Origin of the sequence: Candidatus Poriferisocius sp. (genome assembly GCF_965214065.1) — a bacterium.
Taxonomy (GTDB): Bacteria; Actinomycetota; Acidimicrobiia; order Acidimicrobiales; family Bin134; genus Poriferisocius.
Map to the genome: position 1 here is coordinate 284,191 of NZ_CBDCAT010000026.1, position 111,956 is coordinate 396,146.

Genomic DNA, 111,956 nt, shown 5'->3' on the forward strand with positions numbered 1-111,956 from the left:
ATCGCCCTGATCACCGAGGAATTAGCCGCCAGCCAAGCGCTCAGCGTGGGTCTTGTCATCGCCGCTGCGCTGGCCATCCTCGTGGCGCACTTCGGAATCAGCCGATCCCGCCCCGCGCTCGGATTGATCACCATCATTCCCATTGCGGTAACCCTGGCCTGGCTGCTGGGGGCCATGTGGGTGCTTGGGATCTCCTACAACATGGGCACAGCACTCATGGTGGTGCTCACGATCGGGATTGGCGTTGACTACACGATCCACCTGACACATCGCTTCTTGGAGGAGCATGAGGAGGCGGAGCGGGTCGTTGACGGTATACGGAATGCGATGACTACCACCGGCGGGGCTCTTTTGGCCAGCGCGCTCACAACCGCTCTCGGCCTGTTGGCGCTGCTCTTCTCTCCCCTCGTGCCGATGCAGGAACTGGGGATACTCGCTGCGGTGGCCATTCTGTTCGGACTGATAGCCGCGTTCACCGTGCTTCCGTCGCTACTGGTGCTCTGGGCCCGCTACCACCGCTGGCGCGCCCACTAATCCGATTTGGCCAGCAGCGGCTAGAGCGCGGCGCGGCCCGCGCTCAATCCGCCGTCTACGTAGATGACCTGGCCGGTGACGTAGCGAGCGTCGTTGGAGGCCAAAAACCCCACTACATCAGCAATGTCTTCAGGGCGGCCGGTTCTGCCCAACGGCACGGCCCGAGCCCGTTGCTCCCCCTTCTCTCCTTCGTAGTTGACCTGGGTGCCCTCGGTTTGGATCATTCCGGGGCCGACGGCGTTAGCTCGAATGCCCCGAGGGGCCAGCTCCAGAGCGGTCTGTCTGGTGAAGCTCTCTACCGCGGCCTTGGACGGCGGGTAGATACCCACTCCTGGGGAGTTGGAATTGGCCGCATTCGACGAGAGGTTGACAATGGCCGAACCCGGTCCCATCAGGGGGGCCAACGCCTGCGTGCAGTTGAATACCCCCATCACGTTTACCTCCAACACCCGGCGCACGTCTTCTGGGGTCATGGTGTCCAGCTTGGCGAAGATCCAGATGCCGGCGTTGTTCACCAGTACGTCCACATGATCTAGCGACTGGGCCAGGGTGGCCACCGATTCGGGATCGGAAACATCGCACTGCCGCCATTGGCCGCCGAGCTCTTCTGCGGTGGCCGAGGCGGTATTCGGATTCTGATCCACCGCCACGATCTGGTGTCCATCGGCGGTCAGGCGCTTGGAAATCGCCCGCCCGAGCCCCTGTCCCGCACCGGTTACAACTGCTAGTCCCATCGAGCCAGCATGACAGATCGACTGCGGCAGGTTGATACGTTGCCGACGTGCTCCACCACCGCCATCCCTACCGCTGGGTGATGCTGGGGGCACTGGGGCTGGTGTACTTCTCCTTCGGGATAGCGGTATTCGGCATGACCCCGCTGGTAAACGTGATCCGAGAAGACTTGGATCTGAGCAAAGGGGCCATGGGAACGATTCTGGGGGCTTGGCCTCTTGTGTTTCTCGTTGCGGCTATGCCAGCTGGAGCGCTCGTCGATCGGCTCGGACTGCGTCGCTCACTGGGAATCGCCACCGTGATCATCTCCGCCTCCGCGCTGTTGCGTCCGGTGGTCACCAACTTCATCGGCATGTTTGGCTCGGTGGCATTGTTTGGTCTCGGCGGGCCGCTGGTTTCTGTAGGGGCTCCCAAGCTGATCAGTGTGTGGTTCGACGAGGAAGAGCGAGCGCTGGCCATGGGAATCACCATGTCTGCACCGGCCATCGGCGGAGTCTTGCCCCTGGTTACCGCCAACAGCCTCCTCATGCCGGCACTCGACCAGAGCTGGCGAGCGACGCTCATGGTTTACGCCCTCATCACCGTGGCGATCATCGCTGTCTGGTTGGTCGCCGCATCTGCGGGTGAGCGGCTCGCTCCTGGGGTGGACCGCGATGCCAATCCCGACCACGGCTTCTCCGGTGCCAGGGGGCTCTTGCGTCATCGAGCTGTCCAGCTAATGCTGATCGTGGCCCTAGGCATGTTCTTCTTCAACCACTCCCTCAATGGATGGCTGCCAACCGTGATCGAAGACCGGGGATTCTCCAGTTCAGCAGCGGGCTACCTCGCTGGTGCGGTCACTGCCCTCAGCATCGTCGGTGCACTGCTTGGGCCGCGCCTGATCCCAGAAAGCAGTCGGATCGCGGTTATGGCCGGGGTTTATGCCGTGTTCGCCGCCGCCTCCATTCTGCTGTATGTGGACGTCAAGGCAGCCACCTTGGCCGGGTTGGCCATAATCGGCATGAGCAGAGGGCTGGCTGTACCGATTGCCCTTGTGGTGATGATGCAGCTCCCCGGCGTTGCGCAGCGCAATATGGGAGCGGCCGGTGGATTGTTCTTCACAGTTGGTGAAGCCGGTGGCGTAACCGGACCGATCTTGTTCGGCGTTCTCGCCGACATCGGTGGTTTCGGTGCCGGGCTAGTGCTGCTTACTGGGGTAGCCGGCCTAACCGGAATCCTGACCCTGGGCCTTCGCTCAGCAATGGCGCGCGTGAGGGACTGCTAGTGGTCCGTCTGTGAATTGGCAGGTACGGATTGCGACGGCAGCGGCGTTCCTCGCAAGGCGCACCGACGCAGCCATACCCGGAGCGTACGGCAAGGAGGAGCAACGCCGCGAGGGGCGTCGATGCCTAGCAGGACGCCCTGCTCAATTTGCAGACGGACCACTAGGCGCCCCGACCCTGGATGAGCTCCTGCAAGGCGTCGTCTTCGCTTACCAGCTTGGTCACCACCGCCTCGTCGACGTCGGCGACGATGATCTCGCCCACCTCGTCGGATACTGAGGCGAAGAAGCCGAGCTCCTTCATACCCACGGCTTGGCGATAGTTGTCCTCGGTGGGTGTGAGGTATTGGATCGACACCGCGCTGTAGCGGCGGATGAGGTACAGGTGCATGAGCGCCATCAGCCGCTTGCGGCGCAGTGCCGGGCTGTGGGTGTTCTGATCCCGCACGGAGAGGATGGCCCGGCCCCGTCGGTCGGTCAGCACTCCGAACACCACGTTGGCCAAGTCGTTGTCGCCGCTATACACCACCAGCTCGAGAATCTCCGACCCGGCGGTGTAGGGCCGCAGCTTCACTTTCAGCTGGGCGTCGATGGTGTTGTGGGCCGCCCAGCGCTCCAGCCAAGCCTCCAGCTCTCGGGTGGGCACCTCGGTCTGCACCAAGTGCTGGAACTGGGTTGAGCCCTTGCCCATGGCCCGGGTGGTGGCGGTTCGCCCCGAACTGGCCATAAGCGCGGCATCAAGTCGAGGCCCACCAACCAGGGTCTGCGGCGTCCTATACGGGGAATCCACCAGGCGGAACCTCCGCTGAAGCCGGGCCAAGGCCAGCATTCCATCCTGTTGGAGGGAGGCGGCGAACTCCTCCCCCGCCATCCCATCCACTTGGTGGCCGCCGTAGGTGATGAAGTTGAACACGAATCCCAACCGGCCCAATTCCGCGGGGAATTGCCGCATCTCGTCCTCGCTCATGCCGGTGGTGTCCCAGTTGAACGACGGTGACAGGTTGTAGGCCAGCATCTTGTCCGGATATACCGCATGGACGGCCTCGGCAAACTCTCGGGCATCCTCCAAGTCAGCCGTTTTGGTTTCCATCCACAGCAAATCGCAAAACGGAGCCACCGCCAGCGACTTGGCCACGGCATAGGGGATCCCGCCCTGCACCTGGTAGTACCCCTCGGTGGTCCGGGCCACCTCGGGATCCCAGGCCACATCCAGGCCCATCTCCACAGCCCGTTCCTGAGCGGTGTCAGTGTCAACCGTGCGGGCGTAGCTAAGCCACTCCCCCACATCCATTCCAAAGGTCTCACCTTCCGCTGACCGCATGGCCAGCTGGTCTGCAACCGCCTGGGCATAGGTGGCCAAGCCCGATGCCCGGTGCCATGCCTCGGCCAGCGCATCTGAGACCCGGTCCACTGCTTCGTCAGCTCGGGGGTCGGGAGAGGAGTGGTAGGTGACCGCCGTCTTCTCAATGATCTGATTAACACCGGTCTGATCGAGCCAGCCCATGGCTCGCTTGTAGCGACTCTCGGGCACGGCATACAGCAGGTGGCCGTTCACACCCTCCACACCGACCTCGGACAGGCGGCGCAATACCGCCAAGTAGGCGTCCTTGTATGAGGGGACCGCTAGCTGAGTAGCCCCCATGATGAACGGCTGGTCGCGCTCGTCGGTACCGCCGTCCAATAGGTTGGCCGCCTCCGCGTCGGTGCGGGCCACGATGATTCCGGGAACTCCCATCACGTCGAGCTGGAACCGGGTTGCGTTCAACCGCTTGATCTGCTCATCGCACGGCACCAGAACCTTGCCACCCTGGTGACCGCACTTCTTGACGCCGGGCTTTTGATCTTCAATGTGATAGCCGGGTACACCAGCCTCCACGAAGCGGCGGATCAGATTGCGGACATGGGCATCGCCGCCGTGACCAGTGTCGGCATCGGCGATGATGCTGGGGGTGAAATCGACCATCGGGTTGGCCAAGCGCTCCGATGCGGTCATCCGGGACCGGGCGAAGCGCTGGTTGCGGTCGGCGGTCAACAGCGCCCTCACCAGTCCGGCAGCCTCGTCGGGCACCATGCTCAAGGGGTAGCTGGCCAGGTCAGGTCCAGGGTCTTCGTGCAGAGATCCCTTGGCTGACGTAGCCCATCCACCCAGGTAGATCCCCTCGATCCCCGCGCGCTTCATGGCAACGGCCTGGCCCGGGGAATACGGGCCAAACGTGGAGATGCACTGGCCCTCGTCGAACAGCTCACGCAGACGGGAGTGGAAGCGGTCAGCGGCTACGCGAGCCACGGTGTAGTCCTGGTCAATCGCTCCGCGTTGCTCCACCACTTGGCGAGCCGAGTACAGGCGGGTCACCCCCTCAAAGCGGGGCGAGGCCATCCACGCCTGGGCGGATCGGACCTCGGCATCGAATGAACCGGCAGCGTTGACGGCCATGCTGATACCTCTTTGGTGGCTGGAGGGCTGTTGATCGGGCAGGCTAGCAATCGCACCACTTCTAACTGCACCTTTATTCACGGGAAATCTGATCTTGCCTAAGAAAACAGGTTTGCCCGGACCTACCCTGACTTCTCGTGGTCTACGAGACGATTGGAAGGCTGAAGGTCGCCGGCCCTCTGGCCGATTTCATTGCCAACCGGCTGGCGCCGAGTACTGGAGTGGACCCTGAGGAATTCTGGACCTCATTCGGCGGTATCGTTGAACGCTTTCGACCGCAAGTTCAGGCATGCCGCAACGAGCGAGACGACCTCCAGGCCCAGATTGACGCTTGGCACCAAGACCCCGAAAAACAGCCCGAGGAGGCCAATGCCTTCTTGCGATCTATTGGCTATCTGGTCGATAACCCCGGCCCCAGTTCAGTGGCCACCGAGGGAGTCGACCCGGAGATCGCATTGACGGCCGGACCGCAGCTCGTGGTGCCAGTGGACAACGCCCGCTATGCCCTCAACGCGGCCAATGCCCGCTGGGGCAGCCTGTACGACGCCTTCTACGGAACCGATGTCATTGACGAATTAGGAGGTGCTGGGCGAGCCGGTCCGTACAACCCAGTAAGGGGTCAGCGGGTGATCGACCGAGTTCGATCACTGCTGGATAGCCAAATCCCCCTGGCATCTGGATCGCATGCCGATGCAGTGGCCTATGCGGTGTCCGATGGCAGGCTGCGGGTAGATCTGTCCGACGGCACCTCGGCCGAGCTAGCCGATCTCGAACAGTTGGCGGGCTACACCGGCGATGGGTCGGCTCCCGAAACGGTGCTGCTGCAAAAGCACGGGCTCCACATTGAGCTGGTAATCGACCGGAACCGCGACATCGGCCGAGATGACCCTGCGGGGATTGCCGACGTGATGATGGAGTCGGCCCTTACCACCATCATGGATCTCGAGGATTCGGTGGCCGCGGTGGACGCCGATGATAAGGCCCGGGCCTACGCAAACTGGCTTGGCCTGATGCAGGGCAATCTCACTGCTTCGTTCGCCAAAGGCGGCCGGGCCGTGACCCGCAGCCTGAATGCCGACTCGGCAGCGCTTGATCCGTCGGGGAATCCGATGGCTGTGCGGCGGCGCAGCGTCATGCTGATTCGCAGCGTAGGCCTGCACATGGATAGTGACATGGTGCGAGTGCACGATCAGTCGATTCCTGAGACGATTATCGACGTTGCAGTAGCCGCCTGGTGTGCAAAGTTCGATCTGGCCGGAACCGGACCCCATCGAAATAGCCGTACCGGGTCGGTCTACATCGTGATGCCGAAGCTGCACGGCCCCCGCGAGACCGCATTAGTTAGGCAGCTATTCTCCAACGTTGAAGACGTTCTGAGTCTTGCCCCTAACACCTTGAAGATGGGGATTATGGACGAGGAGCGGCGCACGTCGCTCAATCTGGCTGCGTGCATCGCCGAGGCTTCCGAACGGGTGGTGTTCATCAACACCGGGTTCTTGGACCGCACCGGAGACGACATTCACACCAACATGCACGCCGGTCCCATGATCCCCAAGGCGGAGATCAAGACGTCGAGGTGGCTCACTGCCTACGAGGATGCCAACGTGGCTGTCGGGCTGGCGATGGGCCTGCCAGGGCACGCCCAGATCGGCAAGGGCATGTGGGCCAGGCCCGACGACATGGCCGCCATGCTGGACGAGAAGGTCGTCCACCCTATAGCCGGGGCGTCCACTGCGTGGGTGCCCTCCCCTACCGCGGCCACCCTTCACGCTCTTCATTACCTGGAGACCGATGTGGGCGCCCGGCAAGGTGAACTAGCTGCCTCTCCCGCCGACCGCGACGCCGCCGTTCAAGCCATGCTGACCCCCGCTGTGCTTCCGCCGGACCGCGAGCTGTCTCCTGCTGAGATTCAGCGGGAGTTGGACAACAACGCGCAGGGCATCTTGGGCTACGTAACCCGGTGGGTGGGCCAGGGCGTGGGCTGCTCCAAGGTGCCCGACATCGACAACATCGGGCTCATGGAGGACCGGGCCACCCTGCGAATTTCCTCTCAGCACATCGCCAACTGGCTCCACCACGGTCTGCTGTCCGAAGAGCAGGTAGTAGAGGCCATGCGGCGGATGGCCTCAGTGGTGGACAGCCAGAACGCCGACGATCCCGACTATGAGCCCATGAGCAGCGATTTCTCGGCCAGCGTCCCGTTCAACGCGGCTCTCGCTTTGGTACTCAAAGGGCGAGAACAGCCCAACGGCTATACCGAGGCGATCCTCACCGCCCACCGCCGCCGCCAGAAGGCGGCCGGCTAGCCAGCCAGGCTCCCCGCCCTACAACCCCCAGGGACTCAGATCTACCTGGAGCTCGCGGAGTCGGTCGATGATCAAGGGGGGATCCATGGTCATGGCCGGCCAGTGGTAGTCGTAGATGCGGATGTTCAGCACGAAAGCGATGTACTCGGCCACCTGGTCGACGGTGAAGTAGATGCCCCGCCGGCCGAGAGACGCCTCGTAGGCGGCCCCGTTCTCACGATTCAGCACGAAGTTGGTGTGGTCGCACATATGCTTCATGTCGGTGCTCACCCAATCCCAGATCACTTCGGTGCACAGAATCAAAGGCTCGGATGGCTCGGCTGAGATCAGCTTGAAATCCTTCGACACCAGGGTGATGGGCTTCAGCGTGTGGGCGTCGTAGGTCCGCAACTCCACTTCCTTGCCTCGGAAGTACGGGGTCCACGACACACCGATCCCCTCGTGGGCGCAGCCGATGTAGCTGTGGAACTCACCGTCGATGAACATCTCCACCTGGCTGGGAAACGCCGAGAACGGCGGGGCCTTCAAGATGTCGCAGTTGGGCGAGGCCTCGTCGATCACGAACACAATCCCCAACTGCAACAGCTTGAGCGCCTCCATCAAGCGGCGCCGCTCGATGCCGGTCCCAGCGTGCATTGCAGCCAAGTTGGGAGCCCGCTTGTTCTCCCCCCAGTAGTCGAACACGAACTTCCGCAGTTCCAGGGCGTCCTCGGTCCACTCGATCTCGGGCACATGCTGGGGCATTGGTCTGTTCCCTTTCTGTTGCGACTCAGATCTTGGCCGCCGAGCCGCCGTCCACGTAAAGCTGGCTGGCGTTGGTGAATCCGGAGGCCTCCGAGGCCGCGAACACAATTGTCCGGGCCACCTCGTCGGCTCGGCCCACTCGGCCCTGGGGAATCCGGCCCCCGAGCACTTTGTCGGCGAATTCCTGGGGGCTCAACCCCTGGGCTTCAGCGCCTTTGGCCACCATCTCCATCAATCGGTCGGTGGCCGTGGGCCCGGGGTGCACTGCCACCACCCGGACCCCGTCGGGGGCCACCAGTTGTCCCGCCGAAGCAGTCACATGAGTCAGCGCGGTCACGATGCAAGCCAGCACATAGCCAGGCGATGCTTCCGTGCCCGCCACTCCGAGCACGTTCACAATTGAACCCGAGCCCTGCTGCTGCATCGCCGGCAGTACCGCTCGCATGGCCCGCACATACCCCATGAGCTTCAGGTCGATCGTCTCCTGCCACGCCTCTTCTTCAGCTTCGAGGATCGAACCCCCGGTGGACGAGCCGGCATTGTTGACCAACACGTCCGCTCCGCCCAGTTGGTCCATGGCCTCGTTCATGGCCGCCGCCACCCCTTCGGCAGTCGACAAGTCAGCGATCACCGGGATCCCGCCGATCTCTGCGGCCAGTGCCTCCACATCGGCATTGGTGCGGGCGACAACAGCCACCCGAGCCCCCTCATCGGCAAAAATCCTGGACGCGGCCGCCCCGATCCCTCGGCTCCCCCCTGTCACGATCACCCGAGCTTCCTGGAGTCCTAGATCCATAAGCGACGACGTTACCGTCGCTCGATCCTCAGCACCGATGATCGTTCACTTTGATCGTGGGCACTATTCGGCACGGTCGACGGCCGGTTCTGCTGGGGGGACCGGTGCAAGATATCCGACGATTAGCAGAAGGATGCCGACCGCGATGAATGACACCACACGGCCGACGGTGTCCTGGTTTCTGAGATCGATGAGGAACAGCTTGATCACCACTACGCCCATGAACGAAGCGCCCGCTATCCACACCGGCCGGCGACCTCGGCGCACTCCCTCGACCATGGCTGACAACGCGATGACCGTCCAGAGAATGGACAGCGAGGTCTGAAGGGCAGTGGAGTCGAACATCGAATCGGAATCGAACGGGACATCCCCCCAGTGGTGGACGGTTCTGACCGCGGCCAAGGTTGCGAACACCGTGCCGGCTGCGACCAGCGCTGGCACCCAAGATGCCTCGACGAATCCTTGAAGCCCTCGGGCTCCCTCAGCCGCCGCCGTCCGTCGCCACATGAGCGACACGGCCAACAGCACAATTGCGGTCAATTCCAGCGGGTTCAGCACCGGCACATAGCGGAGCGGCGTGGGGTCCCCATCAGAAATGAACAGCAAGATCGCAACCGCGACCGACAACCCAGCCAATACCGGCCCGACGCCGAACAGCAGATAGGCCGGCCGATGAGAGCGAAGCGGCCATTTCAAGGCGCGTGATCCCCACAGGGTTCCGCTCGCCAGAATCATTCCGGCCAGGCAGGCGGAGACAATCGGCCATACCTCATCGGCGGCCTGGTCGACCTGCCAATGAACTTCCGCGCCGACAAGTACAGATAGCACCCAGAGACTTCCTGGGTGCAGTAGCTGCTCAAATCGGGGATGATCACCCGAGTAGTTGTGCAACAGGGCGTAGTTGGCAGCCAGGACTACCGGCCATGCCAACCATCCGTAGAGTGCGAACGGATGGGACTGCGTGCCGAGGGAGACGCCCAGAACCACGGCCATGGTGGGAAGAATCAGTGCTCCCCACGCGGCGAGGTTCATCCACCGCAATCTTCGAGCCGAGTAGGAAGCCAGCCCAAGTGAGAGCACCACGAACAGGAAGGACGCAGACAGTTGGGCCGATGGGATGTGGTAGTCGATCTCCAAGTTGCCGGCTACCAGCCACCAGCCGACGCCCCACACCAATGCCACCCAGGCGGCGATTGAATCGAAGGCGGCCTGCTTCCTTCCCCTCTGAAGCTGCAACCCGGACACGATGCCCGCGGCCGCGATCAGGACAGTTCCCAAGAAGTACTTATTGGCGATGGGCTGTTCTTCTTGTGGATAGGGAAGCCGATCATTCAAGTGCAAGGCCATGGCGAACCCGGCAAGAACCTGAAGGGCGCCTCCTGCGCTGGCAGTCAACCACTGGGCTTTGCGGCTTCCAATCCAGAGCAGCAGAACACCCTGACCGGCCCAAGCGGTCGAGCTGTAGTAGGTATCGAAGGCAAATGGGATCGCGATTGCAATGAAGACCACCGCAAGACCGGCATAGGCGACCACTAACTCCTTGTTTTGCCGGCCGATTCTCTGCGTTGCGAGGGCTGCGGTGGCATAGAGCAGCGCGGCTCCCGCTGTGCTGATCGACATTCCATGCTCGGTGTGGCCCAGCAAGAGCTGATGAACCCCCAAACCGATGAACGGCGTGCCCAACGACAGGGGGGCGAGCCACGACACATCTGCGACGCGCTTGACATCGAAGGTCTTCCTGGCGGCAAAGAGCACGGGAATCGCCGTGTACATGGCCAGGAACAGAGCAACGAACGGCTCCGTGGTGGTCCAGTCCTCCTCCAGGTGGCGGCTGACCAGCCAGTACACGGTGACCCCGAATGTGAAGCCGAAACCGAGCAGAGTGAGCTCTGGCCAGACCTTGTACCAGGCAATCCACACAATCGCGGCGTTCAGGATGGCGTAGAAGGTGAAGACCACCACATGGTCTTCAGGCTGGGTGTACGACAGCACAGGAGCGAGAAAGCCGCCGATGATTCCGAGAACCGCCAATACTCGCGAGTCCTGAACGATGGCAATGAGCCCCGCCCCCGCGGTGATGACGACGACAAAGACCAGCGCCAACGGAGCGGCCAAGACGTCGTATCCGGCGAAGGCGGCGTACGTCGTCAGATACAGCACCGCAATCCCGCCTCCTAGGAGGCTCAGGCCGTAGGTGGGGCGACTGCGCCGGAACTGCCACCCCGTGATGAGTAGCGCCGCACCGAAAACCGCCACGGCGATCAGGGCCATCTCCACCGTCACGGTGATCAAGCCGCGCTCGTCAGCTTCGCGGATCAACAGGCCCATTCCGACCAGGGAGACCAGAACGCCGACTTTCACCGGTACATTGCCGGTGGACACCCAGTCCTTGGCTGCGCTCGTCACCCTTTTCGCTATTTCAACAGGACGCTCTGTCTCAACCCTCGTCTCGACCGCCTCGCGGTGCCCGACTTGAGCGGGTGATACCGGGGTAGGGGGCATCGGTGGCGGCGGAGCGGTGGGAGGAGCTATTGGAGGCCGAGCGATTGGCCCTGGCGGAGGTGGAGGTGGTGCGGCGGGTCGAGCTCTTGTTGTCAGACCTCCCTCGATTTGCTCGAGCCGCCGCCGATTCTCTTCGAGCCGCCGCCGATTCTCGATGTCACGTCCCAAGAGAAACCCGATGAGTCCGCCGGCCACGACTCCCCCAAACGGGGCGAACACTCCACCGAGAACGGCTCCTCCTACCGTTAGGAGGATAATCACCCCGGTGGCCGTGGGATTCTCGCCGGAACTCTGCGGCCGCTGAGGACTAACCATCCTGCAACAAGGTACCCCGCCCCATCTCTCGTGGAAGTCAGCCCCTGCCGATGCCGTCTGCGGGCATCTGGTGGAACGGCTCCGGCTGCCTCATCTCGACGTTGGCACCGCTATTGTCCCGGACGTGAGCGACCGCCCTGCCCCTATCCGAATAGAGGACCTCGTCGTACCGGTGCTGGCCCCCGAGATCGCCCAGATGATGGAGCAAACCGCGCCCATGGCCGATCAGATCGAGCTGAGTCCTGAGGCGATTCTGGGTGCGGCCACCGCTCAGACCGGGCTCAGCGACTTCGGCCCCGACGAGTTCCGTGCCCCGCTCGAGGTGTTGTGCCACTCCCTCGATACCGAGGCCGACCACTCCCCCATGGGCCGGGTGAGCAGCTTTAGCCAGCTCACCACTTTTGCCGCCAACCGGCTGCGCATAGAGCAGTACATCAAGGACCATCCCGATGCCCTAGATGTGCCCATCGACCGACCCATAGTGATCGCCGGGCTGCCCCGCACGGGTACTACCCATTTGCACAACCTCATTTCTGCCGACCCCGCGCTGAGGTCTCTGCCCTGGTGGGAGGCCATGGAGCCGGTTCCCCCTCCCGAGGAGGCCGGAACTGTGGAAGGCCGCATCGAGCGGGCCAAAAGCGGGCTGGTGATCCACAACACGGCCATGCCCCACTACGACCGCATGCACGAGATGACTTGGGATCACGTCCACGAGGAGATCCACCTGCTGGGCATCGACTTCTCCACCATGCTGTTCGACTGCCTGGCCGTGCTGCCTACGTGGCGGTCGTACTACAAAGAGCACGACCAGACCCCCCACTACCAGTACCTCAAGCGGATTCTCAAAGTGCTCACCCACCAGCGCCCACCCCGGGAGCGCTGGGTGCTCAAGTCACCCCAGCACCTAGAGCAGATCGGCCCCTTGATGAACGTGTTCGGCGATGCCACCGTGGTGTTCACCCACCGCGATCCGGTGTCAATCACCGCCTCGTTTGCCACCATGATCTGCTACTCGGCCCGCATGAGCGCCACCCATCCGGTGGACGTCTTCGGCATCGGCCAGTGGTGGGCCCAGCTCATCGCCGACATGCTCCAGTCGTGCACCGACGACCGCGACTTGGTTCCCCCCGAGCAGTCCATCGACGTGCTGTTCCATGAGTTCATGGCCGACGACGTGGCCATGGTGGAGCGCATCTACAAACTGGCCGACCAGCCGTTTACCTCCGACGTCAACGCGGCCATGGACGCCTACATGGACGATCACCCCCGCGGCAAACATGGCCGGGTGATCTACGACTTGGCTGACTTCGGCATGACCGCAGTGGAGCGACGCCAGGCGCTCAGCTTTTACACCGACCGTTTCGCGGTTGAACTAGAGCACTAGCCCAGGTCGGCCAGCTTCACCACCTCGGCGCTGATGGGGTCGGGGGTCCTCTCGGGCAGGAACCAGCGGAACCAGATGCGCCCGTGGGGCCGACCCTGGGTGGACACCCAGTTGGGTACTCCCGGATCGATTGCCGACAAGACGATGGTCCAGGACCCGTCGGGATCCAACTCCACCTTTGAGCCGTTTGTGGTGACGTCGTCGTAGTCGTAGTTGAAGCAGTGCAAAAACTGGTTCCACAGGCACATGTTCCAGAAGACACACTCCGGCGAGCTCCCTTTCAACACCAGCGCCTCGTCATCGTCTAACTCGAATGCACCCATGGCGTAGGAGGCATCTCCCGCGGCCCAGCCGAAAGTCACTGTGGGCACCGGGAACGGGTCGTCGATGTGGTTGGGCGTGCCCAGCGGAATGGGAACCATGGCGGCCTGTTCCTTCACCCAGGTAGTGGCGGCCTGGAAGCGCCGGGCCACCTCGGTATCGGTGTGCACCTCGCTCCATGGAGGGGCAGGGTCCTGGCACTCGATGCGCCAACGGGCTTTTTCACCATTCACCGGGTCGTTCATGTAATCGCGGGTGCAGGCCACCACCGCATCGGGGGTTAGCTTCAAGAAGTTGCCGTCGTGGTCGTTCGGGCTGACGACCATCTCGTAGGTGCCGTCGGGGTTGGGCGTCATCTCCGTGGTGTTGAGCGTGCCAACGATGCGCTCGGAGTAGCGGCCGTCATCGGGACCGCCGTACACGGTCAGCGACAAGTACACCGCGTCGCCGGGGTCCACGGTCACCCGGTAGGTGCGGGAGGGGTCGATCCGGGTCATGAAATAGAAGGCGTCGGAGTTGTCGCCTCCCCACTTCTTGTATGGGCCCACAATCTCGGTGAACCGAGGCCGGTTGGTATCGGCCCACACGTAAACGTCTAGTGCCACCTGGGTGATGGAGAAGATCCACCGGTACCCCTCAAGCACGGCCTGGTCGTCGGCCAGGGCTTTGGGACCCGCTAGGAACTCCTGGTCTAGGACCTTCATAGTGTCGAGCAGCTCGTGAACCGCGGCGCTGGTTTCAAAGCGAGTGTCAGTCATTGGTTCTCCAGTTGTCGTTAGGCCCTATAGATCATCGATGAGCAGCCGGTTGGCCCGTATAAATGTTCCCTCAGCGGAGGCGGTCACCGTCCCATCGCAAACCATCTCGCCCGATACATACAGCTTTCGTCCCTCGCCGCCCGACGGCCAGGCCCGAAGGGTGATGTCCTTGAGCAGTGGCGTGGGCCGCCGATACACCACCTTCAGCGTTCCGGTATAGCCCCCTTGGCCGTTGACCACATTGACCACGCCCAACAGCTCGTCGAAGATCATGGCGATAATCCCCCCGTGGACCATCCCGGGCGGCCCGGCGTAGACAGCGGATAGGTTCATAGTTCCGTGGACTTCCTCTCCCTCAGCCCAGAATTCAGCGGGAGGCGAAGCCGGGTTCAACCGACCGATGATAGGGCTGTAGGGGAAGAACTGCATCGGGTCGCGTGATTCAAAACCGGCTTCCAGGTCGCCCATCACCCCTTGGCGGTGAAGCCCCTTCATCTGGTCGGCCTCCAGCAGCTTGGCCGCTTGTTCCAGCAGCTCGGTGGCATCGGAAACCGCTTCGTCGCCAACAGCAGAAACCCTGACCGCGTTCAGGAGGCGGCGGGCCGCGCCAGCCAATGCCAGCCGCTCGGCACCAGCTCCGTAGTCAGGGCTGGACGCAGCGCTGGGGGCCTCCCAGAGTGGCTTTTGGCTCAAGGCGAGTGGAGGAAGCGCTGGGCCGTCAGTCGGGGCTGTAGCCGAAGTCGACCACATGGTCGGTGCCGGGAAGGCCAGGGGTGACCAATCCGGCCCGCCAGCCGCCGTCCACATTCAGCTCTGCCCCGGTTACGTAAGAAGCCTCGTCGCTGGCCAAGAACAACGCCGCATAGGCGATCTCGATGGGCTCGCCCACCCGGTCGATGGGATGGAAGATGTAGGGCTCTTTTTCCGCCCGAGGGTCATTTGTCGGATTGCCCATCGGGGTGTTCACCCCGCCGGGGTGGATGGAGTTGACCCTGATGCCGAATCGGCCCCATTCGATGGCCGCGGTCTTGGTCATTCCCCGAATGGCAAATTTCGAGGCCGTGTAGCTGATGAGGCCGTTTTTGGACTGCTGGCCGTCGATGGAGCTGATGTTCACGATTGAGCCGCCGCCAGCCATCTTCATGGGCTCGAGCACGGCCTTCATGCCGAGGAACGTACCCACTTGGTTGACGTTGATCACCGCCATGTAGTCCTCAAGGGTGGTGGCCTCAATGGCGGCCGGCCTGAGAATGGCCGCATTGTTGACCAGAACCGTCAGCGATCCCATGCTGGCTGCCGCTTCCACCGCCGCGGCCCAGTCGCCCTCTTGGGCCACGTCGAGGTGTACGTAGAGCGCGTTCTCACCGATGCTGGCCGCCACCTGCTTGCCGTCGTCGTCCAGGACATCGCCCAACACCACTTTGGCCCCCTCAGAGGCGAACAGCCGGGCCTCGGCTTCACCCTGCCCCCGGGCTGCTCCAGTGATGATTGCTACTTTGCCGTCCAGCCGTCCCATCTCGGTGTCTCCTTCATTGATCGGGCGGTGATTGCCGGCGCCACCCTACTTGCCATGCTCAAGCCGCCCTAACCTGTGCGCATGTATCTGGGATATCGGGTGTTCGACTCCGACAATCACTACTACGAACCTCGAGACGCCTTCACCCGATACATCGACCCGTCGTTCGCTGACCGGGCAGTGCGCCCGGTGATCGAACCCGATGGCTCTGAGGAGGTGTACATCGGCGACCGGAAGTTCACCTTCTTGGAGCACCGCAGCTTCGACACCGCCCCCAAGCCGGGGATGCTCCGGGAAATGCTCCAAGCTATGAAACAGGGCCAGGGCGGAGGCCAAGTAGTTAAGCGCAGCCAGGTCTCCGAACCCCACCGCCCCGAATACGTGACCCGTGCCGCCCGGATCGAGGTGCTCGACGCTCAGAATGTCGAGGCCGCGGTGCTGTTCCCCACATTGGCCGTGTGTGTTGAGCACTTCATGATCGACGACCCCGACCTGCTGTACGCCAACCTGGGCGCCTTCAACCGCTGGTTGGACGATGAATGGGGCCTTAATCGGGATGGGCGCATCCATGCCCCGCCCCTGCTGTCACTGGTAGATCCCGACCGGGCGGTAGCAGAATTGGAGTGGGCGCTTGGCCGGGGAGCTCGAATCGTGTCCCTGCGCCCCGGACCGGCTGGCGGCCGCAACCTCGCCGACCCGGTCTTCGACCCGTTCTGGGCCCGGATCAACGAGGCCCGGGCGATTGTCGGATTCCACATCGGGGAGTCGGGCTACAACCAGTCGATGTCGGTTCACTGGGGCGAGGAGCCCAACCCTCCTTCTCACCGGCAGTCGGCCTTGCAATGGACCTGCTTCTACGGCGACCGCCCGATCATGGAAACGATCGCCGCCCTGATCTACGCCAACCTCTTCACCGCGTTCCCCAACGTCCGGGTGATGAGCGTAGAGAACGGCAGCCTGTGGGTCGACTACCTGATGGCCGCCATGAACAAGATGAACCGCATGGGCCGCAACGGGCCGTGGCTACGAGGCCCCCTCACCGAAAAGCCCAGCGACATCTTCCGCCGCCATGTGTTCGTGTCCCCGTACCACGAGGAGCCGATTGCCGAGTTGACACGCTCCATCGGAGCCTCGCAGGTGCTGTTCGGCTCCGACTGGCCCCACACCGAGGGCCTCGCCGAACCGCTCGAGTTCACGGAATCTCTGGCTGGTATGTCTGATGCTGAGGTCCGGATGATCATGCGTGACAACCTGGCCGGTCTTGTGGCCCCTTAGGCGGCTTCTTCCCTCTTGTCGCGGAAAAGCCGGGGATCGTAGGCCACATCACACCGTTCCAGGGCTGCCTGCCACGCTGGACTGTTCATCATCACCCGCCGAAGCCCGAGGATCATCGCGGTGGCGGCCACTCGGGCTCCAGGTGTGGCCGTAAGTCCCAGCACTGTGGTCAGCCGACGGGGAATCGTGGTGATTGCCCCGTTCATCAGAACCTGGTACCCCGCACGCTGGGCGGCGGAAATCGGGGGTTTCCGAAGGAATCTGATGGCGTCGCGCATCCCCGGACTGGAGGCCAGCGCAGGGTGTCCGGATATCCAGGCCCTCAACTCGGGCGCCGTTGCCGGCAGGGGCGATGCTCCCAGTATCTCCCCCACCTTCATCTGCTCGACCACGAATTGGTCGGCTTCGGCAGCGGTCAAGCGGCCTCCGAACCGCTGGTAAGCCTCCAAGAAAGAATCGGTCAGAGTGTTGTGGACCCATGCGGCCAACTCCGGGGTCGATGCGCTATAGGCCTGTCCCCGATGCGAGGTCCCGCTCACCCCTTGGTGGGCCGACTTCACCAGGTCGATGGCCTCAGCTACTTCGGGCATCGCGCCATAGGTGGCCGACGTGACATAGAACGATGTCCGGCTGAGCCGGCCCAGGGGGTCGTCGCGATAGCGGCTGTGGTCGTCCACCCCGGCCACCACCTCCGGATGGGCGGCCTGAATCAGCAGGGCCCGAATACCACCGACGAAGACGCTCACGTCGCCGATAACCCGCCAACTCACTGATTCGGGACCGCAGAGTCCAGGGTCGCCGGGAAAATTGCCGGTATGCCTCAGCGGCATATCTGCGTGGGCGAACATGCCGCTCACCGAATTGATCACTCGAGATCTGACCAGGTGAAACATCTCAGCTTCAATCTATCGTCACGATGAGCTGTTCAAATCGGCGTATAGACGCATAGGGCACCCAGGCTGGATTGGCAGCCAACTCCATGGTGGGAAATCGTGCCAAGAGCATAGGAAAGGCCACTTGACCTTCCAACCGGGCAAGGGCCGCCCCCAGGCAGTAGTGGATGCCTTGGCCGAAGCTCATCAGCTTGCCTCCCGGCCGGGTGATATCGAATCGGTCGGGATCGTCGAATGCGGCCGGGTCGCGATTGGCCGCCAGTGACATCGTGGTGACTGTCTCCCCGGCCGCCACCGGCACCCCGAACAGGTCGAAGGGCTCAGCGGCATCCCTCCCCGACCCCAGCACCGGGGCCTCAAAGCGGAGGATCTCGTCGACTGCTTGGGCAGCCAGGCTGGAATCGTTGGACAACAAGGCTCGCTGATCAGAATGAGAAAGCAGCAACGCGGCGCCAATCATCAGCATGGAGCGGGTGGTGTCGTGGCCGGCGAAGAGCAAGTTCTCCACCATCGCCACCAGCTCGGCCTCGCTCAACGCGTCTCCGTCGGCCTCGGCGGCGATGAGGCCGCTGAGCATGTCATCGCCTGGCTGTGCTCGGCGATCGGCAATCAGCTCGGCGACATATTCGTTGAGGCCGCCGACGGCCGCCTCCAAGCGGTCCAGCAACTCGGGAGTATGGACCGAGGAGAAGACCAAGCCCAGGTCTGCGGTCCAGGCCGCGAACCGATGGTGATCGCCGGCAGGGACCCCGAGCATGGCTGCCATCACCCTGATCGGCAGCTCGTGGGCAAATTCGGCTACCAAGTCCGCGGTGTGGCCCTGGAATCCGTCCAACAACTCTTCGGTGATCTGCCCCACGCGAGGGCGAAGGGACTCCACTGCCCGAGGCGTAAACGCCCGACTGACCAGGCGGCGCAGCCGAGTGTGTTCCGGTGGATTAGCGGAGAACATGACCTGCCCCCACCAATCGGCGATCGGCCCCTCGGTGATTCCTCGAGGCGCCAAGAGGTCGGTGGTCAAGAACCGGGGGTCGCGCAACGCCGATTCCACCGCGTCGAAGCTCAATGCGATCAGGCTCCCAGCGATTCCCCGGGCCAGCGGGTGACGTTCTCGGGCCTCGGCCAACACCGGATACGGGTTCGACCAGAAGCCTGGATCGGTGAGGTCTACAACAGCGAGCTCGTTCACAGTCGCTATTGTCCCCCGGCATGGAGATGCTTCCCAGTCCCGAGCCGTTCATCGGAGGAATCGACTTCGGCGAGGGTCCCCGGTGGCACGACGGCCGCCTGTGGTACTCAGACTTCTACCAGTACTCGGTGAACGCCGCCTCGCTGGACGGCACCGTCGAGGTGATCGTCGAGGTGCCCGGCCAGCCGTCGGGGTTGGGATGGATGCCCGACGGCGACCTGCTCGTGGTGTCTATGCGAGACCGGCGGTTGCTGCGCTACGACGGAACCGCCCTACACGAGCACGCTGATGTTTCCGGAATTGCCTCTTCACTGTGCAATGACATGACCGTGGATGCCGAAGGAAGGGCCTATGTGGGCAACTTCGGATTCGACTTGCACGGCGGTGAGGATGTGGCCGCGGCCACTCTGGCATTGGTGCAGCCCGACGGTATGGCTGAGGCAGCGGCCGGCGACTTGCTGTTCCCCAACGGGGCGGTGATCACCCCCGACGGCGCCACTTACATCGTGGGCGAGAGCTTTGGAACTCAGTTCACCGCTTTCGACATCGGGCCGGAGGGCCGGCTGGAGAACCGGCGGCTGTGGGCCGCGGTTCCCGGCACCGTCCCCGACGGATGCTGCTACGACGCCGAGGGAGGCATCTGGTACGCCGATGCGGTGGGCCGGGCCGCCCTGAGGGTGCTTGAGGGGGGCGAAATCACCCATCGGGTGGAGACGGAGCTCAACTGCTTCGCAGTCATGCTGGGGGGAGACGACCGGCGTACGCTCTTTCTGGTCACTGCACCGGGATCCCATCCTGATGAGGTGCAAGGCCTTGGCCAAGCCCGGATAGAGACCGTTCGGGTGGAGATTCCCGGAGCCGGGCTTCCCTAAACCGCAGACCGAGAGAAAGAGGACGCAAAATGAGATTTTCCGGGAAGGTGGCTTTGGTCACCGGGGCAGGATCGGGAATAGGCCAGGCCACCGCGGTACGACTGGCCAGCGAAGGAGCTGTCGTCGTCGGCAGTGACATCGACGGCTCGGGGCTGGAGGAAACCGCAGGAATGATGGGCGAGGACGCCGCATTCCATACCGCGGTATCCGACGTGTGCAGCAGGGACGCCTGCTATGAGCTGATGAGCTCGGCGGTGGCCGAACACGGTCGCCTCGATGTGCTGTGCAACGTCGCCGGAGTGGCCCGAGGCCATCGGGTGGGCGACGTCGATCAGGAAACCTGGGATCTGATCATGGGTGTGAACGTAGAAGGAGTGTTCTGGATGTCTCAGGCCGCGCTCCCCCACCTGGAGTCATCGAACGGCTGCATTGTGAACATCGCTTCCAATGCCGGATTGATGGGACAGGCCTACACCGTGCCCTACTGCGCTAGCAAAGGAGCGGTGGTACTGATGACCAAGGCCATGGCCATGGAGACGATGAAGACCGGCATGAGGATCAACGCCATCGCCCCCGGCGGTGTTGACACCAATCTGGCCGCCGCATTCGGCTTTCCCGAGAATCCCGACATGGAGTTGATGGGGCGGTACATGGGGATGCGGGGAATGGCCCAAGCCGAAGACATCGCCTCTCTGGTGGCCTACGTCGCCTCCGACGATGGCCACCGGATACATGGCTCAGTGCTTAGTATCGACGGCGGTATGACCGCAGGATGAGCTGGAATCCGTCTGGCCAACGAGTGCTGATCACTGGCGCCTCCTCGGGCATCGGGGCCGCCTTGGCGGTTGAATTGGCCCGGTGCGGGGCATATGTGGGCTTGGCCGCTCGCCGGGGCGACCGGCTCGAACAGGTTCTTGGCGAAGTGCGAGATGTCGGCGGCGATGGCTGCTGGTGGATGTTGGATCTAGCCGACTTGGACAGTGTGGCCCCGTTCGCCGATCGGGCCTGGGCTGAGATGGGGCCCATCGATGTGCTGGTGAACAACGCAGGCGCCCCTCGGCGCCGGTCGATGAAGCGGCTAACGGCTGAGGAGTTGGACGAGACGATGGCGGTGAACTTCACCGGATCGGCCCGGCTCACCCTGGCTCTTCTGCCTCACATGCTGGAACGGGACTCGGGGACCATCGTGAACGTGTCGTCTATGGGCACGCAGTCGATGGCTTTTCGGACCGGGGCCTACGCCGCGGCCAAAGCCGCGCTCAACCTGTTCACCGAGGGCCTCTATTTCGATCTGGCCGGGACTGGCGTAAGTGCCCACCTGTTCACCCCCGGCTCTACCGCCACCGAGTTCTCCACCCCGAAGCCGGGCAACGACGACCCGTTCCCCCAACCCCCTGATGCGTTCATGGACCCGGTGGATGTGGCCAAGGCGCTGATCGCCAAACTGGGCAACCACGATTTCGAGGGGTTCGCCTCTGCCGCCCTGCTGGAGACCGCCCAAGCCAAGCGGGCCGATCCCAACGGCTATCTGGTGCAGGCGATCGAGATGATGACTCGGCGCTAGTCGATCCTCGAGAAGGTCCGGCCGGGGAACAGGTCCACCACCGGCTTCCAGAGATACTCCAAGCGCCAGGCCCGGCGGGCCAGATAGCGGAGCACATCGGCCTCGTTTCCTGCTCCCTGGTCTTGGATGGCCTTGTCAAGATCCATCAGCCCATCTTCGAGCGTGTCGGACCGGCGGCCAATGAGGGCGGCGATCTCATCCAACTCGATGGCGCCCAACTTCGGGCCGATCTGCTTCTGTCGGTCCAGGCACTCGACTAGCAGCGTGGCGTGCTCCAACCGGTGGCGGGGATAGTCGCCCTCTACCGCCGGCAGCACCTCGTCGCGCAGGTTGGCAATGACCACCCCTTCTAGCGAGCTGGCCATCTCAACCTCGGGCAGCTCGGGGCGTTCCAATTCGATTCCCATGGCGTCGGCTAGGGCCTCGCAGGTGGCCCGCTCACAGATGTAGCGATAGGCCCAGTTCATGCCGTTGGGCATCTGGGGGTCGTTGACCACCGTTATCCGGGCCAGCGACACGATCGATCGCACAAACTGCTGCACCCGGTAGTAGCGCACCGAGTCGAGGTGTACCGGGAAACCAGACAGCTCCTCGTAGCGCCGAATGACCGGTCCAAGTCCCTCGTCCGGGGTTGAAGGACAGAAGAACTCCCGTGTGCAGATGTTGCCGAAGTCCTCCATGGGATCTCCAAAATGAGCCCATTCCCAGTCGACGATGGCGCTCACCTGCCCATCTTCGAACATGAAATTGGCCGGTCCAGTGTCTCCCTGCAACAGGCTCACCCGGTCGAGGCGCTCCGGTACATTGTTCCGGATCCACTGGAGCGAGAAGGTGTACAGCGGGTCGGTCACCATGCCGTCGAGAAAGCGCTCCACAAAATCCACCTCGCCCAAGGCACACTCGGCCGAGGTAGCGGGCACCGGCATGTGATCGAGACCCAACGAGCCGGGGTCCAACGAGTGGAGCAGCGCCAGTTGCTGAATGAAGTCCTCGAGCACCGCGGCCTGCTCTTCAGGACCGGCGTTGTCCAAGTCGGCCCGCCCGGGCATCCGCTCGTGGAGGGCGGCCTGGAGATCTTCATTCCACGCACAGATAGCAGGAACCTTCATGCCGGTCTCGACCAGCGCAGTTTGCACTTTGGCCTCGCTCTTCACCGAATGGGTGCCGCTGCCGTCTCCTTCACGGTCGAGGCGCAAGAAGTACTCGGCGACCGATCCGTCGGGGCGGGTCACATCTACCACCCACGCCTCCCGCCGAGCGATGTGGCGCTTCAGATGGGTTATCCGGCCGCCACCCGCCTCAGCGATCCAGTCGGTCATCCCATCGGGCAAATCGTGATTGAGTTCTTCAGCCATCCCGATGGCTTAGCACGCGCCTACCCCACGGGTCTCTTTCCCCAGACAGCAACCCAAAGGCAGTCGATGTAGCGGAAGGTGGGATCGTCAAAGCAGGCCAACAGTTCGTCATAGTCCGCTTCGTCGTAGTCGTCCCGTCGAGCGCTGAGCGGGCGGGCCACCTCCATGGTGAAGCGGCGGTACCGGGCCCGCAGTGAACCACCACTCACAATGTCAGTCAGCCCTTCTGAGGACACATCTTCTAGACGGTCACCAAACACCTGGTGGACGCGACGGCCAACGAATGCGTCCATACGGGTACCAGCAGCCGATCGCTCCCGAAATCGACGGAACACCTCTGCTCTGGGATGGTCGGGGTCGCACTCCATCATGGTTCCGTAATCGGGCTCAGCGACCATGACCCATCCCCCCGGTCTAACCGAGCCCACCAGGTTGTCAACCGCCGCATCGAAGTCGGATACATGGGCCAGCAATGCGCGACAGTGCACTAAGTCGAAGGCCGATTCCTCCACCGGGCCGTCGCAGATGTCATGCGTGCGAACATCGGGGCCGCTCAAGAACCGGGGCATGATGTCGGCCGAAATCACCTCAGCACCACGATCTCGCAGCCAGTTCGAAACCGACCCTCGACCAGCCCCCACATCGGCACACTTCCAGCCGCTCTCCACTCCGATTCGCTCCAGTCGGGCGAAGGTGGGCCCGTCGAGAATGGCCTCCAGCAGGGCCAGGCGCGGTCCTTCTCCCTGATCGTCGATCTCCGACATGGCATACCGCACTCCTGGGCGTTCTACGCTGGCCATTCCGTGAGCCTACGATGCGGGTATGAGCGAAGAGCGAGTATTCGGCGATGTGGCCACCAAGCTGTTGATGGAAAACGATCGGGTGAAAATTTGGGAGATGCGCCTCGATCCCGGCGAGCGGTCCGATCTCCACCGTCACGATCACGACTACGTGCTTGTGCAGGTATCGGGCGACAAGATCGCGGGAGACTTCGAGCCCGACACAGCCGGGGAGTTCTCCGGTCTGGTAGAAGGCGACGTAATCCCTGGCCAGCCCATGTACATCACTAAAGGTGGCATCGAGGCCGCGGTCAACACCGGCTCCGAGCCCTACTACGAAATCCTGATCGAGCTGAAAGACTGAGCTCTCCAACAACTCATCAACAGCCGCACGATGCGGCGTACGCCTGGCGGCTGCTGGTAACCCTACTCGCTGGTCAGGTGGTGTTCGGCTCCACCATGACGATCATCGGGGCCTCTTTGTCGGACATCTCGGAGAGTCTGGGCACCACCAACGCCACGCTTTCTTGGGCGGTATCCGCCCCGTTCCTGGGCCTGGCCGCGGGGACCACGGTATTCGGGACTTTGGGCGACTTATGGGGCCACCGGCGGATGCTGATTCTCGGACTGACGGTGTTCACGGCAGCAACCGGAGTGTGCGGGCTGGCCTGGGATGCCCTTAGCTTCATCGGCTTTCGAGCGTTGGTCGGGCTGGGTGGCGCCATGATGATCCCCAACGGGATGGCTATCTTGATGGCTGCTTTTCCGGTCAACCAACGAGCACGAGCCATGGGTTGGTTCCAATTTGCCGCCGTGGGAGGTCCGGCCATCGGCTTGGTCACCGGCGGCGCCCTGGTGGACGCATTGGGATGGCGGGCGATCTTCGCGGTCTACACGCCGGTCGCGGCGATCGGTTTGATCGCCGCAGCCATGGTTGTGCGTCCTTCTCTGCCCGGCGAGGCCAAACCAGTAGACATTGCGGGCGCGCTCAGCCTGGTGTCTGCGGTGGTCGCCTTGATGGTGGCCCTGGACCGGGGCGCCAACCTGGGTTTCGGCCACCCGGTGGCCCTGGCGTTCTTGGCCCTCGTGCCGGTAACCATTTGGACGTTTGTGGCCATCGAGCGGCACACGGCTCACCCGATGGTCCCGCTTGAGTGGTTCCGCCGACGCAATTACGCCGGGCCGGTAGTGGCCTCAGCCACGGCCAACGCGGCCTATATGGGCGGGTTCATCCTCGCCCCTCAGCTCTTGCAGGAGCGCTATGGGTACACGCTCACTGCGGCCACCGTGTTCCTGGTTGTTCGGCTGATCTCCTTCAGCCTCAGCTCGCCGGTGGGCGGTCGGCTGACCTCGACTCGGGGCGAACGGTGGACATCCACCCTGGGAAGCGTGCTGGTGGTGTTGGCCATGGTGTCTTTTGCCGCCGGAGCGCTGGTACACGCGGTAGTGCTAGTGGTTTTGGGCCTAGCGCTGGCCGGCGGAGGACTGGGGGTGGCCGGCCCCGCGTACCAGGTATCGGTAGTGGGGGCAGTTCCGATGGACCGTCTCGGGGCGGCAACCGGAATGTTCCAGACGCTCACCAGTCTGGGCACCGCGGCCGGGGTCCAAGTCTTGGTGCTGGCCGTAGGCGAGAACGTCACGGGCGCGGCTTTTGCCAACGCATTTTGGCTAGGTGCGGGGGTGGCCGCCATCGGTGTTTTCGGGGCGCTGGCTATTACTTCAACCAACTCCGCTTCGGTGAAATAGCGGTTAGCTCTGCCCGGTCAATGCAGCCAAGACCTTGGGGGCCATGATCTCGGCTAATTCCAGGCACTCCTCTTTCGACCAGATGGCGATGGGAACCCACGGATAGTCCACGGTGAGGAACTCGTAATCGGAACATCCGCTCACTCGGGCGATGGCCTGGGCTGAGCCCCTCATCTCCTCGTGGACGATGGCGACGCTGGGAACGCCAGCCCACTCCAGTTCCACTGCATCCCGCAAACTGCGGGCGCTGCAACTGCCTCAACCGCCGAAGCCGGTGATGGCGACGGTTGCCTCCTCGGTCAACCGGCTCCAGTCGCCCGGGTCGGGCGGGATCGACACCGAGCTCTTCACCACCTTAAGCGGGGCTTGCGGATCGCTCAGCTTGGCCAACTCGTCGTACAGGGCGTCCAAGAAGATCTCCCCTTCGCCGAGGCCGTTGGCCACCAGAGCGACCACCGCTCCGTCCAAGCTGGCCGGCCGGGGGGAGAAATCGTGGTCGTCGGTGCGATCAAATGGGCCGGACGTGGGGTCGAGGCCGATGAGGGCAGTCATATTCTCAGAGTAGCCTATTGGCGCGCACTAGAAGATGGGCTCGGTGATGGCGAGGGCGAGATGGGGTAGCAAGAGCCAGCTTGCTCCCATGCCGGCGCCTCCTGCGGCCACGATCAAGATACCCTCGGGTTTGCCGATGCGGGCCATGCGGTCGGTGGCGCTGGTGGCGGGCGCATTGAGCCGGGGCCACAGATACTGCTGAATATCGCTCTTCGACCACCCCTCTGCGATGAAGAAGCGATGGTGCTCATGGCCGATGACGATCACCACGTTGCCGTCTTCGCCCAGCCACGAGTCCCCAGCGATGCCGTTGGCCCGTATATTCGCCACAAGCGTGTCGCACACACCCTCGGCAGTGCGGCTGGTGAAGTCGGTGGCCTCGACCATCTTCATCAGTGAGTGGACGGTCACCGCGCTCTGCTCTGCGTCAAAACCCCGCTGGACGTGGAGCGGCGCCCAGTCGGAGGCCTCCTCGTTCTCCCCGAAGCAAAAGGAGTAGCGGGCCGGCGTGGAATAGCTGGCCCGATCCAAGAACCCGGGTATGCCCCGGCACACATTGCGGATTACCAGTCGAAGCGCCCGCCCAATGGTGGCGTTGGCTCTGAATCCTGGTCCGAAACAGCCCGCGGCTGAGGCCACACCCAGCTCGTTGCGAACAGGCCCGTTGATGATCACCACCTGGGCCGCCCCCGAGAGCGTGCCAGTGGTGGAGTGGCAGTTGCCCTTGGGGTGCAGGTGAGCCCGCACCGCGGCCACAACCGCGGGAAAATACTCGGGAAGGCAGCCGGCCATCACCGCATTGGCCGCAGCCTGCTCCGCAGTGCAGGTCACCTCCCTAGTGGGAACCGTGCCCAGAACCTCATCCCCCAAGAGGCCGGCATGCTCCAAGAACGCGGCCACCTTTTCGGGGGTGGGAGGCATGACGGGCAGACCGTCAGTCCACCCCTTCGCGAAATAGTCCTCCACTAGGGATTCATAGCTGTCGTAAGCGTGTTGGGCGGCCGCAGTCATGCCGAAACCCTAAAGCTCGTGGCGGGTGGTATCCCATATTGAGCGGATGGCGAAACTCGACCGGAGGCGTCCAACCCCGCTGAAGCGGGACAAGTACTGGTTGTGGATCCGCTCAAAATCGCGCTGATCGGCCACTGCGAGGTGGAGCAGATAGTCGGCATCACCGGCCATCAAGTGGCAGGACATGACCTCTGGGCATTCCACCACCTCCTTTTCGAACTGGCGCAGGTTCGCCTCGCTCTGACTCACCAAGGAGATCTCCACGAACACGTCGAGGGAGCGGTTGATGGCTTGCGGATCGACGATCATCACGTACCCGGCGATCACCCCTTCGGCCTCTAGGCGGCGGACCCGGCGATAGCAGGCCGAGGGCGACAACCCCACTCGCTCGGCCAACTCAGCGTTGGACATGCGGGCATCTCCCTGTAGCTCGTTGAGAATGGACCGGTCGATGGAATTCAAGTCGCTCATGGGCATGACTCCTCCTTGGTGCAGCCAGAATCACTGGGTAATCGAGGAGACATATTCTATTCGTCAATAGAGTAATATACGAATAATCTATTCAAATTAGAATCGAATCGCAGAGAAAATTCAAGATATCTTCATCTATAGCGCGAGTATAATGTCATCTGTCATCGAATCGCGGCGGAGGCATGGGATGCGAATTGGGGTTCCGAAGGAAATAAAGAGCGAAGAGCGTCGAGTGGCCTTGACTCCCGGTGGTGCCACCGAACTGGTAAGCCGTGGTCATCAGGTGATCGTGGAGAGCGGGGGCGGCGCAGGGGCAGGCTTCACCGACGAGGAGTATGTCGCTCACGGCGCGCGCATTGCCGATTCCGCCGCAATGGTGTTCGACCAGGCTGAGATGATTGTGAAGGTCAAAGAACCCCAGGCCGAGGAGCGAGCCCGCCTCAGAGACGACCAAGTGATCTTCACCTATCTGCACCTGGCCGCAGACGCAGTGCAGACTGCGGAATTGGCCGAACGGGGAGTCACGGCCATCGCCTACGAATCGGTGGTTGGGCCCAATGGAGGTTTGCCCTTGTTGGCGCCCATGTCGCAGGTGGCCGGGCGAATGTCGATTCAGGCTGGGGCCCACTGCTTGGAATCCTCGCAAGGCGGACGGGGCGTGTTGCTGGGTGGTGTCCCCGGCGTGGCACCGGCAAAGGCAGTGATCCTCGGCGGAGGCGTCGTCGGACGCAACGCCGTGCAGATGGCCGTCGGCCTCGGCGCCGATGTGACGGTGATCGACCGGGACGTCGAAGTGTTGGAGGGCCTGAGCTCCAGGTACAGCTCGGCGTTGCACACCTTGCACTCCAGCGGCGGCGCCCTGGAAGAGGCGGTTCTCGGTGCCGACTTGGTGATCGGAGCAGTCCTCATCCGAGGGGCACGAGCCCCGCGCCTGGTCACCGCCGAGATGATCAAGATGATGCGGCCTCGCTCGGCGGTGGTGGATGTGGCCATCGACCAGGGCGGCTGCATCGAGACTTCTAGGCCCACCACGCACGCCAGCCCCACCTTTCTGGCTTACGACGTGGTTCACTACTGCGTGGCCAACATGCCCGGCGCAGTACCCCGGACGTCCACGTTCGCTCTGGAGAACGCCACGCTCCCCTACATAGTGAAGCTGGCCGATCTGGGGCCCACAGAGGCCATGCGTTCTGATGCTGGACTACGGGCCGGCCTGTCGGTCTGCCGAGGGCAGATCACCGAGCCAGCCGTAGCTGAGTCGCTCGGCTTCAGCCACACCTCTCCCGAGGACATGCTGGGTCTGACCAGGCACGCTGCCTAGGCGACACACCACTAGACCAGCTCAGCCATCCGCTCAGCCACGGCGATGACGTTCAGGTTGGTGTTCGCCCTCGGGGTCTCCGGCATGATGGAGGCGTCGCAAACCCGCAACCCCTCAGTTCCCCACACCTGACCGCGGGGGCCGACCACCGCGGCCGGGTCATCGGCCGAGCCCATCGCGCACGTACCCGCCCCGTGGTAGAAGGCCACATGGTTGGCGAACACATGGGCCAGCAGACCCTCTCGGTCGAGACCGTCGGGGAGGTAGATCGGGCCCGTAGACACCGTCCGGTAGGCGGGCGACAACAGCAGATCCAAACCCAACTCGAAGGCCTCAACCAGACGCACGAGATCGGGCGTGTGGGCCAAGAAGGGGTAGGTGATGACCGGTGGGTCTACGGGGTCGGTGGAAACCGGCCGGACCGATCCCCGGATTTCCACCCGTTGGAGGGCAGCGTTGAAAGCGAAAACAGTGTCCAGACCTCCCGCCTCGGCTTGTCGCCGGGGACTGGCCGAAAGGTCGATCGTCCCCACAGGGAAGAGCTGAAGGTCGTTGACGGGGCCCGTCGAGCTGGTGAAGCGCAGCAGGGTCTGAATCGTCATATCTTCGGGTGACACCATCTGCGGTCTGGGCGCCGCGAACAGATAGACAGCCGGGTGATCGGAGAAATTGGCCCCCACGCCCGGGAGGTCGACGAGAACAGGAACGCCCAGGCCGGCCAGTTCCGACGCCGGCCCGATACCGGAGCGCCACAACAACATCGGCGACTGGACCACGCCCGCGGCCACTATCACCTCCGCAGCGGGAATTGTCTCCGGCTGGCCATCGACCACTGTGTCCACTCCGATAACCCGGTTGCCGCTCCAACACAGCGCCATTGCCAGGCAATCGCCTCGCACCTCCAGGTTCGGGCGACCTCTCACCTCAGAGGTCAGATAGGCGTCGGCGGTCGACACCCGCTGGAGACCACGGCGGTTGCGGGGAAGCGGTCCGACACCGAAGGAGTCCGGGGCATTGTGGTCGTCGATGTAGCGGTGGCCGGCGCTCTGGCAAGCCTCGTAGAACACGGCATGCACCGGGTTGAGCTCTGGCTCGGACGTTCGGGCGATGGGCAGAGGGCCGTCCCGGCCATGCCATTGGGCTTCACCGTCGGGATCGGACTCCAACCGCCGGAAGCTGCTCAGCATCTTTTCCCAGCGCCATTCTTCAAAGCCCCAAGCATCGAAATCTGCGGGCATGGCCCTTACTGCGATGCCGCCGTTAACCGCGGAACTGCCTCCGAGCACCCGCCCCCGGGGATAGGGCTGAGACCTTCCCCCGGGCAGCCTCACCTCATCGCCCCAGTCGTGGCGGGGATGAGACGACACCGTGATGTCGGCCAACTCTGGCGGAATCCGCGTCCCGTGGTCGGGACCGGCCTCTACGAGCAACACCTGTCGGGCGGGATCCTCCGACAACCGGGCAGCCAACACCGACCCCGCCGAGCCCCCACCCACGATGACCGTGTCGACCATTATTGGGCGGCTTTGTTCGACTCCCGCTCGCCACGGACGAATGCCTCACGCGCCTTTTCACCCTCTCCCATGAGGTTCAGTTCATAGGTGAACCCCTGCTCGAAGCGGTAGCTGCGGTGCACGTCCACTGGGTCGATCCCGTTGATCGACCACTTGGCCTTGCGGACCACTCCGGGGGGCTTGGCCGAGATCACCCCGGCTACCCGGCGGGCCTCGTCCATGAGCTGGTCGCCGGGCACCACGCTGAGCACAGTCCCCCACCGGTGAAGATCCTCGGCGCCCACCGGCTCACAGCTGTACATCATCCAGCGCATGACCTTTTCCGGCACCAACCGGGCCGTGTGGGTGGCAGCCCCTAGGGCGCCGTTGTCCACCTCCGGCATGGAGAACTTGACCCCCTCCGCGGCCACCACCAAGTCGCAGTTTCCGGCCAGGCCGATGCCCAGGCCCAAGCAGAAGTCCTGCACGGCGGCAATCACTGGCACAGCGCAGTCGTATACCGCCCCGAAGGCCTCGTAGCAGGCGTCTCCGGTGCCCAAGACCCCTTCGAACCCCTCCATGGCCTGCATTTCCTTGATGTCCACCCCGGCGTTGAAACCCCGGCCCTCTGCGGTCAAGATGGCGACCCGCACGTTTGAGTCGTGCTTGTAGCCCCGGAATATCTCCGCCAGCCGGTAGGTGTCGGCGATGTTCAAGGCGTTGACCGGCGGATTGTCCATGGTGACAACCGCGACGCCCTGCTCATCGATCTCAGTATGAATGGCCACAGTGCGCTCCTCTGCCCGACTCTGGTTCCCGGCGGCTCAGCGTACGCCGACCCAGCGGCGGCTACTAGCTTCTACGCGAATAGACTTTCCGATCCCAGAAAGCGAGTCCACCTTGCGCATCGGCTATCTGATCGACACCAACCACGGATACTACGACCAACCCCTGCCTGAGCCCGACAACGCGGCCAACGCCCTCGACGCCATGATCGAAGAGGGGATCGTGGCCGAGCAGTCCGGCTTCCACTCCATCCAAGTGCCCGACCGTCACGGCCGCACCGAGTCGTATTTCGGTTCGCCGCTGAACCTGCTGATGATCCTGGCCCGGGAGACCAACCGAGTGGCCATCGGCTCTTACTGCCTGGTGAACACCCTCTACCACCCCATGGATGTGGCCGAGCAGTGCGCCATCATCGACAACATCTCCAGGGGTCGGCTGTACATGACCTGGGGCCGGGGTTTCCACGCCGGCTACTGGGGACAGTTCGGGGTTCCCCCCGAGCGGATGCTGGGCCGTTATCTGGAGAACGTGGCCATCATCGACAAGGCGCTGCAATCCAAGGGCGAGCGTTTCAGCTGGAACGGCGACTTCTACCAGGTGAACGACGGGCTGCTGTCCCCCAATTCATACCAGCAGCCCCGGTTCCCCTTCTGGGGAGGCGGCCAGCTGCCCGCGGCCATCGAGCGGTGCGGGGTCTACGCCGAGTCGTGGACCTGCGACGACTTCCCCATTCTCAAAGAAGTCTGGGACCAGCAGGCCGGCGCCTACCGCGCCAAAGCCATCGAACACGGCAAGGAGCCGTTCATCGTGTTGATGCGCAAGGCGTGGGTGGCCGACACCTTCGAGCAGGCCGCTGAGCAGTACGGCAGCCACTATGTACCTGAGATGCGCTTTTACTGCGAGCAGGGCATCCTGGCCCACCACCCCGAGTTCGACTCTCCGGAGAAGATCACCACCGAATCGGCCCGAGAGCACATCGTGGTGGGCTCCCCCGCACAGTGCCGGGAGCGTTTGGAGCAGTACCACGAGGAGCTGGGCGTGCAGTATTTCACCGTGCAGTTCCGCATGGTCACCGGGCCCTCCTTCGAGGCCACCCGTGAGCAGATCCAGCGCTTCGGCGAGGAGGTGGTGCAACCCCTGCATCGCAAGTACCCCGCCCCCGACCATCCGGCTATCCCCGAAGCCTGCCGGTGGTGATGAGATGACATCGACGACACAATCTCCGTCCATCGATGAATTGGAATCCCTGGTGGGAAGGCAGTTCCCGGGTGGTACCTACGACTTGGAACCCTGGCGGGTTTGGCTGACCAACGATGTCATCGGCGCGCCGCAGCGAACGGACGGCATCGCCCATCCGATGTTCTGCTACTACGCGGCCATGGCCGGCCTGGGCATATCCATCGACGAGATGTTCACCCTCTGCTACGCGTCAGCCGACGATGGCCCCATGTTCGGCGAATGCGACATCCAGCAATTGCACCCCCTGGAGATCGGTGCCACCTACACCGTGCGGGGAGAGATCACCAGCGCAGTCCGCAAGCAAGGTGAACGCACCGGGACCTTTGACATCGTGGCCTTTCGACTCGAGGTCGTCGCCCCCGGTGGTGAGGTTTCCTCGGTTGTGTCCAACTCCTTTATCTTTCCCCGGAGGCCCTAATGACTGCGATCCCAAGTCCATCAGTGGGTGACGAGCTTCCCCGTCTGGCAATCGAGGCGGTAGATGCCGAGAAGATGAAGACGATGGCCGCCCTGCTGGCCGACTCCAACCCCATCCACTGGGATGTTGCCACCGTAAAGGAGCTGGGCATGGGCGACCAGCCGGTGAATCAAGGCCCCAACAACCTGGGCTATGTGATGAACATGCTGGGCGACTGGGCCGGCGGTGCTGAGCGCATACAGCAGATTCGGGTGCGATTCCTCGACAACGTGTTCGCCGGCGATCGGTTGGAGGCGGGCGGCACGATCACCGCGGTCGGCGACGACGGAACCGTCGACTGCGACGTCTGGCTGGCCCGCGACGGCACCCACCCAGTGCTGGCCGGGACTGCCACTGTGTCGATGGCCTAGCAAGCAGGCGAGGCTTTGAAGATCACTGCGATATCCCGGTACACGTCCACACCGACGAGTGCTGTATAGCGGCCTAGTGGACAAAACTGGTCATGGCCATGGTCATGACCACGATTAGGATTGCGGCCACGACCACGATCACAACCACGAACATGCCCACGATCACGGGCACGATCACCACGGCCATGACCATGACCACCATCATCATCACGACTTACGGGAAGCCAGCCGCAAGAGCCTGATTACGGCGGTCACCCTGACCACCACTTTCATGGTGATCGAGGTGATCGGCGGTTTCGCGTCGGGCAGCTTGGCGCTCATCTCCGATGCCGGACACATGCTCACCGACAGTGCAGCCATCGGTTTGGCTCTGTTCGAAATGTGGGCGGCTGACCGACCGGCATCGCATCGCCGGGTATCCGAGGTCTTCCACGTGCTGATCGATGGCACCCCTGAGAACGTGGACGTCTACAAGCTGTGCCACGAAATCGAGGAATTGGACGGGGTGACCATCGTCCACGATGTCCACGTGAGGACGATCTCATCGGGCTATCTGTCGATGACCGCCCATGTGTTGGCCGATCCCGCTGTGGACGTACTTGATTCGGACAACCAGCTCCGCAGCATCCGCGAGATCGTGAAGCGCCACGGGATCCATCACACCACCATCCAGCTTGAGCATTCAGTAGTGGGCTGCGACCAGGAGAACCACCACGTCGACCACCTGATGGCGACGGAGCGGGAAATCCGCAAGAAGTCCAAACTGGCCAGCTTCCTCACGCACTCCCACTGAGGGGCCACGGGGATAAGTGACCTTCCACAGGTCGCATGCGTTGGGATGTCGGATTTTGCGCAGGCTTCATGAAGCCATACGGACGTTGTAAAGCCCGGCAATAGACCGGACCGTCAAGGCGGCCAAGAACAGCACCACCGTGCCCAAGGCCATAGTTGCGCCCGCCGCAGTGTCGTGGTGGTAGCTGATGAGCAGCCCGACCACCACCGCCAAAGAGCCGAGAATGACTGCGGTGACCATGATGAACGGAATACGGCGGACCAATATGGCCGCTGCGGACGGCGGAGCCACCAAGAAAGCGAACACCAGCAGATTCCCCACCGCCTGGAACGACGCCACTATGGCTATGGCCAAGAGCGCCAGCAGAGTGGCGTGGGCTAGGCGGGGTCGGAGGCCCAACAGCCGAGCCTGGGCCTCATCGAAGGTCATCACCAAGAACGCCCGGTGAAAGATCACGACTCCCAGCAACACGACTCCGGCAATGATTAACTGGCGAATGAGGTCGTTGTCGGTGACGCCGGTTATGGAGCCGAATAGGAACCGGTTGAGATCGCCGGAATACGCCCCCGAACTGCTGGACATGATCACAACCGCCAAGGCCAAGAAACCCACGTAGAGCAACCCGATCGAGGTGTCAACCGGCAGCGGCGAGCGGTTGCGGATGAGATTGATTCCGGTGACCATTACCAACGCGGCGATCAGCGCCCCGATCGTAGTGTCCCCTCCGATGATGAAAGCGATGGCCAGGCCGGGCAGGACCCCGTGGGCCAAAGCCTCTCCTAAGAAGCTTAACCCTCGAAGCACTACCCAAGTGCCAACTGTGGAGGTTGCTAGCACTGCCAACAGCCCCGACCACAGCGCGTTTCGCATAAAGACGTTGACGGTAAAGGGCTCGATCCACCAGTCGAATGGATTGGTCAAAAATTCCACAAGCCGAACCCTAGAACAGCTTGCCGAGCGAATTTGTTAGCCGAGGCTTTCGGCAATTCTCTCGGCGTTTGTGCGAAGAAACCCAATGTAGGTATCACCGCTGCTACCGACTGGACCGAGCGCACCGGTATTCAAGGAAACCACCTGCACACCAGCTTCTCGGCCGAGAGCTTCAGCCTCATCTGAGCTGTGCGTCGTCTCTGAGAAGATGGCAGCCACACCGGTCTCTTCGATCAGTTCAACCAATTCTTGGAGCTCCGCGGGGCTGCTTGTGTCCATAGTGGAACCCCCAGGGATGACCGTCCCCACCAGTCGGAACCCGTAGCTCTCAGCGAAATAGCCGAGGGCATCGTGGTTGGTGATCAACAGGCGATCTTCAGGATGCAGAGGCGCCAGGATCTCCTCGATCTCGGCATCAATGGCCATGAGCTCGGTGCGGTATTCCGCGACGCAGTGATCGAGTGCGCCGGCATCCAACCCCGCTTCAGTAGCCAAGGCTTGTCTGAGTGCAGGTAGAGCTTCGGCCACCCGGATCGGGTCGAACCAGACATGGGGGTCATCACCGCTGTGGTCATGGCCATGGTCGTCGTGCTCGTCGTGATCTTCGTGGCCCTCGTGCTCGTCGTGGTCGTCGTGATCGTCTTCGTGCTCGTCGTGATCGTCGTGTTCCTCGTGCTCATCGTGGTCGTCGTCGTGCTCGTCGTGGTCTTCGTGGTCGTCGTCGTGCTCGTCGTGGTCTTCGTGGTCGTCTTCGTGCTCGTCGTGGTCTTCGTGGTCGTCTTCGTGCTCGTCGTGGTCGTCGTGGTCGTCTTCGTGCTCGTCGTGGTCTTCGTGGTCGTCTTCGTGCTCGTCGTGGTCGTCGTGGTCGTCTTCGTGCTCGTCGTGCTCGGTCGTCATGGAGAACTCAATTGTTGAAACGTGGTCGGTCATGCGAAATACCGGGGTACCAGCCTCCTCCACAGCATCAATCGTGTCTTCCAAGCCTTCTTCGAGACCCAAACCGTTCGCAACGATCATTGCGGCGTTCTCCATGCGACCCCGATCTTGCAACGACGGCTGGAAAGTATGCGGGTCGCCCCCATGAGGAATGAGCGTCTCCACCACCGCCGCCCCGTCACATACCACGTTGGCCAGGACGTCGCCCCAAATGGAAGTCGTGGCCATCACCAAAGGGACACCACCACTCTCAGTGGGCATCACCGTCGGGGCACCGCCACTATCAGAATCATCTTCCCCACAGCCCCCAGCTACCAGGGCCAGTGCAGCTAGCAAACACCCGAACTTGTAAGCCACCGCCTTAAAAGTGATAATAGTTCTCATTCCTGTCACTCTATTGTGTATTGGATGTCAGTGACAAACAAACCACCGAGATCACGCTCATCGAGCTCTTGCGGAGAGGTGCTCCGGGGAGAAAGGAACATATGGCAGCTATAGTCCACGCGCTTTACATCGTTGGCCAGCTCTTTACGATTGTGGGAGTCGTATTCGTCGTGCCCTTGCTGGTGTGCGATGGCTGTAGGTACTGGTGGAAATGCCGGTGCGCCCGCCGTGGACGCTGACAGCCGATGTCCGAAATGCTTGCACCTGATGGATGCCGCGACATTGTTAAAGTCGCGACATTGTTAAAGTAGGGAACACCAATGCCTGGGCAACCGCAACAGGGCGCTGAAGACAGCGATCTCCTCTCCGAGCTGCATGCCCAAATCGGTGGCAAGTTGGCCCAGCAAGGCCATCGGTATACCAGCGGCCGACAGGATCTGGTGGAAGTCCTAGCCCTCACAGGCCAACCAGTGACGCTGCCAGACATCGTGGCGGCAGATCCGAAGTTGGCCCAAAGCTCGGCCTATCGCAACCTGGACGTCTTGGTTCGCTGCGGGGTCATCCGGCGGATCAAGGCCGGGGGTGATCACGCTTACTTCGAACTAGCCGAACCGTTGCTGGGTCACCACCACCACCTCATCTGCATCAGCTGCGGCAGCATCGAAGACATTCACTTCGACAGCGAGGTCGAGCATATGGTTGACAAGAGCCTGAGCGAGATCGCGGCCCAAACCGGGTTCACCCCCACTCAGCACAGTCTTGACCTTCACGGGCATTGCGCCGACTGTTGAACCGGTTGCTAAAGGCTCCTGCCAGGCGATGCGGCTGACTGAACTCCGGCTAGTCCCAGAGCTGGCCGAGTGGTGCCGTGAGGTCAGAGAATTCTTGGCCGCCGAGATGGCCTCGGACAACGTGGCCGAGCACGTCGATCCCACCGATCTGACCGGCCTCGATCTGGACTTCGAGCGGCGCCACCAGAAGGAGGCAGCTAACCTGGGCATGCTGGCCGTCGCATTGCCGGTGGCCGACGGCGGCCAAGGCCGATCTCGAGCCTGGAAGCATGTGTACGACCTGGAGGCCGCCTTCCACGGGGCACCGTCCATCGACACCGGCGTGACACTGTGCGGGTTTGTGCTATCACGCTTTGGGAGCCAGGCCCAGAAGGACCAATGGCTAGCGCCCATGGTCTCGGGAGAGATCATGGGCGCCATCGCATATAGCGAAGCCGGTGCCGGCAACGACCTCGCGGCCATTTCCACCACCGGAGTGAAGGACTTTGGCGGCTGGGTGCTTTCGGGAGCCAAATCGCACATAACCGGTGCCCATAAGGCCGATGTGGCGGTGGTGTTGGCCGTTACGGATCCCAAAGGCAGCCCCCGGTCTTCGATGACTATGTTCTTGGTTCCCCTGGATGCGCCCGGAGTCGAGATCAAGCGGAGGTCTACAATCAACCGCTGGACTCTCGGCGAGATCGACCTTCGCCGAGTGCGACTCGATGACGACTGCGTGCTGGGCCAGGTTGGCGAGGGATGGTCGCAGGTGATGGCCGCGGTAGCCGCGGAACGAGGCTCTTTGGCCCACTACGGGTGGGCCGAGCAGTGGTTGTCGCGGCTACCTGCGGGAGTCTCCCCGCCGGAGCGGGCCAGGCTGCACGCGGCCGCCGCTCGAGTCCGCGCCTTCGGCCAGCGGCTGATCGACTACGAGGAGTCTGGCCAGCCTGTCGGCTATGAGGCATCGGTGGTGAAGGTGGCATCTACCGAGCTTCTCCAGGACATCGCCCGCACGGCCCGATCTGGTGCGGGCCAGGGTGAAACCGATTGGACTCCGATGTTCGAGAACGGTCCCCCGTATGCCTATAACGCCCTTGAGGCCATTCACCCCACCTTGTCGGTCGGAGCGAACGAGACCCACCAGGACATGATTGCGTCTGAGCTGTTGAACCGCGACCTGACTGTGGCCGCTGCCCCGGCTGCTGTCTCCGATGACCCTGTTCTCTCCGCATTCGCCGAACAGGCGGTACAGGCCCGTCAAGTCTTGGCTTTGACCGCCCGGCACGCGCTCCGGCGGCCGTTGTACGGGAAGCAGGTGGGAGACTTCCAGGCGGCCCGCCATCGCTTCGCGGACATGGCCATGGCGGTCGAGGCTATGGAGCTGACCGCGGTTGAGGCCGCCCTCGCCCCCGCTGGCCCCCAGCGCGACTACTTGGCGTCCGCGGCCAAAGTTACGGCCAACGAGTCCTTGCTCGATGTTCTGGCCGGTGCCCATCAGCTGCACGGCGCCGACGGGTACTACGACGACCACTATCTCGCACCGTTCACTCGCCGAGCCTGGGCGGTCCAGGCCCGGGGAGGCTCAACCGCCGAGCACATGGATCGGCTAGCCCGGTTGACCGCGTGATCAGCTAGCCGGCGATGGTGACCCGGTGGAGCACTCGCTCCTCGCCGGTCACATCCCCGACGACGGCATGTTGGGTAGACCGGTTGTCCCAGATCACCAGGTCGCCGTCGCGCCAACGGTGTCGATAGGTGTTCTCGTAGAGCCCGATTTCACCGTAGAGATATTCCAACAAGGGTTGGCTCTCCTCTGGCGTCCATCCGTCGATGCGGGTCACGTAGTTGTCGTTGACAAACAGCGCTTCGGCACCGGTGTCGGGATGAGCCCTTACCACCGGGTGGACAGCCACCACCGCTTCGTGGTCCAAGCCGGCATCGGCGGCCAGACTGGTGCCCTCGTGAACGGCGAAAAGGGTACGGAGCATGGCCTGCAATCCGGGTGACAGGGACTCGAACGCCTTGACGGCGCTGGCAAACATCGTGTCAGCGCCCACGGCGGGCAAGATCCGGGCCAGCAGCAGAGTGTAGGCGTGCGGATTGGTCATGTGGGTCGAGTCGGAGTGCCACGTCTGGGTGATGGGATTTGGGTCGTAGATCTTCATGATCCCCGGGTACCCCTCGATGGATGGCACATAGGGATGGATCGAGATGTCTCCCCAACGGGCGGCAAAGGCAAGCTGGTCTTGAGGGGTCATCGCCCCCTGATCGCGGATGCAGATAACCCCGTTTTCATGGAGGGCGTCGCGCACGGCGTCGAAGGCGCGGTCAGCGATCCCTCTGGACAAATCGAGCCCCAACACCTCCGCCCCCAGCGCCCCCGCCAGCCGCTTGATCTCCATGGTCAAAGGACTCTAGCCATCAGACGCGTCCGGGATGAACGCCCATCGATAGCGCATTTGCCCGCAGCGCGATCTCTGTGACATATCGCTTCTTTTCCGTGTAGAGTCGCATGCATGGGAACCTCTAGCAAGCTCAGAAAGTACCGCTCCGACCATGAAAGCCTGAACACCCATAGTCGTTCGGCAATTATCGAGGCGGGCCGAGTCTTGTTCTTGAGTCAGGGTATCGCCTCCACGACCATGGGAGAGATTGCCGACCAGGCGGCTGTGAGCCGCGTTACCGTCTACCGCCACTTTCCCGAGTGCGGAGCAATCGCCTTCGAGGTGTACGGCAACATGCTGGAGTCGATACTCGAGGCCACACGAGCAGGAGTTCCATCCGGGGTCAGCGGGCTCGACGCGGCCCGCCACTGCCTGGATGCCCTCTTTGCGGCATATCCGTCGCAGGAATCCGCATTCCGCTACTGCGCAGCATTCAGTTCCTACTACGCCATGGAGGAACGATCGGACGAGCTAGCGGAATGGTATGACGCTCGGGAATTCCGGGGGCTCGCGGATGCTTGTGCCGCATTCTTCGGATCCCAGTCCGACCGAGAGACATCCGACCGTCTGATGGCACTCACTGATGCGGCCACCAGCGGTCTTTGCAGTCTGGCGGTCGCCGGCTCACCGCTAAGCCAGACCAACGTCCAGTCCCGGCTTCGCAACCTAAGAGAGTTGGTCTTGGGCCAATTGGACGCCATGGCTGGCTAGCTATCTGGCCCCTCAATTCGGTAGAGAGCGGCTGCGTTCTCCCACAGGAGTTTGCGCCGCACTTCTTCGGAGTGGCCGGCAAGCGAAGCCTCGATCCGCTCCCGAACGTTGCCGTAAAGACAGGTCGGGTGGGGGAAGTCGGTCTCGAATAGCACGTTGTCGACGCCGATCTTGTCGAGCAGCCGCTGGGGGGCGGTCTCCTCGAACCAGTAGCAGGCATAGACCTGGCGGCGGAAGTACTCATTGGGAAGCATCTCGAAGTTGGGGGCATGGTCGAGTCCACCGCACTCGTTGAATGAGTGGTCAACCGCCTCGAGCACGAAGGGGATGAAGCCGATGCCGCTCTCCACCGACACGAACTTGAGGTCGGGGTAACGGGGCAGTACGCCGGATCCCAATAGGTCGGTGAGCTGGATACCGTTCTTGAGGAACATCTCCAGCGACGCGTAGGCATACGTCGAAGGCTTGCCGTGAGCTGCCATCCGCTCAGGAGTGAACCCGGTCGTGGTGTCGCCGCTGCCGATGTGGAAGCTGATGGGCAATCCAGCCTCCTGGGCCACCGACCACAGCGGATCCCAGTGGGGGTCGCCGAGCAAGGGCAGACCGAACCGCTGCGGCTCCCCGGTGAACAGGACGGCACGGTGGCCGAGTTCGGCGCACCGGGCGACCTCCGCCACTGTGTCATCGATATCCCAGAAGGGAGTAGAGATGACAGCCACGAACCGGCGGGGGTCGGGCGAGGTCCAGTCCAGCTGAAAGTTGTTGTAGGCCTGCACGCAGGCCAGCATCAACTCGCGGTCTTTCAGCTTCAAGAAGTGCTGCGCGCCGAATCCTCCGACATTGGGATATAGCACCTGGGCCCAGATCCCCTGCTCGTCCATGAGCTTCAGCCGCTCACTGGCGTCATAGGCGGCGGGGTGGATCTCCTCGAACACCGAAGGGCCCGCGGGAAATGGCTCGGGCCACCCGGCCACCGCGGTCATGCCCACCGACGAGAACACCTCGCCTCCCACGAACCAATGGTCCTTTCCCTCCTCGGTGCGCTCCACTCGGGGCACCCGGTCTTTCAACCGGGCGGGAACCCGAGAGACAAACGTGTCTGGAGGTTCAGTCACATGGGTGTCGACGTCGATAACGAGCTCGGTGCTGGACATCCCCCAAGTCTGCCCCACTCCCCTGCCGGTCGTCAGGCTGAGCGCATTGATCCCTACTTGGTGATACGAGCCATGCCGCCGTCGATCACCACGGTCTGGCCGTTCATGAAGCTCGATTCATCGGAGCACAAGAACACCAGCAGTCCGACGAGGTCTTGGGGTTGGCCTGGCCGGCGAATGGTTTGGCGGGCCAGCAACCTCTCCACCTGCTCCTGCGGGAGCTTGGCGGTCATCACCCCCGGTGCAATGCCGTTCACCCTGATGTTGTCATCGGAGAATTCATCGGCGAGCACCTTGGTGACGCCGTTGAGGGCCAGCTTCGAAACCGTATAGGCACCGGCATCGATAAACGCGCCGTTGGACGACTGGTTCACGATGACGCCCCCTCCTCGGCCGCTCATCGTCGCCCGGCAGGCCTTGGCGCACATGATTGGCGCGACAGTGTTGACAGCCAGGATCTCCATCCACTCTTCAGCTGAGAGGATTAGCGCCTCGCTCCACTTGCCTCGAGCCAACCCAGCGTTGTTGACCAGGATGTCCACCCCGCCGAACGTATCGGTGGCGGCCCGCACCATGGCATCGACGTCCTCCCCCGACGTGACGTCGCACCGAACCCCGATAGCTTGAGCTCCGGTCGATGCGATGCTCTCAGCAGTGCGGACCGCTGCCTCGCCGTCGACATCCGAGACGACCACCGCCGCGCCCTCAGCGGCCAGAGCTTGGGCGTAAACAACCCCCAACCCTCCGACACCGGCACCACCCGCCCCGGTGACAATTGCCACCTTGCCATCAAGTCTCATGCCGCCACCTCCTGGAGATCATGCTGCCTCCATTCAGAACACAACCACGCCACGGGCGTTGTGGCCGTCTTCCATCTTGTCGACGGCACCGTTGATCTCTTCGAGGTCGAACCGGTGGGTAATGAGCTTTTCGATCTCGAGCTGGCCTTGGCGGTACATCTCCACCAGCATCGGAATATCAGCGGTGGGACGGGATGTGCCGTACACACAGCCCATGAGGGTTTTCTCTGTCATGCAGAATTCGAGGCCGGGGAGCTCGGTAAGTGCACCGGCCGCTTGGACGCCGATAGCCACCACAGTGCCGTCCTGGCGGAGGCAGTCCCACCCCAGGCGAACCAGCGCGGGGATGCCGACCACTTCAAAGGCATAGTCGGCGCCCTCACCCCCAGTGAGCTCGAAGATCTGCGCCACGGTGGCTTCAGCACTCTCGTTCTTGACGAGATTGGTGGCGCCAAAGCCCTGGGCCATGGCCAACTTGTCTTCGTGCAAGTCAACCCCGATGATCATGCTGGCTCCGGCGAGCACAGCGCCCTGAATGACGTTGAGTCCCACGCCGCCGCAGCCGATCACAACTACCGTGGAGCCGGGTTGGACCTTGGCCCGGTTGAAGACTGCCGAGGTCCCGGTCAACACGCCGCAACCCGTCATGGCCGCGACCTCCAGCGGAACATCTTTGGGAATCGGTATGGCGCGCCGCTCGTTGCAGACCAGTTCTTCAGACAAGGTGCCGATGGCCGAGAACTGATAGAGGCCCCTGCCTTGCGAATCAGCCATCCGGGTTGCACCATCGGCGGCATCGGTTCCGGGGAACGTCAAGTCCAGGTTCGCTGAGCACAGGTTCGGACGGCCCTTAAGGCAGTTCCGGCACACCCCGCAGTGGATCAAGGCTGACAGCACCACATGGTCACCCACCTGGCAGGTGGTGACATCGGCTCCTATCTCTTCGACCACGCCTGCTCCTTCGTGGCCGAGAATCATCGGGAGTGGGAACGGCAAGTCTCCAGTTTGCACGGCAACATCGGAGTGACACAGCCCGCTTGCCCCGACTCTGACCCGCACATCGTGGGGACCCACAGATCCCGAGGTGAACTCGACAACATCAATTGGCGCTCCGGCCTGATAAACCACCGCAGCTCTCATTGGGCACCTCCGGGTTGCTGCTGTTCGGGTCGAAGGTCGGGAGCGGCCACGTTGGGGTTTCCCTCGGTCCATACCCGGCTGAGGATGCGCTGTTTGATGCGCCACCCGTCGGGGGTACGCACTAACTGGTCTTCGTAGGTTCCCGCCACCATCCACAGGTCTCCGCCCTCAGTGCCCTTCAATACGTGCTGGGCCTGGAGGTAGCACCTGTGTGATGCCTGGTCGCCATCTACCTCGACAATATGGCTGCCAACCAGGTGGTGGCTGACGTCGAGCCGGGTGAGGGCGCTCGATATGCGCTTGATGATGGCGTCGATGCCATGGCACTCCGTGCCGCCCAAAATCGCGAACGCGTCGGGGGTGAATACGTTGCGCAGTTCCTCGAAGTCCTTGGTATCGAGCGACCAGCAGTATTGCGATACGAGGTTGATCACTGCTCGCTCGTCGGCCAGTGCTTGCACGTCAGGTTCCACGGCTGTTCACCCTAACCGTCTCAAGTGACCACGCCCTTCACCTTGAGGTCGACAACGTCGTCCCAGTCCATGCCCAAGTTCTCAGTGAGGATCTCGTCGCCGTGCTCGTTGAAACCCGGCGCCCGACCCGGTGCGGCGGGCTCACCGTTGAACTGGACAGGGACCGCCACCAGCTTGAACGGAATCCCCTCTTCGTTTACCGCATCTTGGACATAGCCGTTGGCCTGCACCTGGGGATCGTCCATGATTTCCAGTGTGTCGAGCGCCGGTGTCCATTGGCCGGAGAAGTTGTCGAACAGCTCCCGGATCTCGTCCAGGGTCCGGCTGGTGACCACTTGGCTCACGATGGCGCGAGCCGGGCCGGCGTTGGCCATCAGCGCCTCGTAGGTGGCGAATCGCTCGTCGTCGATCAGCTCTGGGCGGTCGATCACCCGGCAGAACTCCTGCCAGTACGGAAGGGGCTGAAGGCAGGTGATGTTGATGGTGTAACCGTCGGAGGTGACATAGTTGCCGAGCAGCGGCTGGGTGAGCCCGCTTAGGTCGACCGGGCGCCACGGCGTGTTGTTCACATGCGACATGGCCACGCCCGCCCCCATGGCCCACAAGCCGGTCCCGAGCAGCGACACTTCCAGGGAAATGGCCTCGCCGGTTCGCTGGCGGTGGAACAGCGCGGTGGCGATCCCGCCCGCGATGGTCATCGCCCCGATCGAGTCGCCAAAAGCCGGCCCGGGCTGCGACGGCATGCGCTCGTCGTCTGTGTACCAGGTGCCCAACGCGGCCCCCGACCTCACCCAGAACGAGGTCATGTCGTAACCGCCCCTATCGGCTTCCGGACCCTTGTGGCCCCACGCGGTTCCCGCGGCGTAGACGATGTTCTCGTTGTGGGGTCGAACCTCCTCCTCGGTGATGTGCAGTCGCTCACGCACGTTGGGCGGCTTGTTGGTGAGGAATACATCGGAGATGGCGATCAGCCGGTGCAGCACTGCCATCCCCTCCTCCGTCTGGAGATCGAGGCCAAGACTGCGCTTGCCCCGGTTGGCGTGTTCCAGGATGGCGTGCACCTGCCCGGTGAGGTCGAGCGCTCCGCTCGATGCCAGCCCCCGAGCGGCGTCGCCCCGCTTAGCGTGCTCAATCTTTATGACGTCGGCGCCCCAGTCGGCCAGCACCGCGGAGGCCGCGGGGACAAACGTGTGATCGGCCACATCCAGGATACGTATGCCCTGCATCGGTTGGACCATGAGCTGCCTCTTCCTGCCACTACCCGCTCGCGGCGACGCTACCAATACAGTCTCAACATGAGCGAGATTGAATCCGCATGGGGCCGCTACCCCGGCTATGCAATCGACTTGGTGCCATGGGCGGGGCAAGGCCGGGCAACTTTCAACGGCACGGTGGTGGCCGAGAGCGACTCATGCTTGATTGTCAAGGAGTCGGATCACCAAGACCAGCTCTACTTTCCCATCGGTGATGTCGCCTGGGAGCATTTCACCGAGACCGATCTCCACACAGTGTGCCCTTTCAAGGGCGAGGCCGACTATTGGTCACTCACCGTCGGAGATCAAACCGAGGAAAACGTGGTGTGGGCCTACCCCAACCCGTTCCCTGAGGTGGCCGGGCTAAGTGGCTATGTCGCCTTTTACACCGATCGGGTGCGGCTCGAACTCTTGGAAGCGGTCGAAGAAGATGACGGCGATGTCGTGGCCTATCGCTTCCCGGTTTGGGGCACCGCCGCCGATCTGGCCCGGTTGATCGACGTGGTGCCCGACGGTGACCGGCGGTTCATCAGCCCCTCTTTCCCCGACCCGCCGTTGGGCACGTTCGTGGAGATTCCCGACCGCTTTCGACCCCGACAGGTGATCGAGGGCGGCCAGCTCTTGGGCCAGGCCATTGTGGCGGCGTCCAAGACCGTGCCCGACCAACGGGTGGTGTCGGCTTCTATGGTGTTCACCCGAGCGGCCCGGTTCGACTCCCCGCTGGCTGTCGAGGTGGACGTGCTGCACCAAGGCCGAACCTATTCCACCGTGGAGACCCGCATCGTTCAGCACGACAAGTTGTGCTCTGTGGGCTTGGTTTTGCTCGACAGCGGTGCCGAAGACGTCTATCGAGTGACCGCGGAGATGCCTGATGTCCCCGGTCCGCTGGAGTGCCCTCTGCGGGACTTCCAGGTGATCGGGCGAGACATCCGGGTGGTGGACGGCGCTTACAACTTCGACCCCGACGATGTGGGTCCCCCGGAGCTGCTCGTGTGGATGCGCTACCGCGATCGGCCCGAGGCCCCTGCCATGCAGGCTGCCCTATTGGCCCAGGCCACTACCCACTACACCATCGGCGCGTCGATGCGGCCTTTCCAGGGCATCACCGAGGCCTTGGCTCACAAGACCCTGTCAACCGGTCCCATGGCCGTCGACATGTCCTTTCACGATGACGCCGATGCTGCCGAATGGCACCTCTACGAGAATCCAGCCATCTACGCCGGACGCGGCCACGTGCAGGGCCAGGGACGCATCTTTTCCCAGGACGGCCGGCTAGTGGCTTCCTATTCGCTTCACGCCATGGTGCGATCCTTCGACGCCGATCCTAAGCAGATGGGCGGATTCACCTCGGCGATGTGAACTCGCCTAGACCTATGCATGAGGAGGCAGAAATGACCGAGGTATACCGCGACCCGCACGCCGCAATAGGCGACCGCGTGGCTGATCTCTTGGGCTGCATGACGCTTGAGGAGAAAATCGCCCAGCTTGGCGCAGTCTGGCTCACCGCAGTCGTTAGAGATGAGGTGTTCGACGCCGATCATGCCGCGGAGGTTCTGGCCAACGGCATCGGACAGGTCACCCGCATCGGCGCCAGCACCGGACTGTTGGCGAACGAATCGGCCCATCTGGGCAACTCGATCCAGCAGATTCTGGTGGAGCGCACCCGGCTGGGAATCCCCATGGTTATCCACGAAGAGGGGGTCGGAGGGTTCCTGCACCGCGGCGCCACCACTTTCCCCCAGGGGTTGGGACTGGCCGCCACCTGGAATGTCGAGTTGATGGCCGAGGTTGCTGAGGTGATTCGCACCCAGATGACCGCAGTCGGCGCCCGCCACAACCTGTCGCCGGTGCTTGATGTGGCCCGCGACCCCCGATGGGGTCGGGTCGAAGAGACCTATGGGGAGTCTCCCGAACTCTGCGCCCGGATGGGAACCGCCTACGTGCGGGGGCTTCAGACCGACAATCTGGCCAACGGCGTGGTCTGCACGGGAAAGCACTTCCTCGGCTACGGCTATTCCTTGGGAGGCCGAAATCAAGCCCCGGTGCACATCGGCGAGCGGGAACTTCGCGAGGTGTATGCCGAGCCGTTCGCCGCGGCCATTCGCGAAGCCGGCTTGGCCTCGATCATGAACAGCTATTCGTCGATCGACGGAGAACCGGTCGCCGCCAGCAAAAGGCTGCTTACCGATCTTCTGCGCGGGGAACTGGGCTTCGAGGGGACGGTGGTGGCCGACTATTTCGCCGTCCTTCAGCTGCATTTCAACCACATGACGGCCCACGACGCGGCTGAGTCTGCGATTCAAGCCCTCTCTGCCGGACTGGACATCGAACTGCCGGCTCTCGACTGCTACAAGCACCTCCCAGAAGCGGTGCGTGAAGGCCGCATCGACGAGACGCTCATCGACGAATCCTGTGCCCGGGTGCTGGCCCAGAAATTCCAGCTCGGGCTTTTTGAGAACCCTTACGTGGACGCCGATGCCGCTCTCGCGGTCTTCGATACGCCTGAGCAGCGGGTCCTTGCTCGGCGGGCCGCGGCCGAGGGGGTGATCTTGCTTAAGAACGAGGGTGTTTTACCCCTTGATCCTTCGATATCCCGACTGGCGGTGATCGGCCCCCACGCCGATGATCCGCGGCTGCTTCAAGGCGACTATCACTATCCGGCGCATCTGGAGATCATCTATCAGGGACGCACCGAGGCCGTGACCGAAGCGTTGGGGGGTATCGGAGCCGACATGGACGCCGATCAGCTTCCCGAGGCGGGAGGCCGGTTTTCGCCTGGCCCGCACTTCACTCCCCATGTGACGCCGGTTGGCGGCCTTCGAGATGCCCTGCCCCACAACGAGATCGTCCACGTACCCGGATGCGCCGACGCGGGCCGCGACATCTCTGGCATCGCCGCGGCGGTCGAGGCCGCGGCGGCAGCCGACGTGGCCGTGGTATGTGTGGGAGCTCGATCGGGCCTAGTGGCGGATTCCACCGTGGGCGAAGCGCGCGACGCCACCGATCTAGGACTGCCGGGAGTGCAGTCGCAGCTGGTCGCCAAGGTGATCGCCACCGGAACTCCGACCGTCGTCGTGGTGATCAGCGGAAGGGTTCACACCCTCGAAGAGGAGTCGGAAGCAGCTGACGCGTTGCTGTGGTCGATCCTGCCCGGCGAGGAGGGAGGCGGCGCCATAGCCGACGTGTTGGTCGGCGAGGTCAACCCGGCCGGCCGCCTCCCCGTCACGATTCCCAGGCACGTCGGGCAGGTGCCGCTACACCATGACATGCGACGGCGGGGGGATCGATCAGAGTTCTATGGGGACTACGTCGACCGCAGTACCCAAGCGCGGTACTGGTTCGGCTATGGCCTGTCCTACACCTCCTTCGAATACGGCGAGCTGACGGTGGCCCCAGGGTCGACCACCTCAGCAACCGAGATTTCGGTGCCGGTTACCAATTCCGGTCAGCGCGATGGAGACGAGGTGGTTCAGCTTTACGCCACAGATGAGGTGGCGTGTGTGGCCCGGCCCATTCGCGAGCTGATCGGATTCGCCCGGGTGTCTATCCCCGCGGGCCAGACCCGCACCGTCACTTTCACCATCCATCCCAGCCGTTTGGCGTTCCATGGCCTGGATATGGAGCTCATCACTGAGCCGGGCCTCTTCACCTTCCGGGTCGGAGCCTCATCATTCGACCCTGACATGCGCGAGGCCCAGGTAGAGCTTGCCGGCGAAGTTGCCCGCTACGACCGCAGGACAATCGTGGCCACGTCCGTCGAAGTGGCCTGAGCAACGAGGCCAAGTCTGGTTCCACGATATCGACCAGCATCTCCATGGAGCGGATCCAGGCGTCGGCGTCGGTTCTTCGCGGAATTCTTGATCCAAGACCGCGTACTCAGCTGCCGACCCCCTGCTCTGGCACTCACTGGTTCCACACAGCTCGGGGCAGTTGCTTCTCCTTGTCAATGAAGGGCAGCAACTCCACAGAGGCCTCGTGCAGCTCGCCGTCATGATCTTGCAACTGGACTCTCTTGCCCACCCACTCGTCCCCGGGCAACGGCCGATCGAAGCGCACGTAGCCGACTCCTTCATCCCGGGTGGGCGACCATGTGCCGATGGTTATGTGTCCTGTCGGAGCGTTCTCAAAGTGCACGGTCATGAAGGTTTCTGGCGTCGCGGTCGGGCAGGCCAGCCCGAGCAAGAGCTGGCTGCGGTCGGCCGTCTCCAACGCGGCTCGGCCTATGAAATCCCCCTTGTCAAAGTTGACAAAGTGCCCGAGGCCGGCGCTGAACGGCGTCAGATCAGGCTCAATATCGCTCCCGTTGTCCAAAATGCCAGCCTCGATACGGCGAATGCCCATGGATGACGAGGTGCTGAACTCCATGCCGAACTGCTCGCCGCTGGCGAACAAATGATCCCAGAGGGCATCGTGGTCGGTGGGCTCCGAACCACTGTTGCTGTAGATCTCGATTCCCACTTCCCCCGTCCATCCGGTGCGAGAAACCCACAGTGTCTGACCGCCCAAGTCGAAGAACCCGGCTCGGAAGTACCGAAAGTCAGCCGAGAGTCCTCCGCCAATCGCGGCGTTCAGCACATCCAAAGACTTCGGACCCTGGATCTGGAGCACCTGAGACCCTGGATCTGAGACCTCGGCATCAAGCCCGATGGCGGCGGCCTTGAGCCAGCTGATGAACTCGCCATTGGCCTTGACGTACCAGTAGCGGTCCGCCTCCAGCCGCATGACCACGCCATCCATAACAATTGCGCCGTCCTCATAGCAGGCGAGGCCGTAGCGGCATCGTCCTACACCCAGCGTCTCCGCTTGGCAGACAAGAACCTTTTCCAGCACTCGGACGGCATCAGGACCGGCAATCTCGACCGGCTGCTCCGGAACGTCGTACAACAGAACGCCATTGCGCAACTTCCAGTACCTAGGAACCGGATCCTCTTCGTGCGATGCCTTCAGCGGATACAGGCGACCGCAGTACAAGCCGAAGATCGTCTGATCGGTGGTATACCGATCAGCAAAAGGCGACAGATACTGCCGATAAGAACTGAACTCGACCGTGTCAAACGCCTCGATGTAATAGTGCCTCTCCCTCGCCATAAGGACCTCAACCTATAACCATTGCCATCGGCCGGCGGAATGGCCTTCTACTCGAGTTCCCACGAGATCCGCATCCATACATCCAGCGTCTCTCCCGGCTCGAGGATCTTTGGGTCGCGGTTGAACGCATCAGGGGCGTCGCTTTGGGGCTCTACGCACACCAGGTCCGGCTCCTCGTCGAACACCACCCACGATGTCATGTTGGATTCCAGCCGTATCGACCCGAACCCCGGCCAGCGCACCACCGGAGGCACGGCAACGTCGCCGAAGCAGTCGTCCCACGGACCCGGTGGAACCGGCACCCGCTCCCCGGTCGGAATCCCCACAGCGTCCCGCTGCCACATGTAGCTGGCGGAGAACTCGAGTTCGGCTTCATCGCCCCGTGAGAGTCGACGCTGAAAGCAAGGGTGCCACCCAGCCATGACGGGCATCATCTGAGTTGCGTGCACAGACATCGCCACGGCAAGCGACTGATCTGACACCTCGACCCGTTGCTCCACCCAACCGCCAAATGGCCAAAGCCCGTCGAGATCCAAATGAACTACTCCCGGTTCAACTTCCTTCCAGGCCGTCCTATATCCCACTCCGTGAATGGCATGGGGAGGAAGATCCAACTCCAACTGGCACTGCTCGCCGTCGAACCCGAATTGGCCGTCGCGGACGCGCCCAGCCCAAGGCACCATCGGATAGCACCCCCACCTCAGCCAATCGCCGCCTTGGCGCGGGGCCAGCAGCTCAACCCCGTCCACCTCCAGAGAGGCAATTCGACCGCCGCCCTCCGGATCGAAGCGCACCACCGCCACGGTCACTTCTTCAGTATGTTGCGATCTACTCAGGCCAGTCGATGTTGTAGTCCTCGAACCAGAACCGGGCTTCGCGGATGGCGTTGGGTTCGGTCCTCAGGTCGAGGTCTTGATTGAGCTGCTCGGGAGTGGGTCCGATCTGGCTGGCGATCTTGGTCAGTCCGTCGACATCCAGGTCGTAGCATCGCACTGCGTTGAGCCCGAGCAACAGGCGAGTCTCCTCTACCGGGATTTGCTGGAAGTCAGTTTCGAGGCGCTCGATGGTGTTGGGCCAACTTCCCTCGGGGTGGGGGTAGTCGGTGCCCCACATCAGGGCATCGACGCCATTGACATAGCGCCGCCGCAGCTCGACCTTGCTCATAGTGGAAGCGCCGATAAACACATTGGTGCCGATGTACTCCGAAGGCAGGCGCTGGATGAGGTCCTTGGTGCGCGAGCTCATCTTCTTGACCTTCCAGTTGCGTCCCCCGAACATGGCATCGGCCTTGAACAGCAAGTCACCCAGCCACCACGAGCCGCACTCCACCGGCGCGTAGCGCAGGTTGGGATGGCGGTCGAAGGCCCCGGAGAAGAGGAGCTGCCACAAAGGGCGATGGGTCCAGAACGCGACCTCGAGCATGTACTGGGCCATGTTCTCGTTGTACGACGGAGTATCGGCCTCGCCCGAGTGGGTGTGCACAACGAGCCCGGCCTCGGCGCAGGCAGCCCACACCCGTTCATAGCTCTCATGGCCGTAGGAGGGGTGCTCGTGCCACATGGTCGGGATCATGATGCCCCGCACACCTGGCTTGCCGGCCAGCGACTCGATCTCTTTCACCGCCTCGTCGACGCCGTGGGTAATGGGCACCAAGGCGACGCCGGCACGGCGCGGCGGATTGGTGGCGCAGAACTCCTCAAGCCAGCGGTTGTGAGCCCGGGCACCGGCCCAGGCGCGCCGCGAATCGGTAATCTGTCCGGCCGACAAACCGGCCCCGAACGGCGGAGCCTCCATTCCGGTGACCGCATCGCCGTCGGCGAAGATGATCTCGCCAGCCACCCCGTCGGCGTCGAGGGTCTTGTCGCGGATCTCCGGGTCGTAGGCCCCCTTCAACCCGATCTCGTTCTCGCTCTCCCACTGCTCGACATACTCGCCGTTGAGCTCTTCGACCATCGCCCGGTGCTGATGGCGAGTGACCAGCCACTCATCGAACTCGGGGTGAAGCGACGATTCGAGGTACTCGCGATAGTCCTCGACAAACAATCCGGCGTGGGTATCGGATGAAACGATGATGTACGGGGCGTTGCTCTGGTCAACGCCAGCGACGGGGTTGGGCATTGGTCGGCTCCCTCTCGAACTTCGGCTGTGTGCACCAACTAGAGCGCTGATCACACTGTACTGTCACACCGGCGACGATTCGCCACTGGCACGCTCAAGGAGGGCACATGACGCAAATCCTCGCGCAGTACTGCATCAACGTGGAAGACATGGACCGGGCCCTGGGGTTCTGGGTGGACGTGTGCGAGCTCGAGCTCCAGCACCGCACCGAGATCCCCGGCGTGCATGAAGCCGTAATCCAGTCGCCCCATGGCGGATCACGTCTCCAGCTGGCCCAGCACCTCGACAACGAGGGCCCCATCGACATGGGCACGGCCATGTGGAAGATCTACATCAACACGTCTGACTGCCAACGCCTCTACCAGCGGGCCATCGATGCGGGCTGCGAGTCGGTCATGGAACCCCAAGACCTTGACCGGTGGCCGGTGATCGTGGCCTTTGTGAAGGACTTCGACGGCTATCTCATCGAGTTTGTCGAGCACAAGGAGGGCACTCGCGCCGGGGTCCCCGATCCCAAGAAGGTCTGACCGACAGCCAACCAGACCATACACGAGGTGGGCGCGGAGGGACTCGAACCCCCGGCCTCTTCCTTGTAAGGGAAGCGCTCTTGCCATCTGAGCTACGCGCCCGGTGCAATGGCCAGATTAGACCGGGGACGGGGATCCTCCCGTACCAATACCTTCTGGATCTGGGGTGCCGAAGGTGCTCCGCTGGGCCAAGACCTCGGCGAGCAGCGGTGGGGTTGCCGCCACCACCGGGGAGCGCGTCTCGGACAGGTCGCCGGGCAGAAGGGTTCGCCCCCATGCCTCGCCCATCGCCACTCCAGCCTCGGCGCACACCAAGGCGCCGCCCAGGTAGTCCCAAGTGGCGTGGCCTTCAGGAGTGCAGTCGATGTAGGCGTCGAGAACACCCTCGGCCACCGCGCACAGATCCAGGGCGATTGAGCCCAGGACGCGGTATTGCGCCCAGCCAAGATGTCGGGGGGGCAGATAGGTCAGCCCCACGGTGGCCGCGCCCAGGGACTGCTGGGACGTTGGCCCTGACCTCCGGCGGCGGTATCCCTCCGATGCCGGGGCCAGCGGCCTTCCGTCGACGGTGGCCCCTCGTCCCCGAATCGCTCGGTACGCTTTGCCGTTCACCAGGTTCTGCACCAGTGCAGCCAGCAACCCCTCGGAGTCCACGGCGCACATGCTGGTGGAGTACCACGGCAGGCCCCGAGCGGCGTTCGAGGAGCCGTCCACCGGATCGAGCACCACCAGCATGTCCCGCTCGGTGTCATGCGACCCCGATTCCTCGCTGAACACTGCGAAGCCAGCCTCGGCCAGCACCTTCCTAGCCGCTTCGTCCGCGGCAACGTCGAAGCTGTACTGGCCCTCCCGGTCGCCGGTCATTTTCCAGCCGTCTATCCGGGCTACCGCCTCGGCCACGCCGGTGGCCGCCCGGTCGAATACCGCCAGAATCTCGTCACCGTCCACCGGATGACGCTAACCGCTATTGGATAGCCAACACGGCTAATTTCGTGGCAGTGTGGGATTCTTGGCTGTCGTCGATATCGCTACCTTCATCGCCGATCTCAAAGACCATGCCGCTGATCACGGCTTCCATGTCCACGATGATCGCCATTTCGTGGAGACCTACTCCATGCGCCAGGCCTGGGAGGTGGACCTGCACCCGTCGGCTGCCTGCGGTGGCCCGCTCGACGTGCACATCAGCCTCGAAGTGGATCCCCGGGTGATGCTGAGTTTTGAGGACCATGTGATGGAGTTACCCGAGGGGGTAGAGCCCACCGAGGACTTCAAACTGCCCATGGTGGTGTCGTGGAGCCTACCGCCGCTGCCCGACGGACCCGATCTGCTGCTGCTGGCCACCGATCTGGCCGGCATCGGCGGCATGGACCTGCCGCTGGACGTGTCGGCCATCGACGCCTACGCCGCGGTCACCGACGCTCCGGAGCGGAGCGTCTCCATTACGGCCCGGGTGGAGGTCTCGATCAATGGCATGTTCACCGGTCAAGAGTGCCTTGGCGGCGTCATGCCCAAAGTTGCCGAGATCAGCGAGTTCCTGCTGGACCGGGCCCCTGCCTGGCTAGGGGAGATCTGAGAACTGCATGATCGCCGGCAACCACAAGGCGAACTCCTTGCGAAGAGTCGGTAATGATTCGGTAACATAGTTAACCCATGGTTCGTCGGCTCAAGATCATCGTTGCGCCGGAAATTGCCGGCAGCGCTCGGGGCTGGCGCTATTTCCCGGGCCAAGTCTTCATCGTGACGGTGGCCGCGCTCATCTACTTCGGCGTACGGATGCTCACCAAAGGGGCAGAAGTTGCCGCTTTTAAGAACGCCTACGACCTGCTCACCTTCGAATCCACCCTGGGCTTGGACCTGGAGGCGTGGTCGCAGTCGGCGGTGCTCGACTACCACTGGATGGTCACCTTTTTCAACTGGGTGTACATCTGGCTGCACTGGCCGGTGATCCTCGGCGCTCTGATTCTGCTGTACCACTACAACCGGCACCGCTACACGCTCATGCGCAACGCCATGCTGATCTCGGGCGCGCTGGGGCTGGTGTTCTTCGCCTTCTTCCCGGTGGCCCCACCCCGGTTCTTCGACGGCTTCACCGACACAGTGGCCGAGCTGTCCACCTCCTACAAGTACCTCCAGCCTCCGTCGGTGGTGAACAAGTACGCCGCTTTGCCCAGCTTCCACGTGGGATGGAACGTGCTGGCCGGCGTGGTGCTGTTCCGCTCTACGCGAGCGATCCCGGTGAGGATCTTCGCGGTGGCCTCACCGCTGCTGATGTCGGTGGCCGTGGTGCTCACCGGCAACCACTGGGTGATCGACGGCTTCGTAGGCACGGCACTGGCTCTGATCGGCTTGTACGTCGCCCACCGCCTCGGCTGGCTGACACGCCGCTGGCAGGAGCCGACAGCCGAAGAGGTCCCGGAATCCACCAAGGATCCCGAGTTGGCCAAAGTGGGCCCGGCGGGGATCGAACCCGCGACCGAGCGATTATGAGTCGCCTGCTCTGACCACTGAGCTACGGGCCCGCCGACAGCCTATTGGGCGGGCCTCCCAATTTGGTGCTGGTTTGGCTCCGGGGGTGAGACTCGAACTCACAACCTAGCGGTTAACAGCCGCTTGCTCTGCCGGTTGAGCTACCCCGGATCGACCTGTGATTTTATCCCCTCAGCAGGCTGGCTCACTCATCCAATACCACCGCCAGCACCGAAACCACTACCAGGGGGACCCCCAGCCACTGCAACCCGCCGAGCTGCTCGTTGAACAAGAACCAGGCCCACAGCACCGCCAACGCCGGAGCGACCATATTCATCAGCGTGATGGCCCGCAGCGACACATGCCGGTGGCTGTAGTTGACCAGCAGGTGGGCCAGACCGGCGGTCACGGCCATAGTGGAGGCCACCCCCCAGCTCCAGCCGTCGGCAATTACCAAGGGGTCGAATGACAAGAGCGCGATCGGCAGCATCAGCACTGTGGCGATGGTTGACCATCCGGCCTGGTACTCCAGGGCGCTCAAGTGGGTGCGGGCCACCCTGGAAGCCACCAGGTAGCCGGCAAAGGCCACAACAGCCACCACCGCCAGCACATCGCCGGTCAGCGATGCACCCCCGGAATCCTCGGGCCGGCCCAACAGCACTAACACCATGCCCGAGATGGCCACCGGTGTGGCCACGATCACCCGGTAGCTGATCTGCTCTTTGAATATTCGGCTGGCGGCCCACAGGAGGAATATGGGCGCGGTCGATCCGATGATCATGGTGTTGGCCACCGTGGTGGTCTTGATGGCGGTGAAGAACGTGGCCGCATTGACGGTGAACACCACCCCGCCGGCCAGAGAGTGGCGCAGCACCCGGCGGTCGACCCGGCCACCCCGCAGGTACAGCGCGGCCACCGCCCAGGCCGCGGCGCCTAATAGCCGCCAAAATGCGAACGGCAGCGCGCCGAACTCGTTGTCGCGGACCAGGATCGGCCCCCAGCTGAACAAGAAAATGCCGGTGGCCGCAGCCCACATCCCCACGCCATACCGGGCAGTGGGCGACGCAACGCCGGGCGCGCTCGGCTCCGAGGCGGGTAGCGACGAGCTAATGGTCGAACGCCGGCAAGACGTGACGGCCGAGGAGCTCGATGGATTCCATGACCTTGTCGTGGGGGATGTTATAGGGCTGCACCGCGCAGAACAGCAGGTCGGTGCCGATCTCCTCGTAGCCCTTGGCCAGGCGGATCACCTGGTCGGGGTCGCCGATGAGCGTGGTGCCCATCTCCACCAGCCCCTCCAGGTTCATGGCCTGCTCGGCCATGCCGCTGTCGAGCATCTCGGTGATGGCGCCGAGGTATTGGAAATCGTTGAACTCGAGGTTGCGGTCGGCCTGCCAGGCGGGCATCGACGCGGAGAGCTGCAATCCGGCGATGGGATACCACTCGAATGACTGGCGGCCCACCTCGTAGGCCTCCTCGGTGGTGGGGGCGCAATGGACCATAGTGAAGCTGGCCACCCGGTTGTTGATGCGACCGCCTACCGGTTCGGCGCACTCGGCGATAGCGCTGCGGTAGATGTCGATCTTGTTCTTCAGGTCGGGCATGGGCACAAACACGCTGAACGACAGCAGGCCCATCCCCATTGACCCCACGATGTGGTGGGTCTCATCGCTGCCCGCCGCCGCCCACATGGGCGGGCACGGCTTTTGGAGCGGCTTGGGGATCACCCGGCGGCGGGGCATCGACCAGTAATCGCCCTCGAAGCTGTACTCGTCGTTCATCCAGCAGCCGGCGATGTGATTCACGGCCTCGACCCACATGGCCCGGGTCTCGTTGGGGTCGATGCCGAAGCCCTCCAGCTCGGCCCGGCTGTTTGACCGGCCAGTGCCGAACTCCACCCGGCCTCCGCTGATCAGGTCCAAGGTGGCGACCGACTCAGCCGAGCGCACCGGGTGGTTGTAGGGCTGGGGCGCCAGCCGCACCCCGTAGCCGATGCGGATGTTCTCGGTTCGGGCGGCGATGGCGCCGTAGAGCACCTCGGGGTTGGAGCAGTGGGAGTACTCCTCCAAGAAGTGGTGCTCCACCGTCCACACGCTGTCGAAGCCCAGTTTGTCGGCGAGAATGGCCTGCTCCAGCACCTCCTGGTAGGCCCGCCGCTCGCTGTCTTCGTCCCAGGGACGGGGCACGGGGATCTCGTAGAACAGGGCGAACCTCATTGGATTGACACTCCTAACTGTTTGAGGACGAGGCGATCAGACTCAGGACTGTGTTGGGATCGAGGGGCTGACGGTTGGGGTACACCCCGAAGGGGGCTAGGGCGTCGGCCACCGCGTTGAACACTGCTGGTGGCGCCCCTATGGCACCGCCCTCTCCGGTTCCCTTGTGCCCTCCGGGGGTGTCGGAGGGCACCACTACGTGACCAGTCTCCAACTCGGGCACCTCGGCGGCGGTGGGCACCAGGTAGTCGAGGAAGGTGGACGCCAGCGGATTGCCGCTTTCGTCGTACACCGCGTGCTCATAGAGCACGCCGCCGATGCCCTGCGCCACTCCCCCGGCGATCTGCCCGTCGACCACCATCGGGTTTATCAGCACCCCGCAGTCCTCGCTCACCACGTAGCGCAAAAGGGTGACCTTGCCGGTGCCCGGGTCGAGCTCGCAGGTGCAGATGTGGCAGGCGTTGGAGTGGGTGGAGGGCGGGGCCTTGTAGCGGGCGGTGTGCTCAAGGCCGGCCTCGGTGCCGGGAGGAAGCGCATCTGAGTTCTGATAGGCGGTGGCCGCCACTTGGGCCATGGTCATCGAGGCTGCCGGCGTGCCCTTGACCGAGATCACTCCGTCGGCCACCTCTAAGTCGTCGGTGGAGGCCTCCATGAGGTGGGCGGCGATGGCCACCACCTTGTCTCGCACGCCCGATGCTGCCGCCCGGGCCGCGCTGCCGGCGATGACCGCCGAGCGGCTGCCCCCGGTGCCGAACCCGTAGCCGGAGCCGTGGCCTTGATGCAGGGTGACGTCTTCGGGCCGCACTCCGAGCTCGTCGGCCACCAGCTGCGCGATGGTGGTCTCCAGGCTCTGGCCGTGCGAGCCGGTGCCCATGAACATGTTGACATGGCCGTCTACCTCCACCCGCAACATGGCCGACTCTGTGCCCAGCGGCCCCATGCCCATCGACGTGGGCTCTATGTATAGCGCCATGCCCAAGCCCAGGTAACGGCCCTGCTCTCGGCCCGCGGCCTGTTCGGCTCGGAACTCGTCATAGCCGATCATCTCGGCGGCCTGCTCCAGGGTCTGCTCTGGGGAGATGGTGGTCTCAAAGAACAGTCCGGTGGACACCTGATAGGGAAGGTCTTCGGGCTTCAGCACATTGCGGCGGCGCAGCTCGAGGGGGTCCATGCCGATATCCCGGGCCACCCGGTCGATCATCTGCTCCCTCGCCACGCTCTCCATCTGCCACGGGCCCCGGTAGGCCCCCCGGCCGCAGGTGTTGGTGTACACCGTGCGGGCCCGCCAACTCACCGGTCCCATCCGGTAGGGGCCGGGATACAGCATGGTGGCCATGGCTCCGGGAGTGGCCGGGCCGCCTAGCGGGTAGGCGCCGTCGTCTTCGAGCTGGTCCAAGTCGGCGGCCAGGAAGCTGCCATCCTCCCCCACTGCCATCTTCACGGTCATCTGCTCGATGCGGGCATGGTTGGAGGCCAGCAGGTTCTCCCGCCGGTCTTCGATCCACTTAACCGGGCTGCCCAGCAGCTTGGCCACCACCAGAACCGCCATGTCCTCGCGGCCCAGGAACATCTTCTGGCCGAAGCCGCCGCCCACGTCGCCGAAGTGGACCACCATCTTGTGCTCGCCGATACCCAGCACCCGGGCCCCGACCAGCTGCAACTCGTGGGGGCTCTGGGTGGAGGACCACACCTCCATCACCCCGGCGTGGGGCTGCCAGGAGGCCACGATGCCCCGGGTCTCCATGGGCACGTTGGTCTGGCGGTGCTGGTGCCAGGTCTCGGTGATGGTGTGGGCGGCGTTTTCGAAGGCCTCTTCGGTGGCGGGATTGGGCACGGGCAAGTCGTGGGCCAGGTTGCCGCCGAGTTCGGGGTGGACGTGGTGCTCGGATTCGGCCGCGGTCTCGTAGTCCACCACCGGGTCGAGTGGCTCGAACTCGACTTCGACCAAGTCGAGGGCGTCTTCGGCGATGTAGCGGTTCTCGGCCACCACCATCACATAGGGGTCGCCCACGAAGCGCACGTCGCCGGCGGCCAGCATGTTGGCCGGGGGTGAGGGTGACTCGGGCGGGTGCAGCGACGCCCGCAGCGAGTCGTTGTAGGAGTTCAGGTGGGCGCCGGTGTACACGGCGTGGACCCCGTCGAGCGCTTCGGCCGCGGAGGTGTCGAGGCGGGTGATGGCAGCCCGGGCCAAGTCGCTGCGACCGAAGGCCGCGTGGAGCATGCCGGGCAGCACGATGTCGTCCACATACCGGCCGTGGCCGGTGACCAGGCGGGGATCCTCCAGCCGCTTGACCGACTGGCCCACGTAGCGGGCAGCGGCGGCTCCCTGAGTCATGATTCATTTCCCTTCATGACAGCGGCGGCTTGGCGGGTGGCGGCCACGATTCCCTGGTATCCGGTGCAGCGGCACAGATTGCCGGAGATGCCGTGGCGGATCTCATCGTCGGACGGATCGGGGTTGGCCTCCAAGAAGGCGGCCACCGATATCACGAAGCCGGGGGTGCAGAATCCGCACTGGAGGCCGTGGCAGTCGCGGAACGCCTCTTGCACCGGGTGGAGCGTCTCGTCGTCGGGGGCGAGCCCCTCCACGGTGGTGATGTCAGCGCCATCGGCCTGCACGGCGAACAGCAGGCAGGAGCGCACCGCCTCGCCGTCCATCAGCACGGTGCATGAGCCGCATACCCCATGTTCGCAGCCCAGATGCACGCCGGTGCAATGGGCCTGCTCCCGGAGGAAGTCGGCCAGCGTCAACCGGGGCTCGCCCAGTCCTCGGCTGGTACGACCGTTGACCGTCATCGAGAGGGGAATCTGATCAGCCATTGGCGGCCTCCGTGGTCACCTGCGCCAGCGCGTCGGCCAGAACCCGGCCCACCAAGGTGGACCCGGCCTGGCGGCGGTATTCGACGCTGGCGTGGACATCACCGATGGGGTCCATGTCGTCGGCCGCTAGGCGCCCGATCTCTGCGGGATCGGCTTCGGCAGCGGTCAGCCCCATCAGCGCCGCTTCCACCGACGTGGCCCGCAGCGGGATGGGCCCGACGCCCAGCATGCCCACCGCGGCCCGGTTGATGCGTCCCGCCGAGTCGGTGCCGATGCCCACCGCGGCGCCGGCCAGGGCGAAGTCGCCGCTGCGCCGGGCGATCTCGTCGAAGGCGAAGGCGGCCGGCTGGTCCCAGGCCGCAAAGCGCAGGGCCACCAGCAGCTCGTCGGGGGCCACCGCGGTGATGAACGTGGACTCGAAGAACTCGGCGGCCGGCACCTCCCGGATGCCCGTTGCCGACGCGATCTCAGCCACCCCGTCGAGGGCCAGCATCACCGCGGGGTACTCCGAGGCCGGGTCGGCGTGGGCTATGGAGCCCCCGATGGTGCCCCGGTTTCGGATCTGGAAGTGGCCGATGTGGGGGGTGGCCAGGTGCAACAGCGGCACCCGTTCGGCCACCGCGGCGTCGGTTTCCACGGCGGCCTGGCGGGTCATGGCGCCGATGCGGACCCCGCCGTTGTCGGTCGACACGCCGAACAGCTCGTCCACCCGGTTCAGGTCCACGATGTGCTCGAAGCGGGTCAGGCGCATGGCCAGCAGGGGCACCAGGCTCTGGCCGCCGGCCAGGGGCTTGGCGTCGTCTCCGTGCTCGGCCAACAGCCCAACCACGTCGGCCACCGTCTCGGGAGCGTGGTATTCAAATGGAGCAGGTTTCACCGCCGAGGACTGTAGCCCGACTCGCCAAGGGTGTGGCAGGTGTAGCCGTATCGAGTGCCTGCAAGCCAGCAGCGGGTGTAGCCGTATCGAGTGCCTGCAAGCCAGCAGCGCGTGTAGCCGTATGGAGTGCCTGTACACCAAATGCTTCTGGCAGACTTGGGCTGTGACCGACGTGGCCGAGGAACTCCGCAGCTATTGGAACGACCGGGGACCGGTGTGGGTCGAGTATCGGGAGCGCCTGGACGCCATGCTGGCCCCCCTTGGCGAGGCCGCCATCGCCCGACTGCATCCCGACCCCGGCGAGCATGTGCTGGACATCGGCTGCGGCACCGGCACCACCAGCCTGGAGCTGGCCCGCCTGGTGGGTTCCAGCGGCCATGTGGCCGGGGTGGACGTGTCGGCCCCCATGCTCGATGAGGCCCGCCGCCGGGCCGCGGGCGCCGGTTTGGACAACACCTCGTTCGTGGTGGCCGATGCGGGGGCCCACCAGTTCGAGCCCGGCCACTTCGACGGCGCCTACTCGCGGATGGGGATCATGTTCTTCGCGGAGCCGGTGGCCGGGTTCACCAACCTGAGGCGGGCGCTTCGGCCCGGCGGGCGGTTGAGCTTCGTCTGCTGGCGCTCGCCGGGCGAGAACTCATGGGTTACCGAGCCGGGGCAGGCGGTGGCCGAGGTGCTGGGCCCGCCGGCGTCGGTGGATCCCGATGCCCCCGGGCCGTTCTCTTTGGCCTCGGCCGAGAGAATCAGCTCGACTCTCACCGAGGCCGGGCTGGTGGACATCGACATCATCCCCCACGACCTGCCGCTGAGCGTCGGAGACGGCACCACCGACGAGCTGGTCCGGTACTACTTGGATCTTCTGCCCGCCGCGGCCATCCCCGACAACGCCGAGGTACACGTACTCGACCGGGTCAAAGCCGCCTTGGGCGCCATGGTCGAGCGCCGTCGCACCCCCGAAGGCATCACCATGGGCGGCGCCGCCTGGCTAGTCAGCGCCCGGGCCTAACCACTAGCCGCCTGGGCCTGGGCTCTGGCCGCCTCTGTTTGGCGGCGGGCGCTGCGGCCGGCGATAACCGACCACGCCACTACGAGCACGGTGGCTGCGGCCATGTAGCCGTGCATCTCGCGGAGCCCGATCTGGTCGGCGAGGGCGCCGAGGGGGAAGGCGACCAGGCTCTGGGCGCTGAACGCGATCATGACCAGGCTCTGCACCCGGCCGTGGTACACCGGCTCGGCCAACAGCAGCGACATCGACATGTTGGCGGTTTGAAAAGTAGTGGCCGCGCCCCCCAACAAGAAGAGCACCGGCAGCGCCACCAGATGATTGGGAGTCATCGCTAGGACACCGACACCAACCGCCACCGTCGCCAAGCTGAAGACCCGCAGCCGCCAAAGCAGGGCGTTGTCGCGCATACGGGCCACTTGCAGGGCAGTGACGGTGCCGCCCAATGCGTTTGCCCCCTGCAACACCCCCAGCCACAGCGCCCCCACCCCGAACACGCTCTCGGTGAACTTTGGCAAAAACGCCATGTAGGGCATGGCCACCAAGAGCATGAGCGCGGTGGAGATCACCACCACCCGCAGATAGGGCTGTCGGCGGACGTAGTCAACCCCTGCGGCGATCTCTTCAAAGGGACTGGCAGCCTCCCTCTGCTGGGGCTGCGACTTCGGCAGCATCAACACCGGGATCGTGCCCACCGCGGTGAGGCCCGCGCTCAGCAGGTAGACGCCGGCCAATCCGAATCCGGGAGTGTCGGCCAGCAAACCGGCCACAGCCGGGCCAACCGTTTGGGTGCTGGCCACGGTCAGCTGGGTGAGCGAGATGGCGTTGGACAACAGCTCCCGCTCCACCACCTCCCCGGTCATGGCGATGCGGGCCGGCCCCATGAAGGCGAACGACGACCCCTGGATGAGCGCCGCCAACAACAGCATCCAGAACTGCTCTTGGCCCAGCACCACCATGATCCCGAGCCATAGGGCGCTGAGGGACAAGAAGACGTGGGCGCCCACGATCAGGGCCCGGCGGGGGAAGCGGTCGGCGGCCACTCCCCCGAACGGGGTCACGGTGACCATGCCGATGCCGAAGGCCAAAAGCACCAGGGCGAAGCTGGAATTGCTGTCGGTGAGCTGGATGGCCAGCCAGCCCCGGGCCAGGATCTGCATGCCGACCGCGAGAAACGCCACCAAACCCGACCACCACAACAGGGCGTATTCCCGATTGGACAGCGACGCGAACATCCCGGTTGTCGAGGCGGGGGCAGCGTCGCTCACGCTGCGACGGTACTGGCCTTCGGCCCCCGACGCGGCACTTGCCGCCCTGCGTCAGCTCACTCGAACAGCGGAACGCCCTCGGTCGCAGCCGCCTCGTTCAGATGTCGATCCAGGCTGGCCAGTTCACAGCCCTCCCGAATCGCTAGCGCCAGATAGCTGGCATCGTAGGCAGTCAGGCGATGATTCCGGGCCAAGTCCATAACGTCCCGGTCGTCCGGCTCGCCCGGACAGCGAATGGGAAGACGGCGAAGACGGGTCATGGAGGCATCGGCGTAGGCCTCGTCGATGCGTCCCCTTCGCTCTGCTGACAGCAACAAATTGCGCAATTCATCCCAGAACATTCCCGGAACCATTGCCGAGTCTCGCCCGAGACGGTCAAGGGCCCGATCAGCGGCTGCCGCCGCCTCGTCTGGGAGTATCCAGGCCGCTGCGACGGAGGCATCGGGCACAAACGCCATCAGCGCTTGTGCCCTTCATGGCGCCAAGACAGGATCTCCGAGGTAGTCACCGACTGCTGCCTAGACCGTTCCCTACGCATCGTCTCGCGCAGCTCGGTGACCTCTTGCGCTCGGTCGATGCGAGTGACGTGGGCTATCGGCTGGGACCCGCGGCAAATGACCAAGTCCTCCCCAGCCTCCACGTCGGCCAATAGAGCCGAGAGGTGGGTTTTTGCCTCTCCTATCTTCACCAATCGCGTCATGTTCTTGCTGCTCTTCAACTTTTCCTGTATCGAATCGAATTTGCCTACGGGCTCTTGAAGCCAATCGGGCATGGTGCCCGCAAGGGAAGGCTACCAACTTGACCAAGTACTTGGTCAAGTATCTTTCCGACCTCCAAAGCGGCACCGTCGCATGCTCTGTCGTAGCTTCAGGCCATGGCTGACTCCAATACCGCTGAGGAAACCAAGGCCGTGTTGCGGCGGTGGTACGACGAGATGTGGGGGGCGCAGAACCCGGAGCTGGTGCCGGAGTTGGCGGGGCCAGTCTATGTGCGCCACGAGATGGGGGGCACCCGCTCGGTGACCGCCGAGGAGTACCAGCAGCAGGTGGCCGCGCTGTGCAGCCAGGCCGAGTTCACCGACCTGAGATACCGGCTCATCGCCGAGGACGACCACGTGGTGGCCATCGGCTCCTGGAAAGTGGACGGCAACCAGTGGGACTGGGTGCAGGCCTTCAGAGCCGAGAACAACAAGCTGGTGGAGACATGGCTGTCGGGCATCGGCTTCGAGTCGAACTGGGCCCCCGAGGTGATCCGCCCCTGATTGTCCTGGGATGTTCACGCGGGGCTCATGCCCGCGTTGACATGCAGCAATCTCCGCGTGGCAGAGTGTCGCAGGCGTCGACCCGATCAGGTGCCAGCCGGTGAACGCCTCTTGGGAATTCAACAAGTCAAAGGAGCCGGCCGGTGAGAGTTCGACGGATGGTGTGGGCGTTGATCGCGCTGGGACTGGTTACCGCTCTGTTGGGCGCAGTGGCCGCCAACGCCCAAGACGAGGGTGATGGAGCCTCCGACGGCGGTGGCCTGCAACTGGTGATCCTTCACCACAACGACGGCGAGTCGCAGCTTGTGCAGGCATCGTCTGATCTGCCCGACTACGGCGGCGTGGCCCGCTTCGCCTCGCTCGTTCACCAACTGCGATCTCAAGCTGCCGACGACGGCGCCGCGGTCATCACCATCTCCTCGGGCGACAACTTCTTGAGCGGCCCCGAACTGTCGGTAAGCCTGGATGACGACAGCCCGTTCTACGACGCCCTGGCCCTCAACCTGATCGGCTACGACGCATTGACCATCGGCAACCACGAATTCGACTTGGGCCCCGACCTTTTGGCCCGGTTCATCGCAGAGGCCACCACCGCCCCGTTCATAAGCGCCAACCTGGACTTCTCCGGCGAGCCGGCGCTGGCCGCGTTGGTGGATGAGGGCCGGATCGCCTCATCGGCAGTGGTGGAGAAGCAGGGGCGGCGCATCGGCATCATCGGCGCCACCACCCCTGAGCTCACCTACATCTCCAGCCCCCGCAACGTGGAGGTGATGTCGAATGTGGCCGAGATCGTGCAGGCCGAGATCGACCACCTCACCGGCGACGGGGTGGACATCATCGTGTTGTCCACCCACTTGCAGGCCCTGAGCAGCGAGACCGACCTGGCCGCCCAGCTCACCGGGGTTGACGCCATCGTGGCCGGCGGCAGCGGTGCGCTGCTGGCCGATGAAAACACCGTGCTTCTGCCCGGCGACGACGACCCCTACGGCCCCTACCCGCTCGCCGCGTCCCTGTCCGACGGGACCAGCGTGCCGATCGTGACCACGCCGGGCGACTACACCTACGTGGGCCAGTTGATCCTGAGCATCGACGCCGACGGCAACGTGACCGCCATCGACGAGTCCAGCGGACTGCGCCGAGTGGCGGGCGGCGATGAGCCCGATGCGGTGGAGCCCCACCCTGACGTTGTGGCCCAGGTGACTGAGCCGGTGGCCGCTGCGCTCGAAGAGCTGGCTGCCTCCCCGGTAGGCACCACCGAGGTGCCCCTGGACGGACGGCGCTCGCCGGGCATCCGCACCCACGAGACCAACCAGGGCAACCTGCTGGCCGACGCTCTGCTGTGGAACGCTAAGCGGCTGGCCGCTGACTTCGACGTGCCCGAGCCCGCCGTGGCCATCCAAAACGGCGGCGGGATCCGCAACGACTCGGTGATCCCGGTCGGGCCGGTGAGCGAGCTGGAGACCTTCAACATCTCCCCGTTCGGCAACTTCGTGACCGTGATCGAAGACGTGTCGCCCGCCCAGATGAAGGTGATTTTCGAGAACGCCGTGTCCAGAGTGGAAAGCTCCAGCGGCCGCTTCGCCCAGATCGCGGGCATGACCCTGGTGTACGACCCCGCCGGCACCCCCCAAGAGATCGGTGAAGACGACACCGTAACCACCGAGGGCACCCGGGTGCGCTCCATCACCCTCGATGACGGCACCGCGCTGGTGAGCGACGGCGCCGTGGTGGACGGAGCACCTTCGATCGCCCTGGCCACCCTCAACTTCCTGGCCAACGGCGGCGACCAGTACCTGTTCGGCGACGGCACCCGCACCCACCTGGGCCTCACCGACCAGCAATCGCTGGCCGCCTACATCAAAGACGGCCTCAACGGCACCATCGGCTCCGCCCAATATCCAGAGGGAGGCGAAGGCCGAATCACCACCGCCATGGATGACGAGATGGACGACGACATGGCCGACGACATGGCCGACGAAATGGATGATGGCATGGCCGATGACATGGACGAAACGGCCGGCGAAGAGCTCCCCGCCACCGGCATCGAGAGCCACCTGCTCTTCATCATCGCCGCCGCCATAATCGTCGCCGGACTCATGCTCGCCAGCCTGACCCGCCACCAACACCCCACCCGCCGCCACAAGCGACTATCCCTCTAGACAACCCCTAGAGGATCCGCCATTTGGTGTCTCGAAAGGGGTTGAGCGAACTGCCCTAGCCCCTATCCTGCCCTGACGCGGGCTTGGGCCTGCCAGGCGGGTCCGGATCGGACTCTGATGGACTGCCGATAATCTCGTGGTGGAGATAGCGGTGCAGTTCTTGTGCTCTGCCTCTGAGGTAGTTGAGTACGCCATCGTCATCGCCGAAGACTCGATCTGGTTGAAGCGGACCGGGGTCTTCCAGTAATTCGACAATTCTCATGATGTCGCGACTGGCAGTCGTAGTGCCGTACCGGCGCATATGGAACAAGATGCCGTCTTCGAGCGAATAGGGGGATAGCTCATCTATGGCCTTGATGTCTATGTAGTCGCGGAGCTTCGGCCGATACAGGATGACGTCTAGCTTGGCTGCCAGCAGGTCAGGCAGCGACCCCACTCTCATGCCAGTCACAAGGATCGGGGCCCTCAAAACGGTCAAATGCCCCACCTCTGGTCGGGGCTGCGGCCGGAAAACCTGAACGGCAACACCGTCAATCCGGGCATCGAGAACATCCGCCCCCGCGCTGAGAGTTTCGACCCTCTTGCCCGGTGCGATCTGGACGAGCTTGCCTACGAGGGTCTCGCCGGAAAAGGGCTCGAAAGTCATGTAATCCAAGTCGAATGAGGTCCTATGGCTCAGATGTATCGTCAGCGCCGTCCCCCCCATAATCGACCCTTCGATCCCTTGGACGGCCTGCGCCAGTACCGGCCACACCTCGATCATTTCCGCCGGGAGCACGTCGCGGTAATCGCCGATCTCAGGCACGGCCGCTCCTGGTCTCGATGGCGGCGTCAATACACGCGGCGAGACGACCCGTGTCGTACCCACGCATTTGCCGGCACTTTGACAGGGCACTCACCGGAAGCGCCTTGAGCGCCCACTGCCTCGCGGCCCGGTCGGGACCGTCGAGCAACACCCCGGCCACGTAGTCGGCGTGCTCAGGGAGCTTGAGCTCACCAGCTTCGGAGCCAGACCAGAACACCCACCAGAACTCCGGCGGAACCCGAACAGGACACTCCCCGTGCTCGCTGGTTGGCCATCTCGGCAGATGGGCCAACGCCGTGACGCATTCCTCGGTCAAGGTCAGGAACCACAGATCGACGTCGAGAGATTTGTACCCCCAGGGGATGCTGGCTGTCTCCTTTTGGGCGTACTCGTCCTCTGCAAGGCGACCCAGGCATCTATGGGCGTGCCTCTTGGAGATTCGCGCCGCATCAGCCACCTCTTCAGCCCGAACGCCCCGAGGCCTGTCGCGCAGCACCGCCAAACACGCCCGTTCGGCTGGAGTCAGATCGACGGTCGGATCGTCCTCGGCGGCGAGGTAGCCAGGCAGCCGGGACCGCCTCGCGTGAGAGGGATCGGGGTCTTGGACCAGCAGTGCCCGAAGGCGATCTTCCCCAAGGGGTTGCCTCGTCGCCTCCAAGGCATCCAGCACCCGGCCAGCCGTGGCCGACGACACTCCGAGCATTCGGGCCAGACCAGAGCGCCGGCCTTCCCAGCGCAATGCCGCGGCAACCCACCGGCCAGCCCCGATCCTCGATCCGTGCATCGCCGTTCCGGAGGTAACGGTGAAGTCGCTGCGGCACCCGCGACACCGCCATCTCAAGGGCGGCACCCCCGACCTCACAGCTACTTCGCCAGATCCGCAATCAGGACACCGGGGACCGTCCGGCCAGCGCAAACCGGCTATCTGCCGCTCAGCAACGAGATCGTCGAACACCTCCCCATCAAGCAGCGACACCGGCCCCGTCACCCACCCAGAATAACGTAATGGGGTTCCAACTTCAAAAATGTCCGGCATCGACACCTACACGGCGACATGCAGCCCCAATGGGCCTTAGGGCTCGCGTAGATAGGTGGGAAGCTCACCCGACACCTTCGGTGCGTTGCGCGAGCCCTGGAGGTCTAAGGGCCTCACCTGAGGCCGCAGCGGTCAGGGCGCCAGCGCGGTGATGGGAAGAACGGTCGTGCCGTCGGGGCGGTCGTAGCCGTAGCCGGTTGCGGTGATGATGAGAAGTTTGGAAGGTGCCCCCACCTTCTCGATGTTCACTTTTTGTTTGAGCCTGAGCAGGGAGCTGGCGGCCTCTTCAATCCATTCCTCGCCGCCGAGCTTGGCCTCAACGGCCATCCACCGACCATCACGGGTCTCAACGATCACATCAGCCTCGAGCCTGTCACTGTCGTGGTAGTGGTAGACGTTGGCATCGTTGCGCTGCCCATAGATGCGAAGGTCGCGCACCACCAGTGATTCGAACAGGAACCCGAGGGTTTTCAGATCCCCTAGCAGCCGGTCTGGCGTTGCACCGGTGGCCGCGGCGGCCAATGAGGGATCTACAAAGTGTCGCTTGGGAGAGCTGAGAAGCGTCGCCCGAGACCGAAGATGGGTAGACCAATGAGGCAAGTCCTCCACGATGAACAGACGTTCCAATGAGCGGACGTACTCTGTGGCCGTCGTGCGGTTGAGGCCCCGCTCGCCCGAGGCCTCTCTGGCCAATTTCGTGAATGAGGCCATGGTGGCGATATTCCGGCTGACGGAGGCTATGAGCCGTTCAATCCCGGTGGGATCGCGTACCACGCCGTCGACTGAGGAAATATCGGTGCGGCATATCTCGCCGAGGTAGTTGCGAAGCAGGAGCTGGGCCTGCACGACCGGTTTGTTGAGGTGCCGAGGCCATCCGCCACGGCAGATCGCTTCGACCACGTCCTCAAATGAAGCCTCGGGGCGATGGACTGCTAACCCATCCCCGTCGAGCAGCGACTTGAGCGAGGCCTCACCGGTGCTCTCGCCCGTTTCGAGGAGAGACATCGGGCGCATTCGCACCCGACCGATCCGGCCAGCCCCAGAATGCCTGGTGATTTCGTCGACGGGCACCGCAGAGCCGGTGAGCAGAAATCGGCCGGTGCGCTGCCCTTCATCACAAGCGTGGCGAACTTGGTTCCAAACATCGCCGGCGAGCTGCCACTCGTCCAACAGGCGCGGCTCCTGACCGGCCAGGACGACGCCCGGGGTCATCGCGACAGATCTCCGGGCGTTGAGGTCTTGGTCGAACAGAACCTCGCTTTTGGCAAAGTTGCGCCCGCTCCACGTCTTGCCGCAGCCCTTCGCCCCATCGATGACGACAGCCGGCATGGCCGCGAGCGTCTCAGCAATTGCCTCGTCGCTGACTCGTGGGATGTAGCCCTCAGGCGTAAGCGTTGCAGTCATATCGATACCCAGCAGGTGTCGGCATTAGTCCTCAGCCTACACTTTCTGGATTTCTCAACCTACAGATTCTAGACTTCTCAGCCTACACTTTCTGGCCTATTCAGCCTACAGATTCTGATTTGAGCGGGTCTGCTGCCAAAACCTCCGGCTCAGGAGGCATGGACAGCGCCCCGATGCACTCGTCCCAAGCAGCCTCCGCCTACTGGCGATTTAGGCGTCAACCGCACAATACACTTGTGCTACACTTTTGCAGGTGAGCACCACAACCACAGTCCGTCTCAGTGACCAGGAGCGAGAGCTGCTTGCTGAGCTTGCCGATGAGTACGGCGGCCAATCGAATGCGATCCGAAAAGGCATCCACCTCCTAGCCCAACAGAAGCACCGGCGCGAAGCCCTCCGCGAGTTCTTGGACGAGTGGGCTGAAGAAACAGGAGCGCCGGACCCCAAAGACGTCGCCGAGATGCGCCGCCGCTACTTCCCTAAGTGATCCTCGACGCGGGATTTCTCATAGCAGTCGACCGCGGTGAATTCACCGCCCGCTCCTTTCTGGCTGCCGCATTGCAGGAAGGTGCCGTGCTGCGCACGACTGCCCCTGTTGTCGCCCAGGTGTGGCGCGACAAAAGCCGACAAGCCAGGCTCGCCAAGTTCCTCGGAACAGTAGAGGTACACGATTTCACCCTTACCGATGCCCCAGTAGTGGGAGAGCTGCTCCGCCGGTCCCAGACCTCAGACGTGGTCGACGCCCATCTCGTTGCCCTTGCCTTCCGCCTCCTCGACGGCATTCTCACCGCCGACACCCCCGACTTCTCCGCCCTTACCTCCCACCTAGGCCCCAGAGCCCCGCACATCCACCCCTGGCCCTAGAAGGCGGGCGGCCTCGGCGCCTACCCGAGCTGCTCAAGATGACCAGACGCCGGGGCTTCCGGACTGCTGGGCAGCGACAATGCCGGCTTATTGAATGCTCTGCGCGTTGAAGCTGAGACCGGAGTGATTGTGGGGGTCCGGCCAGTTGACCACTTCACTTCCTTTGAACATTGCCTCAATACGCTCTAGCCCATCTTCTCCGATCGGCTGCACACCTTGGCTTTCTCCCTGCCACACGCCAGTTGCAGGATTAAGAACTTTGTAAATGTTGTATGACGTTCGGCAAACATGCTCAAGGTCTGAAGGCCACCCATTGTCTTTGGATACTTAAACCATTTCGGATGAGCAAGCCTCAAGATGCTCTTGGCGTGACCCCTTGAGGTTGGTCCGCCTGACTCCCACAAACCAGGACCAAAAAACAGGACACAGATCAAGCGGACCAAAAAACGGGGTCTGGTCACCATCACGTCGTCGAATGGCAAGACGACGGACCCACCCAACCCGACAACCTGGTACTGGTATGCCACGACTGCCATCAGAAAATCCATCACCGCAACTGGGCCGTCGAAAAACACCCCGACACCGGCCTCCGCTACCTCCGACCCCCCTGGCAAGAACCGCCCAAACCCCAAGGCGAAACCACAACTCCTCTGCGCCTGTAACGCTGGTCTGCGTCAGCACTCAGCTATGGCGTGGAGGGCATCGCACATCTGTTTGCGACCCCCATCGCTGAGCGCTCCTATTTGATGAGTCAGCTGAGACTTCGACACTGAGGCGAGATTGTCGAACGTGGCAACGCTCTCATACCTAAGACCTTGTTGACGGCCGACAGAAATGATGGTCTCAGTTGAACGAATCGTCCTGGTAATAGGGGCCACTACCACCCTGTTCAGATGAGAAATAGCCCAGTTGCGGGATATGACTATCACCGGGCGCGCAACCTCGAAGGGCGGCTCCATGAGCCAGATATCACCCTGCCTCATAAGTTCCCAGTGCTAGCGGGCCTGTCGCGGGGAGGACCGTCGGCAATGGGAATGCCCTCCTCAATGGCCACGCTCTCCGGGACTACATCGCCATCCTCAGTCCAAACCCAATTTTCAATTAGGTCTTCGGGTGGCTGGCGTGCAAACTCGGCGATCTCCTCGTCGATGCGGCGGGACCGTCGTACGGCTTTGTCCAAGCGCTCTACTGCTCGGCGAATTGCCTCGGGGCGAGTGACCCCGACCTCTTCAGCCACCAGGCGGTCGATCGCCTCATTCTGCTCTTTGCTGAACTTAAGCCGGATTCTGGGGGTCGACTCGCTTCGATCCAGGTTGGGGTAGGGGGGGCATTGGCCTATGGGGATTCCCTGCTCTTCGGCTTCCTGTTCCGGAATGCACCGACCGTCCTCAGTCCACACCCACCGCTCACGTCCGGATAGGGCGATCTCTACGGCCATGGCCGGGATCTCCTCGGGTCCTAGCCGTGGTTTATCCCGGTTGGATTCTTCGACCTCCAGTTTGGCCCGCACCTGGCAAATGGCCTCGTCCAGACTCTTTACTGCTCGGCAGATCACCTCAGACCGGGGCTCCCCCACGCCTTCGGCCATCAAGCGGTCGATCGCCTCGATCTGCTTCTTGCTGAACCGCACTAATACCGGTGTTACCACCCGATAAGTATGCCCATAGCGACATCGCATTGGCAAGCGCTTTTTATAGAATTTCCGACTATTTCACTCATCACAACCCCATGGGCTGGAGTTCGTCTTCTAGGCCTTCTTGTTCTCGCACCAGGGTCCAGCCGAAGCGCTCGGCTAGGGCTTCGCGGCCTTCGTCGGGGCCGCTGGCGATGATCTCGTCGCCGGCGTAGAGCACGGCGCTTCCCCGGGGGCGGTACATGTAGCGGCCGGCCCGGCGGACGGCCAGCACGGTGAAGCCGGGCTCGATGTTGAGGGCCAACTGCTTCAGCGAGGCGCCGTCGGCGCCGCTGCCCGACGCCACCGGGAGATCAACTACTACCTCGTCGGAGTCGCCCAAAGCGATCTCCAAGATGGGGTGGACATCTTCACCCTGTTCCACCAGCGAGATCATTTGGCGGGCTTGGTCGCCGATGTCCTCGGCGGCCTGGCCCAGATGCAGCAGCCCCCGCAGCGGGGAGGGGTCGATGTTGTTGGCCGCGGCCCGCAGCACCCACAGCTCAAGCTGGTGGTTCATCTCGTCGAGACGGCCCTCCAACAGCCCCACTTGGGCGGCCAGGCCCCGGTCGTTGAGCACCAGCGCCGAATAGGCCAGCCCCACCGCGGCCTCCGAGAGGTCTTTCATCTCCACCAGCACGTCCACCGCCCGGTCTAGATCGGAGATCCAGGGATCCTCAGGGGCCGTCGGCTCCTCCCACATGGGAGCGGCGGCCAGTTGGTGGAGCCGCATTATGCCGGCGGGCGAGCCCCGCAGAAACAGCACGTCGCCGGGCATCATGAGTTGGTCGCCGCCTACGTCGGTGATCCAGCTTCGGTCCCTGCGGATGGCCATGACCCGCATCCCGGCCACCACTGGCAGCTCCAGGTCGCCGAGGGGGCGGCGCACCATGTGGGATCCCTCGTGTACCACCAGGCGGTGCGATACCTCCTCTGCGCTGGTCATGTCGGCCACCAGCTCCGCGGGGATTCCCAAGCGGCGGGTCACGATCCGGGAGATGTCCACCGCATCGTTGGCAATCCGCTCGATGGCGCTGATCACCTGGAGCACCGACGACATGCCATCGGCCTCTCGGGGATGGCGAACGGCCATGATGCACACCGCCCGCATGCCCTGCACCAACTCGGTCATCTTGACCTCGAGCTCGTCCACCTCGGTGGCCATGTCCGGGTCGCCGAAGTACAGGGCGGCATAGGCGAGGTCCACCATCAGCTCGGAGAGGTCTTTGGCCTCGGCGAGCATGGCCCGAAGGTTGCGGGGTTTATCGTCCATTGTGAACTCCCTTCAAACTAATCACTGGCGATTCACCCTGCCCCTATGGCCTCGATGGCGAACACCAGGGTGAGTGCCCCCACCAGGTCGAGCACTGCGGTTACCGTGGGGATGCCCACCGAGTCGGGGTCGACCCCGAAGCGAACCGCGGCGATGGTCCCGTAGTAGGCCACGGCCACCACCACGACCAGGGCCAGGGCTCCGCCGACCAGGGCGATCCCCACCAGTCGGCCCAGCCCCGGCCCGGCCAGATCCACCACCGATCCAGCCCCCTGGGAGACCAGGGCCAAAAGGGCGAACACCGGCAGCGCCAGCCCCACCGTCAGCGCCACGTCGCTGCGGGCCTGCCGCTGGGGCATCACTGAGGGGCCGATCAAGCCCAGGTGCAGCTTGCTCGACAGCCGATTGGCCAAGATGCCCCCCAGCGCGCCAGCGGTGGCCAGAAATCCGGGTATCAACACCAGCAGCACCGGGCGGTCGGAGAACACGTCGAACCGGTTTTCCACGGTGACCCCGGCCATGAGCGACAAGAGCCCGGCCAGCACCAGCACCGGCATCGACTCCCGCAGCACGGTTCGCAGCAGCGGGGCCTGAGATCGGACGGCGGCCACTAGCGACCCCACGGTGGCGGCGGCAAGCACTGCGGCCACAACCGGGGTGGCCGCGTCGTATCGCACCAGGTGAGACGCCAAGATGAGCGCGGGCAGGGCCAAAACGTCGCCGGCTGCGGTCACCATGGGGGCGGTCACGTTGTCGGGGTCGAGGCCCCAGCGAACCGATGCGGTGGCCATGCCCAGCGTCACCAGCATCACGAAGACCGAGGCCAGCGTGCCTCCCACCAGCGAGATGACCACGTAGTCGGCCACACCGATGGCGTTGTCCACCCCGAGGCTCGATGCCGCCGCCGAGGCCAAAAGGGCCAACACCAGCGACATCACCAGCGTCAGCACCATCGAGGCCCACACGTTTTGGCCCACCACGCTCGATGACCGCAGCGACAGGCGGAACGTGCCGGTGTGGATGGCGGTGCCCAGTCGGCTGCCCAGCGCCCCGAATATCTTCCCCGGCAGGGCGATGGCCGCCGGCACCAACAGCAACAGCCCGGGCAGCTCGGCCAGCCGCTCGTGGCTTTGGCCCAGCACCACGCCGGCTACCACGCTGGTCACCGCAAGAATGCACAACGCCCCCAGCGACTGGCGCACGCCCCGGGGGTCGGGGCCGAGCAGCCACACCCGGGGCAGCCGAAGCGGCGGATGCCGAACGCCGGCGAAGCCGAAGAGCCTCATCGCCTGTCTCGGCGGGGCGACAATTCGGCAACAGATGGCCAAGGGTCGAAGTGGCGGCGGCCAGCGGCCCTGGCCCGACGCGGCGACAATTCTGTGGCAAAAGGAGCACCGCGCCGCATCACCCGGTACCCCGCCCCGCTATCTCGCTGCGGCCTGGCCCAGTTGGCGCAGCCGGGCCTGGCAGTCGCCCCAGGCGTCCCCCAAGATGTCGGCCACCGGGCGCACCTCGTCGATACGGCCCATCACCTGGCCCCCGAAGGGGACGGCCACGTCCATCTGGCCGCCGAAGTACTGGTCCATGAGCCGGTCGAGGCCCGGCATCTGCACCTGGTCGTGGTGCTCCAGCTCGGCGGTGAGCTCGGTGCGAAGCGCCCGCATCCCCGGCCGGCCGAACCGGTTCAACAACACGGTGTCGGTCTCCGCGGCGTCCACCACCGCCTGCTTCCAGTTGTCGTGCACCGGCGATTCGGCCGCCGACAGCATCCGGGTGCCCATCTGCACCCCGTCGGCCCCCAAGGCCAAAGCAGCGGCCATCGACACGCCGTCGCAGATCCCGCCTGCGGCGATGACCGGCACATCCACTGCGGCCACCACCAGCGGGGCCAGCACCATGGTGGACGATCCGTGGGGGTTCTTGAACCCGCCGCCCTCCACCCCCTCCACGATTAGGCCGTCAACCCCGGCGTCCACTGCCTTGAGGGCGCCCCGCAAGGTGGGCACCACATGGAAGACAGTGATCCCGGCGTCTTTCAGCACCGCAGTGAATCGGTTGGGGTCGCCCGCCGAGGTGGTCACAAACCCCACCTCGTGTTCGATCACGAAATCGATGACAGCAGCGTCGGGCACCAGCATCTGGGCGATGTTCACCCCCCAGGGCCGGTCGGTGAGGTCGCGCATCTTGGCGATCTCCACCTTGATGTCGTCAAGCTGGCCCGAGGATGTCTCGATGATGCCCATGGCGCCGGCGTTGGAAACAGCCGAGGCCAACTGGGCCCGGGCGATGTAGCCCATGGGGGCCTGCACCACGGGGATGTCGATGCCCAACAGGTTGGTTATACGGGTTCTCATGACACCAGCCTCATCGCCGCGAGCACGAGCAGAGAAATTCAGGCCCAGCCGATGCGGCCCGACAGGGCGGAGTCACTTTCGCCGCCCCGGTCCGAATCCCCGGCGGCGGAGCTCGCGCAAGAGCGGGGGCAGCGGCCGGCGCAGCGGGCGGTAGAACAGCGGCAGCCGGTGGTAGGGAGAGGGCCGGTCACTGCTCCATTTGCCCGGCGGCGCCGACATGATCGAGGCCAGCCCCACCAGGCAGTTGTCGTAGTTGACCCGCCAGCCGGCGTATTCCCGCCATGCCTGTTCACGGTCGTCCACCACGGGGACCCCGGCACTCTTCAGGGCCTCGTAAGTCTCGAAGAACTCGTGGCGGGTCACCGTGATCGGGGACATCAAGGTGGGGTCGGGGTCGTAGTCGATGGCGAAGAAGTCGGCGATATTGCGCAGCGCCACATAGCCCGACCGGATCATGAACGGCGCAGCGGGCGAATGGGGCACCGCCACCGTCGACAACATGACCGATGCCGTGTCGAGGATGCAGCCCGCGGCAATCACCCACGACCGGTCGGAGCGCACCGACCGGAAGAAGGCCAGCGCCGGGTAGGTCTGGTGGGTCTCCTCGATGTGGATGAACCAGTGCTCCCACTCGGTCCAGGTCTCCCCCATGTTGTCGAGGCCGCCGGTCTCGTGGGCCAAGATGATCATGGCCTCGGGGGTGGGCGGGGTTCCGGCCCGAATCTCCAAGCGGGCCACTGCGGCCTCCCGGGCGCTGAACGCGCTGTGCATGAGAGGCAAGAAGCTGATCAAAAGCGCCACGATGCCCAGGCCGATGAGCGCCTCGACCACCACCAGAACCTGGGTGTACAGGTCGGTGGCCACCCAGTAGCCCAAGGTGGTGAGCGACCAGCCGCTCAGCACCAGGGCCTCCCGGTAGGGGCGCACATCGAGCGCCCAGAACATGAGCGAGAACCCGTAGATGACCCCGGTGGCCCACACCATGGGCAGCAACATGAGCGTGGTGGGGGCGTAACGGGCCAGCAGCGCATCGCGGGCCTCGTAGGATTTGCGGCGCCGGGCGAGCACCGAGAACAACAGCCCCATGCCGACATACACGAAGCGGACCAGCAGGCTTCGCTCGGCCCGGGGAACCACCACCGTCTGGATGGCGACCAACAGCGTGCCCGAGGCGATCAGGGCCCCGACGGCGAACACAATCCCTTCTGCTGGATTCATACGGGATAAAGACTACGGGACCGCTGAAGCCACCTCGGCCAACCCGCCTACGCTCTAGCCAAGGCCATCTCCTAGAGAAGGTCAGATTCCATCCCAACTCTTCTTACACAGTGGAGACACAAGATATGGCGACAATCCAGATCGGCCCTGAGCTCACCAACGACGCTCCGGTGGGAACCGCCATCGGCGCCGTCCCGCCCCGGCGGACTCCGGTGGAAGTGCCCGCCCACCGGTACACCTCCCCAGAGTGGGCTGAGTTGGAGACGGCCCATGTGTGGCCCAAGGCCTGGCAGCTAGCCTGCACGGTCGACCATGTGCCGCAGCCGGGCGACTGGTTCGAATACTCGGTGGGCAACCTGTCGGTGCTCATCGTGCGGGGCGACGACGGGGTGCTGCGGGGGTTCCAGAACGTGTGCCGCCATCGGGGCAATGTGCTGTGCACCGGGTCGGGGTCGGGGCTGACCGAGCTGCGCTGCATCTACCACCGGTGGAGTTGGACGCTGGACGGCAAGCTGCGAGAGGTGCCGTCGCGACGGGGCTTCGGGGCGCTGCGCAACGACGACTATCCGCTGTTCCCGGTGCAGGTGGGCACCTGGGGGCCGCTGGTGTTCGTGAACCTGGATCTCGACGCCGAGCCTCTCGACGAGTACCTGGAGGCCATTCCCGGCTTGCTGGAGTGGGCCCGCCTCGACGAGTACGGCTGCGCCTACGACCTCACCGTGCCGCTGCCATGCAACTGGAAGACCCTGATCGAGGCGTTCAGCGAGACCTACCACGTGCAGGGCATCCACCGGGAGATGCTGCCCAGCTGCGACGACGTCAACTCGGTGAACCGGCTCTACGGCCGACACGGCTCACTGCACCAGCCTTACGGGGTGCCCAGCCCCCGGCTGCGCAACGGCGCCACCGACCAGGAGATTTGGGAGTCGATCATCGTCACCCAGGGCGCCCGCTACGGCCAGGACTCTGAGAACCCGGGGCCGTGTCCGCCGGTTCCTGACGGCGGCAGCGTGCGCGACGTTCTGGAGGAGTTAGTACGCAACCAGACCAGACAAAAGGGCCTCGACCTGGACAGCTTCGACCAGTCGCAGATGCTGGACCTGTTCCAGTTCAACCTGTTCCCCAACATCACGGTGATCGTGATGTGCGACTCCATCACCGTGCTGCGGTCCCGCCCCGGCGACACCCCCGACGACGCTTACATGGACCTGCTGCACCTCGACCGCCGCCCCCCGGGGGCCGAGCGCACCCAGCCCATGCAAGCCACGATCCCCGCCGAGGAAGCAGCCATGAACTTGGTGTTCGACCAGGACCTCTCCAACCTCCAGCGAGCCCAGCGGGGCCTGCACCAGCCCGGCCTCGACCAAATCGTGTTGAGCCGAGAGGAGATGCGCATCATCAACCTCCACTACAACCTCGAAGAGTTCATCGGCATAAACGAGCTCTCCGAAGAGGCCGTGGCCGAGATCGAAGCCCTCAGAGCTCAGCCAGCCGCCATCGGCCCCGTGGTCGGCTAAACCCCAGATTCAGCAAGGGCCCTGGCGCGGCGTTGGCGGGCGACCTCGAAGCATACGATGGCTGCGGCGGCGGCCACGTTGAGGGATTCCACCGACTCGGCCATAGGGATGGACACCCAGCGATCCACGGCGACAGTTTGATCGAGGCCATGGGCCTCGTTGCCCACCACCAGGGTGAGGGGGCCAGTTAGATCGGCTTGGTCGTAGGGGACGCCTCGGCTGGGGTCGGCGCCCACGCGCTCTGCCTTAGGTCCGGCCTCGGCCAGGGGAACTCGAAACAGCGCACCGGCGGAGGCCCGCACAGTCTTGGGGTTCCAGGGATCTACAGATCCAGGGCCGAAGACCACTGCTTGGGCCCCTGCGGCCACCGCCGTGCGCACGATGGTGCCGGCGTTGCCGGGGTCGGCCACTCCGGCCAGCTCAACGGCGAAGTTTCCGTCGGCCACAGGAGCAATCTCGGGAATCCGTGCGGTAGCCATAACCCCCTGGGGGGTGACCACAGAGCCCACCTTGGCCAGCACGCCGTCGCCCACCGTCCAGGTGGGGGCGTCGATGGAGACTCCCATGTCCGCCCACAAGTCGACAACCGGCTCCACGAACACTTCGACGATCTCCAAACCGGCGGCCACCGCCTCGACCAGCAGCTGCGGGCCGTCAATTGCGAACTTTCCGGTTTCTGTGCGCTCTCGGCGGTTGCGGACCAGTCGGCGGAGTTCCGCGACTCGGGGGTTTTTTGAGCTGAGGTTCAGCGCTACCCCACCGGGGCTGCGTCTTGCTCCGCCGCGGAGTCGTCGGCGGCATCAGACCCAGGAGCTTGTTCAGCCGCAGCTTTGGCCACCTCGACCAGTGCGGTGAAGGCCGCAGGATCGTTGACGGCCAGTTCGGCCAAGATCTTGCGGTCGACCTCCACCTCGGCCAGCTTCAGGCCGTTGATGAACCGGCTGTAGGTGGTGGCGTTTTGGCGGCAGGCGGCGTTGATGCGCTGGATCCACAGGCGACGGAACTCGCCTTTGCGGGCCCGGCGATCTCGATAGGCGTATTGGCCGCTGTGCATCAGCTGCTCATTGGCCCCCCGGAACGTGCGGCTCTTGTTGCCGTAATACCCCTTGGCCCGTTTCACCACCGCCCTGCGGCGCTTGCGAGCGGTAACGGCGCGCTTGACTCTAGCCATCGTGTGCTTCTCCTTGAACTCGTGCTCGTGTCTGGCCCTACAAGCCCAACTGGCGCTTCACGGCGGGGGCGTCAGCGGCCGACACCTGGGCCGGACCGCGCAGCTGGCGCTTGCGCTTGGGGGCCTTCTTCTCGAGAATGTGGTTCTTGTAGGCGCTGCGCCGGCGGAGTTTGCCGGTGCCAGTGGTCTTGAACCGCTTGGCTGCGCCTCGGTGGGTTTTCATCTTGGGCATATCAGTTTTCTGCGCTTTGGGGAGCAGTCTCGGTTGCCGCGGCTTCTTCGACCGGTGGACGAGCAGACCGGGCAGCCTGCTTACGGGACTTCCTTGTCGTCACCGGACCAAGCACCATGACCATGTTGCGGCCGTCCAGCCTCGGATAGACCTCGACCTTGGCCACTTCTTCCACCTCAGCCGCGATGTCATCGAGAATGCGCCTCCCCAACTCGGGATGCTGCACCTCGCGGCCGCGGAACATGATCGTGACCTTTACTTTGGAGCCTTCTTCCAAAAACCCCCGCACCTTGCGTGTCTTGGTCTCAAAGTCCCCGGGCCCGATCTTGGGCCGGTACTTCATCTCCTTGACAACGATGTTGGTGCTGTTTCGCCGGGATTCCTTGGCCCGCTGGGCGGCCTCGTACTTGTACTTGCCGTAGTCCATGATCCGGCAAACCGGCGGGTTCGCCTTGTCGGCGACCTCCACCAGGTCCAACCCGGCATCACGGGCCATGTCCAATGCCTCAGGCAGCGGGCGAATGCCTACTTGCTGCCCATCTTGACCAACGAGCCGTACCTCTCGAGCTCTGATCCGGTCGTTGATCCGGGGCTCAGCATCTGCCGAAGCTATGGCCGATCACCGCTCTGCAATGCGCATGTTCCTCTCTCTCGACTATTGGGGTTGGCACGCTGGGAATAATTCCACTCTGCTTGCGTACCTAAGTTGCCGGGTAACAGTATCAGCGTTGGGGGACAATCACGCCAGACGAGGCGAAAAGGAGCCGAAGAAAGAAATGAGCACACTATGGACGCCTGGTGGCGAGGTACCGGTAGACGACGGGCGGGGAGGGTCGGCAACCTCGCCGCAGCAAGGTCCACAAGATCAGGTCGACGACCAGTTGGCCGGGCTGAGCGACGAGGAGCGGGCTCAGGCCGAGGAGCTGGCCCAGCAGCTCGCCGAAGCCAGAGAGCAGATCGCCAACACCCCGGCATCAGTGGTGGTGGGCAACCATGCCATGGGCCTCTATGAGCTGGGGGCCATCCACCTAAGCCAGCAGCCGCCCAACTTGGAAGAGTCCCGATTGGCCATCGACGCCCTCGGGACGCTGGTAGAGGGAATGGAGGGCCGACTCGGCGAGCACGAGGCGACCCTCAAAGAGGCCCTGCATCAGATCCGCATGGCCTTCGTGCAGGTGTCGCGCACTATGGAGGGGACTGCTGAGGAGGACGCTGAGGAGTAACCCCGGCCGCCTCCCATACGCCCCGGTGGCCGGGGGCCAGCCAGAAAGTCACCTTGGTCCCGGTCTCGATGCTGCGGGTGCCGTCAGCGATCGCGGTGCAATGGAACGGGTACTCGGTGCCGCTGTCGGCAGCGATCACTCCCCAGCCGGTGGCGTCGTCGAAGCTCACCACGCGGCCAACCATTGAGTTGCCTCGGGCAGTCAGGTTCAATGGACGATCTTGGCCAGGGGCAGTTCGATGATGTCGCTGGCCCCGGCGTCGCGCAGGTCGGGGATCAAGACGTTGATGTCGGCCTTGGGCACCACCGTCTCCACCGCGTAGCCGTGGCCCCCGAACAGCTCGTTGACAGTGGGCGCCTTCATGGACGGCAGCAGGTCGATCACCTTGTCGAGGCTGGCGGACGGCACGTTCATCTTGACCAGCACCTTGCCCCTGGCCTCCAGCACCCCGCCCAACAAGGTGTGGATCTGCTCCATGGCGTGACGCCGTTCCGGGTCGGCGTAGCTGGCCGGGTTGGCCACCAGCTCTGTGTAGGACGTGAGGATGGTGTGGATGATCTTGAGGCCGGCCGCCCGCAGTGCCCGCCCCGTCTCGGTGATCTCCACCACCGCATCCACGATGTCGGGAGCCTTGGCCTCAGTGGCCCCGTATGACAGGGCGATGTCGGCCTCGATTCCCAACTCCTCGAAGAACTGCTTGGTCAACGAGGGGTACTCGCTGGAGATCTTCACCCCTTGGGGAAGATCCCCGGCCGCCTCCCACGGCGAATCGCCGGGAACCGCCAACACCATCCGGATCGGCCGTGAGGTGTTCTTGGAGTATTGGAGCTTGCCCAGCGACACCACATCGCTGCCCGTCTCCGCCACCCAGTCGCGCCCGGTTATGCCCAAATCAAACAGCCCATCGGCCACATAGCGGGGAATCTCCTGGGGGCGAAGGATGCGGACCTGATCGATGCGGGGGTCGTTGATCGTCCCCTTGTAGGTCACATCCGAGCTGCGATGCACGGGGATGTCGGCGGCGTCGAAGAGCTCTAAGGTCGCCTTTTCCAGCGACCCCTTGGGCAGAACCAATGAGAGCATGCCCCAACGCTACCGGGCTGAAAGTCTGGGACAGGTATCAATACCCGGTTCGAAGGGGGCGCATGTCGATGCGAAGGTCTGGTCCAAGCTCGGTCACCGCATGGATCTCACCTCGCCACAAGTCGGAGACCGAGGCCGCCCCCTGGCCGGTGAACATCGGGCGAGCGTCGTCGCCGCCAAACAGGCCCGGAGCCAGATACACGGCGTAGTGGTCGACCAGGCCGGCCCGGTGGAAGGCCGCCGCAGTGGTCGCGCCCCCCTCGACGAGGAGCTGGATCACCCCCCGCTCCCCCAGTTCGCCAAGCACCTGCTCCAGTGGCCCATCCATCTCCAGCGCGGGATGAACGCGGGCATCAGGCGGGGCGGAACCCAGCACCACTCGAAGCGGCTGATCGGTGGGGGGCGTCACCCCCGTTGGGGGCTGCCAGTCGCGTGCCGTCAGAGCGGGATCGTCGGCTCGTACCGTGCCCGCCCCCACCAGCACCGCATCGCTCTCGGCTCGAAGCCGATGAGCATCGATGCGGGCCTCTGGGCCGGTAATCCACTGGCTGGTGGCATCGGGGGCCGCGATGCGGCCATCCAGCGATGCGGCCAGCTTGAGCACCACCCAGGGCAGCCCGGTGCGGCGGTGCTTGAGATAGGGCGTGAGCAACTCGGCGGCTTCGACGGCCCGCATCCCCACTTCGACTGCTACACCAGCTTCACGGAGCGCGGCGATGCCCTGACCAGAAACAACGGGATCAGGATCTTCGATGGCGACCACCACCCGAGCTACCCCCGCGGCGATGATGGCGTCGACACACGGCCCGGTGCGGCCCTGGTGGTTGCAGGGCTCCAACGTGGTGTAGAGGTCGGCGCCCCGGGCCCGCTTGCCAGCCGCTTCCAGGGCATTGATCTCAGCATGGTTGCCGCCTGGCACCGACGTAGCCCCTGTGTACTGGCTTTCGCCAGCATCGATCATGCACCCCACCCACGGATTGGGCGAGGTCACCAGCCGACAAGAGCGGGCCGCCTCCAAGGCCAGATCCATCATCTGATCTTGTCGACGCGGGCTGGATGTCAATGCTCGGTCGGTTCGTCGGCCAGCAGGCGCAGAGCGTGGGGAACAACGTCGAGCACCGCGCCCAAGCACTCCACCGACCCCTTGGGCGAGCCAGGCAGGTTCACGATCAGGGCCGTGCCCCTCGTGCCGGCGATCGCTCTCGACAACCGCCCGAACGGACTCACAAGCCGTGCAGCCTCGGCCAAGCCATCAGCCCGGCGTTCCAGTACCACGGCAGTGCCCTCCGGGGTCAGATCCCGGGGACCGAATCCGGTTCCTCCGGTGGTGACGATGAGGCCGGCAAACCCGTCAGACATCCCCAATAGGGCGTCGCGAACCGACTCGACGCCGTCCTCCACGGCCTGGCGGTCGGCCACTTGATAGCCCTCGCTGGCCAACAGCTCCACTAGGGCATCGCCCGAGCCGTCTTGGCGGGTGCCAGCGATCACGCCATCGGAAACGGTCAGGACTTTTGCCGCCAAACCTGCGGTCTCTTGGTCAGCCATTGCTGGTCAGGCTATCTGTGGGGGTCTTGTAGAGGACAACAAACATCCCATCAGTGTTGTGGTCTTGGGGGAGTATGAGGGCGCCTCGGCCGTGGGGGCGCCAGCGAGAGTCAGAGATGGGGACGGGAACGGCCTCCGGGTGTTCATGGGCCACCAACTCGTCGATTTCCGACGTCTCGGCCCCGGTCATTGTGCAGACGCTGTAGACGACCAATCCCCCCGGACGGGTCAGGTCGAAAGCGACCCGAATCAACTCGGCTTGAAGGCGAGCCAACTCGATGATGTCGCCGGGGTTGACTCGCCAGCGTGCGTCGGCTCGCCGGCCCAGCACGCCCAGCCCGGAGCAGGGGGCGTCCACCAGCACCCGGTCGAATGTTCCGGGGCGAAACGGCGGGCAGCGGCCGTCAGCAACCAACACGCCAGCGAGGGCGGCACCGGTTCGAGACGCGTTGGCCGCCACCAGCGACGCCCGATGCCTGCGGCGGTCAGCTGCCACCACCACCATCGAGTCTTGGGCCAGCGCAGTAGCCTTGCCACCGGGGCCGGCGCACATGTCCAGCACCCGCTCCCCCGGCTGAGCGCCAACCAACGCGGCCACCCATTGCGACGCCTGATCCTGGACATAGCCGTCGGATCGGGTAGTGACCGGGGCTACACGGTTCATCTGCTCCAAGCCGGCGCGGGCATCGTCAGCACCGAGGTCTTGTTCGAGGCGCTCTACCAACCAGTCGGGGTAGCTAAGCCTGATCGCCTCGGTTGGCCAAGCCGGTTCCAGATCAGCCACCCGCCGCAAGACGGCGTTGAGGAACCCCCGTTGGCGTCGGGGAGCCGCTTGGACGGTCTCGCTCACCGCGGCATAGGCCGGAGTGTCCATCATGTGGAGCTGATAGGCCCCGATCCGCAGCAGATTGCGAGCAGTGAGGTCGGGCGGATCGGACACGAAACCGTCGATGAGGTGGTCAAGGGCTCGGCGCATACGGGTGACCCCATAAACCATCTCGGTAATCAACCCGGCATCGCGTTCGGGAAGCTCGGCTGAGGCCAATACCAGGTTGGCAAAGGCGCCATCGGACTCAATCCGGTCGAGGAGCTTGGCGGCAATGGCTCGGGCGCTCCCCGACGCCCGGTCCGGCTGGGGCCGGCTCACGATCCGAGCCGGTCGCCAAAAGTCGGGCGGGCCCCCCGGAGCCAGTCCGCGGCGGTCTGGCGCGACTTGCCTTCGGCCTGCACTTCAACCAGGCAGAGCTGGCCATCACCGGTGCCAACCACGGGTCCGTCGAGCTTTCCCGGCGGCTGGGATCCTTGCACTGGGTGAGCCGACCAGATCTTCAGGGTCTTGCCCCGCCAAATTGTCCAGGCCCCGCCCACTCGAACCTGTCGATGCAAGGACTCCGCCGATTTCTCCCAGTCGAGGAGAAGCTCGTCTCGGGTGATCTTGGCGGCGTAGACCGGCTCGCCCTGCTGGAGAACAGGGGGACTCAAGCCCCCGCGCAGCGCGCTGACCAACATGGGCACCGCGACATCAACCAACTGAGCACGCAAAGATGATGCCGTGGCGTCGGGGGCGATGGGCACTTCGAGTCGGCGGTACACCCGGCCGGTATCGAGTCCCTCAGCAACTTCCATGAGGCACACCCCGGTGGTTTGGTCCCCAGCCAGGATGGCCCGCTCAACCGGAGCCGCCCCTCGCCACCGGGGCAGCAGTGAGAAGTGAACGTTGACCATGGCCAGCCGGTCGAGCACGTGGGGCTTGATGATCTGCCCGAAGGCCACCACCACACCCAGGTCGGCATCGGTATCCAGCCCATCGACCACATCGAAGGAAACGGGGATGCCCAGGTTCTGGGCGGCGGCTTTCACCGGGCTGGGAGTGGGCTCGGACCGCCGGCCTCGGCGCTTGTCGGGCCGGGTCACAGTCAAGACAACATCGAACCCAGCCCCGGCCAGCGCCTCTAGGAACGGCACTGACTCAATGGGAGTACCGAAGTAGACGAGCCGGCGTATTTCAGCCGGCGGGTCGATCACGGCAATCCCAGACCGCCAGCCGAAAGGAATCGATCACGGCAGCGACAGCCCGTCGCCAGCGTTGGGGCGAAGGCTCGGCCCGCCCATCGCCCGCTGGCGCAGAATGCGCTTGGCCTCGCGGCGCTGGTCATCCTCGAGGTAGTCGAGCAGGATCTTGCCCTCGAGATGGTCCAGCTCGTGCTGGAACAAACGGGCCTCGAGATCTTCCGCCTCGAGGCTCACCTCATTGCCATCCAGGTCGAATGCCTTCAAATGGATGCTGCGGGGGCGGACGATCTCCCACGACAGCTCGGGCACCGACAGGCACCCTTCGTTGTAGGTCCACTCGCCGTCGCTCTCGGTGATCTCGGGGTTGACCAGCACGCCGGGTCCATCGCCGAAGTCATACACGAAGAACCGCTGCGACACCCCCACCTGCGGAGCGGCCAGCCCGATGCCCGGGGCCTCGTACATGGCAGTGAGCATCTCCTGGCACAGATCAGCCATTGCCCCGTCGACGTCAGTCACATCATCAGCCACGCGCCGCAGCACCGGGTCGCCATACACCCGTATCCGCAGTGGGGCCATCATTTAAGGTTACCGTCAATCCGTGGGCGACTCGCATTACTTCAGCGCCTCACCCGGCGGAAAACGGCGGCCGGGAACTGTCGGTCTGCGGGTCGGAGATCTAGATGCAGAGCTGGCCACAGACCGAGGGGTGTTTGCGTCCGACGAGGTGGACTTTGGCACCCGCTACCTGCTGGCCGAAGCGCCCCGACCGCCCCAAGACGGGCCAATGCTGGACCTAGGTTGCGGCTATGGGCCCATTGCGGTGGCGCTGGGCCGTTGGGCAGCGCAAGCCCCGCTGTGGGCGGTGGATGTGAACCCCCGGGCCCTTGAGCTGTGCCGGGCCAACCTGGATCGCCATGGCCGACCTGATGCAACAGTGTGCCATCCCGACACAGTGCCCGACGACGCGCGCTTTGCCGCCATCTACTCCAACCCGCCCATCCGCATCGGCAAAGCGGCTCTCCACGAAGTGCTCGACCAATGGCTAGGGAGGCTGACCGAAGAGGGCCGGGCCTACCTGGTGGTCAACAAGAACCTGGGCTCCGACTCACTGGCCCGCTGGCTCAATCAACAAGGCTGGCCCACCACCCGGCTCAGCTCACGCCGCGGCTACCGAATCCTCGAGGTGCTGGCTAGTGGTGTGTCTTGGGTTTAGCGCCGTGGATTGCGACGGCAGCGGCGTTCCTCGCAAGGCGCACCGACGCAGCCATACCCGGAGCGTACGGCAAGGAGGGGCAACGCAGCGAGGGGCGTCGATGCCTAGCAGGACACGCGCGAATAAACCCAAGACACACCACTAGATCGCTCTGATGGGGTCGACGTCGATGCGGAGTCGGCCGGGTGGGCGCTCCACTGAGGCGAGGGCGTTGCAAAGGGAGTCGTAGTCGGGGGCCCGCAAGTAGAACTGCCCACTGGGGTCGGGGGCGATGCGGATGCCCAGCGGCGTGCCGAACCGCCCCATGAACTCCGGCGCGACCGGGCCGGAGACGACGGCGATGGCCCCGTAGGGAGGCAGGGCCAGCTCTTGGCGGCGGTCTCGCTCGGCACGGGCCAAAAGCGCGGGGTCGGCCCGGAACGCAGCCACCACCGCGGGGTTCTCAGGCAGACGAGTCTGAAGCAGGATGCGCCCGCCCGCGGTGCGGGGTCCGGTGATTCGGGCGGCCCGAGCAATGAGGGCCAGGGCCTGCTCCCGGGCTCGGAATCGGGGGGCCAGCAGTTCTTGGTCGAATTCCAAGAAGGCGACCACGTCGAAAGGCCGGCCCAGATGCAGTATTGCTTCAGTGCCGACCACCACCCGGGCAGTGGGCGGGCCGGTATAGCCGCTGCCGGTGACCTCGGCCACCGGGGTCCGAACCAGCGCCTCTACTTCCTCTCGCACTCGCTTCACCCCGGCCCTCAGGTTCTTCATCCCGGTGCTGCCGCAGTCGGCGCACACCAGCGGGCGAGTGTGGTCTCCGGCCCGGCAATGCAATTGCCTGTCGTCGCCCTGGCGCATGGACGATCCGCACTCGGTGCAGACAGCCAGCTCGCCGCACACTCGGCAGGCCAGCAATAGCGAGCGGCCCAGCCGGTTCAGCACGCAGGCCACCCGGCCCCCGTCGCGCAGCGCATTCACCAGCACAGGGGAATAGAGCCCGGCCCGGGCCGGGTCCTCGCTGCGGCGATCCACCACCTCCACCTGCGGCCAGCCGTCGCGCTCGGCCCCCCGGGAAGGGCGCAGCAAGGGCTTGGACCGCAACGCTTCCAGACTGGGCACCGGCGACAACAGCACACAGGGCACGCCGGTCCGGCGAGCCCTCTCAATGGCCACATCCCGGCCGCTCCATGTGGGGGCGGACTCCGAGCGGTACGACTCGTCGTGCTCGTCGATCACCAGCACCGCGGCTAACTCAGGGGCCGGAGCCCAGGCGGCCGACATCGTGCCCACCACAGTGGCGCCGGCCGCGGCTGCGGCCCAGCCATCTGGGTAACGGGATGCCCACGCTCCCTCCCTCGCCAACCGCCTCGACAGCTCATCAGCCCGGTCGTGATCGGGCACCAAGATCAGTGCCTGGCCTCGGGCGGCCGCAGCCATGGCTACAGCCAGCGGGTCATCGGAAGGCCCATGGCGCAGGGTGCGGCACTCGCCCTCGAATAAATCGGCATAATCGCCCGTTGACACCAGCCGAGTGCGCTTGGGACGAGGCACGGCGGCCACCATGCGAGGGGGCGAGGCGGACCGCAGGAAATGGACCCGGCGGCCAGCCCACCGCCGGGCGGCCCACTCGCTCAATTCGATGAGCCCGCGGTCAGGTCCGATGCTGCTCAACTTGGCCAGGGGCGCGAGCGCAACCCCTTCGGGAGGCTCTACATCCACCTCAGTGATCCAACCGGCCACCCGGCGGCCATGAAGCGGCACCCGGACCATCGCACCAACGCCGAACCGGGGGTCGTCGGCCCAGCCTTCGGGAACCGTGTAGGTGAACTCGCGGTCTATTGCGACGACGTCGGGAAGAACCCGGACGTGCAACTACGAAAGGCCCAGCGCTGAGCGGATATCGTCCACCCGATCGGTGCGCTCCCAGGTGAACGTGCTCTCGGGGCTGCGCCCAAAGTGTCCGTAGGCTGCCGTGTTCCGGTAGATGGGCCGCAGCAGCTCCAAGTCCCGGATGATGGCCGCGGGCCGCAGATCGAAGATCTCCTGCACCTGGTGGCTGATCTTGGCCGGGTCCACCGTCTCGGTGCCGAAAGTCTCCACCATCACCGACATCGGACGGGCGACGCCGATGGCATAGGACACCTGCACCTCGCAGCGGGCGGCGGCACCAGAGGCCACCACGTTCTTGGCCACCCAACGAGCGGCGTACGCCGCCGAGCGATCCACCTTGCTGGGATCCTTGCCCGAGAAGGCGCCCCCGCCGTGGCGGGCCATGCCTCCGTAGGTGTCCACGATGATCTTGCGTCCGGTCAGCCCGGCGTCGGCCACCGGGCCACCCCTCACGAACTTACCGGTGGGGTTGACCAGCACATCATAATCATCGTCGCGGAACTGCTCGGGAACCACCGGATCGATGACCTGCTCTTTGAGGTCGTCCTTCATCTCCACCAGATCGGTTCCGTCACGGTGGTGGGCCGACATCAGCACGGTGGTCAGCCCCACCGGCCTAGTGCCCTCGTACTCGAAGGTCACCTGGCTTTTGCCATCGGGCCGCAAGTAGGGAACACATCCCGAGCGGCGGACCTCGGTCAGGCGCTCCACCATTCGGTGGGCGATGTGGATGGGCAGGGGCATCAGCTCGGGGGTCTCGTCGCAAGCGAAGCCGAACATCATTCCCTGGTCGCCGGCACCCTGCTCCAGCGGGTCGAGCCTGTCCACCCCCTGGGCAATGTCGGGAGACTGGTCGTCGATGGACACCATGACGCCGCAGGTGTTGCCGTCGAAACCGTAGTCTTCCCGGTCGTAGCCGATGCCGATGATGGTGTCGCGCACCACCCGCGGGATGTCGATATAGCCCTCGGTGGAAATCTCACCGGCCACCACCACCAATCCGGTGGTCACCAAGGTCTCGCACGCCACCCGGCTGCCGATGTCCACGGCAAGCAGGGCATCCAGCACCCCGTCGGAAATCTGATCGGCGATCTTGTCAGGATGGCCGCCGGTGACCGATTCAGACGTGAAGCGGTAACGGCCATTGGTCCCTTGGCTCATTGATTCTCCTGGTTATCGGCTCGGCTGGTTCCGTCGGCCACCTGTGTAGCGGACTGCGCCTGACTGTGTCGGTCGCCCACTACCAAGTCAAGCACTGCTTGGGCCACCTGGCGCTTGGATCGCAGGCCGACCGGGTGGACCCGGCCATCGGAAGCTAGCACCAAGACTTCGTTGGTGTCGTAGGCAAAACCGGCGTTTTCTGCCGTCACGTCATTGGCCACGATGTAGTCGGCGCCCTTGCCTCTCAGCTTCGCCGCGGCGTTGCCGGCCACATCGCAGGTCTCGGCGGCAAACCCCACCAGGGTCTGGCCGTGCGGCTTGGCCGCCCCCAGCGTGGCCAAGATGTCCGGGGTGGTCTCCAACTCGATTGCGGGTACTCCGTCGCGCTTTTTGAGCTTCACGCCGACGGGGTCGATCGGACGGAAATCGGCCACCGCCGCGGCCATGATCACCACATCGGCCTGCTTGGCGGCTTTTACGGTGGCCGCGGCCATCTCCTCTGCGGTATCGACTTTCACCACGGTGGCGCTCGCAGGACCCGGTCGGTCCACGGTGGTGACTATGGTCACGTCGGCCCCCCGATCGGCGGCTTCCTCGGCGAAGGCATAGCCCTGTTTGCCCGAGGACCGGTTGCCGATGTAGCGCACCGGGTCGATGGGCTCCCGAGTGCCTCCTGCGGTGACAACCACCGACAGCCCGGCCATATCGGCTCGCAGGCCGCCGGAATCGAGGACTCGGCCTACAGCAGCCGCAATGTCGGCTGGAGAGCAGAGGCGCCCGGCGCCTTCGTCTCCCCCCGCCAATCGGCCCGACTCCGGTCCGACGATGTGGACGCCCCGTTCGGCCAGCTTGGCGATGTTGTCGATTACTGCCGGATGCTCCCACATCTCGGTGTGCATGGCCGGGCAGATCACCACCGGAGCCCGGGTGGCGATGAGGGTAGCGGTCAGCAGATCGGAGCTGATGCCGGCGGCATAGGCACCGATCACCCGGGCAGTGGCCGGAGCGACAAGCACGCAGTCGGCGGTCTGGCCCAAGGTGGTATGGGGGATGGGGTCGTCTTCATCGAACAGGCTCATGCGAACTGGCTCAGAGGCCAGCGCATCGAAGGTGGTGCGGCCCACGAACCGGGTAGCACCCCTGGTGAGCACCGGGATGACGTGGGCGCCACCGTCCATCAGCCGACGGCAGACCTCAACCGCCTTGTACGCTGCGATCCCGCCGCTCACACCTAGGACGATGCGCTTGCCGGCGAACGCGGTCATTGGCCACCGAACGCTATGTGCTTGCCGGCGACGGCCACCATGGCTCTGTCAGGACGCAGAGTCGAGATCGGCCTCGCCCTGATCGGCGCTGTCGAGGTCATCGCCGCCGAGGTCGGCATCACCGGTGGGGATCAAGGTGTCGGGCAGAACTTCCTCTTCGGACACCTCAGGGGGGTCCACCGCAATGATCTTGTCGACTGCGATCTCCTCGAAGGCTATGGACAGAGGCTTGCGGGACATGGTCAGCACCTGAGGAGGGACCATCGCCCCCAAGCCCTCGCCGAGCTGGCCGAAATAGGAGTTGATCTGGCAGGCCCGCAGCGCCCCCAGGGTGACCAAGCGGAACTTGGAGTCGGTGCGGCCCAGGAGTTCCTCAATAGTCGGATACATCATGGTGTCGTGCTGTTCGGTCATCAGTGCAGCCTTCTTCCAACAGGCACTAGGGAGAGCGGATAAATGATACCAAAACGGGGTGGGTTAATCGTCATTGACAGACCGCTCCCCGCGAGCATTTGCGATGAGAGCAGCGACCGCGTCCACCGCCTCGGTGAGACTGTCGTTGACGATATGGACCGCATTGAGCTCATAGGCCAGGATTCGCTCAGAGTCGGCCAGAGCCAGACGCTTGGCGATATGACTCTCAGGATCGCCCCGACCCCGCAAGCGGGACTCCTGTTCAGCGGCCGAAGGCGCTTCGACGAATATGCACAGGGCTTCGGGACGGCTCTCCCGAACTTGGGCCGCTCCCTGGACATCGATTTCCAACAAGACGTCGCGGCCTTCAGGCGGATCGGGCTGCGGGGTGCCGTAGAGGTTTCCGGCGATCTCCGCCCATTCCACGAATCCGCCTTCAGCAACCTTGTCCCGAAATTCAGCCTTGTCGGTGAACACATAGGCGGTTTCCGACTCTCCAGGCCGGCGGGCACGGGTTGTCCAAGACCGGCTGAGCCACAACTTGGGGTCCTCGGCCACAAGAGCGGCCGCGATCGTCCCTTTACCGACCCCACCGGGGCCGGACAACACAATTATCAGAGGCTGATCTAGTCGCCGCAGCGCGCCAGCAACGAAGCCCGTTGCTGATCGCCCAGCCCGCGGATGCGACGGCTGTCGGCAATGCCGATCTCGTCCATCATCTTGCGAGCCCGAACCTTGCCCATGCCTGGAAGCGACTCCAGGACGGCGAGCACTTTGGTTCCGGCGACCACATCGTCGGTTTCCGCCTGTTCCAGCAAGTCGGAAAGCGAAATTGTCCTCATCTTGAGCAAGCGCTTGACATCGGCTCGCCGCTTACGCACCTCGCTAGCTTTCTTCAACGCCTTTTGGCGCTGCTCTGCTGTCAGTTGTGGGGGTCCTGCCATTACACCATTGTAGTTTGTACTTCAAGTCTTGTTGGGGATTTTGTGCAAGACGTGATGTGCAGGGCTTGTGTTGCCTACAAGTGGCTGATGCTGGTCGCCACCAGTCGGGCCCTGTCGGCCATCTCGGCCAGCGCCTTGGCCAGATGATCTGAGTGAATGGTCAATCCTTGAACGTCGGCGGTCACCGTCCGACCGACAACCAGGATCGAAGCGCCCGCGGCGATGGCGGCCTCGGGGGTGGCCACGCTGGCCTGATCGTGGTGGCTTGAGCCCGGGAGGCGGATGCCGGGCACTACACGCTTCAGCTCTGGTGCGACTGCCTTGACCACCCCGATATCGCCGGCCGAGCAGATCACCCCGCCGCAGCCGGCATCTCGGGCTAGCGCCACCCGCTCTTCGAGCACATCTCGGGACCGGTCGGCGTCGCTGGTCAAAATGGTCACTCCCAAAACTTGGGCGGCACCGTCGCTGCCCTCGGCCAGACCCTCTACCCCGGCCCGCAGCATGTCGGCCCCGCCTAGGGTGTGGACGGTGAGCCAGCGGGCTCCGGTTCGGCCCACCTTCGCCGCAGCCCGACCCACTTGGGTGGGAATGTCGTGGAACTTGAGGTCGGCGAACACCTCATAGCCCCGATCGCTCATGGCCCGAACCGCGTCTGGCCCGGCAGTGGCGAACAGCTCAAGCCCAACTTTGGCCACTCCCATCGAGGGGTGAACGGCATCGGCCATCAAACAGGCAAAATTCAGATCGTCCACGTCCAGCACAATGGCCAAGCGGGAATCGCGCGTCGTCTTACTCATGGGCTGCTCCAATCATCTCATCCAGTCGACGTACGCCGTGGGCGGCACACCAGCGGGCCAGTCCCCGCAAGACCTTGGCGGGTGCCCGGGGGTCGGCGAACGTGGCGGTGCCCACCTGCACGGCGCGGGCCCCGGCCATCATCATCTCTACCGCATCGGTTCCCGAAGCGATCCCGCCCACCCCGATGATGGGCACCTCGGGCAGGGCGGCATGCACGTCGTATACCGCCCTAACGGCCACCGGGCCCATAGCCCGGCCCGACACTCCTCCCCCGCCGCCGCCCAGCAGGGGTTTGCGGGCCTCGGTGTCGATAACCATGCCCAGCAGGGTGTTGATGAGGGTGAGGGCCTCGGCGCCCCCCTCAACCGCGGCGGCGGCAACCTCCACCAGGTCGCCGGTTGCGCTGAGCTTGGCCCATCGGGCAAGGCCGCAGGTTGCTGTGGCAGCCAGCGCAGCCTCGGTCATGGCCGCGGAGTGGGAGAACATGCGCCCCCGATCTTCCAGATTGGGGCAAGAGACGTTGATCTCCGCGGCGACCACGGCCTGCATTGGCTGGCCGTCGGCCGCCCCCAGCATCTCGGAGGCGGCCGCATAGTCCTCCAGAGTCCGCCCCCAGATCGACACCACCACCCGAGCGCCGGTTTCAGCCAGCGCCGGCAGCTCTTCGTCGAGCCATCGGGGCAGGCCGGGGCCTTGCAGGCCCACGCTGTTGATCATCCCCGCCGAAACCGGGTGAACCCGAGGCGGAGAGTTGCCGGGCCACTCATAGGGAGCCAGCGACTTGACCACCACCGCGCCCAGCTCCGAGTAGTCCAGGTAGCGGGCCAGCTCAGCTCCGTGGCCCACCGTGCCCGAGGCGGTCATCACCGGATTGGGCAACCGAACCGAACCGATAGCGGTTTCCAGCTCAGCACCCTGGAAACCGCGCCGGCTCATAGCTCCAAGGCCAGCTGATCGCTGGTCACCCCTCGGTGGTACTCCTGAAGCGACCGCACTCGCAGCGAGTGGCGAGACCAGTCGGCCATGCCATCGGCTGCGGCCAAACCGGCGGAGGCGGTGGTCAGCAGGGCCACCCGGTTGCGGCTGGCCGCCCGGCGAATGTGGTCGCCGTCGGCCCGAGAGCCTCGACCCCTCGGGGTATTCACCACCAACTGCACTCGGCCGCCGTCGATCAACTCAACCACGTCGTTTCCTCCCTCTCCCACCTTGGCCACCACCTGGTCCACTGGAACCCCAGCGTCGGACAACGCGGCGGCGGTGCCGGAGGTGGCCGCGATAGACAGACCCAATGCGGTGAACACCTGGGCCATCTCCACCCCAGCGGCCTTGTCCCGATCAGCCAGCGACATCAGCACCGTACCGTGGGCGGGCAGCGGCGCCCCGGCGGCGATCTGGCTCTTGGCGAAGGCCAAGCCGGGACGCAGGTCTATACCCATTACCTCGCCGGTGGACTTCATCTCCGGACCCAAGATGGCATCAGCCTCGGGGAACTTGTTGAACGGCAGTACCGCCTCCTTCACCGAGATGTGGTCGCCGTTGGCCCGGCGACCCAGCAGCCCCTCCTGGCGCAGATCGGCCAGGCTGGCCCCCATCATGACCCGGGTGGCCACCTTCACCAGGGGCACGCCGGTGGCCTTGGCCACAAACGGCACCGTCCGCGACGCCCGAGGGTTGGCCTCCAGCACGAACACCTGGTCAGCTGCGCCTGTGCCGTATTGCTTGACCGCAAACTGCACGTTGATGAGCCCGACTACATCCAGCTCGTGGGCGATGTCCTTCACGTGACGCTCCAGCAGGGCCACAGTGGCCTCCGACAGATGCACTGGGGGGAGCATGCAGGCACTATCGCCGGAGTGGACCCCGGCCTCTTCCACATGCTCCATGACCCCGCCGATGAGCACTTCACCCGACATGTCCCGGATGGCGTCCACATCCACCTCGGTGGCGTCTTCCAAGAAGCGGTCGATCAGCACCGGCCGCTCCGCCGACAGCCCTCCCTCTCGGCCCAATGAACCGGAAACGGCCATCTCGGCCATGGCGTCGCGCAGGTCGTCGTCGGTGTAGACGATCACCATGGCCCGACCGCCCAGCACATAGGAGGGCCGCACCAGCACGGGGTAGCCGATGCGGTCGGCCACCGCCAGGGCATCGTCCACCGTGCTGGCAATGCCCCCCGCCGGCTGGGGGATGTCGAGGCGGGCGCACAGCGCATTCCACTGCTCCCGGTCCTCGGCCAGATCAATGCTCTCGGGACTAGTGCCCACCACCAGCCCGGCCGGGAGCACGCCGGCCAGCTTGAGCGGCGTCTGACCGCCGAGCGATACGACGATCCCGGCGATGCCGGGGCCGCCGGCGATCTGCGACGACCGGAGCTCGGCGTCGATCACGTTGCAGACGTCTTCTTCGGTAAGGGGCTCGAAATACAAGCGGTCGCTGGTGTCGTAGTCGGTGGACACCGTCTCCGGATTGCAATTGACCATGATGGTCTCGTAGCCGGCCTCCGACAGCGCGAAGCAGGCGTGGACGCAGCAGTAGTCGAACTCGATCCCCTGGCCGATCCGATTTGGACCCGACCCCAAGATGATGACCTTGGCCCGATCGGAGGGCTCAACCTCGCTGACGTCTTCATAGGTGGAGTAGTGGTACGGGGTCTCGGCCTCGAACTCGGCCGAACAGGTATCCACTGTTTTGAACGTTGCCTCCACACCAACGGCAATGCGGGCCGCCCGGACCTCGGCAGCTGGCATGTTCCAGAGATAGCCGAGCTGCTCGTCGGAGAAACCGAACTGCTTGGCCCGCTTCCATGCCCGGGGGGTCATGGCCTCGAAGCCAACCTCGGTCAGCGCGGCCCGTTCCTCGGTGATCTGGAGGATCTGGTCGCAGAACCACGGGTCTACCTTGGTGGCCTCGAAGAGGTCTGCCACCGTGAGCCCCCGCCGCAGCAGAGCCTCAAGCTGAAAGACCCGCTCGGGAGTGGGCACCACGGCCGCGGCCAAGAGCTCATCGTCGCTGAGAGGGTCGTAGGCGGCCTCGGCCGGATCGGCGTTGAGGCCGTGACGGCCCAGCTCCAGCGAGCGCAGTCCCTTTTGCAGCGACTCGGTGAAGGTGCGGGCGATAGCCATAACCTCCCCTACCGACTGCATCTGAGTGTTGAGCACCCCCGACACCCCGGGGAACTTCTCGAACGCCCACCGAGGCACTTTGGTGACTACATAGTCGATGACCGGCTCGAAGCACGCTGGGGTCTTCTCAGTGATGTCGTTGGTAATCTCATCGAGGGTGTAGCCCACCGCCAGGCGGGCCGCGATCTTGGCGATCGGAAATCCGGTGGCCTTGGAGGCCAGCGCGGAGGACCGCGACACCCGGGGGTTCATCTCGATGATCACAAACTCCCCGTTGTCGGGGTTGACCGCGAACTGAATGTTGGACCCGCCGGTTTCCACTCCCACCCTGCGGATGCAGGCGAAAGCCGCATCCCGCAGCACCTGGTACTCCACATCGGACAGGGTCTGGGCCGGGGCAACGGTGATGGAGTCGCCAGTGTGGACGCCCATGGGGTCGAGGTTCTCGATGGTGCACACCACCACGCAATTGTCGGCCCGGTCGCGCATCACCTCGAGCTCGTATTCCTTCCAGCCGGCGATCGACTGCTCGATGAGGATCTCGCTGATGGGACTGGCCGCCAAACCGTGGGCGGCCATCTCCCGGCCCTGCTCAAGAGTGTGGGCGATGCCCGTGCCGGTGCCGCCCAGTATGTAGGCCGGACGGATGATCACCGGCAGCCCGATGCGCTCCATGATCCCCATCGCCTCATCGAGGGTGTGGGCGGTGGCTGAGGGGGGAACGGGCAATCCGATGTCGATCATGGCTTGGCGGAACTTGGCCCGGTCCTCGGCGGTCGAGATGGCGCTTTGGTTGGCCCCAATCACCTCCACCCCGTATTTGTCCACCACTCCCGACTCGATCAGCTCCATGGCCAGGTTCAGCGCGGTCTGTCCGCCCAGGGTGGGCAGCAACACGTCAGGCTGTTCTCGCTGGATGATGCTGGTGAGCACCTCTGCGCTGAGCGGTTCCACATAGGTGGCGTCGGCGAACTCAGGGTCGGTCATGATGGTGGCCGGGTTGGAGTTGGCCAGCACCACCCGGTAGCCCTCTTCGCGCAGCACCCGACAGGCCTGGGTGCCGGAGTAGTCGAACTCGCAAGCCTGGCCGATCACGATGGGACCCGATCCGATGAGCAGGATCGACTCGATATCGGTCCGCCTAGGCATGGGCATCCCCCTCCATCAATTCATCGAAAAGGGCAAAGAGATAGCGAGAGTCGTGGGGGCCGGGGCCGGCTTCGGGGTGGTATTGCACGCTGAACGCGGGCAGGTCGCGGCAGCGCAGGCCCTCCACAGTGTGGTCGTTGAGGTTGATGTGGGTGATGTCGGCACCGGGAATGGAGCCGTCAGCCACACAGAAATTGTGGTTCTGGCTGGTGATCTCCACCGCGCCGGTGGCCAGATTGCGGACGGGGTGATTGCCGCCGTGGTGGCCGAAGGGCAGCTTCTCGATCTTCCCGCCTAGCGCGGCGGCTAGGAGCTGGTGGCCCAAGCAGATGCCGAAGATCGGGACCTCGCCCAACAGCGCTGCGATGGTGTCCGTCGCGCCGACCACGGCGGTGGGGTCGCCGGGCCCGTTGGACAGGAAGACCCCGTCGGGCTGCCGGGCCAGGATGTCGGCGGCCGCGGTGTCGGCCGGCACCACCTCCACCTGGGCGATGGTCTGCAAGTGGCGGACGATGGTGGCCTTCAGCCCGTAGTCGAGGGCCACCACCCGGCGGGGAGCTCGGCCGTCATCCCGGGTGCTGGAGAAGTGCTCCGGCTCGGAACGGGTAACCGTGGCCACCAGGTCCACTCCGTCGGTGCCGGGCTCAACCGCCGCCGCGGCCCGCAGGTCGGACTCGGCCGCGGTCCCGAAGGCGCCCGGCATGGCTCCGGCGTCGCGGATGTGGCTGGTGAGCCGCCGGGTGTCCACTCCGGCCAGGCCGGCGATGCCCTGTTCGACCAAAAAGGCCTCCAAGTCGCCAGTGGCCCGCCAGCTTGAGCGGCGGCGGGCCATGTCCCGCACGATCACGCCGCGGCAGAACGGGCGACGGCTTTCGTGGTCGTCCGGGGTGACGCCGTAGTTCCCGATGTGGGGATAGGTGAAGGTGATGATCTGCCCCGCATACGAAGGATCGGTGATCACCTCCTGATAGCCGGTGAGCACGGTATTGAACACCACCTCGCCGGAGGTGACCCCACCGGGCGGGTCGGCGCCGATGGCCTCCCCTTCGAACACCTCGCCGTCGCTGAGCACGAGGGCTGCTGAGCGGATCATGGCCTCATCTCCCGGTCGACCAAGACCGAGTGCCCGCCCACGATGGTGTGGCGAACCCGGCCGCGGACTCGGCGTCCGGCATAGGGGGTGTTGCGAGACCGGCTGGCCGAGTCGTCGGGGTCGACGGTCCACTCCTCGTTGGGGTCGAACACGCACAGGTTGGCTGGAGCGTCGGGGGCGATCGGCCCGCCGTGCACGCCCTTCAACCCAGCAATGGCCGCCGGTCGCCAGCTGAGAAGCCCCACCACTTCGGCGATGGGCAGGTCGAGCTCGGTCAGCGCCAGTGCCAGCGCGGTTTCCAGTCCGAGCATCCCCGGAGGCGCCTGGTCAAAGGGCATCTCTTTGGCGTCGGGAGGATGGGGAGCGTGGTCGGTGGCGATGGCGTCGACCGCCCCGTCAGCCAAGCCCTGCCGCACCGCGTCCCGATCATCGGCCGGGCGCAAAGGCGGGTTGACTTTGAACACCGGGTCGTAGGAGGCGCAAGCATCGTCGGTGAGGGTGAAATGGTGGGTGGCCACCTCGGCGGTGACCTCCACGCCGGCCTGGCGGGCAGCCCTCACCATGGCAATGGAACCCTCAGTGGACAGGTGCTGGAAATGGACGGGGGCCCCGGTGAAGCGGCTGAGGGCGATGTCCCGCATCACCATCAGCTCCTCGGCCTCGGCCGGCACGCCGGGAATGCCCAGGCGGCTGGACCACACTCCCTCGTGCATGTGGCCCCCCTCAGCCAGCGAGTCGACCTCGCAGTGCTGGGCCAGCACCACCCCCAAACCGGCGGCGTACTCCATGGCCCGGCGCATGAGACCGGCTTCTTGCACCCCGTTGCCGTCGTCGGTGAACAGCCGCACTCCCAGCGCGGCCATCTCAGCCATGGGGGCCAGCCGCTCTCCTGTGCGGCCCACGGTGATGGCCCCGGAGGTGTACACGTCGCACGGCGCCCCGCCGCCCAGCGCCAGCACTTCTTGCACCACCGCGGCGCAGTCGATGGGCGGGTTGGTGTTGGGCATGGCCACCACCGCGCTGAATCCGCCCCGGACGGCGGCCCACCCCCCGGTCTCGATGGTCTCGGCCTCCTCGGCCCCTGGCTGGCGCAGGTGGGTGTGCAGGTCCAAGAAACCAGGGGCCACCACGCAGCCCGCCGCGTCCAAGATCTCATCCCCCGACAAATCGGGGCCCACGGCGACAATTCGACCGTCGTCTACCACCACATCGGCGGAGCGCTGGCCGGTCTCATCCACAACCACTCCACCCTTGATAACTGCGCTCATGAGGCTTCGCCTTTGGGGCTCATACGCCGATTCCCCTGGATTGCCCATCGGGGTCGGCGGCCAGCAGGAGATACAAAACGGCCATCCTCACCGCCACTCCGTGGCGGACCTGCTCGTTGAGGGTGGCATTGGGGCGGTCCAGCACCTCGGGGGCTATCTCCACCCCGCGATTCACCGGTCCTGGATGCATGACCAGCGCCCCGGCAGGCAGGCGGGCGGCCCGGTCTACGGTGAGGCCCCACTGGGCGGTGTACTCCCGAAGCGACGGCAGCAAGGCCTCGGACTGGCGCTCGGATTGCACTCTGAGCCCGTACACCACATCGCAGTCGCTCAGCACCTCGTCGAGGCTGGAGCTCACATCCACCGACCAGGAGTCAACCGCGGGGGGCAGCAGAGTTGCCGGCGCCACCAGGGTGACCTTGGCCCCCAGCGCGGTGAAGGCCATCACCCCAGAGCGGGCCACCCGAGAGTGCTTGATGTCGCCCAGGATGACGATGCGCCGACCGGAAACCGAGCCGAGCCGGTCGCGGATGGTGTAGCAGTCGAGCAGGGCCTGGGTGGGGTGCTCGTGCCATCCGTCACCGGCGTTGATCACGCTGGCATGAGTCCACGCAGCGGCCTGTTGGGGCACCCCCGCCGAGCGGTGGCGTACCACGATGGCGTCGGGTCCCATGGCCGAGATGGTGGCCACGGTGTCGCGCACCGACTCCCCCTTGTTGACCGAGGAACTCGACACGCTGAAGCCCATTACATCAGCCGACAGGCGGCGGGCCGCCATCTCGAATGAGAGCCGGGTCCGGGTGGAGTCCTCGTAGAACAACATGGCCACCGTCTTGCCCCGCAGGGTGGGCACCTTGGGTATGGGACGCTGGGAGACTTCGGTGAAGTGGTCGGCTAGGCGGCACACCTCGTCTATGCCCTCGGCTCCAAGATCGTTGATCGACAAGAGGTGCTTGGGAGGGAACAGAGTCATTTCACGATCTCTCCGAGGTCCACGCCGTTGCGGTGGGCGTCCACCATCTCGTCGCGGCGGGTGGGCAGGTTCTTGCCCACGTAATCGGGGCGGATCGGCAGCTCCCGGTGGCCCCGGTCCACCATCACCGCCAACTGCACGGTCCGAGACCGCCCATAGCTGGTGAGCGCGTCCAGTGCGGCCCGGATGGTGCGGCCGGTGTGCAGCACGTCGTCAACTGTCACCACCGCCTGGTTGTCGAGGCCGAAGGGGATCTGGGTGGGCGCTTCGGGCAACAGGGGCCGCAGCCCGATGTCGTCGCGGTGGAAGGCCACGTCGAGAGTTCCCAGAGGGGGTCGCGTCCCTTCGATCTCATGGAGCGCGGCGGCGATGTCCTCTGCCAGCCACACTCCCCCGGTTTGCAGGCCCACTATCACCAGACCGTCGAGGCCGTGGTTGCGCTCGATTATCTCGTGGGCCATCCGCCAAGTGGCCCGTCTGATGTCCTCGGCTTCCATCACCCGGGTGCGGGCAACGAAAACGCCCCCGTAAGGGGGCGTTCGCCGACGCTCGCGTTCAGCCAAACTCGGTTTCCTCCATGTCCGTATGGGCCTCGCCGGACCCGCTTGACGGGTGTTCAGGGCACTATACACCGGCAACCCCACAAGTCCGGCAACCCCACAGGCCATGCTCCAACCGGCAGCGTGATGGGCGGGTCGATCGGCGGGTGAATTAGAGTTGAAGATGGCAGCCTTTAGCTGCGAATCATTACCGGCGGAGGACATCGAAAATGGAAACGCGGATTTCCGGCCCCACCGTCGCCGTGAGCAAGCGGGTCGTGGAGCCATCTATTCTGAACGCGCTCCCACATTTCGCTCCCCTTGCGATCTTCCCGCTCATCGTGTGCGCCGCCATGTACGGCGGATGGTGGCTCGGGGGCCCGTTCGCCCTCCTCGGACTCACCGACCAACTCGAAAAAAACCTCGGCACAGACGAGCGAAATATGGATCCGGCCACGACCCGCGGGAACCAGCTTTTCCTGTACAAGCTCTCGCTGTGGCTATGGGGCGCTTTCTGGCCGGCGGCTCTTGTCTTCTCGCTGTGGCAGATGCTGGCCTCTGATCACTTGGCGCTATGGGAGGTAGGGCTGATGGCCGCGGCCCTCACCTTCGCGGCTCAATCCATCTTCATCGTGGGCCACGAACTGATCCACCGGCGCATCCCCTGGGAGCACCGGCTCGGTGAGTTCTTGCTTGCTTCCTCCTCCTATCCGCATTATGCAACCGAACACGTCTACATCCACCATGCCCATGCGTGCACGCCCCTAGACCCCGGCTCCCCGCCAAAGGGCTTGTCCTTCTGGAGATACCTGCCTCCGGAGCTGAAGCACAATCTGGTAGGCGCCTGGCGATTCGAAAAACTGCGGCTGAGCCGCCGCGGGCTACCACAGTGGCATTACACGAACTCGTTCTGGCGCTACGGCACGGGAATTGCCTTCTGGTACGGACTGGTGTTGTGGCTGGGCGGCCCGCTGGCATTGCTGATCTACATCGGCTTGTGCAGCATGGCGGTCTTGTCGATGAAGGTCAGCAATTACTTGCAGCACTACGGATTGCGCCGCGTTCACATATCCCACGGCAGATTCGAGTCGGTGAAGCCGTGGCACGCGTGGAGCGCCGACTACAAGTACACCAACTGGATGTATTTCAACATGCAGCGCCACGCCGATCACCACCTCGCTAACCGGCGCTATCCGCTCATGCAGCATCACGGCGAGTCGGCCTCGCCGCAGTTGCCGGGCAGATACTCGCAGATGATGAATCTGGCGCTTTATCCCAAGAAGTGGTTCGAGACCATCGATCCCCTGCTCGACCGCCATCGGGCGCAGTTCTATCCCGAGGTCGAAGACTGGAGCCCCTACGACAGCAAGGCGTTCGCGGCACGACCCGACGCCTTCGATGCCATCGCTGAGATCCACGCCAAGGCCCCGCGCCTCACCGCGTGGATCAACCGCTGCCCCGAACTGCTCGACCGACTTCAAGACCGGGAATTCGCCGACCTGGAACAGCCGGACGGAATCGGACCGGCTCCCCAGCGCGATGCGTCCGCTTGCCGCGAGCGGACACGCCAGTACTGGATGTGCGAACTGAGCCTCTCAGAGATGAGAGCCCAACTCGACGACATCCCCGCGAAGAACAGCCGCGAGGCGGTTGAAGCGGCGCGCCAGTGGTCTGACGGCAAGGTCTTCCAAGTCTCTGTCCATGCCATGCGCGAGTCTTTGTCCCCCTCTGAGGCGGGTAGGGCACTGTCGCGCGTAGCCGAAGCCTCCATCGCCTTCGTGCTGGCCGCGGTGGAAGGGGATTCCGCTGGCCGGCATCGCTCTGGCGGCCGCGGCGGGGTGGCAGTGGCCGTTCTGGGGGCTCTGGCCAGCGGTGAGGTGATACCGGACGAGCCGCTCGATGTGCGGTTCGTATATGACGGCGGCTCGGCCAAACGCAACCGGGCGCTGTGCCGCCGCTTCCACAAGACACTCCGTGGGTTATCGAGCAAGAACTTGCTTCTGGCACCAGTCCAGTGCGGCGGCCTGCCCGAGGGTCAGACGCTCGAGGAGTTCGCGCAACAGCTCACGAGCCCCGGTTCGGCTCGCGAGCCAATCGCGTCGGCGCGCTGCGTGTTCGCGTCGGGCGACGGGGAGATCGGCCCGCGGGTCGAACAGGCGCTGCGGGATGCGTTGGTCGACGGCGCAGCCCTCTAGGCCGACCCGACAGCAGGAGACGTCGGGCCTTGTCTAGCCAAGAACCCGATGCCCCCGACGATGTGCTTGGCGGCGCGTCCGGCCTTGAGGAACAGAGCAGGTCATCCGAACTCGACGAGTTCCTCGAAGCGAGCCGGGAGCGTGTCGACTCCCACCTCGACGCCGTGCTGCCTGCCGAGACCCAGCATCCCGCCGAGCTTCACCGGGCCATGCGCTATGCCGTCTTCTCGGGCGGCAAGCGCGTGCGTCCGGCGTTGGCGTTCGGAGCTGCCTTGGCTGTGAGCGCTGATCTGGAGCTGGCCGTGCCGATTGCTGGAGCTGTGGAGTTGGTCCACGCCTGCTCGCTGGTGCTCGACGACCTGCCGTCGCAGGACGACAACCCCCTCCGCCGCGGACAGGCCGCGGTTCACATCGCCTTCGACCACGCCACGGCTGTCCTGGCCGGCAGCGCCCTTCTGGTCGATGCTTTTGCTCAGCTCGCACAGCTTGCCGATCCTGCGGCGAGCACTGCCGTGGGCGCCCGCCTGACCCGCACAATCGGATCCAAGGGGTTGATCGGAGGACAAGTCGATGACCTTGCTTTCGATCCGGCAGAAGCAAGCTTGGAGGAAGTCGAGTTCATCAATTTGAGGAAAACCGCCGCGCTATTCAGCTTCTCGACTTGGAGCGGTGGTCTCGCCGGGGGATGCGCAGGCGGGGAGCTCGGCCGCCTCGACGCATTCGGCCGCGCCTACGGGCTTGCCTTCCAGATTGTCGACGATTTGTTTGACGAAGACTTGGACGAGTGCTCGATCCTGCATGTCCTTACTCGGGAGCAGGCCCGGGGACGCGTCCACGAGTTGGTCGACGAGGCGGTACGCGAAGTCGAGGCGTTCGGGCCAAACGACTGGGTGCTCTCCGGGCTGGCGCGTCGTCTCGAGACTTCGATGTCGTAGACGCTCGGGCGGCCTATCCGGCTTGCTGCCTGCTCATCAGGTCTTGGAATACCCCCGGATTCTCGGCCAACTCCGCAAGAGAACCCTCCTGAACGACCTTGCCCTGTTGCAATACAAATATGCGGTCGACATGTTGCAGGGTGGAACGGCGGTGGGCGACCACGATCCGCGTCGACGTCAAGCTCGATAGATTTTCCAGGATTCTGGACTGCGTCTCGGTGTCCAACCAGCTCGTGGCTTCGTCCAGAATCAGGATGCGGGGATCGCGGATCAACGCGTGGGCAATCTGGATTCGCTGACTCTCGCCACCGGAAATGACAGTCGCTCCTGCGCCTATCGGTGTGAGCATGCCCATCGGCATCGCCATGATTTCGCGGTCGACGGCGGCGAGCTGCGCCGCCCGCCACGCGTCCTCCGACGTGAATCTCTCGTCACCTCCCACGATGTTGTCCCATAGATCGGCGGGATGAAGCCGCACAACCTGCGGTACCACGCCGATTTGTCGTCGCACCGACTTGGGGTCGAGATGTTGAAGATCACGGCCATCGAAGCAAACCGATCCGCTGAAAGGGCGTTCGAGCCCCAGAGCAAGCCGCAACAAGGTGCTCTTTCCAGACCCGGACTCGCCTACGAGAGCTACAAACTCACCCTTCGATACCCGGATCGACACATCGTCGAGGACCAATGGCCCGTTTGTTTCGTAGCGGAAAGAGACTTTGTCGAAAACGACCTCTCCATGCAGCTCCTCCACGAAATCCTTTTCAGCCCCGGTCTCGGCGGCCTCAGCCAGCAGAGGTCGGAGCTGATTCCATGCGGGCACTACAGCAGCTAGGGCGCCGAACGATTCGCCCAGGCGCTTGACCGCCCGCTGATAGAGCAAGAACAGAACGAATACGACGATGAAGTCACCAGCCGATAGAGAACCCGGTCCCAACAAAGTCGCAACCAGGATCACCAAAGCTGCGGCCAACGGTGGCAGGGCCGCCCCAAAAGCCCGCAGGTGAGTCTCCAGGGCGTCGAACTCCAACTCCGTTCGCTTCTGCTCGCGGTAGCCCCTCGCCCAAACCGCAAAGCCTGAGCTCTCGGCGCCGTGCATGCGCATTCTTGGAATGCCGTTGATGAGCTGGAACAACCGGCCGGCCATGAGCTGAACGGCCTTCATCTGACGGTCTAGCGGGCCGATCTGGCGCAGTCCGAGCGCCATGGTCACAAGCAGCGATAGAAAGCCGAAAGCGGCCGTCAGCCCTCCGAGCCACGCGTCGCGCCAAGCGATGAGCACGAACGCCGGCACCAGGAACAGGGTCGACAGCAACCCGTTGCCGATCACGCCGTGGGCAGCGTCGCGCACATTCTGAGATGTCGTGCCCCTTGCGGCCAGTTCGCCCGCCGGGTACTGCCTCCGCACACTGGCCGGCAACCGCAGCAATCGATCCCAGAACGCAGCTTCCATACGGGAGCTCACGCGGGCCTCGATTCCCATCAGGGACATGTCCTGGAGGACGTAAAGCAGGGCACGGGCGACACCGAAGGCCACCAGGGCCAGGCTGACCCCATAGAGCAACCCGGCATCGCCGGCCGGGATCGCCTCATCAGCAGCAAAGCCGAGCGCCACGGCCGGCAACAACATGATCAGGCCGCCTAGCAGCCCGGTCACCGCCAAGCGGGCCAGGAGTCCGCCCAACCCCGTTCTTGCCACGTCCCACAGGTCGCGCCAACCGACGTCGGCAGGCTTCAGCACGGGACAGAAAGTGAAAGCATCAGGTCGCAGCGACCCGGCGTTGGCCGCCGTTATCCGTCTCCGGCGCCGACTAGCGGGATCGACTTCCCGATAGTTCCCCAACGCGCCGGGCATCAGTGCCACGGGTCGGCCGTCCTCGGCGCGAAACGCCAGCATGGCACCGCTGTCGCCGACCCACCAGCGATCTTGCGGGACGAGCTTCACCTTCCGGCTGCGCGCGTCCGATGCGTTGAGCACTCGGTCGAGCTCTGAGTGGGCCGCAGACTGCTCCGGGGGGGGGCTCGAAGGACGCTGGAACTCGATGCCCGCATGCCGACCGATCACTCGAAGGACGCTGTGCAGCCCCGAGTCATCCTCTTGGGATTCGCCAGCAGACGAACGGCGCGCTCGGCGCCCAGCACGGCCGGATCGACGCCCCGAGTCATCCACTTGGGACTCGCCAGCAGGCGAACGGCGCGCTCGGCGCCCAGCACGGCCGGATCGACACCCCGAGTCATCCACTTCGGTATGGAGACCGGGGGAACGCAATGCGTCGAAAAGGCGGTGACGGGCGGCTTGCTCACCGTCTCGGCGGCTGATGGCCTGCGCCCGGGCCAAATTCGCCTGCCCGACGAGGGCCAGTTGGCGGTTCAGCCGCTCGAGCGAGAACGCGACTTTGTGGAAGGCATCCAAGCCGGACAGAAGCCGCCCGCGCTCAGCGAGTTCGGATGAGGACACCGGGGTGACGCGCGCCTCCTGCGTCACCGTCAGCCAGGTGGCGGAAGTAAGCGGCAGTGCTCCTTCGGCGCCATCAGGTGCCGCCCTGCTTGCGGCGAGGTCGATAAGGCCCACGAACAGACCCTCCCCCGACAAAAGCCCCGTAGCCCACACCACGCCACGGCGCGCCGCGATTGTGCCGCTCCTCATTGCCGACGCTTCACCGGATTCGAGGAGCGCGTCTATCCGCGGCCGTTGCCGAAAGTCGCGGACCAGCATCGCCGAGATGTCGGCGATCCATGCGTCTATCTGCTTGGCCAGTTCCACGCTGTCCACGGTGCCAAGCTGAGAGCGGGAGATGCGCCGCAGAACGGTGCCGGGCACTCCCTTGGCCATCAGCCCCAGGGAAGTCCCGTCGACCAGCGGAGCGACCCCGGGCAAGAGCTGACCGGCGCTGGCACGCAGCATGTGCTGCGGCGTGGAACACTCGACCCCATCCTGCGTCTCGACCAGGAAGAGGTCGACCGCGCCGGATTCTATGAACCAGGCATATTCGGGATCGTCCATTTCGGCGGGCCGATTGGCGGAGCAAGTCACCGCTTTGCCCCGCTGGGCCGCGACTTGGCCGACCGTTGGGCTTGACGGCCCGTTCACCTGGCCAGCTCCTCCTGCACAAAGCGGTAATACGTACCCTGTTTGTCCTCCATCAGCTCATCGTGAGTGCCGCGCTGCACAGCCGCACCCCCGTCGAGCACGATGATCTGGTCGCAGTCGCGAATAGTGCTCAACCGGTGGGCAACGATCATGCAGCTCATGCCTCGGCGGCGCAGCGCGTCGTCCACGTACGCCTCCGTCGCGTAGTCCAGGGCACTCGTCGCCTCGTCGAGAACCAGCACTGTCGGGTTCCCAACCAGTGCGCGGGCTATTTCCAGGCGCTGCCGCTCTCCACCGCTGAAATTGGCTCCATCTTCTTCCACCGGAGTCGAATAGCCCAGGGAGTGCCTGATCAGGTCTTCGTGGATCGATGCGTCGCGGGCCGCGGCGACCACGTCGTCATCGGGCACCGCCGGGTTCCACAGCGTTAGGTTCTCGCGCGCGGTGGCAGAGAAGAGGAAGACTTGCTGGTCCACCATCGATACGGAGCGGGCCACCACTTCGTCGGGGATCTCGTCGCGGGGCTGGCCATCGAACAGAATCTCCCCCGACCAAGGGTGCAGGAAGCCCATGACAAGGCGGGCCAGCGTCGACTTCCCCGACCCGCTCGGGCCCACCACCGCGACGCGCTGACCCGGGTTGAACGCGAAGCTGACGTCTTTGATCAGCGGGGGGCGATTTGGGTTGTAGCCGAAGGTCACGCCGCGCAACTCCACGTGCCCCGCTAGGCGCAGGCGCCCGTTGAAGGTGGCGATCGACGGTGACGCCTCTGCCCGCCGGGCCATCCCTGGATCCATCGGCGTCTCTGTGATGTCGTCCAAGCGCTGCATGTCGGCCAAAAGAGTTTGGCGTTCGCGCGCGAACTCGCTGAAGCGCCCTACCGGTTCCAAGAACATGATCGAGACGAGGGATAACGCCACCAGCGCGCCCAGCGTCAGCTCGCCGGACACGACCCTCGTCGCGCCGAACGACAGAACCGCGGCACTGCCCAGGAACATGAATAGGTCCGGCGCTGCGGAGATGAGGCTGCTCAGCTCGGAGTATCGCTGGCGCACCTGCAACTCGCGCGCTTGATGGCCGCTCCAGCGCACGAACATGTGGTCTTCAGATCCCGTCATCCGAAGAGTGTCGGCCTGATTCAGCATGATCATGCCAAGACCGCTCATCAAGCCCTGCTCTCGGCGGAGGGCAGAGGCCTCGTCGGACCGGACCCGCGCCACCAGGGTCGAGAGCAGCACATTCAACACCGCCAGTGCCAATACTACGAGTGCCAGGAAAAAGTCGTAGGCCATCATGGCGGCTAGGAATACGACGCTCATTGCGACCTCGAGCAAAAGGCCCAAGAAGCGTTCCGACAGGCCTTGCGCAATTTTTTCGACGGAAAGGATGCGTGTCGTCAAATCACCGACAAGCCTGTCGCTGAAGTAGTCCACCGGGAGACGCAGCAATCGCGATACGGAGCGGTTGCCCAAGACAATTGAGATGCGAGCCGCCAACCGCTTCAGAAACCGCTGCTTCAGCAAGGTGACGCCATAGACAGCAAGACCCGCCCCCGCCAGCGCCCCTGCGATGCTGAATCCCCACGACTCGCCATCGGCTAGAACGCCGTCGATGAACAGGCTGGCCGCGAACGGCGCTGCCAAAGCCAGCACAGCAAGCATCAACCCGCCGACGATGGCCCACGCCAAGCTGCTCCAGACGCCGTTCAGCCATAGGGGAAGGCGTTTCAGCAGCCCGACCGGTGCACCCGCGGGCGAAAAGGCCGGACCCGGACGGAACGTCAGAGCCACCCCGGTGAATCCCGAGTCGAACTCTTGAGGGGAGAGCTTCCGGTGTCCAGAGGCCGGATCATTCAAGTAGAACCACTTGCCATCGAACCCCTCCAGAACCACGAAGTGGTTAAACTCCCAGAACAGGATCATCGGGAGCGGCATCTGCTTGAGGCGACTCACCGGCACGCTCCAACCCGAACCCTCAAGCCCGTTAGGCTCTGCTGCCCGAATCAGCCCGGCTGCCGTGGACCCGTCCCTGCCCACTTCGCACGTGCCGCGCAATTCCGTCAGCGACACCCAACGTCCGAAATAGGCCAGCACGCTGCCGAGGCAGGCCGCCCCGCACTCTGTTGCGTGGGCTTGTAAGAACAGAGGCGTGACTACCCGCCGACCTTGCGCCTCATGGCGTTCTCGCCCACTGCGCAGCGCCACCCCCCACCGGCCAAGGAACGCCATATCAGATCTATCCGAAGCCAAGGAGCGTTGCCGGCGAGTACCGCCCGTGGACGATCCGAGCCCGACACGGCGTGCCCCCAGGGAGTTCGAGGTCGGGCACCGGCGGCAGGTTGATTTCGACTCGCCGCCCGGCAGCCGTGGTCATCTCCATGGCCTCCGAATCCCCCGCCAGCGACCACTCGGCAGTGTCCGCGCCGACGGTCCCTCCTAGCCGCCGGGTCGCGCCGCCGGGCAATTGAACGTCAACCGAAGCCTCCATGCCCGGTTGCAGGAGTCGGGCCACGCGCGGGTCGGCAAACAGCGCAGCTTGCAAGCGACGGTCTTGGGGATCAGAGGTCGCATCCTGGTAGTCCTGCCCCGGCATGACCACCACACAGTCGAGCTCGACTGCACGGTCCACTTCGCCAAACAAGATCCAGGCGCCGACGCCGATGAGAATCAATCCGACGGCTACCAGCGCGATGCGCTCGTGGGGCGCCGTGACGCGAAGCAGGCGGTCGAGCTGCTGCCGGCTGGCGCTCGCCGCGATCGCTTGCTCGCGATAGGGATTGTTGAACATGGGGCCTATCTCCTCCCTGTCGCGTTACCGCATGCGCTGGATCCGGGCGCCCAGTATCGGCGCGAACTAGGCGTATCTAGGCAGCCTCCCTGAATGGGAGATACAGCCGCATGCGCGGGCAAGGGTTCGCGACCAGGGTATGGTAAGGTACCTATTCTCAGAAATGTAATGCGCCTAAGGAGGGTTCAGCATGGATCACATAGCACAGTCAGCAGTTCAAACGGCAGAGGAGATGCAGCGGTCTCTGATCGCGAGGGCGGGCGAGGACGCCGGCTTCCGCGCACAGCTCGTTACCGATCCGAAATCTGCCGTGAAGCAGGAGTTCGGCATCGACGTGCCTGACTTCATCAATCTTCAGGTTCACGAGAGCAGCTTGAGCGATGTACACCTCGTCCTGCCCCCAGAGCCTGGTGCCTGGATGGAATTGGAAGAGGAGATGCTGGAAGCTGTCTCTGCCGGCCTTTCCTGCTGCGGCCTTTAGCAGGATTATCCATCACTCATTTCTGAGTGTCGCCGCGTCTGACGCGGCGACACTCAGAAATGAAGGGAACATGAGGCAAAAGACGTAGGCCTTCACCTCTTTGAAGCGGTCGCCAACCATCGTCATCTTGATGTGGTGGATGCCTTTGACGACGAGAAACACGCCTTGGCGACCGAATACCGTTTCGGTTCCCGCCCATGACTGCGAGAGTGCGCGCAGTTTCTCTGGTACAGCCAGTTCCGATGCACTCAGGCCATCAAGGACTCCCATCCAGGGTTCGGTCTCTCTCACCCATTGCCCTCCCTCGATGTAGAAGCTCACACCTAGCTCAGGTCTCAGCTCGCCCCCTTCAATGTGGAGATGCACCCCCAAGTGGGCGAATGCTCCCCGTTCCTCCAGGTCGCCGACAAACGAGGCGAAGCCTTCAGGCTGGCCGGGCCAATCGGTCCGCTCCAGAAAAGAGGTCAGCTCACCCACGCTCCTGATGCCGGTAATCCCCAGTCGCAAACCTCTCGCGCGATCCGGGAAGCTGCCCACAGAACCCATATGCGCGCCCGGCGGCAGGGCCGCGAGCACCTTTTCGGCCTGTCGGAGTTCCGAGCCTTGGGGCACAAATCCGCAGGCGGCCATAACCGCTTCGACGATGACGCCCAGATCTTCGAACTCCTGGGC

General features: G+C 64.3%; 110 protein-coding genes, 3 tRNA genes and 1 pseudogene (2 of these 114 only partly in view). 36 read left to right on the forward strand and 78 right to left on the reverse strand.

Annotation, left to right across the window (positions count from 1 at the left end; all coding sequences use genetic code 11):
* Window positions 1-534: the 3' portion of an efflux RND transporter permease subunit gene (locus ACOOGG_RS05570; RefSeq protein ID WP_420433130.1), read on the forward strand. 1,932 nt of this gene lie to the left of the window's left edge; only the last 534 of its 2,466 coding nucleotides appear in the window; its start codon lies off the left edge, out of view; the stop codon is at window positions 532-534.
* A 20-nt stretch (window positions 535-554) separates the two neighbouring features.
* On the opposite strand, the gene ACOOGG_RS05575 is transcribed toward ACOOGG_RS05570, so the two are convergent.
* On the reverse strand, window positions 555-1,268 hold the full coding sequence (locus ACOOGG_RS05575) for an SDR family NAD(P)-dependent oxidoreductase (RefSeq protein WP_420433132.1): 714 nt from the start codon (window positions 1,266-1,268) through the stop codon (window positions 555-557).
* A 47-nt stretch (window positions 1,269-1,315) separates the two neighbouring features.
* Here ACOOGG_RS05575 and ACOOGG_RS05580 point away from each other — a divergent pair, with 47 nt between their 5' ends.
* Window positions 1,316-2,530 (forward strand): CynX/NimT family MFS transporter, encoded by a 1,215-nt coding sequence (locus ACOOGG_RS05580; protein WP_420433134.1) that lies wholly within the window; start codon window positions 1,316-1,318, stop codon window positions 2,528-2,530.
* 160 nt (window positions 2,531-2,690) lie between these two features.
* On the opposite strand, the gene ACOOGG_RS05585 is transcribed toward ACOOGG_RS05580, so the two are convergent.
* The gene (locus ACOOGG_RS05585) at window positions 2,691-4,961 is read right to left on the reverse strand and encodes an isocitrate lyase/phosphoenolpyruvate mutase family protein (RefSeq protein ID WP_420433136.1); all 2,271 of its coding nucleotides are present in this window, start codon (window positions 4,959-4,961) and stop codon (window positions 2,691-2,693) included.
* Between the two features lie 137 nt (window positions 4,962-5,098).
* Between ACOOGG_RS05585 and ACOOGG_RS05590 the strand changes: the two genes are divergently transcribed.
* A complete protein-coding gene (locus tag ACOOGG_RS05590) occupies window positions 5,099-7,267 on the forward strand; it encodes a malate synthase G (protein ID WP_420433138.1) in 2,169 nt (722 codons plus the stop codon).
* Between the two features lie 18 nt (window positions 7,268-7,285).
* On the opposite strand, the gene ACOOGG_RS05595 is transcribed toward ACOOGG_RS05590, so the two are convergent.
* The 3 genes from ACOOGG_RS05595 to ACOOGG_RS05605 all read right to left on the reverse strand — a co-directional run bounded on the left by ACOOGG_RS05595 (window position 7,286) and on the right by ACOOGG_RS05605 (window position 11,213).
* Window positions 7,286-8,011 carry a hypothetical protein gene (locus ACOOGG_RS05595; protein ID WP_420433140.1) on the reverse strand — a complete coding sequence of 242 codons (726 nt, stop codon included), beginning with the start codon at window positions 8,009-8,011 and terminating at the stop codon, window positions 7,286-7,288.
* Between the two features lie 25 nt (window positions 8,012-8,036).
* Window positions 8,037-8,807: an SDR family oxidoreductase gene (locus ACOOGG_RS05600; RefSeq protein WP_420433142.1), complete on the reverse strand. Its 771-nt coding sequence runs from the start codon at window positions 8,805-8,807 to the stop codon at window positions 8,037-8,039.
* Window positions 8,808-8,870: 63 nt separating this feature from the next.
* Window positions 8,871-11,213 (reverse strand): DUF2339 domain-containing protein, encoded by a 2,343-nt coding sequence (locus tag ACOOGG_RS05605; protein ID WP_420433144.1) that lies wholly within the window; start codon window positions 11,211-11,213, stop codon window positions 8,871-8,873.
* A gap of 98 nt (window positions 11,214-11,311) precedes the next feature.
* On the opposite strand from ACOOGG_RS05605, the gene ACOOGG_RS05610 reads away from it, so the two are divergent.
* Window positions 11,312-11,491 (forward strand): hypothetical protein, encoded by a 180-nt coding sequence (locus ACOOGG_RS05610; protein ID WP_420433146.1) that lies wholly within the window; start codon window positions 11,312-11,314, stop codon window positions 11,489-11,491.
* A 257-nt stretch (window positions 11,492-11,748) separates the two neighbouring features.
* Window positions 11,749-13,008 (forward strand): sulfotransferase family protein, encoded by a 1,260-nt coding sequence (locus ACOOGG_RS05615; protein WP_420433148.1) that lies wholly within the window; start codon window positions 11,749-11,751, stop codon window positions 13,006-13,008.
* On the opposite strand, the gene ACOOGG_RS05620 is transcribed toward ACOOGG_RS05615, so the two are convergent.
* Genes ACOOGG_RS05620 through ACOOGG_RS05630 form a run of 3 tightly spaced genes read right to left on the reverse strand, consistent with a single transcriptional unit; the run spans window position 13,005 to window position 15,603 of the window.
* The gene (locus ACOOGG_RS05620) at window positions 13,005-14,087 is read right to left on the reverse strand and encodes a DUF1214 domain-containing protein (RefSeq protein WP_420433150.1); all 1,083 of its coding nucleotides are present in this window, start codon (window positions 14,085-14,087) and stop codon (window positions 13,005-13,007) included. The genes ACOOGG_RS05615 and ACOOGG_RS05620 overlap by 4 nt on opposite strands.
* Before the next feature lie 24 nt (window positions 14,088-14,111).
* Window positions 14,112-14,780, reverse strand: coding sequence for a PaaI family thioesterase (locus tag ACOOGG_RS05625; protein ID WP_420433152.1), 669 nt, complete (start codon window positions 14,778-14,780; stop codon window positions 14,112-14,114).
* Between the two features lie 25 nt (window positions 14,781-14,805).
* Window positions 14,806-15,603, reverse strand: coding sequence for a glucose 1-dehydrogenase (locus ACOOGG_RS05630; RefSeq protein WP_420433154.1), 798 nt, complete (start codon window positions 15,601-15,603; stop codon window positions 14,806-14,808).
* Window positions 15,604-15,684: 81 nt separating this feature from the next.
* Here ACOOGG_RS05630 and ACOOGG_RS05635 point away from each other — a divergent pair, with 81 nt between their 5' ends.
* A complete protein-coding gene (locus ACOOGG_RS05635; RefSeq protein WP_420433156.1) occupies window positions 15,685-16,878 on the forward strand; it encodes an amidohydrolase family protein in 1,194 nt (397 codons plus the stop codon).
* Here ACOOGG_RS05635 and ACOOGG_RS05640 read toward each other — a convergent pair.
* Window positions 16,875-17,771 carry an oxygenase MpaB family protein gene (locus ACOOGG_RS05640; protein WP_420433158.1) on the reverse strand — a complete coding sequence of 299 codons (897 nt, stop codon included), beginning with the start codon at window positions 17,769-17,771 and terminating at the stop codon, window positions 16,875-16,877. The genes ACOOGG_RS05635 and ACOOGG_RS05640 overlap by 4 nt on opposite strands.
* A 7-nt stretch (window positions 17,772-17,778) precedes the next feature.
* On the reverse strand, window positions 17,779-18,960 hold the full coding sequence (locus ACOOGG_RS05645; RefSeq protein ID WP_420433160.1) for a cytochrome P450: 1,182 nt from the start codon (window positions 18,958-18,960) through the stop codon (window positions 17,779-17,781).
* A 20-nt stretch (window positions 18,961-18,980) separates the two neighbouring features.
* Here ACOOGG_RS05645 and ACOOGG_RS05650 point away from each other — a divergent pair, with 20 nt between their 5' ends.
* From ACOOGG_RS05650 to ACOOGG_RS05660, 3 genes are read left to right on the forward strand one after another with little or no spacing between them, the layout of a single operon-like run.
* Window positions 18,981-19,832: an SMP-30/gluconolactonase/LRE family protein gene (locus ACOOGG_RS05650; RefSeq protein ID WP_420433162.1), complete on the forward strand. Its 852-nt coding sequence runs from the start codon at window positions 18,981-18,983 to the stop codon at window positions 19,830-19,832.
* A gap of 29 nt (window positions 19,833-19,861) precedes the next feature.
* Window positions 19,862-20,608, forward strand: a complete 747-nt coding sequence (locus ACOOGG_RS05655) for an SDR family NAD(P)-dependent oxidoreductase (protein WP_420433164.1) — start codon at window positions 19,862-19,864, stop codon at window positions 20,606-20,608.
* Window positions 20,605-21,396 (forward strand): SDR family NAD(P)-dependent oxidoreductase, encoded by a 792-nt coding sequence (locus ACOOGG_RS05660; protein WP_420433166.1) that lies wholly within the window; start codon window positions 20,605-20,607, stop codon window positions 21,394-21,396. Before ACOOGG_RS05655 ends, ACOOGG_RS05660 begins: the two co-directional genes overlap by 4 nt.
* Here the strand turns inward: ACOOGG_RS05660 and ACOOGG_RS05665 are convergent.
* Window positions 21,393-22,751, reverse strand: coding sequence for a phosphotransferase family protein (locus tag ACOOGG_RS05665; protein WP_420433168.1), 1,359 nt, complete (start codon window positions 22,749-22,751; stop codon window positions 21,393-21,395). The two genes, ACOOGG_RS05660 and ACOOGG_RS05665, sit on opposite strands and share 4 nt — an antisense overlap.
* 20 nt (window positions 22,752-22,771) lie before the next feature.
* Window positions 22,772-23,551 (reverse strand): class I SAM-dependent methyltransferase, encoded by a 780-nt coding sequence (locus ACOOGG_RS05670; RefSeq protein ID WP_420433170.1) that lies wholly within the window; start codon window positions 23,549-23,551, stop codon window positions 22,772-22,774.
* Between the two features lie 22 nt (window positions 23,552-23,573).
* Between ACOOGG_RS05670 and ACOOGG_RS05675 the strand changes: the two genes are divergently transcribed.
* Window positions 23,574-23,894 (forward strand): hypothetical protein, encoded by a 321-nt coding sequence (locus tag ACOOGG_RS05675; protein WP_420433172.1) that lies wholly within the window; start codon window positions 23,574-23,576, stop codon window positions 23,892-23,894.
* 77 nt (window positions 23,895-23,971) lie between these two features.
* Complete coding sequence (locus ACOOGG_RS05680) at window positions 23,972-25,276, forward strand: MFS transporter (RefSeq protein WP_420433174.1); 1,305 nt, start codon at window positions 23,972-23,974, stop codon at window positions 25,274-25,276.
* A gap of 3 nt (window positions 25,277-25,279) precedes the next feature.
* Here ACOOGG_RS05680 and ACOOGG_RS05685 read toward each other — a convergent pair whose 3' ends face one another.
* Genes ACOOGG_RS05685 through ACOOGG_RS05695 form a run of 3 tightly spaced genes read right to left on the reverse strand, consistent with a single transcriptional unit; the run spans window position 25,280 to window position 27,310 of the window.
* On the reverse strand, window positions 25,280-25,828 hold the full coding sequence (locus tag ACOOGG_RS05685) for a UGSC family (seleno)protein (protein ID WP_420433176.1): 549 nt from the start codon (window positions 25,826-25,828) through the stop codon (window positions 25,280-25,282).
* Between the two features lie 27 nt (window positions 25,829-25,855).
* Complete coding sequence (locus tag ACOOGG_RS05690; protein WP_420433178.1) at window positions 25,856-26,839, reverse strand: hypothetical protein; 984 nt, start codon at window positions 26,837-26,839, stop codon at window positions 25,856-25,858.
* 9 nt (window positions 26,840-26,848) lie between these two features.
* Window positions 26,849-27,310: an Lrp/AsnC family transcriptional regulator gene (locus tag ACOOGG_RS05695; protein WP_420433180.1), complete on the reverse strand. Its 462-nt coding sequence runs from the start codon at window positions 27,308-27,310 to the stop codon at window positions 26,849-26,851.
* A 187-nt stretch (window positions 27,311-27,497) separates the two neighbouring features.
* On the opposite strand from ACOOGG_RS05695, the gene ald reads away from it, so the two are divergent.
* Window positions 27,498-28,631: an alanine dehydrogenase gene (ald, locus tag ACOOGG_RS05700; protein ID WP_420433182.1), complete on the forward strand. Its 1,134-nt coding sequence runs from the start codon at window positions 27,498-27,500 to the stop codon at window positions 28,629-28,631.
* Between the two features lie 11 nt (window positions 28,632-28,642).
* On the opposite strand, the gene ACOOGG_RS05705 is transcribed toward ald, so the two are convergent.
* Both ACOOGG_RS05705 and ACOOGG_RS05710 read right to left on the reverse strand, forming a co-directional pair.
* Complete coding sequence (locus ACOOGG_RS05705; protein WP_420433184.1) at window positions 28,643-30,145, reverse strand: GMC family oxidoreductase; 1,503 nt, start codon at window positions 30,143-30,145, stop codon at window positions 28,643-28,645.
* Window positions 30,145-30,912 (reverse strand): enoyl-CoA hydratase family protein, encoded by a 768-nt coding sequence (locus ACOOGG_RS05710; protein WP_420433186.1) that lies wholly within the window; start codon window positions 30,910-30,912, stop codon window positions 30,145-30,147. Before ACOOGG_RS05710 ends, ACOOGG_RS05705 begins: the two co-directional genes overlap by 1 nt.
* Window positions 30,913-31,024: 112 nt before the next feature.
* Between ACOOGG_RS05710 and ACOOGG_RS05715 the strand changes: the two genes are divergently transcribed.
* From ACOOGG_RS05715 to ACOOGG_RS05725, 3 genes are read left to right on the forward strand one after another with little or no spacing between them, the layout of a single operon-like run.
* Window positions 31,025-32,107: an LLM class flavin-dependent oxidoreductase gene (locus tag ACOOGG_RS05715; RefSeq protein ID WP_420433188.1), complete on the forward strand. Its 1,083-nt coding sequence runs from the start codon at window positions 31,025-31,027 to the stop codon at window positions 32,105-32,107.
* Window positions 32,108-32,111: 4 nt separating this feature from the next.
* Entirely contained in the window at window positions 32,112-32,567 is a 456-nt protein-coding gene (locus tag ACOOGG_RS05720) for a hypothetical protein (protein ID WP_420433190.1), read from the forward strand.
* Window positions 32,567-32,977, forward strand: coding sequence for a MaoC/PaaZ C-terminal domain-containing protein (locus ACOOGG_RS05725; RefSeq protein WP_420433192.1), 411 nt, complete (start codon window positions 32,567-32,569; stop codon window positions 32,975-32,977). The genes ACOOGG_RS05720 and ACOOGG_RS05725 overlap by 1 nt, the downstream gene beginning before the upstream one ends.
* Before the next feature lie 73 nt (window positions 32,978-33,050).
* On the opposite strand, the gene ACOOGG_RS05730 is transcribed toward ACOOGG_RS05725, so the two are convergent.
* Entirely contained in the window at window positions 33,051-33,185 is a 135-nt protein-coding gene (locus tag ACOOGG_RS05730) for a hypothetical protein (RefSeq protein ID WP_420433194.1), read from the reverse strand.
* A 33-nt stretch (window positions 33,186-33,218) separates the two neighbouring features.
* On the opposite strand from ACOOGG_RS05730, the gene ACOOGG_RS05735 reads away from it, so the two are divergent.
* Window positions 33,219-33,770 carry a cation transporter gene (locus ACOOGG_RS05735; protein WP_420433392.1) on the forward strand — a complete coding sequence of 184 codons (552 nt, stop codon included), beginning with the start codon at window positions 33,219-33,221 and terminating at the stop codon, window positions 33,768-33,770.
* A gap of 66 nt (window positions 33,771-33,836) precedes the next feature.
* On the opposite strand, the gene ACOOGG_RS05740 is transcribed toward ACOOGG_RS05735, so the two are convergent.
* Entirely contained in the window at window positions 33,837-34,700 is an 864-nt protein-coding gene (locus ACOOGG_RS05740) for a metal ABC transporter permease (protein WP_420433196.1), read from the reverse strand.
* A gap of 36 nt (window positions 34,701-34,736) precedes the next feature.
* Window positions 34,737-36,020, reverse strand: coding sequence for a metal ABC transporter solute-binding protein, Zn/Mn family (locus ACOOGG_RS05745; RefSeq protein ID WP_420433198.1), 1,284 nt, complete (start codon window positions 36,018-36,020; stop codon window positions 34,737-34,739).
* Window positions 36,021-36,340: 320 nt separating this feature from the next.
* On the opposite strand from ACOOGG_RS05745, the gene ACOOGG_RS05750 reads away from it, so the two are divergent.
* Window positions 36,341-36,811, forward strand: a complete 471-nt coding sequence (locus ACOOGG_RS05750) for a Fur family transcriptional regulator (RefSeq protein WP_420433200.1) — start codon at window positions 36,341-36,343, stop codon at window positions 36,809-36,811.
* A 28-nt stretch (window positions 36,812-36,839) separates the two neighbouring features.
* On the forward strand, window positions 36,840-38,417 hold the full coding sequence (locus ACOOGG_RS05755; RefSeq protein ID WP_420433202.1) for an acyl-CoA dehydrogenase family protein: 1,578 nt from the start codon (window positions 36,840-36,842) through the stop codon (window positions 38,415-38,417).
* Window positions 38,418-38,421: 4 nt separating this feature from the next.
* Here the strand turns inward: ACOOGG_RS05755 and ACOOGG_RS05760 are convergent, their stop codons facing one another.
* Window positions 38,422-39,192 (reverse strand): TauD/TfdA dioxygenase family protein, encoded by a 771-nt coding sequence (locus ACOOGG_RS05760; RefSeq protein ID WP_420433204.1) that lies wholly within the window; start codon window positions 39,190-39,192, stop codon window positions 38,422-38,424.
* A 114-nt stretch (window positions 39,193-39,306) separates the two neighbouring features.
* Here ACOOGG_RS05760 and ACOOGG_RS05765 point away from each other — a divergent pair, with 114 nt between their 5' ends.
* Window positions 39,307-39,945 carry a TetR/AcrR family transcriptional regulator gene (locus ACOOGG_RS05765; protein ID WP_420433206.1) on the forward strand — a complete coding sequence of 213 codons (639 nt, stop codon included), beginning with the start codon at window positions 39,307-39,309 and terminating at the stop codon, window positions 39,943-39,945.
* Here ACOOGG_RS05765 and ACOOGG_RS05770 read toward each other — a convergent pair.
* The 5 genes from ACOOGG_RS05770 to ACOOGG_RS05790 are packed head-to-tail and all read right to left on the reverse strand — an operon-like array spanning window position 39,942 to window position 44,750.
* The gene (locus tag ACOOGG_RS05770) at window positions 39,942-41,099 is read right to left on the reverse strand and encodes an amidohydrolase family protein (RefSeq protein WP_420433208.1); all 1,158 of its coding nucleotides are present in this window, start codon (window positions 41,097-41,099) and stop codon (window positions 39,942-39,944) included. The genes ACOOGG_RS05765 and ACOOGG_RS05770 overlap by 4 nt on opposite strands.
* Before the next feature lie 53 nt (window positions 41,100-41,152).
* Window positions 41,153-41,899, reverse strand: coding sequence for an SDR family NAD(P)-dependent oxidoreductase (locus ACOOGG_RS05775; protein WP_420433210.1), 747 nt, complete (start codon window positions 41,897-41,899; stop codon window positions 41,153-41,155).
* Between the two features lie 33 nt (window positions 41,900-41,932).
* A complete protein-coding gene (locus ACOOGG_RS05780) occupies window positions 41,933-43,111 on the reverse strand; it encodes a zinc-binding dehydrogenase (RefSeq protein WP_420433212.1) in 1,179 nt (392 codons plus the stop codon).
* The gene (locus ACOOGG_RS05785; protein ID WP_420433214.1) at window positions 43,036-43,512 is read right to left on the reverse strand and encodes a nuclear transport factor 2 family protein; all 477 of its coding nucleotides are present in this window, start codon (window positions 43,510-43,512) and stop codon (window positions 43,036-43,038) included. Before ACOOGG_RS05785 ends, ACOOGG_RS05780 begins: the two co-directional genes overlap by 76 nt.
* Before the next feature lie 20 nt (window positions 43,513-43,532).
* Entirely contained in the window at window positions 43,533-44,750 is a 1,218-nt protein-coding gene (locus ACOOGG_RS05790) for a CaiB/BaiF CoA transferase family protein (protein ID WP_420433216.1), read from the reverse strand.
* A 57-nt stretch (window positions 44,751-44,807) separates the two neighbouring features.
* On the opposite strand from ACOOGG_RS05790, the gene ACOOGG_RS05795 reads away from it, so the two are divergent.
* Window positions 44,808-46,124: a DUF427 domain-containing protein gene (locus tag ACOOGG_RS05795; RefSeq protein ID WP_420433218.1), complete on the forward strand. Its 1,317-nt coding sequence runs from the start codon at window positions 44,808-44,810 to the stop codon at window positions 46,122-46,124.
* 32 nt (window positions 46,125-46,156) lie between these two features.
* Complete coding sequence (locus tag ACOOGG_RS05800) at window positions 46,157-48,535, forward strand: beta-glucosidase (protein ID WP_420433220.1); 2,379 nt, start codon at window positions 46,157-46,159, stop codon at window positions 48,533-48,535.
* A gap of 133 nt (window positions 48,536-48,668) precedes the next feature.
* Here ACOOGG_RS05800 and ACOOGG_RS05805 read toward each other — a convergent pair whose 3' ends face one another.
* Genes ACOOGG_RS05805 through ACOOGG_RS05815 form a run of 3 tightly spaced genes read right to left on the reverse strand, consistent with a single transcriptional unit; the run spans window position 48,669 to window position 51,971 of the window.
* Window positions 48,669-49,853 (reverse strand): aminomethyltransferase family protein, encoded by a 1,185-nt coding sequence (locus ACOOGG_RS05805; RefSeq protein WP_420433222.1) that lies wholly within the window; start codon window positions 49,851-49,853, stop codon window positions 48,669-48,671.
* A 47-nt stretch (window positions 49,854-49,900) separates the two neighbouring features.
* The gene (locus ACOOGG_RS05810; protein WP_420433224.1) at window positions 49,901-50,662 is read right to left on the reverse strand and encodes an aldose 1-epimerase; all 762 of its coding nucleotides are present in this window, start codon (window positions 50,660-50,662) and stop codon (window positions 49,901-49,903) included.
* Window positions 50,663-50,681: 19 nt separating this feature from the next.
* Window positions 50,682-51,971, reverse strand: a complete 1,290-nt coding sequence (locus ACOOGG_RS05815; RefSeq protein WP_420433226.1) for an amidohydrolase family protein — start codon at window positions 51,969-51,971, stop codon at window positions 50,682-50,684.
* A 107-nt stretch (window positions 51,972-52,078) separates the two neighbouring features.
* Here ACOOGG_RS05815 and ACOOGG_RS05820 point away from each other — a divergent pair, with 107 nt between their 5' ends.
* A complete protein-coding gene (locus ACOOGG_RS05820) occupies window positions 52,079-52,498 on the forward strand; it encodes a VOC family protein (protein WP_420433228.1) in 420 nt (139 codons plus the stop codon).
* Window positions 52,499-52,526: 28 nt separating this feature from the next.
* Here the strand turns inward: ACOOGG_RS05820 and ACOOGG_RS05825 are convergent.
* Window positions 52,527-52,600, reverse strand: a tRNA-Val gene (locus ACOOGG_RS05825).
* 15 nt (window positions 52,601-52,615) lie between these two features.
* Window positions 52,616-53,446 carry an inositol monophosphatase family protein gene (locus ACOOGG_RS05830; RefSeq protein ID WP_420433230.1) on the reverse strand — a complete coding sequence of 277 codons (831 nt, stop codon included), beginning with the start codon at window positions 53,444-53,446 and terminating at the stop codon, window positions 52,616-52,618.
* 61 nt (window positions 53,447-53,507) lie between these two features.
* On the opposite strand from ACOOGG_RS05830, the gene ACOOGG_RS05835 reads away from it, so the two are divergent.
* Both ACOOGG_RS05835 and ACOOGG_RS05840 read left to right on the forward strand, forming a co-directional pair.
* Window positions 53,508-54,071, forward strand: coding sequence for a hypothetical protein (locus ACOOGG_RS05835; RefSeq protein WP_420433232.1), 564 nt, complete (start codon window positions 53,508-53,510; stop codon window positions 54,069-54,071).
* A 200-nt stretch (window positions 54,072-54,271) separates the two neighbouring features.
* Complete coding sequence (locus ACOOGG_RS05840; protein ID WP_420433394.1) at window positions 54,272-54,985, forward strand: phosphatase PAP2 family protein; 714 nt, start codon at window positions 54,272-54,274, stop codon at window positions 54,983-54,985.
* On the opposite strand, the gene ACOOGG_RS05845 is transcribed toward ACOOGG_RS05840, so the two are convergent.
* From ACOOGG_RS05845 to ACOOGG_RS05875, 7 genes are all read right to left on the reverse strand, one after another.
* Window positions 54,945-55,017, reverse strand: a tRNA-Ile gene (locus ACOOGG_RS05845). The genes ACOOGG_RS05840 and ACOOGG_RS05845 overlap by 41 nt on opposite strands.
* 42 nt (window positions 55,018-55,059) lie before the next feature.
* A tRNA-Asn gene (locus tag ACOOGG_RS05850) sits at window positions 55,060-55,135 on the reverse strand.
* A 34-nt stretch (window positions 55,136-55,169) separates the two neighbouring features.
* Window positions 55,170-56,000, reverse strand: a complete 831-nt coding sequence (locus ACOOGG_RS05855) for a DMT family transporter (protein ID WP_420433234.1) — start codon at window positions 55,998-56,000, stop codon at window positions 55,170-55,172.
* Between the two features lie 70 nt (window positions 56,001-56,070).
* On the reverse strand, window positions 56,071-57,180 hold the full coding sequence (locus tag ACOOGG_RS05860; RefSeq protein WP_420433236.1) for an LLM class flavin-dependent oxidoreductase: 1,110 nt from the start codon (window positions 57,178-57,180) through the stop codon (window positions 56,071-56,073).
* Between the two features lie 13 nt (window positions 57,181-57,193).
* Entirely contained in the window at window positions 57,194-59,515 is a 2,322-nt protein-coding gene (locus ACOOGG_RS05865; RefSeq protein ID WP_420433238.1) for a xanthine dehydrogenase family protein molybdopterin-binding subunit, read from the reverse strand.
* Window positions 59,512-60,000: a (2Fe-2S)-binding protein gene (locus ACOOGG_RS05870; RefSeq protein ID WP_420433240.1), complete on the reverse strand. Its 489-nt coding sequence runs from the start codon at window positions 59,998-60,000 to the stop codon at window positions 59,512-59,514. Before ACOOGG_RS05870 ends, ACOOGG_RS05865 begins: the two co-directional genes overlap by 4 nt.
* Window positions 59,993-60,877, reverse strand: a complete 885-nt coding sequence (locus ACOOGG_RS05875; protein ID WP_420433242.1) for an FAD binding domain-containing protein — start codon at window positions 60,875-60,877, stop codon at window positions 59,993-59,995. Before ACOOGG_RS05875 ends, ACOOGG_RS05870 begins: the two co-directional genes overlap by 8 nt.
* Before the next feature lie 163 nt (window positions 60,878-61,040).
* Here ACOOGG_RS05875 and ACOOGG_RS05880 point away from each other — a divergent pair, with 163 nt between their 5' ends.
* Complete coding sequence (locus ACOOGG_RS05880; protein WP_420433244.1) at window positions 61,041-61,883, forward strand: class I SAM-dependent methyltransferase; 843 nt, start codon at window positions 61,041-61,043, stop codon at window positions 61,881-61,883.
* On the opposite strand, the gene ACOOGG_RS05885 is transcribed toward ACOOGG_RS05880, so the two are convergent.
* Genes ACOOGG_RS05885 through ACOOGG_RS05895 form a run of 3 tightly spaced genes read right to left on the reverse strand, consistent with a single transcriptional unit; the run spans window position 61,880 to window position 63,848 of the window.
* Window positions 61,880-63,148 carry an MFS transporter gene (locus tag ACOOGG_RS05885; protein ID WP_420433246.1) on the reverse strand — a complete coding sequence of 423 codons (1,269 nt, stop codon included), beginning with the start codon at window positions 63,146-63,148 and terminating at the stop codon, window positions 61,880-61,882. The two genes, ACOOGG_RS05880 and ACOOGG_RS05885, sit on opposite strands and share 4 nt — an antisense overlap.
* Before the next feature lie 56 nt (window positions 63,149-63,204).
* The gene (locus ACOOGG_RS05890) at window positions 63,205-63,606 is read right to left on the reverse strand and encodes a type II toxin-antitoxin system VapC family toxin (RefSeq protein WP_420433248.1); all 402 of its coding nucleotides are present in this window, start codon (window positions 63,604-63,606) and stop codon (window positions 63,205-63,207) included.
* Entirely contained in the window at window positions 63,606-63,848 is a 243-nt protein-coding gene (locus tag ACOOGG_RS05895) for a type II toxin-antitoxin system Phd/YefM family antitoxin (RefSeq protein ID WP_420433250.1), read from the reverse strand. Before ACOOGG_RS05895 ends, ACOOGG_RS05890 begins: the two co-directional genes overlap by 1 nt.
* A 174-nt stretch (window positions 63,849-64,022) precedes the next feature.
* Between ACOOGG_RS05895 and ACOOGG_RS05900 the strand changes: the two genes are divergently transcribed.
* A complete protein-coding gene (locus tag ACOOGG_RS05900) occupies window positions 64,023-64,409 on the forward strand; it encodes a hypothetical protein (RefSeq protein WP_420433252.1) in 387 nt (128 codons plus the stop codon).
* Window positions 64,410-64,552: 143 nt separating this feature from the next.
* Window positions 64,553-66,568, forward strand: coding sequence for a bifunctional metallophosphatase/5'-nucleotidase (locus ACOOGG_RS05905; protein WP_420433254.1), 2,016 nt, complete (start codon window positions 64,553-64,555; stop codon window positions 66,566-66,568).
* A gap of 55 nt (window positions 66,569-66,623) precedes the next feature.
* On the opposite strand, the gene ACOOGG_RS05910 is transcribed toward ACOOGG_RS05905, so the two are convergent.
* From ACOOGG_RS05910 to ACOOGG_RS05920, 3 genes are all read right to left on the reverse strand, one after another.
* The gene (locus ACOOGG_RS05910; RefSeq protein ID WP_420433256.1) at window positions 66,624-67,373 is read right to left on the reverse strand and encodes a nucleotidyl transferase AbiEii/AbiGii toxin family protein; all 750 of its coding nucleotides are present in this window, start codon (window positions 67,371-67,373) and stop codon (window positions 66,624-66,626) included.
* Window positions 67,366-68,361, reverse strand: coding sequence for a transposase (locus ACOOGG_RS05915; RefSeq protein ID WP_420433258.1), 996 nt, complete (start codon window positions 68,359-68,361; stop codon window positions 67,366-67,368). Before ACOOGG_RS05915 ends, ACOOGG_RS05910 begins: the two co-directional genes overlap by 8 nt.
* Window positions 68,362-68,541: 180 nt before the next feature.
* Window positions 68,542-69,813, reverse strand: a complete 1,272-nt coding sequence (locus tag ACOOGG_RS05920) for an ATP-binding protein (protein ID WP_420433260.1) — start codon at window positions 69,811-69,813, stop codon at window positions 68,542-68,544.
* Between the two features lie 253 nt (window positions 69,814-70,066).
* Here ACOOGG_RS05920 and ACOOGG_RS05925 point away from each other — a divergent pair, with 253 nt between their 5' ends.
* The 3 genes and pseudogenes from ACOOGG_RS05925 to ACOOGG_RS05935 all read left to right on the forward strand — a co-directional run.
* Window positions 70,067-70,300 (forward strand): ribbon-helix-helix domain-containing protein, encoded by a 234-nt coding sequence (locus ACOOGG_RS05925; RefSeq protein WP_420433262.1) that lies wholly within the window; start codon window positions 70,067-70,069, stop codon window positions 70,298-70,300.
* The gene (locus ACOOGG_RS05930; protein ID WP_420433264.1) at window positions 70,297-70,677 is read left to right on the forward strand and encodes a hypothetical protein; all 381 of its coding nucleotides are present in this window, start codon (window positions 70,297-70,299) and stop codon (window positions 70,675-70,677) included. Before ACOOGG_RS05925 ends, ACOOGG_RS05930 begins: the two co-directional genes overlap by 4 nt.
* 473 nt (window positions 70,678-71,150) lie before the next feature.
* Window positions 71,151-71,339: pseudogene (locus ACOOGG_RS05935) on the forward strand (HNH endonuclease); the annotation flags it as partial.
* Window positions 71,340-71,351: 12 nt separating this feature from the next.
* On the opposite strand, the gene ACOOGG_RS05940 reads toward ACOOGG_RS05935, so the two are convergent.
* The 6 genes from ACOOGG_RS05940 to ACOOGG_RS05965 form a co-directional block, all read right to left on the reverse strand.
* Window positions 71,352-71,660: a type II toxin-antitoxin system PemK/MazF family toxin gene (locus ACOOGG_RS05940; RefSeq protein ID WP_420433266.1), complete on the reverse strand. Its 309-nt coding sequence runs from the start codon at window positions 71,658-71,660 to the stop codon at window positions 71,352-71,354.
* Complete coding sequence (locus ACOOGG_RS05945) at window positions 71,657-72,325, reverse strand: hypothetical protein (RefSeq protein ID WP_420433268.1); 669 nt, start codon at window positions 72,323-72,325, stop codon at window positions 71,657-71,659. The genes ACOOGG_RS05940 and ACOOGG_RS05945 overlap by 4 nt, the downstream gene beginning before the upstream one ends.
* Before the next feature lie 70 nt (window positions 72,326-72,395).
* The gene (locus ACOOGG_RS05950; RefSeq protein WP_420433270.1) at window positions 72,396-73,622 is read right to left on the reverse strand and encodes a potassium channel family protein; all 1,227 of its coding nucleotides are present in this window, start codon (window positions 73,620-73,622) and stop codon (window positions 72,396-72,398) included.
* Window positions 73,623-73,654: 32 nt separating this feature from the next.
* Entirely contained in the window at window positions 73,655-74,908 is a 1,254-nt protein-coding gene (locus ACOOGG_RS05955; RefSeq protein ID WP_420433272.1) for a magnesium transporter, read from the reverse strand.
* 138 nt (window positions 74,909-75,046) lie between these two features.
* Window positions 75,047-75,976: an NAD(P)H-dependent flavin oxidoreductase gene (locus ACOOGG_RS05960; protein WP_420433274.1), complete on the reverse strand. Its 930-nt coding sequence runs from the start codon at window positions 75,974-75,976 to the stop codon at window positions 75,047-75,049.
* Window positions 75,977-76,048: 72 nt separating this feature from the next.
* Window positions 76,049-77,194, reverse strand: coding sequence for a hypothetical protein (locus ACOOGG_RS05965; RefSeq protein WP_420433276.1), 1,146 nt, complete (start codon window positions 77,192-77,194; stop codon window positions 76,049-76,051).
* A 125-nt stretch (window positions 77,195-77,319) separates the two neighbouring features.
* Here ACOOGG_RS05965 and ACOOGG_RS05970 point away from each other — a divergent pair, with 125 nt between their 5' ends.
* The gene (locus tag ACOOGG_RS05970; protein WP_420433278.1) at window positions 77,320-78,711 is read left to right on the forward strand and encodes an aromatic ring-hydroxylating oxygenase subunit alpha; all 1,392 of its coding nucleotides are present in this window, start codon (window positions 77,320-77,322) and stop codon (window positions 78,709-78,711) included.
* On the opposite strand, the gene ACOOGG_RS05975 is transcribed toward ACOOGG_RS05970, so the two are convergent.
* The 4 genes from ACOOGG_RS05975 to infC are packed head-to-tail and all read right to left on the reverse strand — an operon-like array spanning window position 78,708 to window position 80,727.
* Window positions 78,708-79,460, reverse strand: coding sequence for a TrmH family RNA methyltransferase (locus ACOOGG_RS05975; RefSeq protein WP_420433396.1), 753 nt, complete (start codon window positions 79,458-79,460; stop codon window positions 78,708-78,710). The two genes, ACOOGG_RS05970 and ACOOGG_RS05975, sit on opposite strands and share 4 nt — an antisense overlap.
* Before the next feature lie 2 nt (window positions 79,461-79,462).
* Window positions 79,463-79,882, reverse strand: a complete 420-nt coding sequence (gene rplT, locus ACOOGG_RS05980; protein ID WP_420433280.1) for a 50S ribosomal protein L20 — start codon at window positions 79,880-79,882, stop codon at window positions 79,463-79,465.
* Window positions 79,883-79,919: 37 nt separating this feature from the next.
* The gene (rpmI, locus tag ACOOGG_RS05985; protein ID WP_420433282.1) at window positions 79,920-80,114 is read right to left on the reverse strand and encodes a 50S ribosomal protein L35; all 195 of its coding nucleotides are present in this window, start codon (window positions 80,112-80,114) and stop codon (window positions 79,920-79,922) included.
* A 1-nt stretch (window position 80,115) separates the two neighbouring features.
* Entirely contained in the window at window positions 80,116-80,727 is a 612-nt protein-coding gene (gene infC, locus ACOOGG_RS05990) for a translation initiation factor IF-3 (RefSeq protein ID WP_420433398.1), read from the reverse strand.
* Between the two features lie 163 nt (window positions 80,728-80,890).
* On the opposite strand from infC, the gene ACOOGG_RS05995 reads away from it, so the two are divergent.
* On the forward strand, window positions 80,891-81,337 hold the full coding sequence (locus tag ACOOGG_RS05995) for a DUF1844 domain-containing protein (RefSeq protein WP_420433284.1): 447 nt from the start codon (window positions 80,891-80,893) through the stop codon (window positions 81,335-81,337).
* Here the strand turns inward: ACOOGG_RS05995 and ACOOGG_RS06000 are convergent.
* From ACOOGG_RS06000 to def, 7 genes are read right to left on the reverse strand one after another with little or no spacing between them, the layout of a single operon-like run.
* Complete coding sequence (locus ACOOGG_RS06000; protein ID WP_420433286.1) at window positions 81,300-81,521, reverse strand: cold-shock protein; 222 nt, start codon at window positions 81,519-81,521, stop codon at window positions 81,300-81,302. The two genes, ACOOGG_RS05995 and ACOOGG_RS06000, sit on opposite strands and share 38 nt — an antisense overlap.
* A gap of 23 nt (window positions 81,522-81,544) precedes the next feature.
* Window positions 81,545-82,420 (reverse strand): ATP phosphoribosyltransferase, encoded by an 876-nt coding sequence (gene hisG / locus ACOOGG_RS06005; protein WP_420433288.1) that lies wholly within the window; start codon window positions 82,418-82,420, stop codon window positions 81,545-81,547.
* A gap of 37 nt (window positions 82,421-82,457) precedes the next feature.
* The gene (gene ribD / locus ACOOGG_RS06010) at window positions 82,458-83,453 is read right to left on the reverse strand and encodes a bifunctional diaminohydroxyphosphoribosylaminopyrimidine deaminase/5-amino-6-(5-phosphoribosylamino)uracil reductase RibD (protein ID WP_420433290.1); all 996 of its coding nucleotides are present in this window, start codon (window positions 83,451-83,453) and stop codon (window positions 82,458-82,460) included.
* A 26-nt stretch (window positions 83,454-83,479) separates the two neighbouring features.
* Complete coding sequence (locus tag ACOOGG_RS06015) at window positions 83,480-83,968, reverse strand: MogA/MoaB family molybdenum cofactor biosynthesis protein (protein ID WP_420433292.1); 489 nt, start codon at window positions 83,966-83,968, stop codon at window positions 83,480-83,482.
* On the reverse strand, window positions 83,961-85,115 hold the full coding sequence (locus tag ACOOGG_RS06020; protein WP_420433294.1) for a transcription antitermination factor NusB: 1,155 nt from the start codon (window positions 85,113-85,115) through the stop codon (window positions 83,961-83,963). The genes ACOOGG_RS06015 and ACOOGG_RS06020 overlap by 8 nt, the downstream gene beginning before the upstream one ends.
* Window positions 85,112-85,993, reverse strand: coding sequence for a methionyl-tRNA formyltransferase (locus ACOOGG_RS06025; RefSeq protein ID WP_420433296.1), 882 nt, complete (start codon window positions 85,991-85,993; stop codon window positions 85,112-85,114). Before ACOOGG_RS06025 ends, ACOOGG_RS06020 begins: the two co-directional genes overlap by 4 nt.
* Window positions 85,994-86,026: 33 nt before the next feature.
* Window positions 86,027-86,560, reverse strand: coding sequence for a peptide deformylase (def, locus tag ACOOGG_RS06030; RefSeq protein WP_420433298.1), 534 nt, complete (start codon window positions 86,558-86,560; stop codon window positions 86,027-86,029).
* A gap of 22 nt (window positions 86,561-86,582) precedes the next feature.
* Between def and ACOOGG_RS06035 the strand changes: the two genes are divergently transcribed.
* Complete coding sequence (locus ACOOGG_RS06035; protein ID WP_420433300.1) at window positions 86,583-87,197, forward strand: class I SAM-dependent methyltransferase; 615 nt, start codon at window positions 86,583-86,585, stop codon at window positions 87,195-87,197.
* 141 nt (window positions 87,198-87,338) lie between these two features.
* On the opposite strand, the gene ACOOGG_RS06040 is transcribed toward ACOOGG_RS06035, so the two are convergent.
* The 13 genes from ACOOGG_RS06040 to pyrR all read right to left on the reverse strand — a co-directional run bounded on the left by ACOOGG_RS06040 (window position 87,339) and on the right by pyrR (window position 101,756).
* Window positions 87,339-89,051 (reverse strand): hypothetical protein, encoded by a 1,713-nt coding sequence (locus ACOOGG_RS06040; protein ID WP_420433302.1) that lies wholly within the window; start codon window positions 89,049-89,051, stop codon window positions 87,339-87,341.
* Window positions 89,052-90,230: a methionine adenosyltransferase gene (gene metK / locus ACOOGG_RS06045; protein ID WP_420433304.1), complete on the reverse strand. Its 1,179-nt coding sequence runs from the start codon at window positions 90,228-90,230 to the stop codon at window positions 89,052-89,054.
* Complete coding sequence (gene coaBC, locus ACOOGG_RS06050) at window positions 90,227-91,495, reverse strand: bifunctional phosphopantothenoylcysteine decarboxylase/phosphopantothenate--cysteine ligase CoaBC (protein WP_420433306.1); 1,269 nt, start codon at window positions 91,493-91,495, stop codon at window positions 90,227-90,229. Before coaBC ends, metK begins: the two co-directional genes overlap by 4 nt.
* A gap of 48 nt (window positions 91,496-91,543) precedes the next feature.
* A complete protein-coding gene (gene rpoZ / locus ACOOGG_RS06055; protein WP_420433308.1) occupies window positions 91,544-91,909 on the reverse strand; it encodes a DNA-directed RNA polymerase subunit omega in 366 nt (121 codons plus the stop codon).
* Between the two features lie 63 nt (window positions 91,910-91,972).
* Window positions 91,973-92,518 carry a guanylate kinase gene (locus tag ACOOGG_RS06060; protein WP_420433310.1) on the reverse strand — a complete coding sequence of 182 codons (546 nt, stop codon included), beginning with the start codon at window positions 92,516-92,518 and terminating at the stop codon, window positions 91,973-91,975.
* A gap of 17 nt (window positions 92,519-92,535) precedes the next feature.
* Window positions 92,536-92,853 (reverse strand): integration host factor, actinobacterial type, encoded by a 318-nt coding sequence (mihF, locus tag ACOOGG_RS06065; RefSeq protein ID WP_420433312.1) that lies wholly within the window; start codon window positions 92,851-92,853, stop codon window positions 92,536-92,538.
* A 74-nt stretch (window positions 92,854-92,927) separates the two neighbouring features.
* Complete coding sequence (gene pyrF / locus ACOOGG_RS06070; protein WP_420433314.1) at window positions 92,928-93,653, reverse strand: orotidine-5'-phosphate decarboxylase; 726 nt, start codon at window positions 93,651-93,653, stop codon at window positions 92,928-92,930.
* Complete coding sequence (locus ACOOGG_RS06075; protein WP_420433316.1) at window positions 93,646-94,590, reverse strand: dihydroorotate dehydrogenase; 945 nt, start codon at window positions 94,588-94,590, stop codon at window positions 93,646-93,648. Before ACOOGG_RS06075 ends, pyrF begins: the two co-directional genes overlap by 8 nt.
* Complete coding sequence (gene carB, locus ACOOGG_RS06080; RefSeq protein WP_420433318.1) at window positions 94,587-97,925, reverse strand: carbamoyl-phosphate synthase large subunit; 3,339 nt, start codon at window positions 97,923-97,925, stop codon at window positions 94,587-94,589. The genes ACOOGG_RS06075 and carB overlap by 4 nt, the downstream gene beginning before the upstream one ends.
* Window positions 97,918-99,018, reverse strand: a complete 1,101-nt coding sequence (gene carA, locus ACOOGG_RS06085; protein WP_420433320.1) for a glutamine-hydrolyzing carbamoyl-phosphate synthase small subunit — start codon at window positions 99,016-99,018, stop codon at window positions 97,918-97,920. Before carA ends, carB begins: the two co-directional genes overlap by 8 nt.
* A complete protein-coding gene (locus ACOOGG_RS06090; protein ID WP_420433322.1) occupies window positions 99,015-100,286 on the reverse strand; it encodes a dihydroorotase in 1,272 nt (423 codons plus the stop codon). Before ACOOGG_RS06090 ends, carA begins: the two co-directional genes overlap by 4 nt.
* 19 nt (window positions 100,287-100,305) lie before the next feature.
* Window positions 100,306-101,259 (reverse strand): aspartate carbamoyltransferase catalytic subunit, encoded by a 954-nt coding sequence (locus tag ACOOGG_RS06095; protein WP_420433324.1) that lies wholly within the window; start codon window positions 101,257-101,259, stop codon window positions 100,306-100,308.
* Window positions 101,256-101,756 (reverse strand): bifunctional pyr operon transcriptional regulator/uracil phosphoribosyltransferase PyrR, encoded by a 501-nt coding sequence (pyrR, locus tag ACOOGG_RS06100; protein ID WP_420433400.1) that lies wholly within the window; start codon window positions 101,754-101,756, stop codon window positions 101,256-101,258. Before pyrR ends, ACOOGG_RS06095 begins: the two co-directional genes overlap by 4 nt.
* Window positions 101,757-102,028: 272 nt before the next feature.
* On the opposite strand from pyrR, the gene ACOOGG_RS06105 reads away from it, so the two are divergent.
* Together ACOOGG_RS06105 and ACOOGG_RS06110 are read left to right on the forward strand one after the other, a co-directional pair.
* Window positions 102,029-103,993, forward strand: a complete 1,965-nt coding sequence (locus tag ACOOGG_RS06105) for a fatty acid desaturase (RefSeq protein ID WP_420433327.1) — start codon at window positions 102,029-102,031, stop codon at window positions 103,991-103,993.
* A 29-nt stretch (window positions 103,994-104,022) separates the two neighbouring features.
* Window positions 104,023-104,928, forward strand: coding sequence for a polyprenyl synthetase family protein (locus ACOOGG_RS06110; protein ID WP_420433329.1), 906 nt, complete (start codon window positions 104,023-104,025; stop codon window positions 104,926-104,928).
* 13 nt (window positions 104,929-104,941) lie between these two features.
* Here ACOOGG_RS06110 and ACOOGG_RS06115 read toward each other — a convergent pair whose 3' ends face one another.
* Genes ACOOGG_RS06115 through ACOOGG_RS06125 form a run of 3 tightly spaced genes read right to left on the reverse strand, consistent with a single transcriptional unit; the run spans window position 104,942 to window position 110,803 of the window.
* Entirely contained in the window at window positions 104,942-108,016 is a 3,075-nt protein-coding gene (locus tag ACOOGG_RS06115) for an ATP-binding cassette domain-containing protein (RefSeq protein WP_420433331.1), read from the reverse strand.
* Window positions 108,013-110,244: an ATP-binding cassette domain-containing protein gene (locus ACOOGG_RS06120; RefSeq protein ID WP_420433334.1), complete on the reverse strand. Its 2,232-nt coding sequence runs from the start codon at window positions 110,242-110,244 to the stop codon at window positions 108,013-108,015. The genes ACOOGG_RS06115 and ACOOGG_RS06120 overlap by 4 nt, the downstream gene beginning before the upstream one ends.
* 7 nt (window positions 110,245-110,251) lie before the next feature.
* A complete protein-coding gene (locus ACOOGG_RS06125) occupies window positions 110,252-110,803 on the reverse strand; it encodes a hypothetical protein (RefSeq protein WP_420433336.1) in 552 nt (183 codons plus the stop codon).
* Window positions 110,804-110,993: 190 nt separating this feature from the next.
* Between ACOOGG_RS06125 and ACOOGG_RS06130 the strand changes: the two genes are divergently transcribed.
* Window positions 110,994-111,284: an NHLP leader peptide family RiPP precursor gene (locus tag ACOOGG_RS06130; RefSeq protein ID WP_420433338.1), complete on the forward strand. Its 291-nt coding sequence runs from the start codon at window positions 110,994-110,996 to the stop codon at window positions 111,282-111,284.
* A 12-nt stretch (window positions 111,285-111,296) separates the two neighbouring features.
* Here the strand turns inward: ACOOGG_RS06130 and ACOOGG_RS06135 are convergent, their stop codons facing one another.
* Window positions 111,297-111,956, reverse strand: partial view of a hypothetical protein gene (locus tag ACOOGG_RS06135; protein WP_420433340.1) — the 3' portion only. It continues 477 nt past the right edge of the window; 660 of the gene's 1,137 nt are visible here — the last part of the coding sequence; its start codon lies off the right edge, out of view; it ends in the stop codon at window positions 111,297-111,299.

What these genes read in the sequence shown, in the direction of transcription:
- ACOOGG_RS05755 (WP_420433202.1), top strand. Translation starts at nt 36,840, where the DNA reads ATGCGGCTGACTGAACTCCGGCTAGTCCCAGAGCTGGCCGAGTGGTGC.
- ACOOGG_RS05955 (WP_420433272.1), bottom strand. Translation starts at nt 74,908, where the DNA reads ATGAGGCTCTTCGGCTTCGCCGGCGTTCGGCATCCGCCGCTTCGGCTG.
- ribD (WP_420433290.1), bottom strand. Translation starts at nt 83,453, where the DNA reads ATGATGGATCTGGCCTTGGAGGCGGCCCGCTCTTGTCGGCTGGTGACC.
- ACOOGG_RS05600 (WP_420433142.1), bottom strand. Translation starts at nt 8,807, where the DNA reads ATGGATCTAGGACTCCAGGAAGCTCGGGTGATCGTGACAGGGGGGAGC.
- ACOOGG_RS05660 (WP_420433166.1), top strand. Translation starts at nt 20,605, where the DNA reads ATGAGCTGGAATCCGTCTGGCCAACGAGTGCTGATCACTGGCGCCTCC.
- ald (WP_420433182.1), top strand. Translation starts at nt 27,498, where the DNA reads ATGCGAATTGGGGTTCCGAAGGAAATAAAGAGCGAAGAGCGTCGAGTG.
- carA (WP_420433320.1), bottom strand. Translation starts at nt 99,018, where the DNA reads ATGATCCGCTCAGCAGCCCTCGTGCTCAGCGACGGCGAGGTGTTCGAA.
- ACOOGG_RS05950 (WP_420433270.1), bottom strand. Translation starts at nt 73,622, where the DNA reads ATGGACGATAAACCCCGCAACCTTCGGGCCATGCTCGCCGAGGCCAAA.
- metK (WP_420433304.1), bottom strand. Translation starts at nt 90,230, where the DNA reads ATGAGCCAAGGGACCAATGGCCGTTACCGCTTCACGTCTGAATCGGTC.
- ACOOGG_RS06090 (WP_420433322.1), bottom strand. Translation starts at nt 100,286, where the DNA reads ATGAGCGCAGTTATCAAGGGTGGAGTGGTTGTGGATGAGACCGGCCAG.
- ACOOGG_RS05630 (WP_420433154.1), bottom strand. Translation starts at nt 15,603, where the DNA reads ATGGGACGGCTGGACGGCAAAGTAGCAATCATCACTGGAGCAGCCCGG.
- ACOOGG_RS05620 (WP_420433150.1), bottom strand. Translation starts at nt 14,087, where the DNA reads ATGACTGACACTCGCTTTGAAACCAGCGCCGCGGTTCACGAGCTGCTC.
- ACOOGG_RS05775 (WP_420433210.1), bottom strand. Translation starts at nt 41,899, where the DNA reads ATGAGACTTGATGGCAAGGTGGCAATTGTCACCGGGGCGGGTGGTGCC.
- pyrF (WP_420433314.1), bottom strand. Translation starts at nt 93,653, where the DNA reads ATGAGTAAGACGACGCGCGATTCCCGCTTGGCCATTGTGCTGGACGTG.
- ACOOGG_RS05865 (WP_420433238.1), bottom strand. Translation starts at nt 59,515, where the DNA reads ATGACTCAGGGAGCCGCCGCTGCCCGCTACGTGGGCCAGTCGGTCAAG.
- ACOOGG_RS05745 (WP_420433198.1), bottom strand. Translation starts at nt 36,020, where the DNA reads ATGAGAACTATTATCACTTTTAAGGCGGTGGCTTACAAGTTCGGGTGT.
- ACOOGG_RS05720 (WP_420433190.1), top strand. Translation starts at nt 32,112, where the DNA reads ATGACATCGACGACACAATCTCCGTCCATCGATGAATTGGAATCCCTG.
- ACOOGG_RS05665 (WP_420433168.1), bottom strand. Translation starts at nt 22,751, where the DNA reads ATGGCTGAAGAACTCAATCACGATTTGCCCGATGGGATGACCGACTGG.
- ACOOGG_RS05940 (WP_420433266.1), bottom strand. Translation starts at nt 71,660, where the DNA reads ATGAGGCAGGGTGATATCTGGCTCATGGAGCCGCCCTTCGAGGTTGCG.
- ACOOGG_RS05765 (WP_420433206.1), top strand. Translation starts at nt 39,307, where the DNA reads ATGGGAACCTCTAGCAAGCTCAGAAAGTACCGCTCCGACCATGAAAGC.
- mihF (WP_420433312.1), bottom strand. Translation starts at nt 92,853, where the DNA reads ATGGCAGGACCCCCACAACTGACAGCAGAGCAGCGCCAAAAGGCGTTG.
- ACOOGG_RS05890 (WP_420433248.1), bottom strand. Translation starts at nt 63,606, where the DNA reads ATGGCGTTTGTGCCCGATGCCTCCGTCGCAGCGGCCTGGATACTCCCA.
- carB (WP_420433318.1), bottom strand. Translation starts at nt 97,925, where the DNA reads ATGCCTAGGCGGACCGATATCGAGTCGATCCTGCTCATCGGATCGGGT.
- ACOOGG_RS06075 (WP_420433316.1), bottom strand. Translation starts at nt 94,590, where the DNA reads ATGAGCCGGCGCGGTTTCCAGGGTGCTGAGCTGGAAACCGCTATCGGT.
- ACOOGG_RS06000 (WP_420433286.1), bottom strand. Translation starts at nt 81,521, where the DNA reads ATGGTTGGCCGCGTGGTGAGCTTCGACGACGCCACCGGCTGGGGAGTG.
- ACOOGG_RS05790 (WP_420433216.1), bottom strand. Translation starts at nt 44,750, where the DNA reads ATGGTCCAACCGATGCAGGGCATACGTATCCTGGATGTGGCCGATCAC.
- ACOOGG_RS06125 (WP_420433336.1), bottom strand. Translation starts at nt 110,803, where the DNA reads ATGTTCAACAATCCCTATCGCGAGCAAGCGATCGCGGCGAGCGCCAGC.
- def (WP_420433298.1), bottom strand. Translation starts at nt 86,560, where the DNA reads ATGGCCCCACTGCGGATACGGGTGTATGGCGACCCGGTGCTGCGGCGC.
- ACOOGG_RS05670 (WP_420433170.1), bottom strand. Translation starts at nt 23,551, where the DNA reads ATGGCCAGCGTAGAACGCCCAGGAGTGCGGTATGCCATGTCGGAGATC.
- ACOOGG_RS06015 (WP_420433292.1), bottom strand. Translation starts at nt 83,968, where the DNA reads ATGGCTGACCAAGAGACCGCAGGTTTGGCGGCAAAAGTCCTGACCGTT.
- ACOOGG_RS05725 (WP_420433192.1), top strand. Translation starts at nt 32,567, where the DNA reads ATGACTGCGATCCCAAGTCCATCAGTGGGTGACGAGCTTCCCCGTCTG.
- ACOOGG_RS05595 (WP_420433140.1), bottom strand. Translation starts at nt 8,011, where the DNA reads ATGCCCCAGCATGTGCCCGAGATCGAGTGGACCGAGGACGCCCTGGAA.
- ACOOGG_RS06120 (WP_420433334.1), bottom strand. Translation starts at nt 110,244, where the DNA reads ATGGCGTTCCTTGGCCGGTGGGGGGTGGCGCTGCGCAGTGGGCGAGAA.
- rpoZ (WP_420433308.1), bottom strand. Translation starts at nt 91,909, where the DNA reads ATGACCGAACAGCACGACACCATGATGTATCCGACTATTGAGGAACTC.
- ACOOGG_RS05770 (WP_420433208.1), bottom strand. Translation starts at nt 41,099, where the DNA reads ATGTCCAGCACCGAGCTCGTTATCGACGTCGACACCCATGTGACTGAA.
- ACOOGG_RS05795 (WP_420433218.1), top strand. Translation starts at nt 44,808, where the DNA reads ATGAGCGAGATTGAATCCGCATGGGGCCGCTACCCCGGCTATGCAATC.
- coaBC (WP_420433306.1), bottom strand. Translation starts at nt 91,495, where the DNA reads ATGACCGCGTTCGCCGGCAAGCGCATCGTCCTAGGTGTGAGCGGCGGG.
- ACOOGG_RS06130 (WP_420433338.1), top strand. Translation starts at nt 110,994, where the DNA reads ATGGATCACATAGCACAGTCAGCAGTTCAAACGGCAGAGGAGATGCAG.
- ACOOGG_RS05855 (WP_420433234.1), bottom strand. Translation starts at nt 56,000, where the DNA reads ATGTGGGCTGCGGCCACCGGCATTTTCTTGTTCAGCTGGGGGCCGATC.
- ACOOGG_RS05840 (WP_420433394.1), top strand. Translation starts at nt 54,272, where the DNA reads ATGCTCACCAAAGGGGCAGAAGTTGCCGCTTTTAAGAACGCCTACGAC.
- ACOOGG_RS05640 (WP_420433158.1), bottom strand. Translation starts at nt 17,771, where the DNA reads ATGTTTCACCTGGTCAGATCTCGAGTGATCAATTCGGTGAGCGGCATG.
- rpmI (WP_420433282.1), bottom strand. Translation starts at nt 80,114, where the DNA reads ATGCCCAAGATGAAAACCCACCGAGGCGCAGCCAAGCGGTTCAAGACC.
- ACOOGG_RS05730 (WP_420433194.1), bottom strand. Translation starts at nt 33,185, where the DNA reads ATGATGATGGTGGTCATGGTCATGGCCGTGGTGATCGTGCCCGTGATC.
- ACOOGG_RS05650 (WP_420433162.1), top strand. Translation starts at nt 18,981, where the DNA reads ATGGAGATGCTTCCCAGTCCCGAGCCGTTCATCGGAGGAATCGACTTC.
- ACOOGG_RS05920 (WP_420433260.1), bottom strand. Translation starts at nt 69,813, where the DNA reads ATGACTGCAACGCTTACGCCTGAGGGCTACATCCCACGAGTCAGCGAC.
- ACOOGG_RS05705 (WP_420433184.1), bottom strand. Translation starts at nt 30,145, where the DNA reads ATGGTCGACACGGTCATCGTGGGTGGGGGCTCGGCGGGGTCGGTGTTG.
- ACOOGG_RS05900 (WP_420433252.1), top strand. Translation starts at nt 64,023, where the DNA reads ATGGCTGACTCCAATACCGCTGAGGAAACCAAGGCCGTGTTGCGGCGG.
- ACOOGG_RS06095 (WP_420433324.1), bottom strand. Translation starts at nt 101,259, where the DNA reads ATGACTCTGTTCCCTCCCAAGCACCTCTTGTCGATCAACGATCTTGGA.
- ACOOGG_RS05870 (WP_420433240.1), bottom strand. Translation starts at nt 60,000, where the DNA reads ATGGCTGATCAGATTCCCCTCTCGATGACGGTCAACGGTCGTACCAGC.
- ACOOGG_RS06105 (WP_420433327.1), top strand. Translation starts at nt 102,029, where the DNA reads ATGGAAACGCGGATTTCCGGCCCCACCGTCGCCGTGAGCAAGCGGGTC.
- ACOOGG_RS05820 (WP_420433228.1), top strand. Translation starts at nt 52,079, where the DNA reads ATGACGCAAATCCTCGCGCAGTACTGCATCAACGTGGAAGACATGGAC.
- ACOOGG_RS05655 (WP_420433164.1), top strand. Translation starts at nt 19,862, where the DNA reads ATGAGATTTTCCGGGAAGGTGGCTTTGGTCACCGGGGCAGGATCGGGA.
- rplT (WP_420433280.1), bottom strand. Translation starts at nt 79,882, where the DNA reads ATGGCTAGAGTCAAGCGCGCCGTTACCGCTCGCAAGCGCCGCAGGGCG.
- ACOOGG_RS05815 (WP_420433226.1), bottom strand. Translation starts at nt 51,971, where the DNA reads ATGCCCAACCCCGTCGCTGGCGTTGACCAGAGCAACGCCCCGTACATC.
- ACOOGG_RS05760 (WP_420433204.1), bottom strand. Translation starts at nt 39,192, where the DNA reads ATGGAGATCAAGCGGCTGGCGGGGGCGCTGGGGGCGGAGGTGTTGGGG.
- ACOOGG_RS05750 (WP_420433200.1), top strand. Translation starts at nt 36,341, where the DNA reads ATGCCTGGGCAACCGCAACAGGGCGCTGAAGACAGCGATCTCCTCTCC.
- ACOOGG_RS05690 (WP_420433178.1), bottom strand. Translation starts at nt 26,839, where the DNA reads ATGACTGCGGCCGCCCAACACGCTTACGACAGCTATGAATCCCTAGTG.
- pyrR (WP_420433400.1), bottom strand. Translation starts at nt 101,756, where the DNA reads ATGGAAGCCGAGGACATCAGACGGGCCACTTGGCGGATGGCCCACGAG.
- ACOOGG_RS05585 (WP_420433136.1), bottom strand. Translation starts at nt 4,961, where the DNA reads ATGGCCGTCAACGCTGCCGGTTCATTCGATGCCGAGGTCCGATCCGCC.
- ACOOGG_RS05675 (WP_420433172.1), top strand. Translation starts at nt 23,574, where the DNA reads ATGAGCGAAGAGCGAGTATTCGGCGATGTGGCCACCAAGCTGTTGATG.
- hisG (WP_420433288.1), bottom strand. Translation starts at nt 82,420, where the DNA reads ATGCTCTCATTGGTTCTGCCCAAGGGGTCGCTGGAAAAGGCGACCTTA.
- ACOOGG_RS05995 (WP_420433284.1), top strand. Translation starts at nt 80,891, where the DNA reads ATGAGCACACTATGGACGCCTGGTGGCGAGGTACCGGTAGACGACGGG.
- ACOOGG_RS05575 (WP_420433132.1), bottom strand. Translation starts at nt 1,268, where the DNA reads ATGGGACTAGCAGTTGTAACCGGTGCGGGACAGGGGCTCGGGCGGGCG.
- ACOOGG_RS05780 (WP_420433212.1), bottom strand. Translation starts at nt 43,111, where the DNA reads ATGGACCGAGGGAAACCCCAACGTGGCCGCTCCCGACCTTCGACCCGA.
- ACOOGG_RS05800 (WP_420433220.1), top strand. Translation starts at nt 46,157, where the DNA reads ATGACCGAGGTATACCGCGACCCGCACGCCGCAATAGGCGACCGCGTG.
- ACOOGG_RS05965 (WP_420433276.1), bottom strand. Translation starts at nt 77,194, where the DNA reads ATGAATCCAGCAGAAGGGATTGTGTTCGCCGTCGGGGCCCTGATCGCC.
- ACOOGG_RS05895 (WP_420433250.1), bottom strand. Translation starts at nt 63,848, where the DNA reads ATGACGCGATTGGTGAAGATAGGAGAGGCAAAAACCCACCTCTCGGCT.
- ACOOGG_RS05960 (WP_420433274.1), bottom strand. Translation starts at nt 75,976, where the DNA reads ATGAGAACCCGTATAACCAACCTGTTGGGCATCGACATCCCCGTGGTG.
- ACOOGG_RS05695 (WP_420433180.1), bottom strand. Translation starts at nt 27,310, where the DNA reads ATGAGCGACTTGAATTCCATCGACCGGTCCATTCTCAACGAGCTACAG.
- ACOOGG_RS05635 (WP_420433156.1), top strand. Translation starts at nt 15,685, where the DNA reads ATGTATCTGGGATATCGGGTGTTCGACTCCGACAATCACTACTACGAA.
- ACOOGG_RS05970 (WP_420433278.1), top strand. Translation starts at nt 77,320, where the DNA reads ATGGCGACAATCCAGATCGGCCCTGAGCTCACCAACGACGCTCCGGTG.
- ACOOGG_RS05805 (WP_420433222.1), bottom strand. Translation starts at nt 49,853, where the DNA reads ATGGCGAGGGAGAGGCACTATTACATCGAGGCGTTTGACACGGTCGAG.
- ACOOGG_RS05860 (WP_420433236.1), bottom strand. Translation starts at nt 57,180, where the DNA reads ATGAGGTTCGCCCTGTTCTACGAGATCCCCGTGCCCCGTCCCTGGGAC.